This window comes from Alteromonas gracilis, assembly GCF_002993325.1.
Taxonomy (GTDB): domain Bacteria; phylum Pseudomonadota; class Gammaproteobacteria; order Enterobacterales; family Alteromonadaceae; genus Alteromonas; species Alteromonas gracilis.
Genome location: NZ_PVNO01000027.1, coordinates 1 through 115,343, shown reverse-complemented (window position 1 = coordinate 115,343; position 115,343 = coordinate 1). Strand labels below are relative to the sequence as shown.

The 115,343-nt window shown below is 44.0% G+C and carries 99 protein-coding genes, 3 tRNA genes, 1 other RNA gene, 1 pseudogene and 1 riboswitch (1 of these 105 running past the window's edge); of the genes and pseudogenes, 41 read left to right on the top strand and 63 right to left on the bottom strand.

Going from position 1 to position 115,343, the window contains the following annotated elements; all coding sequences use genetic code 11:
• Both C6Y39_RS13865 and asnB read left to right on the top strand, forming a co-directional pair.
• A protein-coding gene (locus C6Y39_RS13865) for a M28 family metallopeptidase (RefSeq protein WP_105931845.1) crosses the window boundary here: on the top strand, positions 1 to 977 show its 3' portion. It extends 691 nt beyond the left edge of the window; 977 of the gene's 1,668 nt are visible here — the last part of the coding sequence; its start codon lies off the left edge, out of view; it ends in the stop codon at positions 975 to 977.
• Between the two features lie 386 nt (positions 978 to 1,363).
• Positions 1,364 to 3,034, top strand: a complete 1,671-nt coding sequence (gene asnB / locus C6Y39_RS13860) for an asparagine synthase B (RefSeq protein ID WP_105931844.1) — start codon at positions 1,364 to 1,366, stop codon at positions 3,032 to 3,034.
• 81 nt (positions 3,035 to 3,115) lie between these two features.
• Here the strand turns inward: asnB and C6Y39_RS13855 are convergent, their stop codons facing one another.
• Together C6Y39_RS13855 and queE are read right to left on the bottom strand one after the other, a co-directional pair.
• On the bottom strand, positions 3,116 to 4,003 hold the full coding sequence (locus C6Y39_RS13855; RefSeq protein WP_105931843.1) for a type 2 periplasmic-binding domain-containing protein: 888 nt from the start codon (positions 4,001 to 4,003) through the stop codon (positions 3,116 to 3,118).
• 37 nt (positions 4,004 to 4,040) lie between these two features.
• Positions 4,041 to 4,715: a 7-carboxy-7-deazaguanine synthase QueE gene (queE, locus tag C6Y39_RS13850; protein ID WP_105931842.1), complete on the bottom strand. Its 675-nt coding sequence runs from the start codon at positions 4,713 to 4,715 to the stop codon at positions 4,041 to 4,043.
• A 94-nt stretch (positions 4,716 to 4,809) separates the two neighbouring features.
• Here queE and queC point away from each other — a divergent pair, with 94 nt between their 5' ends.
• Positions 4,810 to 5,466 carry a 7-cyano-7-deazaguanine synthase QueC gene (gene queC, locus C6Y39_RS13845; RefSeq protein WP_105931841.1) on the top strand — a complete coding sequence of 219 codons (657 nt, stop codon included), beginning with the start codon at positions 4,810 to 4,812 and terminating at the stop codon, positions 5,464 to 5,466.
• Positions 5,467 to 5,586: 120 nt separating this feature from the next.
• On the opposite strand, the gene C6Y39_RS13840 is transcribed toward queC, so the two are convergent.
• From C6Y39_RS13840 to C6Y39_RS13830, 3 genes are all read right to left on the bottom strand, one after another.
• Complete coding sequence (locus tag C6Y39_RS13840) at positions 5,587 to 6,513, bottom strand: LysR family transcriptional regulator (protein WP_105931840.1); 927 nt, start codon at positions 6,511 to 6,513, stop codon at positions 5,587 to 5,589.
• A 257-nt stretch (positions 6,514 to 6,770) separates the two neighbouring features.
• A complete protein-coding gene (gene uvrB, locus C6Y39_RS13835) occupies positions 6,771 to 8,786 on the bottom strand; it encodes an excinuclease ABC subunit UvrB (RefSeq protein ID WP_105931839.1) in 2,016 nt (671 codons plus the stop codon).
• 133 nt (positions 8,787 to 8,919) lie between these two features.
• Positions 8,920 to 10,305, bottom strand: coding sequence for an MATE family efflux transporter (locus C6Y39_RS13830; protein WP_167390662.1), 1,386 nt, complete (start codon positions 10,303 to 10,305; stop codon positions 8,920 to 8,922).
• A gap of 997 nt (positions 10,306 to 11,302) precedes the next feature.
• On the opposite strand from C6Y39_RS13830, the gene C6Y39_RS13825 reads away from it, so the two are divergent.
• From C6Y39_RS13825 to C6Y39_RS13785, 9 genes are all read left to right on the top strand, one after another.
• Positions 11,303 to 11,379: transfer RNA gene (locus C6Y39_RS13825), tRNA-Asn, on the top strand.
• 27 nt (positions 11,380 to 11,406) lie between these two features.
• A tRNA-Asn gene (locus tag C6Y39_RS13820) sits at positions 11,407 to 11,483 on the top strand.
• A 195-nt stretch (positions 11,484 to 11,678) separates the two neighbouring features.
• On the top strand, positions 11,679 to 12,260 hold the full coding sequence (rsxA, locus tag C6Y39_RS13815) for an electron transport complex subunit RsxA (RefSeq protein ID WP_105931838.1): 582 nt from the start codon (positions 11,679 to 11,681) through the stop codon (positions 12,258 to 12,260).
• Entirely contained in the window at positions 12,260 to 12,841 is a 582-nt protein-coding gene (gene rsxB, locus C6Y39_RS13810) for an electron transport complex subunit RsxB (RefSeq protein WP_105931837.1), read from the top strand. The genes rsxA and rsxB overlap by 1 nt, the downstream gene beginning before the upstream one ends.
• A gap of 5 nt (positions 12,842 to 12,846) precedes the next feature.
• Positions 12,847 to 15,450: an electron transport complex subunit RsxC gene (gene rsxC, locus C6Y39_RS13805; protein ID WP_105931836.1), complete on the top strand. Its 2,604-nt coding sequence runs from the start codon at positions 12,847 to 12,849 to the stop codon at positions 15,448 to 15,450.
• Positions 15,447 to 16,532, top strand: a complete 1,086-nt coding sequence (gene rsxD / locus C6Y39_RS13800) for an electron transport complex subunit RsxD (protein ID WP_105931835.1) — start codon at positions 15,447 to 15,449, stop codon at positions 16,530 to 16,532. Before rsxC ends, rsxD begins: the two co-directional genes overlap by 4 nt.
• Entirely contained in the window at positions 16,532 to 17,311 is a 780-nt protein-coding gene (locus C6Y39_RS13795; RefSeq protein ID WP_105931834.1) for an RnfABCDGE type electron transport complex subunit G, read from the top strand. Before rsxD ends, C6Y39_RS13795 begins: the two co-directional genes overlap by 1 nt.
• A gap of 2 nt (positions 17,312 to 17,313) precedes the next feature.
• Positions 17,314 to 18,006 (top strand): electron transport complex subunit E, encoded by a 693-nt coding sequence (locus C6Y39_RS13790; protein ID WP_105931833.1) that lies wholly within the window; start codon positions 17,314 to 17,316, stop codon positions 18,004 to 18,006.
• Between the two features lie 45 nt (positions 18,007 to 18,051).
• Positions 18,052 to 18,762 (top strand): endonuclease III domain-containing protein, encoded by a 711-nt coding sequence (locus tag C6Y39_RS13785; RefSeq protein WP_183043283.1) that lies wholly within the window; start codon positions 18,052 to 18,054, stop codon positions 18,760 to 18,762.
• A gap of 72 nt (positions 18,763 to 18,834) precedes the next feature.
• Here the strand turns inward: C6Y39_RS13785 and C6Y39_RS13780 are convergent, their stop codons facing one another.
• Complete coding sequence (locus C6Y39_RS13780) at positions 18,835 to 19,644, bottom strand: hypothetical protein (RefSeq protein WP_105931832.1); 810 nt, start codon at positions 19,642 to 19,644, stop codon at positions 18,835 to 18,837.
• A gap of 200 nt (positions 19,645 to 19,844) precedes the next feature.
• Between C6Y39_RS13780 and C6Y39_RS13775 the strand changes: the two genes are divergently transcribed.
• Entirely contained in the window at positions 19,845 to 21,260 is a 1,416-nt protein-coding gene (locus tag C6Y39_RS13775) for a M20/M25/M40 family metallo-hydrolase (protein ID WP_105931831.1), read from the top strand.
• A 234-nt stretch (positions 21,261 to 21,494) separates the two neighbouring features.
• On the opposite strand, the gene C6Y39_RS13770 is transcribed toward C6Y39_RS13775, so the two are convergent.
• Both C6Y39_RS13770 and cspE read right to left on the bottom strand, forming a co-directional pair.
• Positions 21,495 to 21,674, bottom strand: coding sequence for a hypothetical protein (locus C6Y39_RS13770; protein WP_105931830.1), 180 nt, complete (start codon positions 21,672 to 21,674; stop codon positions 21,495 to 21,497).
• Between the two features lie 139 nt (positions 21,675 to 21,813).
• Positions 21,814 to 22,026 (bottom strand): transcription antiterminator/RNA stability regulator CspE, encoded by a 213-nt coding sequence (gene cspE, locus C6Y39_RS13765; protein ID WP_105932040.1) that lies wholly within the window; start codon positions 22,024 to 22,026, stop codon positions 21,814 to 21,816.
• Positions 22,027 to 22,515: 489 nt separating this feature from the next.
• Here cspE and gloA point away from each other — a divergent pair, with 489 nt between their 5' ends.
• Both gloA and glpQ read left to right on the top strand, forming a co-directional pair.
• Entirely contained in the window at positions 22,516 to 22,917 is a 402-nt protein-coding gene (gene gloA / locus C6Y39_RS13760; RefSeq protein ID WP_105931829.1) for a lactoylglutathione lyase, read from the top strand.
• A 62-nt stretch (positions 22,918 to 22,979) separates the two neighbouring features.
• A complete protein-coding gene (gene glpQ / locus C6Y39_RS13755) occupies positions 22,980 to 24,092 on the top strand; it encodes a glycerophosphodiester phosphodiesterase (RefSeq protein ID WP_105931828.1) in 1,113 nt (370 codons plus the stop codon).
• A 63-nt stretch (positions 24,093 to 24,155) separates the two neighbouring features.
• Here glpQ and C6Y39_RS13750 read toward each other — a convergent pair whose 3' ends face one another.
• A complete protein-coding gene (locus C6Y39_RS13750) occupies positions 24,156 to 25,028 on the bottom strand; it encodes a flagellar protein MotY (protein ID WP_105931827.1) in 873 nt (290 codons plus the stop codon).
• A gap of 385 nt (positions 25,029 to 25,413) precedes the next feature.
• Here C6Y39_RS13750 and rnt point away from each other — a divergent pair, with 385 nt between their 5' ends.
• Positions 25,414 to 26,049: a ribonuclease T gene (gene rnt, locus C6Y39_RS13745; protein WP_105931826.1), complete on the top strand. Its 636-nt coding sequence runs from the start codon at positions 25,414 to 25,416 to the stop codon at positions 26,047 to 26,049.
• Between the two features lie 119 nt (positions 26,050 to 26,168).
• Here rnt and C6Y39_RS13740 read toward each other — a convergent pair whose 3' ends face one another.
• Positions 26,169 to 26,774 carry a peroxiredoxin gene (locus C6Y39_RS13740; protein WP_105931825.1) on the bottom strand — a complete coding sequence of 202 codons (606 nt, stop codon included), beginning with the start codon at positions 26,772 to 26,774 and terminating at the stop codon, positions 26,169 to 26,171.
• A gap of 275 nt (positions 26,775 to 27,049) precedes the next feature.
• On the opposite strand from C6Y39_RS13740, the gene C6Y39_RS13735 reads away from it, so the two are divergent.
• A complete protein-coding gene (locus tag C6Y39_RS13735; RefSeq protein ID WP_105931824.1) occupies positions 27,050 to 27,244 on the top strand; it encodes a bacterioferritin-associated ferredoxin in 195 nt (64 codons plus the stop codon).
• Between the two features lie 178 nt (positions 27,245 to 27,422).
• On the opposite strand, the gene C6Y39_RS13730 is transcribed toward C6Y39_RS13735, so the two are convergent.
• The 5 genes from C6Y39_RS13730 to C6Y39_RS13710 all read right to left on the bottom strand — a co-directional run bounded on the left by C6Y39_RS13730 (position 27,423) and on the right by C6Y39_RS13710 (position 35,607).
• A complete protein-coding gene (locus C6Y39_RS13730) occupies positions 27,423 to 30,377 on the bottom strand; it encodes a TonB-dependent receptor (protein ID WP_105931823.1) in 2,955 nt (984 codons plus the stop codon).
• A 198-nt stretch (positions 30,378 to 30,575) separates the two neighbouring features.
• Positions 30,576 to 31,631, bottom strand: coding sequence for a FecR family protein (locus tag C6Y39_RS13725; RefSeq protein ID WP_105931822.1), 1,056 nt, complete (start codon positions 31,629 to 31,631; stop codon positions 30,576 to 30,578).
• Position 31,632: 1 nt separating this feature from the next.
• Positions 31,633 to 32,193 carry an RNA polymerase sigma factor gene (locus C6Y39_RS13720; RefSeq protein WP_420808493.1) on the bottom strand — a complete coding sequence of 187 codons (561 nt, stop codon included), beginning with the start codon at positions 32,191 to 32,193 and terminating at the stop codon, positions 31,633 to 31,635.
• Between the two features lie 159 nt (positions 32,194 to 32,352).
• Positions 32,353 to 34,923 (bottom strand): TonB-dependent receptor plug domain-containing protein, encoded by a 2,571-nt coding sequence (locus C6Y39_RS13715; protein ID WP_105931820.1) that lies wholly within the window; start codon positions 34,921 to 34,923, stop codon positions 32,353 to 32,355.
• Between the two features lie 333 nt (positions 34,924 to 35,256).
• The gene (locus C6Y39_RS13710; RefSeq protein WP_014948765.1) at positions 35,257 to 35,607 is read right to left on the bottom strand and encodes a Grx4 family monothiol glutaredoxin; all 351 of its coding nucleotides are present in this window, start codon (positions 35,605 to 35,607) and stop codon (positions 35,257 to 35,259) included.
• Between the two features lie 349 nt (positions 35,608 to 35,956).
• Here C6Y39_RS13710 and sodB point away from each other — a divergent pair, with 349 nt between their 5' ends.
• From sodB to C6Y39_RS13690, 4 genes are all read left to right on the top strand, one after another.
• A complete protein-coding gene (gene sodB / locus C6Y39_RS13705) occupies positions 35,957 to 36,538 on the top strand; it encodes a superoxide dismutase [Fe] (RefSeq protein WP_025254504.1) in 582 nt (193 codons plus the stop codon).
• A 242-nt stretch (positions 36,539 to 36,780) separates the two neighbouring features.
• Complete coding sequence (locus C6Y39_RS13700) at positions 36,781 to 38,703, top strand: PrkA family serine protein kinase (RefSeq protein WP_105931819.1); 1,923 nt, start codon at positions 36,781 to 36,783, stop codon at positions 38,701 to 38,703.
• A gap of 84 nt (positions 38,704 to 38,787) precedes the next feature.
• Complete coding sequence (locus tag C6Y39_RS13695) at positions 38,788 to 40,074, top strand: YeaH/YhbH family protein (protein ID WP_105931818.1); 1,287 nt, start codon at positions 38,788 to 38,790, stop codon at positions 40,072 to 40,074.
• Between the two features lies 1 nt (position 40,075).
• Entirely contained in the window at positions 40,076 to 41,623 is a 1,548-nt protein-coding gene (locus tag C6Y39_RS13690) for a SpoVR family protein (RefSeq protein ID WP_105931817.1), read from the top strand.
• Between the two features lie 28 nt (positions 41,624 to 41,651).
• Here the strand turns inward: C6Y39_RS13690 and C6Y39_RS13685 are convergent, their stop codons facing one another.
• From C6Y39_RS13685 to prmB, 3 genes are all read right to left on the bottom strand, one after another.
• On the bottom strand, positions 41,652 to 42,881 hold the full coding sequence (locus C6Y39_RS13685) for an MFS transporter (protein WP_105931816.1): 1,230 nt from the start codon (positions 42,879 to 42,881) through the stop codon (positions 41,652 to 41,654).
• 150 nt (positions 42,882 to 43,031) lie between these two features.
• The gene (gene aroC / locus C6Y39_RS13680) at positions 43,032 to 44,129 is read right to left on the bottom strand and encodes a chorismate synthase (RefSeq protein ID WP_105931815.1); all 1,098 of its coding nucleotides are present in this window, start codon (positions 44,127 to 44,129) and stop codon (positions 43,032 to 43,034) included.
• A gap of 9 nt (positions 44,130 to 44,138) precedes the next feature.
• Positions 44,139 to 45,074: a 50S ribosomal protein L3 N(5)-glutamine methyltransferase gene (gene prmB, locus C6Y39_RS13675; protein WP_146128610.1), complete on the bottom strand. Its 936-nt coding sequence runs from the start codon at positions 45,072 to 45,074 to the stop codon at positions 44,139 to 44,141.
• A 152-nt stretch (positions 45,075 to 45,226) separates the two neighbouring features.
• Between prmB and smrB the strand changes: the two genes are divergently transcribed.
• A complete protein-coding gene (gene smrB, locus C6Y39_RS13670) occupies positions 45,227 to 45,865 on the top strand; it encodes an endonuclease SmrB (RefSeq protein WP_105931813.1) in 639 nt (212 codons plus the stop codon).
• 3 nt (positions 45,866 to 45,868) lie between these two features.
• Here smrB and C6Y39_RS18980 read toward each other — a convergent pair whose 3' ends face one another.
• The 6 genes from C6Y39_RS18980 to C6Y39_RS13645 form a co-directional block, all read right to left on the bottom strand.
• A complete protein-coding gene (locus tag C6Y39_RS18980; protein WP_268891112.1) occupies positions 45,869 to 45,994 on the bottom strand; it encodes a hypothetical protein in 126 nt (41 codons plus the stop codon).
• Between the two features lie 193 nt (positions 45,995 to 46,187).
• Positions 46,188 to 46,601 (bottom strand): hypothetical protein, encoded by a 414-nt coding sequence (locus C6Y39_RS13665; protein ID WP_105931812.1) that lies wholly within the window; start codon positions 46,599 to 46,601, stop codon positions 46,188 to 46,190.
• A gap of 102 nt (positions 46,602 to 46,703) precedes the next feature.
• Positions 46,704 to 47,162, bottom strand: a complete 459-nt coding sequence (locus C6Y39_RS13660) for a hypothetical protein (protein ID WP_105932039.1) — start codon at positions 47,160 to 47,162, stop codon at positions 46,704 to 46,706.
• A gap of 304 nt (positions 47,163 to 47,466) precedes the next feature.
• The gene (locus tag C6Y39_RS13655) at positions 47,467 to 48,105 is read right to left on the bottom strand and encodes a transglycosylase SLT domain-containing protein (RefSeq protein WP_105931811.1); all 639 of its coding nucleotides are present in this window, start codon (positions 48,103 to 48,105) and stop codon (positions 47,467 to 47,469) included.
• A gap of 67 nt (positions 48,106 to 48,172) precedes the next feature.
• On the bottom strand, positions 48,173 to 49,771 hold the full coding sequence (gene gshA, locus C6Y39_RS13650) for a glutamate--cysteine ligase (RefSeq protein ID WP_105931810.1): 1,599 nt from the start codon (positions 49,769 to 49,771) through the stop codon (positions 48,173 to 48,175).
• A 74-nt stretch (positions 49,772 to 49,845) separates the two neighbouring features.
• Entirely contained in the window at positions 49,846 to 52,716 is a 2,871-nt protein-coding gene (locus C6Y39_RS13645; protein ID WP_105931809.1) for a M16 family metallopeptidase, read from the bottom strand.
• 309 nt (positions 52,717 to 53,025) lie between these two features.
• Here C6Y39_RS13645 and C6Y39_RS13640 point away from each other — a divergent pair, with 309 nt between their 5' ends.
• From C6Y39_RS13640 to C6Y39_RS13630, 3 genes are all read left to right on the top strand, one after another.
• Positions 53,026 to 53,592 carry an Hpt domain-containing protein gene (locus tag C6Y39_RS13640; RefSeq protein WP_105931808.1) on the top strand — a complete coding sequence of 189 codons (567 nt, stop codon included), beginning with the start codon at positions 53,026 to 53,028 and terminating at the stop codon, positions 53,590 to 53,592.
• Positions 53,592 to 54,377, top strand: a complete 786-nt coding sequence (locus tag C6Y39_RS13635; protein ID WP_105931807.1) for a pseudouridine synthase — start codon at positions 53,592 to 53,594, stop codon at positions 54,375 to 54,377. The genes C6Y39_RS13640 and C6Y39_RS13635 overlap by 1 nt, the downstream gene beginning before the upstream one ends.
• Before the next feature lie 78 nt (positions 54,378 to 54,455).
• Positions 54,456 to 55,412, top strand: a complete 957-nt coding sequence (locus C6Y39_RS13630) for a ketopantoate reductase family protein (protein WP_105931806.1) — start codon at positions 54,456 to 54,458, stop codon at positions 55,410 to 55,412.
• Between the two features lie 40 nt (positions 55,413 to 55,452).
• Here C6Y39_RS13630 and lysS read toward each other — a convergent pair whose 3' ends face one another.
• Both lysS and prfB read right to left on the bottom strand, forming a co-directional pair.
• Positions 55,453 to 57,021 (bottom strand): lysine--tRNA ligase, encoded by a 1,569-nt coding sequence (gene lysS / locus C6Y39_RS13625; RefSeq protein WP_105931805.1) that lies wholly within the window; start codon positions 57,019 to 57,021, stop codon positions 55,453 to 55,455.
• 23 nt (positions 57,022 to 57,044) lie between these two features.
• A protein-coding gene (gene prfB / locus C6Y39_RS13620) for a peptide chain release factor 2 (RefSeq protein WP_105931804.1) occupies positions 57,045 to 58,143 on the bottom strand; the annotation gives its coding sequence in 2 pieces (ribosomal slippage) (positions 57,045 to 58,067 and positions 58,069 to 58,143; 1,098 coding nt in all).
• A gap of 333 nt (positions 58,144 to 58,476) precedes the next feature.
• On the opposite strand from prfB, the gene C6Y39_RS13615 reads away from it, so the two are divergent.
• The 3 genes from C6Y39_RS13615 (at position 58,477) to C6Y39_RS13605 (ending at position 61,438) form a co-directional block, all read left to right on the top strand.
• The gene (locus C6Y39_RS13615; protein WP_105932038.1) at positions 58,477 to 58,695 is read left to right on the top strand and encodes a hypothetical protein; all 219 of its coding nucleotides are present in this window, start codon (positions 58,477 to 58,479) and stop codon (positions 58,693 to 58,695) included.
• Between the two features lie 524 nt (positions 58,696 to 59,219).
• Complete coding sequence (locus C6Y39_RS13610; protein WP_240618898.1) at positions 59,220 to 60,278, top strand: flavin reductase family protein; 1,059 nt, start codon at positions 59,220 to 59,222, stop codon at positions 60,276 to 60,278.
• Positions 60,275 to 61,438: a fatty acid desaturase family protein gene (locus tag C6Y39_RS13605; RefSeq protein ID WP_105931802.1), complete on the top strand. Its 1,164-nt coding sequence runs from the start codon at positions 60,275 to 60,277 to the stop codon at positions 61,436 to 61,438. Before C6Y39_RS13610 ends, C6Y39_RS13605 begins: the two co-directional genes overlap by 4 nt.
• On the opposite strand, the gene C6Y39_RS13600 is transcribed toward C6Y39_RS13605, so the two are convergent.
• Together C6Y39_RS13600 and C6Y39_RS13595 are read right to left on the bottom strand one after the other, a co-directional pair.
• A complete protein-coding gene (locus C6Y39_RS13600; RefSeq protein ID WP_105931801.1) occupies positions 61,416 to 61,853 on the bottom strand; it encodes a DUF2177 family protein in 438 nt (145 codons plus the stop codon). The genes C6Y39_RS13605 and C6Y39_RS13600 overlap by 23 nt on opposite strands.
• Before the next feature lie 104 nt (positions 61,854 to 61,957).
• Complete coding sequence (locus tag C6Y39_RS13595; RefSeq protein WP_105931800.1) at positions 61,958 to 63,883, bottom strand: GGDEF domain-containing protein; 1,926 nt, start codon at positions 63,881 to 63,883, stop codon at positions 61,958 to 61,960.
• Between the two features lie 191 nt (positions 63,884 to 64,074).
• Between C6Y39_RS13595 and C6Y39_RS13590 the strand changes: the two genes are divergently transcribed.
• Positions 64,075 to 64,527, top strand: a complete 453-nt coding sequence (locus C6Y39_RS13590) for a hypothetical protein (protein WP_240618897.1) — start codon at positions 64,075 to 64,077, stop codon at positions 64,525 to 64,527.
• Between the two features lie 72 nt (positions 64,528 to 64,599).
• Here C6Y39_RS13590 and C6Y39_RS13585 read toward each other — a convergent pair whose 3' ends face one another.
• Positions 64,600 to 65,058 (bottom strand): hypothetical protein, encoded by a 459-nt coding sequence (locus C6Y39_RS13585; RefSeq protein WP_105931799.1) that lies wholly within the window; start codon positions 65,056 to 65,058, stop codon positions 64,600 to 64,602.
• Positions 65,059 to 65,321: 263 nt separating this feature from the next.
• On the opposite strand from C6Y39_RS13585, the gene C6Y39_RS13580 reads away from it, so the two are divergent.
• On the top strand, positions 65,322 to 66,212 hold the full coding sequence (locus tag C6Y39_RS13580) for a DUF417 family protein (RefSeq protein WP_105931798.1): 891 nt from the start codon (positions 65,322 to 65,324) through the stop codon (positions 66,210 to 66,212).
• Positions 66,213 to 66,282: 70 nt separating this feature from the next.
• Here the strand turns inward: C6Y39_RS13580 and C6Y39_RS13575 are convergent, their stop codons facing one another.
• The gene (locus C6Y39_RS13575; protein WP_205664204.1) at positions 66,283 to 67,497 is read right to left on the bottom strand and encodes an endonuclease/exonuclease/phosphatase family protein; all 1,215 of its coding nucleotides are present in this window, start codon (positions 67,495 to 67,497) and stop codon (positions 66,283 to 66,285) included.
• A 243-nt stretch (positions 67,498 to 67,740) separates the two neighbouring features.
• Here C6Y39_RS13575 and C6Y39_RS13570 point away from each other — a divergent pair, with 243 nt between their 5' ends.
• Entirely contained in the window at positions 67,741 to 68,787 is a 1,047-nt protein-coding gene (locus tag C6Y39_RS13570) for a PLP-dependent cysteine synthase family protein (protein ID WP_105931797.1), read from the top strand.
• A gap of 128 nt (positions 68,788 to 68,915) precedes the next feature.
• Positions 68,916 to 70,070 (top strand): DUF2891 domain-containing protein, encoded by a 1,155-nt coding sequence (locus tag C6Y39_RS13565; protein WP_105931796.1) that lies wholly within the window; start codon positions 68,916 to 68,918, stop codon positions 70,068 to 70,070.
• 106 nt (positions 70,071 to 70,176) lie between these two features.
• Here the strand turns inward: C6Y39_RS13565 and C6Y39_RS13560 are convergent, their stop codons facing one another.
• The 6 genes from C6Y39_RS13560 to prfC all read right to left on the bottom strand — a co-directional run bounded on the left by C6Y39_RS13560 (position 70,177) and on the right by prfC (position 75,186).
• On the bottom strand, positions 70,177 to 70,380 hold the full coding sequence (locus C6Y39_RS13560) for a hypothetical protein (RefSeq protein WP_105931795.1): 204 nt from the start codon (positions 70,378 to 70,380) through the stop codon (positions 70,177 to 70,179).
• Between the two features lie 66 nt (positions 70,381 to 70,446).
• Positions 70,447 to 70,602: a lactococcin G-beta/enterocin 1071B family bacteriocin gene (locus C6Y39_RS18775; RefSeq protein ID WP_167390661.1), complete on the bottom strand. Its 156-nt coding sequence runs from the start codon at positions 70,600 to 70,602 to the stop codon at positions 70,447 to 70,449.
• An 11-nt stretch (positions 70,603 to 70,613) separates the two neighbouring features.
• Entirely contained in the window at positions 70,614 to 70,784 is a 171-nt protein-coding gene (locus C6Y39_RS18770) for a hypothetical protein (RefSeq protein ID WP_167390660.1), read from the bottom strand.
• Positions 70,785 to 71,082: 298 nt separating this feature from the next.
• Entirely contained in the window at positions 71,083 to 71,649 is a 567-nt protein-coding gene (locus tag C6Y39_RS13555; protein WP_105931794.1) for an NADPH-dependent FMN reductase, read from the bottom strand.
• Positions 71,650 to 71,852: 203 nt separating this feature from the next.
• Positions 71,853 to 73,583: an arginine--tRNA ligase gene (gene argS, locus C6Y39_RS13550; RefSeq protein ID WP_105931793.1), complete on the bottom strand. Its 1,731-nt coding sequence runs from the start codon at positions 73,581 to 73,583 to the stop codon at positions 71,853 to 71,855.
• A gap of 13 nt (positions 73,584 to 73,596) precedes the next feature.
• Positions 73,597 to 75,186 carry a peptide chain release factor 3 gene (gene prfC / locus C6Y39_RS13545; RefSeq protein WP_105931792.1) on the bottom strand — a complete coding sequence of 530 codons (1,590 nt, stop codon included), beginning with the start codon at positions 75,184 to 75,186 and terminating at the stop codon, positions 73,597 to 73,599.
• Positions 75,187 to 75,538: 352 nt separating this feature from the next.
• On the opposite strand from prfC, the gene C6Y39_RS13540 reads away from it, so the two are divergent.
• From C6Y39_RS13540 to C6Y39_RS13525, 4 genes are all read left to right on the top strand, one after another.
• On the top strand, positions 75,539 to 76,018 hold the full coding sequence (locus C6Y39_RS13540; protein ID WP_338065014.1) for a MarR family winged helix-turn-helix transcriptional regulator: 480 nt from the start codon (positions 75,539 to 75,541) through the stop codon (positions 76,016 to 76,018).
• The gene (locus C6Y39_RS13535) at positions 76,018 to 77,091 is read left to right on the top strand and encodes an HlyD family secretion protein (protein ID WP_105931791.1); all 1,074 of its coding nucleotides are present in this window, start codon (positions 76,018 to 76,020) and stop codon (positions 77,089 to 77,091) included. The genes C6Y39_RS13540 and C6Y39_RS13535 overlap by 1 nt, the downstream gene beginning before the upstream one ends.
• 8 nt (positions 77,092 to 77,099) lie before the next feature.
• Positions 77,100 to 78,131, top strand: coding sequence for a DUF2955 domain-containing protein (locus tag C6Y39_RS13530; protein ID WP_105931790.1), 1,032 nt, complete (start codon positions 77,100 to 77,102; stop codon positions 78,129 to 78,131).
• Positions 78,132 to 78,283: 152 nt separating this feature from the next.
• Positions 78,284 to 80,041 carry a diguanylate cyclase gene (locus C6Y39_RS13525; RefSeq protein ID WP_105931789.1) on the top strand — a complete coding sequence of 586 codons (1,758 nt, stop codon included), beginning with the start codon at positions 78,284 to 78,286 and terminating at the stop codon, positions 80,039 to 80,041.
• Here C6Y39_RS13525 and C6Y39_RS13520 read toward each other — a convergent pair.
• From C6Y39_RS13520 to C6Y39_RS13505, 4 genes are read right to left on the bottom strand one after another with little or no spacing between them, the layout of a single operon-like run.
• Positions 80,036 to 80,971, bottom strand: coding sequence for an alcohol dehydrogenase catalytic domain-containing protein (locus tag C6Y39_RS13520; protein WP_105931788.1), 936 nt, complete (start codon positions 80,969 to 80,971; stop codon positions 80,036 to 80,038). The genes C6Y39_RS13525 and C6Y39_RS13520 overlap by 6 nt on opposite strands.
• Before the next feature lie 30 nt (positions 80,972 to 81,001).
• Positions 81,002 to 81,838 (bottom strand): 2,5-didehydrogluconate reductase DkgB, encoded by an 837-nt coding sequence (gene dkgB, locus C6Y39_RS13515; protein WP_105931787.1) that lies wholly within the window; start codon positions 81,836 to 81,838, stop codon positions 81,002 to 81,004.
• Positions 81,839 to 81,859: 21 nt separating this feature from the next.
• Entirely contained in the window at positions 81,860 to 82,768 is a 909-nt protein-coding gene (locus C6Y39_RS13510) for a TIGR03571 family LLM class oxidoreductase (RefSeq protein WP_105931786.1), read from the bottom strand.
• 10 nt (positions 82,769 to 82,778) lie between these two features.
• Positions 82,779 to 83,969 carry an MFS transporter gene (locus C6Y39_RS13505; protein ID WP_105932034.1) on the bottom strand — a complete coding sequence of 397 codons (1,191 nt, stop codon included), beginning with the start codon at positions 83,967 to 83,969 and terminating at the stop codon, positions 82,779 to 82,781.
• Positions 83,970 to 84,160: 191 nt separating this feature from the next.
• Between C6Y39_RS13505 and C6Y39_RS13500 the strand changes: the two genes are divergently transcribed.
• Complete coding sequence (locus C6Y39_RS13500; RefSeq protein WP_105931785.1) at positions 84,161 to 85,057, top strand: LysR family transcriptional regulator; 897 nt, start codon at positions 84,161 to 84,163, stop codon at positions 85,055 to 85,057.
• A 7-nt stretch (positions 85,058 to 85,064) separates the two neighbouring features.
• Here the strand turns inward: C6Y39_RS13500 and C6Y39_RS13495 are convergent, their stop codons facing one another.
• The 9 genes from C6Y39_RS13495 to C6Y39_RS13455 all read right to left on the bottom strand — a co-directional run bounded on the left by C6Y39_RS13495 (position 85,065) and on the right by C6Y39_RS13455 (position 92,679).
• Positions 85,065 to 85,994: a DMT family transporter gene (locus C6Y39_RS13495; protein ID WP_105931784.1), complete on the bottom strand. Its 930-nt coding sequence runs from the start codon at positions 85,992 to 85,994 to the stop codon at positions 85,065 to 85,067.
• A gap of 257 nt (positions 85,995 to 86,251) precedes the next feature.
• Entirely contained in the window at positions 86,252 to 86,755 is a 504-nt protein-coding gene (gene rimI, locus C6Y39_RS13490; protein WP_240618895.1) for a ribosomal protein S18-alanine N-acetyltransferase, read from the bottom strand.
• Positions 86,756 to 86,760: 5 nt separating this feature from the next.
• The gene (locus C6Y39_RS13485; protein ID WP_105931782.1) at positions 86,761 to 87,510 is read right to left on the bottom strand and encodes an alanine acetyltransferase; all 750 of its coding nucleotides are present in this window, start codon (positions 87,508 to 87,510) and stop codon (positions 86,761 to 86,763) included.
• 325 nt (positions 87,511 to 87,835) lie between these two features.
• Positions 87,836 to 87,912: transfer RNA gene (locus C6Y39_RS13480), tRNA-Trp, on the bottom strand.
• A gap of 210 nt (positions 87,913 to 88,122) precedes the next feature.
• Positions 88,123 to 88,983 (bottom strand): phosphotransferase, encoded by an 861-nt coding sequence (locus C6Y39_RS13475; RefSeq protein WP_105931781.1) that lies wholly within the window; start codon positions 88,981 to 88,983, stop codon positions 88,123 to 88,125.
• Positions 88,949 to 89,593, bottom strand: coding sequence for a nicotinamide riboside transporter PnuC (gene pnuC / locus C6Y39_RS13470; RefSeq protein WP_105931780.1), 645 nt, complete (start codon positions 89,591 to 89,593; stop codon positions 88,949 to 88,951). Before pnuC ends, C6Y39_RS13475 begins: the two co-directional genes overlap by 35 nt.
• Complete coding sequence (locus C6Y39_RS13465; protein WP_105931779.1) at positions 89,593 to 89,856, bottom strand: hypothetical protein; 264 nt, start codon at positions 89,854 to 89,856, stop codon at positions 89,593 to 89,595. Before C6Y39_RS13465 ends, pnuC begins: the two co-directional genes overlap by 1 nt.
• A 17-nt stretch (positions 89,857 to 89,873) precedes the next feature.
• Positions 89,874 to 91,964 (bottom strand): TonB-dependent receptor, encoded by a 2,091-nt coding sequence (locus C6Y39_RS13460; protein WP_105931778.1) that lies wholly within the window; start codon positions 91,962 to 91,964, stop codon positions 89,874 to 89,876.
• Between the two features lie 55 nt (positions 91,965 to 92,019).
• Positions 92,020 to 92,123, bottom strand: a riboswitch (TPP riboswitch).
• A gap of 130 nt (positions 92,124 to 92,253) precedes the next feature.
• The gene (locus tag C6Y39_RS13455; RefSeq protein ID WP_105931777.1) at positions 92,254 to 92,679 is read right to left on the bottom strand and encodes an acyl-CoA thioesterase; all 426 of its coding nucleotides are present in this window, start codon (positions 92,677 to 92,679) and stop codon (positions 92,254 to 92,256) included.
• A 59-nt stretch (positions 92,680 to 92,738) separates the two neighbouring features.
• Between C6Y39_RS13455 and C6Y39_RS13450 the strand changes: the two genes are divergently transcribed.
• Entirely contained in the window at positions 92,739 to 95,027 is a 2,289-nt protein-coding gene (locus C6Y39_RS13450; protein WP_105931776.1) for a GNAT family N-acetyltransferase, read from the top strand.
• 165 nt (positions 95,028 to 95,192) lie between these two features.
• Here the strand turns inward: C6Y39_RS13450 and C6Y39_RS13445 are convergent, their stop codons facing one another.
• The 12 genes and pseudogenes from C6Y39_RS13445 to C6Y39_RS13390 all read right to left on the bottom strand — a co-directional run.
• The gene (locus C6Y39_RS13445; protein WP_105932033.1) at positions 95,193 to 96,458 is read right to left on the bottom strand and encodes a tetratricopeptide repeat protein; all 1,266 of its coding nucleotides are present in this window, start codon (positions 96,456 to 96,458) and stop codon (positions 95,193 to 95,195) included.
• A 2-nt stretch (positions 96,459 to 96,460) separates the two neighbouring features.
• Positions 96,461 to 97,072 (bottom strand): energy transducer TonB, encoded by a 612-nt coding sequence (locus C6Y39_RS13440; protein WP_105931775.1) that lies wholly within the window; start codon positions 97,070 to 97,072, stop codon positions 96,461 to 96,463.
• Between the two features lies 1 nt (position 97,073).
• Complete coding sequence (locus tag C6Y39_RS13435) at positions 97,074 to 97,472, bottom strand: ExbD/TolR family protein (RefSeq protein ID WP_012517737.1); 399 nt, start codon at positions 97,470 to 97,472, stop codon at positions 97,074 to 97,076.
• A gap of 11 nt (positions 97,473 to 97,483) precedes the next feature.
• Positions 97,484 to 98,008: a MotA/TolQ/ExbB proton channel family protein gene (locus C6Y39_RS13430; RefSeq protein WP_012517736.1), complete on the bottom strand. Its 525-nt coding sequence runs from the start codon at positions 98,006 to 98,008 to the stop codon at positions 97,484 to 97,486.
• A gap of 1 nt (position 98,009) precedes the next feature.
• On the bottom strand, positions 98,010 to 99,368 hold the full coding sequence (locus C6Y39_RS13425) for a MotA/TolQ/ExbB proton channel family protein (protein ID WP_105931774.1): 1,359 nt from the start codon (positions 99,366 to 99,368) through the stop codon (positions 98,010 to 98,012).
• A gap of 6 nt (positions 99,369 to 99,374) precedes the next feature.
• Positions 99,375 to 100,136: a DUF3450 domain-containing protein gene (locus tag C6Y39_RS13420; protein ID WP_105931773.1), complete on the bottom strand. Its 762-nt coding sequence runs from the start codon at positions 100,134 to 100,136 to the stop codon at positions 99,375 to 99,377.
• 298 nt (positions 100,137 to 100,434) lie between these two features.
• On the bottom strand, positions 100,435 to 101,133 hold the full coding sequence (locus tag C6Y39_RS13415; RefSeq protein WP_105931772.1) for a 2OG-Fe(II) oxygenase family protein: 699 nt from the start codon (positions 101,131 to 101,133) through the stop codon (positions 100,435 to 100,437).
• Between the two features lie 19 nt (positions 101,134 to 101,152).
• Entirely contained in the window at positions 101,153 to 102,925 is a 1,773-nt protein-coding gene (locus C6Y39_RS13410; RefSeq protein ID WP_105931771.1) for a 2OG-Fe(II) oxygenase family protein, read from the bottom strand.
• Between the two features lie 3 nt (positions 102,926 to 102,928).
• Positions 102,929 to 103,822 carry a class I SAM-dependent methyltransferase gene (locus C6Y39_RS13405; RefSeq protein WP_105931770.1) on the bottom strand — a complete coding sequence of 298 codons (894 nt, stop codon included), beginning with the start codon at positions 103,820 to 103,822 and terminating at the stop codon, positions 102,929 to 102,931.
• Positions 103,823 to 103,887: 65 nt separating this feature from the next.
• Complete coding sequence (locus C6Y39_RS13400) at positions 103,888 to 106,788, bottom strand: TonB-dependent receptor domain-containing protein (protein WP_105931769.1); 2,901 nt, start codon at positions 106,786 to 106,788, stop codon at positions 103,888 to 103,890.
• Between the two features lie 322 nt (positions 106,789 to 107,110).
• Positions 107,111 to 110,056, bottom strand: a complete 2,946-nt coding sequence (locus C6Y39_RS13395) for a TonB-dependent receptor (protein WP_105931768.1) — start codon at positions 110,054 to 110,056, stop codon at positions 107,111 to 107,113.
• A gap of 249 nt (positions 110,057 to 110,305) precedes the next feature.
• A pseudogene (locus tag C6Y39_RS13390) lies at positions 110,306 to 111,400 on the bottom strand (tryptophan 2,3-dioxygenase family protein); the annotation flags it as partial.
• Between the two features lie 263 nt (positions 111,401 to 111,663).
• Here C6Y39_RS13390 and C6Y39_RS13385 point away from each other — a divergent pair.
• A complete protein-coding gene (locus C6Y39_RS13385; protein ID WP_105931766.1) occupies positions 111,664 to 111,954 on the top strand; it encodes a late competence development ComFB family protein in 291 nt (96 codons plus the stop codon).
• Between the two features lie 16 nt (positions 111,955 to 111,970).
• Here C6Y39_RS13385 and ffs read toward each other — a convergent pair.
• Positions 111,971 to 112,067: signal recognition particle sRNA small type (gene ffs / locus C6Y39_RS13380), an RNA gene on the bottom strand.
• Positions 112,068 to 112,153: 86 nt separating this feature from the next.
• Positions 112,154 to 113,212, bottom strand: a complete 1,059-nt coding sequence (locus C6Y39_RS13375; protein ID WP_105931765.1) for a Glu/Leu/Phe/Val dehydrogenase dimerization domain-containing protein — start codon at positions 113,210 to 113,212, stop codon at positions 112,154 to 112,156.
• Positions 113,213 to 113,520: 308 nt separating this feature from the next.
• Between C6Y39_RS13375 and C6Y39_RS13370 the strand changes: the two genes are divergently transcribed.
• Both C6Y39_RS13370 and C6Y39_RS13365 read left to right on the top strand, forming a co-directional pair.
• The gene (locus C6Y39_RS13370) at positions 113,521 to 113,988 is read left to right on the top strand and encodes an Lrp/AsnC family transcriptional regulator (RefSeq protein WP_071817410.1); all 468 of its coding nucleotides are present in this window, start codon (positions 113,521 to 113,523) and stop codon (positions 113,986 to 113,988) included.
• A gap of 91 nt (positions 113,989 to 114,079) precedes the next feature.
• Positions 114,080 to 115,318 (top strand): IS4 family transposase, encoded by a 1,239-nt coding sequence (locus C6Y39_RS13365; protein WP_240618812.1) that lies wholly within the window; start codon positions 114,080 to 114,082, stop codon positions 115,316 to 115,318.
• Positions 115,319 to 115,343: the final 25 nt, after the last annotated feature.

Sequence of the window (115,343 nt, the reverse complement as noted above, 5' to 3'; positions counted from 1 at the left end):
GGTCAGTTGTCGCGAATAGCTGGAGTGGCCCGCAGTACGGCCTAGTAAGCGCTGACAAAGGAGCAAGCCGTGTAGCCGTTGAAGGTTGGCTTACGCTTGATGCCGCGAAAAAAGTGTTTGCTGATGCAGGCCTTGATTTCGAAACTGAAAAAGCTAATGCCATGAAAGGTCCATATAGTAAGGCTATGGATATTAAAGCTTCAGTAACGGTAAAAAATACGTTTAAAAAATCAGAAAGCAACAACGTGATTGCCACTCTTCCTGGCGCTGAGTTTCCTAATGAACATATTATCTATACCGCACATTGGGACCATTTAGGTAAAGACGAAAGTAAAGAAGGCGATCAAATTTACAATGGTGCTCACGACAACGCCACGGGAACCGCCGCTATCTTAGCCATGGCAAAAGCCTACTCAAACTTAACGCCAGCACCTAAACGCTCGGTATCTTTTTTGGTGGTAACTGCTGAGGAACAAGGCCTTTTGGGTAGTAAGTTCTATGCGAGTAACCCTGTGATCCCGATTGAAAACACGGTTGCTAACATTAATATGGACGCAATGAACGTTTTGGGTAAAACCAAAAACGTCGCTGTAGTAGGTATGGGTAAGTCAGAAATGGAAGACTACCTTGAAAAAGCCGCTGCAAAACAAGGTCGCTCACTAACACAAGAAGACCGTCCTGAAGCGGGCTACTACTATCGTTCGGATCATTTTAGCTTTGCCAAACAGGGTGTTCCGGCACTTTATGCTGAAGGCGGTAATGAACCGGCAGATGAAGAAACTGCGAAATACAGAAAGCGTATGAATGTTATTGTTACTGGTTGCTATCACCAAGTATGCGACCAATATCGCGACGACTGGGATTTAAGCGGCATAGTGCAAGATACTCAAATGTTATTTGATGTTGGTGTGGGCGTAGCGAATGCTGATGCGTGGCCAAAGTGGAATGAAGCAAGCGAGTTTCAGCGCAAATATTAGTTATATGCACCCTTTACGCATTTTATAAAGCATGATGAAAGGGGCCTTCCATAAGGCTCCTTTTCGTTTATCCCCTCGAATTAACTTCGCTCATCAATCATTCCAATAGCCTATAAAAACCCCAGCATTCTTCATTTCACGATATAAATGTGTCGCATCTAACGGCGTAAATAGGATAAAAATGTTAATAAAACGCTATTTTGAGATAAAAGGAATAAGTATTTCCATTTTCTCATCATAATGTACTTGCAATTTCCTGTCAGACTGGCACATTCAAGGCACGCGATAAAAGAATAAAAACAATCCTTCGCTCACTCGTACGCGAGTACCGACAGAAAAAACTTCAAATTATTTTTTTCAACAAGTGAACAGAGAGAATCCGTTATATGTGTGGTATTTTCGGTATCCTTGATATCAAAACCGATGTGTCTGAACTCAGAACCCAAGCCCTCGATTTATCTAAACTATTGCGCCACCGTGGCCCTGACTGGTCGGGTATCTGGAATAATGACAATACCATTCTTTGTCACGAAAGACTGGCAATTGTCGATGTAGACACGGGTGCGCAGCCTCTTATCAGCCAGAACGATAAGCAAATTCTTGCCGTTAATGGCGAAATTTATAACCATAAACAGTTGGCAGCTGATTTAGATGAGCAATATCCGTTTAAAACACGCTCTGACTGTGAAGTTATTCTTCCCCTTTTCCAACAAAAAGGCGTGGACTTTATTGATGACCTAGAAGGTATGTTTGCTTTTATCCTATATGATGAAGAGCAAGATGCTTACCTCATTGCCCGAGACCATATTGGAATCATTCCCCTTTACACCGGCTACGATGAACACGGTAATTTCTACGTTTCATCTGAAATGAAAGCGCTAGCCGGCGTGTGTAAGACAATTAGTGAATTTCCTCCAGGCCACTACCTCTGGAGTAAAGAAGGTAAAATCACAAAATATTACAAACGCGACTGGATGGAATACGACAACGTAAAAGACAACACGAGCGATTTAGAAGAACTACGCGTTGCTTTTGAAAAAGCCGTAAAGTCTCACATGATGTCGGATGTACCTTACGCGGTGTTGTTATCTGGTGGTTTAGACTCGTCGTTAGTGTCTGCCGTAGCTGCACAATATGTGGCGAAGCGCGTTGAAGACGAAGACAAAACCGATGCATGGTGGCCCCGTCTGCACAGCTTCGCTGTAGGTCTTGAAGGTGCTCCTGATCTTAAAGCGGCTAAGAAAGTGGCGGACATGATTGGTACGGTTCACCATGAAATTCATTTTACGATTCAAGAAGGTTTAGATGCCATCCGTGATGTTATCTTCCATCTAGAAACCTACGATACAACCACCATTCGTGCCGCTACACCTATGTACCTTATGACCCGCAAAATCAAAGCGATGGGCATTAAAATGGTGCTTTCAGGTGAGGGCTCTGACGAAATTTTTGGTGGTTACCTGTATTTCCACAAGGCGCCAAATGCCAAAGAATTCCACGAAGAGACGGTACGTAAGCTAGATCGTCTTCACATGTTTGACTGTGCGCGTGCTAACAAGGCCACTTCTGCATGGGGTGTAGAAGCTCGTGTGCCATTCTTAGACAAGAACTTCATTGACGTAGCTATGCGCTTAAACCCGCAGGATAAAATGTGCCTAGATGGAAAAATGGAGAAGTGGATCCTTCGCAAAGCGTTTGATAACGGCGAGACATTACCTGCAGAAGTATTATGGCGTCAAAAAGAACAGTTTGGTGACGGTGTAGGTTATTCGTGGATTGACTCAATTCGCGACTTCGTAGCAAACGAAGTCACAGATCAACAGCTTGCTACCGCTGAGTTCCGCTTCCCAGTTAACACGCCTGATACTAAAGAAGGCTACTACTACCGCACAATTTTCGAGAGCTATTTCCCTCAAGAAAGTGCAGCGCGCTGCGTACCCGGCGGTAAGTCAATTGCGTGTAGTACGGCAGAGGCACTAGAGTGGGATGAAAGCTTTAAAAACAATGCTGATCCATCAGGTCGTTCAATGAAAGGTGTTCACTCAGGTGAATCGTAACGGCTATTGAACATTTAAAGAAAAAGAGAAAAACGCGGCCTGTGCCGCGTTTTTTCATTTTTTAAGGGTATTTAGGAACCGCTATTCTTCTTTGTTCTGCTTGTACCAAAGGGCTGGATTCGACAACGGTGTTTCAACTGGCAGTAGAGGGTTTTCTAGCGAAAAAACGGTTCTCTCTTCCATATTTAACGATGTTAAAATAGGTGCGTAGGTTGAATTAAATAACTCATCGAATGAACCATCGTCTATGGCTCTTTGTAGACCCGTCTCTATTAAGTTTGCTAGCGTTTTGTTGTTTAAACTCACAAAATAGTACATTGCCGTTGGGTAATACAATGCCATGGATGGTTCAAGATAGAGGTTACTACCCGGGCCTTCAGCCTCAAGTTCAGCGTTAACTTCAATCACTGAACGAGGAAAAATATCGCCCTTGCCCTGCCCTATCAGGTCATAGGCTTCCCGAAACTCTGGCACTGTGAATACGTTAAAGCCGTTCGCTTGAAGAATTTTCGTATCTGGCCATTCTTCGCCCTGAATAGGAGTCAGTTTACGCATATCATTAAGAGACAATACGTTGTCAAACTTCGCCCTTTTATTTTTGTTTATAACGAACACCCGAAGCCCAATTAGTCCTTTTGCAATGGGAATACGGATAGGCGTTAATTCCTTTTCTCGCTGACTATCAGTCATGCTCCACACCACGTTAACTTCTCTATTTTCGCGAAGTTGACGCATTGCTTTTCCTGTCAGAAGGATCCTGTCTGACGGACGTAGCTCGTAATTTACGCCGGTTTTATCTAGGGCAAGTTTTAATAAAGCGATTGGGTATTGTGCACGTGCATCTGAGTCGTCAATAGGACGAGGATAGTTGATAGTCCACAGCGCCCCCTGCACATGAGACGCGGTAAGCAGGCCACATAGAACATAAACCAGAAGGTTAACCCTTTTAAATAGGTTTAAATTAACCATTTTCGCAGCGCCATAAGTTGGTCTTTTGAACTGACATTTACTCGATACCAATATACTTGTGTGTTTGTAACGATAGTCGCCAGTTGCGCTCAATACAAGTCTTAACTGCAAGCTCCGTCGCTCGCTTTTGCTGGCTAATAGGTTGTAAACACACCTGTTTTCCTTCAAGGGAAGACACATTAGTAAGCAGCGCATCAAGTTCATCAATGTGCTTTTGCATGGCAATAGGGTGCTTAATCTCATTGGCCCTTTCAAGAGCACTGACTAATACATCATAACCGCCTTTCATATTTATTTTTGGCGACACTGTCACATAAGTACGTGGATCACAAAGCACTTCGAACGTACCGCTGGTTTCGATTTGTGTAGAGTACCCATTATCGTGAAGTAGCTTGGTGAGCGGTCGCAAATCGTACATACATGGCTCACCGCCGGTGATAACCACGTGTTTTGCGACATAACCTTCTATAGAAAACTGAGCTAATAAGGCCGCTTCATCAGAAATAAAGTAGGTTTCCGACTCTTGACCTTTATTAATTACCGCCTCTGGCGTAACGCTCAAATCAGCCTTTATTTCCCAAGTATGCTTCGTATCACACCACGGGCAACCGACAGGGCAACCTTGTAACCTTACAAAAATGGAAGGAATACCAGTATGGGCACCTTCACCTTGGATAGTTTCGAACATCTCATTGATGTTTAGCGTGGACATTACAGACAATTTGATACCCTTTAACGATTGTATGTTGGGATTTTACCAAGGATCACATAAAATTCGGGGATAATTTCTTAAATCTTCAAAAACTATGTCAGAAAACGTTGTTGTTATTTACTCTGGAGGCATGGACTCCTTCACAGTGTTACATAAAGCACTGAAAGAGGGCAAAAAAGTTCACGCCCTCAGTTTCGACTATGGTCAACGCCACAAAAAAGAACTTGATTACGCTGCAAGGGTATGTGAATCACTCAATGTCCCTCATAAGATTGTAGATATCAGTGCCATCAATACCCTGATTGGTGGCTCAGCGTTAACGTCGGATATAGAGGTACCAGAAGGGCACTATGAAGAGCCGAGCATGAAGCAAACCGTGGTGCCAAATCGCAATATGATACTGCTTTCTCTTGCAGTGGGCTATGCAGTGAGTCTAGAAGCTAATGAAGTCTACTACGGGGCACACTCTGGCGACCACGCTATATATCCAGATTGTCGTCCTGAATTTGTTCATAAAATGAATGACGTCTGCGGTATCGCTAATTACACCCCGGTCACTATCATGACCCCTTATATTGACGTAAGCAAAACGGCGATTTTGACCGATGGTCTTTCCATGGGGCTAGATTACGGACAAACGTGGACATGCTATAACGGCAGAGAAAAAGCCTGTGGTAAGTGTGGGGCTTGTGAAGAACGCCTCGAAGCATTTAAAGAAAATAACGCTACCGACCCGCTTGAATATGAATAAAGGGTGCTGAATAAAAAACCTCTCACTTAGACGCTCTTGTGTTTTACTAAGGAGCGTCAAGTGAGAAGCATATTTGTGGCTCTTCGGTTATGAAAGTTCGTTACCGTTGAAATTTTACGGCTATTTCTGGCTCTCGGAAATGAAGTAGCTTAATTCTTTTATACAGTGGCGCAATACCGGGTTCAGACGGGTATTCTTACCGTTCATTACGAATAATTCGTGGCTAAAATTAAATAGACTTCCTTTCGCAATAGGTACAAGCCCAAGCGCAGCGCCCTGCTCTTTAGCCATATAATCAGGCAATAATCCAATATATTCACCGGTCATAATGGCAGACATAGCGGCATCGAAAGAGTCAGAGAAAGTTTGTATCGATAATCTTGTTTCATCCTCAATATAGTTGGCCGAAGACAAACCTGAAATACCGATTGCGGGATAGTCACTTATTTTAACGCCTTCGGGTAATTCAGTATCCCGATATTTCGCCAAGGGATGCGTTGGCGAGCAATAAAGTCGTCCTTCAGTGTTAATACCTATAGGGTGAAACGTCACTGATTCCGGCTTAACCATGTCATAGGTAGATACTACCAAGTGACACTCACCCGATAGCGCCACGTGTTCCACTTCGTTGTATAAACGAGTTTGGATATTAACGTGGATATCGTCAAACTTTTTCATCGTGCTTTTTACCGCCTTACTGACGGCTAAATGCATAGATAACGGCAGACCAGCCATTAATACTAGAGTGATGTGACCAGAGTAGTCATCATGAAGCGACTTCAGATTAAACACGAAGTTATCAAAGGCATTAAAGATGCGTTTGGTTTCTTGAAAAACAACCTCACCTTCCTTTGTCATTTGGAAACCACCGCGACCGCGATGACATAGTACTAAATCAAGCCGTTCTTCCAGTTTCTTAATTGCAGCACTGATATTTGGACGTTGCATTCGCAACACGGGTTCTGCCGCAGTAAATCCATTGCAGCTTGCTACAGCGTAGAAAACACGCAGTAACTTTATATCTGATTCCTGAAGACGGTTAAGCATATTAGCACCTGTTTATAGGTATAGTTTTCGATACTCAATGTAGAACTATATGAAACTAATTGTGCTATTACAACGATATTTTACGGCTTTTCATCTCATTTAAAGCAAAAAACCTTAATTCTGTGGTAACGAACCTAACCGATTCGCAAATTAACGATGGGCAAGATAAATGAGCAAGGGAGTAAAGTAAGGCTGCTAGAGTTATTCATGTACATACAAAAAACCACAGTCAGCCTTATGTTAAGTAGAAAAAATAACTAGGAAAGTGTAACTACTTGTTTTCTTAATGATTCAATGTCGTCTCGAAGTGATGCCGCTTTTTCAAACTCTAGTTCGCGGGCATATTCAAACATTTGCTTCTCAAGTTCGGTGATTTGATCCATAAGGTCAGTTGCACTGGCTGCTTTTTGTTGTTTCTTCTTCTCTTCAACTTTTCTCAGCCTAACCTTGCCAGAAGCAGGATGCGCACTTTCACCTAGGTCCATGATATCGGTAATAGGCTTATTTAATCGCATCGGCGTAATGTTATTCGCCTTGTTATAAGCAATTTGTTTTTCCCGACGGCGGTCTGTTTCATCCATGGCTTTGCGCATCGATTTAGTTATGCTATCGGCATAAAGTATCGCCCTACCATTCACATGTCGCGCCGCTCGACCTATTGTTTGTATCAGAGAACGTTCTGCGCGTAGAAAACCCTCTTTATCCGCGTCTAGAATAGCCACCAAAGAAACTTCAGGCATATCTAAACCTTCTCGCAGTAAGTTTATCCCTACAAGTACATCGAACTTACCCAAGCGCAAGTCACGTATAATCTCGATACGCTCCACAGTATCTATATCAGAGTGCAGGTAGCGAACCTTTACGCCGTGCTCATTTAAATATTCACTTAAATCTTCGGCCATGCGCTTCGTTAGCGTGGTTATCAAGACCCTTTCATCAACCTCCACCCGCTTCTTAATCTCAGAAAGTACATCATCCACCTGTGTGGCTACAGGACGAACTTCTATAATAGGATCTAATAGTCCGGTAGGACGAACGACCTGCTCGACAATTTCGCCATCCGTCTTCTTTAATTCATAATCGCCCGGCGTGGCCGAAACATAGATGGTTTGGGGGCAAATTTGTTCAAACTCGTCAAATTTCAGTGGGCGATTGTCTAACGCAGACGGCAACCTAAAACCAAACTCTACAAGTGTTTCTTTTCTGGAGCGATCACCTTTATACATAGCGCCCACTTGTGAGACCGTTACGTGTGATTCATCGATGAACATTAGACCATCAGCGGGAAAATAATCTAATAGCGTTGGTGGCGGCTCTCCGGGCGCTCGTCCTGACAAGTAGCGAGAATAGTTTTCTATTCCCGAGCAATACCCTAGCTCCATCATCATCTCAATATCGAATTGGGTACGCTGCGAGATCCGCTGCTCTTCTATCAATTTGTTAGCTTCTTGAAGCTGTTTCTTTCTATCACCCAATTCATCTTTAATATGCTCGATAGCATTTAAAATTTTCTCACGAGGCGTCACGTAATGGGTTTTAGGAAAAACCGTTGCGCGTATTACGGACTTGTCTACAGCCCCCGTGAGCGGATCAAATAAGCTTATTTTGTCAATTTCGTCATCAAATAATTCAACTCTCACAGCTTGTTTTTCAGAGTCTGCTGGAAAAATATCGATAACATCGCCACGAACTCGAAATGTCCCTCGCTCAAACGCAAGGTCATTTCGTTTGTACTGCAGTTCAGCCAACCGACGTAAAATATCACGCTGGTCCATGGTGTCGCCCTGGCGTAGATGCAGCAACATTTTCATGTAAGATTCAGGATCGCCCAAGCCATAAATGGCAGATACACTGGCTACTATGACAACGTCTCTTCGCTCCATCAGCGCTTTGGTTGCTGACAGCCGCATTTGTTCGATATGGTCGTTGATAGACGCATCTTTTTCGATAAAAGTATCAGTGCTGGGTACGTAGGCTTCAGGTTGATAGTAATCGTAGTAAGAAACGAAATATTCCACCGCATTATTAGGAAAAAACTCTTTCATTTCTCCGTAAAGCTGAGCCGCTAAGGTTTTGTTATGCGCCAAAATAAGCGTGGGGCGCTGCACCTTATTGATGACATTAGCCATGGTGAACGTCTTACCCGACCCCGTTACGCCCAAAAGTGTTTGGCCGGCCAACCCGCTGTCTAATCCATCCACTAAAGCTTCTATCGCCTTTGGCTGATCACCTGCCGGCTTATATTTCGAATGAAGCTCGAACCCTCTACTCATTAAATTAACCTTTTATTGAATACGTTAAAGCAGCGTGCTACTCACTACATCATCTTTCGAAAACGTGTTGCGAATTGACTGTTCTACCGTTTTACTGCCCCAGTTAAGGGTTATGCAACCGGTAACCACCTCATTATGAGCGCTCAGATAAACTTGGTGCTTTTGCTTCAAAATCGGCAACAGCACGCTTGAAAACAATGAAAGAAACACATGCCATTGCGATATTCGCGATGACGGTTCCAGCAAACAACCCTTTCAGCTCGAAAAGAAAACTACCTGCAATGCTGATAGGTACGAAAAAAACGAACAACCGGATGACACTCAAAAGTAACGCCGTCATTGGCCGATGCATAGCGTTCAACGAGGAATTTGTCAGTATGATTATCCCCTGCATGCCATAACCTAATGGCACAATCATAAGGAAGAGCTGTATTAGCACACTTACTTCCACCTCGTTAGCAAATACGACAGCTATCCAGCAGGAAAGCCCCCACATGGCCAAAAAGATAATGAACTGCCACACAAGAACAAATTTTAAGGTTAGCGAATACGCTCTCTTGACTCGCTCAATCTGCCCTGCTCCCACATTTTGACTAATAAATGGCGGCAACGTCATAGATAACGCCAGCACCACAATGCTGGCAATCGACTCCATGCGATTGCCTACACCCCACGCTGCTACGGCTTCAGCGCCATAACTAGCCACAACTGCTGTCATGACTCCACCGGCTATAGGAGTAAGCATGTTTGCGCCGGCAGCAGGTAATCCTATCTTCAAAATCTCTCGGCTACTGTCACGCAACTCAGTGAGCGTTAGCAATCGGGGCAGCATCAACTTGCGACGGACAGCTAAAATATAGAGTATCCAAAGGGCGCCCACTATCCATGCGATAAAAGTAGCAAGTGCAGCGCCTTTTATGCCCATTGCTGGAATAGGGCCAAACCCAAAAATAAAAATAGGGTCAAGCAATGCATTAAGCCCACCACCAGCTGCCATAACAATACTTGGCGTTCGCGTATCGCCACAGGCACGCAACACGCTATTCCCCACCATAGGCATGGCCAAGAAGATGCTTGATAAATACCATAACCCCATATAGTCGGAGATATAGGGCATAAGGTTATCTGTGGCATTCAGCAATTCGAAAACAGGTTCTATTGTAAAAAGACCTATCACCGCTAACGCCCCGACGAGCAACACAGACAACATTAAAGAACCGGTTGCATAGTGCTGAGACTTCGTTATTTGTTTGCTGCCCTGTAGCTTCCCGATAATTGCAGACGTACCAATGCCTAATCCAATGTTTAAGCTTATTACTGTGAACGTGACGGGAAAAGTGAAACTAATTGCAGCGAGTGGATCGGTGCCTAATAAACTCACAAAGAAAGTGTCGATAAGCCCAAAACTCATCATCATTACCATGCCCAATATCATGGGAATGGTCATACGCTTTAACGTAACACCAATATCTTCCTCTAATAGGTCAGAAGTACGTGGTTTAGCGTTATTTTTTATCACTTGAGCTCCAGCAAACTAAAATCCTGTAATCAATTGCGCGTTAGTGTAAAAGAGCAGGATATATATAGCTATGTGTATTCGACAAACAAATCAAAGGATGAGAGCGCTGTTTGTAATAACACTTTTACTTATCAAAATACGTAAATTTGATAATTTTACTAACAATGCAGACCCAACAATCGATTTTAGGCAAAATGAAGCTAGAAACACCTCGCTACCTTAATTACAGTTTAATTTCTGTTCCGTTTCATTTTTACTACTTATTATTTACGCTCACCACGACATTCTAAGGATCATACAGCGCGTACAATTGACAACCTCACATGTTAATGAAATGTAAGATATTGAGAAATAAGATGGATTTTACTGAGTAGCATTTAGACATTCGTTGAATTAACACACAAGCTACTTTTTGTTCAATCGATCATGTTCGATCAAGATTCACGATCGTAAAATTAGCCATAACCCTCTGATAAAAAGTAATTATTAGCACCACACTTTAAAAAGTGCCATAGATCAAATGCTCCCCGATCTAACAAGGGCACTCACAAAATTTAAGCTATCAACATAGTTATCCACAGATTTAGTGGATAACTAACGCCAGACCATATTTGGCGCGATTTTGTGCTCGGTTAATTCGATAACACGTAAGTGACGACTAACCTTTTAATCCTCGGGTACAGGTTACAGATTTATTAAATGCTGTACATAATAACAGTATGGAAGGTTTTTTTTATTCTATTTAGTTATAGAAGCAAGATATAAATAGATATTAGAAAACGATTGTAAATCACATTATTTAAATTCCAAAAAACGCTCATCGCTCATCATTGTTGAATAATGTGCACTTATTAATCACCGTTTTCACTAGATTGACGACAAAATAAGCACAAAAGCTTCAAAAAGCTATTTTTTGCGCAGTCAGAACAAATATTTCATTTATGTTGTTGACAGTTCCTAAGTACGTCTTTAATATTCGCCTCCGTTGAAGCACAGGTCCCCCTTAGCTCAGTTGGTTAGAGCGACGGACTGTTAATCCGCAGGTCCCCCGTTCGAGTCGGGGAGGGGGAGCCAACTTCAGCAAACAACTTAGGTGTCGATTCCCCCTTAGCTCAGTTGGTTAGAGCGACGGACTGTTAATCCGCAGGTCCCCCGTTCGAGTCGGGGAGGGGGAGCCACTTAGTTGGCTCTCAAATCGTCTTACCCACATCCATCTATTTTAATTCCTAAAACAACGCGTTTAGACATTAAATAACCCTAATTCAATCAAGTTGTTAAACCCGTTCTAAAAAGGGATAATAGAAACAATCTATCTTTCTTTTTAAAAGCACGGGCAATGTCCGTCAAGATTCCTCAAAGGAATTGCGTTTTTCATGACTGAATTTTTACTGCTATTGATTGGTACAGTACTGGTTAACAACTTTGTGTTGGTCAAGTTTCTCGGGTTATGCCCATTCATGGGTGTTTCTGGAAAACTAGAGACCGCCATGGGCATGTCTATGGCAACCACATTCGTACTCACTCTCGCCTCTGCAACAAGCTATCTAGTAGAAACCTATTTACTCGCTCCTTTGGGTATTGGTTATTTAAGAACGCTAGCTTTTATCCTCGTTATAGCAGTAGTGGTTCAGTTCACTGAAATGGTGGTACACAAAACCAGTCCTACCTTATATAGGCTACTGGGTATTTTTCTTCCTCTCATTACGACTAATTGTGCAGTATTAGGCGTCGCACTTTTGAACCTCACAGAACAGCACAATTTTATGCAAAGCCTCATATATGGTTTTGGCGCTGCCGTTGGCTTTTCGTTGGTACTAGTGCTTTTTGCTGCGATGCGCGAGCGACTCGCAGCAGCGGATGTACCTGTTTCATTTAAAGGCGCGTCAATAGCCATGATTACAGCAGGTCTTATGTCTCTTGCTTTCATGGGCTTTAGTGGTTTGGTGAAGCTATAATGACGATGTCTACTGCCATAATTTTTGCCGTTGCTGCAATCGGTGTATTAGCCCTAATATTTGGCCTTGTTTTAGGCTACGCCAGCATCCGCTTTAAAGTGGAAGGTGACCCGCTCGTAGAGCAAATAGATGCCGTGCTCCCACAAACCCAATGTGGCCAATGTGGCTATCCAGGATGTAAGCCTTACGCTGAAGCTATAGCCGAGGGCGATGATATTAATAAATGTCCTCCCGGTGGTGAATCTACCATCAAAAAGCTTGCTGATCTGATGGGGGTAGAACCTAAACCCCTCGATGCGGCCCACGGCGAGGAAGACGTCAAAAAAGTCGCCTTTATTCGTGAGGATGAATGCATTGGTTGTACGAAGTGCATTCAAGCATGTCCTGTTGATGCTATTTTGGGCGCGGCTAAGCATATGCACACCGTCATTACCGATGAGTGCACAGGGTGTGACCTGTGTGTAGACCCCTGCCCCGTTGACTGTATAGATATGGTTCCTATCACTGAAACTACTTCTACGTGGAAGTGGGATTTTTCATCATCACCTAAAGGTGATATTCCCATAAAAATGGTGTCGTAATTGTGATGTATCCAAGTTTTGATTCAATTATAGAAACCTTAAATGCGGGAAAAACATACTCGTTTCCGGGTGGTGTACACCCAGACGATAAAAAGGCTCTTTCTAACACTTCTGTTATCCAGAAGCCTTCTATGCCCGAATTATTGGTGGTGCCGCTTCGACAGCATATTGGTTCGGATGGAATATGCTGCGTAGACGTTGGTGATACCGTATTAAAAGGTCAAGTTCTCTCGCAAAGCTCTTCGCCTTTTTCAGTGCCTGTTCACGCGCCAACTTCGGGTGAAGTCGTGGCTATCGCGCCGCATGTTGTGGCGCACCCAAGCGGCCTAACAGAAATGTGTGTTTCGATACGCCCTGACGGCAAAGATACATGGTGCGAACTGTCTCCTACTACGAATTACAGTAATGTCGACAAAAGCCAGCTGATTGATGCAATCTGTCAGGCAGGTATTTCAGGCATGGGCGGTGCAGGCTTCCCTACTCACATTAAAACATCAACCTCAAAACCAGTTGAATTTCTCATATTAAATGGTATTGAGTGCGAGCCATATATTACTTCTGACGATCGCCTCATGCGCGAGCATGCGTGGCAAATACGCCAGGGTCTGGATATTCTTGCACATTTGATCGGCCCCAAAGCGATTATTGTGGCAATAGAGGATAACAAACCAGAAGCGTTTGAAGCGTTAAATATTGCCTGCCAAGATAAGAAAGATTATCGGATAGTTAGCGTAGAAACCAAATACCCTGCTGGGGGTGAGAAACAACTCATTCAGGTCATCACTGGCCGAGAAGTGCCAAGAAACGGTCTTCCAGCGGATATTGGCGTAATGATGTTTAACGTAGGCACCTGCTACGCTATTGCTGATGCCATTTTGCATGGCAAACCACTTATTGAACGAATTGTCACTGTGACCGGTGAGGCCGTTGAGTCACCCAGCAACTTCCGAGCACTGATAGGTACTCCTGTTTCTCATTTATTGAGCGAAGCCAAATACAATCCGAAAAAGCAAAAAGCGCCTAAAGTAGTAATGGGCGGACCCATGATGGGATTTACCTTATCGGATGCAACCATACCCGTGGTTAAAACCACCAATTGTTTACTTGTTCCTGCAAAAAAAGAGCTTGTCGACGACAATGCTGAGCGACCATGTATTCGATGCAGCGCGTGCGCTGATGCTTGCCCAGCCTCTCTGCTACCTCAGCAAATGTTTTGGCATGCCAAAGCAAAAGAATATGACAAGGCGGAAGAATACGACCTGTTCGACTGCATTGAATGCGGTGCTTGCGCGTACGTTTGCCCGAGCGAAATACCGCTAGTCCATTATTATCGCCAAGCCAAAGCAGAAATTCGTCTACAGCGTGATGAGAAGAATAAAGCAGAAAAAGCAAAGCAACGTTTTGAAGCTCGCAAAGAACGCTTAGAGCGGGAAAAGCGTGAACGAGAAGAAAAGCACAGAAAAGCCAAGGAAGCACGTTTAGCTGCTAATAAAGCGAAAGAAAAAAATGCTGAAGCAGTCGATAATGCCAGCAATACTGACGTAACAGAAGCGAAAGACAAAGTGGCCGCGGCGCTTGCTCGCGCGAAAGCTAAAAAAGCCGCTTTGCAGGCTAAGTCAAGTAATGAGAGTGCAACGTCGAACACTGGCGAACCAAGCACTGCAACAGACGATAAGAAGGCTCAGGTGGCGGCCGCTATTGCCAGAGCTAAGGCGAAAAAAGCGGCGCAAGCTCAAACTGAAAAGGTCGACGAATCATCGTCTATACAACCTGCTGCGCCATCGGCTGAAGATGAGAAAAAAGCCAAAGTTGCTGCAGCTATTGCAAGAGCAAAAGCGAAAAAAGCAGAACAAGCTGCTCCCTCTGAAGATCCTACACCCGGAAACCACTCAGACGAACACGCAGACAAACATGCAGACGAAGACGTCGCAAAAAACGTAGAAGAATCTACCGCTGATAACAATGTAAAACTTTCAGCAGAAGAGCAGAAAAAAGCGCGAATTGCAGCGGCGGTGGCGAAAGCAAAAGCCCAAAAAGCGGCCAAAAGTATGTCAGAAAATGGGCTGTCAGAGTCGTCATCCCTAGCACAACCTTCTTCTCAAACCATCGCTCAATCAGGTGAGCAGAAGAATGAGCAACAGGACGAGAAACGGGCAAGAATTGCCGCAGCAGTAGCTAAAGCGAAGGCCAAAAAGGCAGAGGCTGAAGTAGCGCAAACGGTTAGTTCTGCCGGTAATGAAAAAGAAAACGAAGAGACCGTTCATTTATCAGAAAACAACAGTACTCAACACGAAAGCAACGCAGACTCTTCCGGAAAAAGCGAGGCGGACGAGAAAAAAGCCCGAATTGCAGCAGCCGTAGCCAAAGCTAAAGCGAAAAAGCGTGCCCAAGCAAGCCAAGAAGAATCATCGCCTACCGATATCAATGAGACAGAGAGCCAGGCGAAGGGCGAACCGAGTGAATCACCCTCGCAGGACAATGCAGAAACGAGCACGCAAGACGGCGCTCAGATGTCAGGGCAGGATGAAAAGAAAGCACGTATTGCCGCAGCTATCGCTAAAGCTAAGGCGAAAAAAGCCGCTGCAGACAAAGAGAAAGAATCACAATGAAATTAAGTTTATCGAGTTCGCCACACCAGCGGGTTAAACGCGATACGGGTCAAGTCATGCGCATGGTGATCTATGCCATGATCCCAGGAATGATTGCGCAGTCCTTATTTTTTGGTTGGGGCATGTTAATACAGTCAGTGATTGCTGTAATAAGTGCACTGGTTTTTGAAGGCCTTATTCTATACCTTCGGAATCGCCCTATAGAGCGCACACTTACCGACTATAGCGCCGTTTTAACAGGGCTTTTAATAGCAATAAGCATTCCGCCCACCCTCCCCTGGTGGATGACGGTAACCGGTGTTTTTTTTGCCATTGCAGTAGCTAAACAAGTTTATGGTGGCTTAGGATTCAACATTTTTAACCCTGCAATGATTGCTTATGTTGTTCTGCTCATTTCGTTTCCTGCCGCCATGAGCTTATGGTTGCCTCCCACTACTCACGCTGGGATTACTCCGAGCTTCTTTGACTCTTTTTCATTGATATTTACGGGGTTTACCACAAGTGGATATGACGTTACTCAGCTTAAAACCATTGCCGATGGTGTAACGATGGCGACACCATTGGACACGTTGAAAACCGGTCTAACTCAAGGTGTCACCTACTCAGAATCACTCACTAAGCCAATTTTCGATGGCGGTTTTTTTGAAGCCGCTGGCGCAGGCTGGGGAATAGTGAGTATTGCTTATTTGCTGGGTGGACTTTATTTATGGAAAACCCGCATAATCAGCTGGCATATTCCAGGCGGCATGTTAATTAGTGTGTTTGTCTGCGCTTCACTGCTTCATTTAGTCAATGCTGATTACTATGCCTCACCGCTTTTCCATTTGTTTAATGGCGCAGTTATGGTTGGCGCATTCTTTATCGCCACTGATCCTGTATCAGCATCGACCACACCTAAAGGGCGTATCATTTTTGGGGCGGCCATAGGCTTTTGGATTGTTATCATTCGGACGTTTGGTGGATATCCAGATGCTGTAGCGTTTGCAGTGATCATTATGAATATGGCTGTACCGCTTATCGATTATTACACTCGCCCACGTGTTTATGGGAAAAATGCCGATAAAGGGCGAGGTAAATATTAATGATGAAAGACAGCTTAACTAAAAACGGGTTGATGTTAGGTGCGTTTGCCGTCGTGACTACCGCTCTTATCTCGCTTACCTTTTATGGCACTAAAGATAAAATTGAGCAACAAAAGCAGCAGAAACTACTGAGCGTGCTAAATGAAGTAGTGCCCAGTGAATTTCACGATAATCCACTATACGCAAACTGCACTCAAGTGACGGCAACCGAATTGGGCGCAAAAAAAGCGCACAAAGTATACCGAGCCACATTAAACGGTAAACCGAGTGCATTGGTGCTTGAGGCCACCGCACCTGACGGCTATAGCGGTGATATTGATTTAGTTGTGGGCGTCAGTGTGAACGCACCTGAGTTTTTAGATTCAAAAGACAATGAGGGTGTAAATAAAGTTACTCAAGACGAGAGAAAACCTTTCGAAAATAAAATGACGGTACTCGGTGTTAGAGTGATTGAACACAAAGAAACGCCAGGGTTAGGCGATAAGATTGAGCTTGCGGTTAGTAACTGGATCACCACGTTTAGCGACAGATCTTTCTCAAACGATAATTTAGCACCATGGCAAGTCAAAAAAGATGGCGGCGAGTTCGACCAATTTACTGGCGCAACGATCACGCCACGAGCAGTAGTTGGTGCTGTACGTGAAGCCTTGTTGTATGCACAGGCTAACCAGTCGGCGTTATTCTCTGCCCCTAACACTTGCCAACGCAATGATAACGCTAACACCGCTGAGCCTAACGACATTTATGAGGCACACCCTCAACAAGTAGAGGAGCTTTAAACGTGACCGATTTTCGCGACCTATCGCTACAAGGGCTCTGGAAAAACAATCCAGCTTTAGTTCAGCTGCTTGGGCTGTGCCCCTTATTAGCGGTTACCGCTACCTTCATCAATGGCTTAGGTTTAGGCCTTGCCACCATGCTTGTTCTGATTGGTAGCAACGTAACCGTCTCATTAGTACGAAACCTGGTAAGAAATGAAATCCGTATCCCTGTTTTCGTCATGATTATTGCTGCCTTTGTTACTATTATTCAGCTGATAATGAATGCATTTACTTACGAGCTTTACTTAGCCTTAGGCATTTTTATTCCGCTTATTGTCACCAACTGCGCAATCATTGGTCGCGCTGAAGCATTTGCCTCTAAAAACGGCCCTCTTGCCTCAGCTTATGACGGGCTTATGATGGGGTTAGGTTTTACTGCCGTATTGGTCATTTTAGGTGGTATGCGTGAAATTTTGGGCGCAGGAACATTATTAGCCGGAGCTGATAGGCTATTTGGTCCAATTGCTGAAAACTGGACAGTCGTGCTGTTTAGTACCGAGAACCCTTTCCTGCTAGCCGTTCTTCCTCCCGGTGCGTTCTTAGGAATGGGCTTGCTCATCGCTATAAAGAATATTATTGATGCAAAAATTGCTGCACAGCAAACCGTAACAACGGAAAAAGCTGCACGGGTGCGTGTTACTGCTGAAAGCTAGTCATCCTTTACCGAGACCATAAAATAAGAGTAAGAGTCTGTCTTAATGTTAGATGTTGCTAAGCCCATCTCAAAGCAAGAAAAAGTCAAAGAAATCATGCGAATTTTGGATGAACTTTATCCAGAAGTACCTATTTTCTTAGATCACAAAGATCCCTACACTCTGCTAATTGCTGTGCTGCTATCAGCGCAGTGCACTGACGAAAGGGTCAATCAGATTACTCCGAAGCTATTTGCTCGCGCCGATAACCCCTATGACATGGTGATGATGAGTATTGAAGAAATTCAAGACATTATCCGTCCTTGTGGTTTATCGCCCATGAAATCTAAAGGGATCTGGCATTTATCCGACATGATTATCAAGCTACATAACGGTGAAGTTCCAGCAAGCTTTGAGGCATTAGAAGCGATGCCGGCTGTAGGACATAAAACCGCAGCAGTTGTCATGTCTCAGGGGTTTGGCATCCCTGCATTTCCCGTAGATACCCATATCCATCGACTCATGTATCGCTGGGGCCTTTCAAACGGAAAAAGTGTAGAGCAAACCGAGCGTGACGCAAAACGCCTGTTCCCCCGAGAGAGATGGAACGACCTGCATCTACAAATCATTCTTTATGGAAGAGAATACTGCCCTGCCCGCGGATTTGACTTAAATAAGTGCGTTATTACACGAGAATTCGGCAGGAAAAGCTTCATTAACGAAGTTCTCAAAGAGCAAGAGAAAAAGCAAAAGCAGATGCTGAAGAAGCGGAAATAAAAAAGCAGGAACAAGCAACTGCTACGGAGAAAAAAGAGCCAATAGGCTCTTCTTTTCACAATTAAAATAGCGCTAATTTTGAGGGCTAAATTGGCGAAAGGCATAAGCACCTGAAGACTCCTCAGATACTATGACGACGCCCTTCCTATGGTTAATTGAATTTTGATATTCAAAGGGAAATACACCATAAGCGAGAAGTCCCTTATATTCGAAATCGTCGAAGCAAGCATCTGCTTTAATCGTAATATCGAAAAGTGCATCAACCGCATTAAAAGGTTCGACAACACCGGAGTATAAGCATCCGTTAGTATCTGAACCACTTATAATTCCGTCAATATCGATAGCAAATGACCGAGTGTAGAGACCTTCGTTCCAAGAACTCGAGTAATTGCCCGCGATGTCAGTAAGTGAAACGTCCTCCGTTGAACTCACTCTGACAGCGGAAAAGTTTATGACGGTACCTGATAGTGTCGCAGAGCCATCAATTGAGTTTTGTAAAGCTGATGCCTGCATTGTTCCATGACGCGTCATGCCTGTTCCTGGATACAACATCGTATCGTCAGACAGAAAGGTATTTTCACTTAATGAACCTCGTGCAATTAACGCATTGTGAGATGCTTCAGAAAACATTACTGCTTTCCCTTTGGGTGAGACCGCCATTAAAACCTTTTCGCTTTCTCCTTCTATCGTAGTCACTTGTCCAAACCAAAGGCCAGCTACTGAGTCAGGTTGTACAATGGTGTCATCACTGCTTGAACTACTGCCACCACATCCCGCTAGTAAAAGGATGCAGGCTAAGACGCTAACGCCAATATTATATTTAACAAATACTGAGAAAATTGATTTTTTACTTTCGAAATGAAAATTAAGAGATGCTTTCATAGTTACTTTCCTTGTTACCTCTTTTCCTTTTGAAAAAGTAACATCATTTGTTGCAACCTAATAGACATACTTTACGATTAACGAACAACTAGGGCTTATGGTTTGCCTCGAAAGCACCAATCAAATTCGCTATGATTGATATGTCATATTTGTGCCAACGCAAATAAAATAGAAATATAAAAATAACTCACGGAGAACACATGTCTCGATTGAATACTATCGCTAAAAGTTTAGCGCTTGGTGCATTGGTAAGTGCTTGCAGTTTTGGCGTTTTCGCTGAAAGCTCACCAATTACGCCTCAACAGAAAAAAAATGCTGAAGCACTTATCCAAAAAGCACTAAAAAGTGACTTAGGCTATAGCATTGTAGAATCACTTACTACAGAAGTAGGCCCTCGATTAGGCGGCTCTGAGGCAGAGAAACGCGCAAGAGATTGGGGCGTTGAAGTAGGAACTCGATTGGGCTTCGATAAAGTTAGTGTAGAAGAGTTCACTATGCCTTTTTGGGATAGAGGTCATTTACATATTTCACTTACTTCACCCTATGCACAACCGCTTTATGGCACTGCGTTAGGTGGTGCGGCCCCTTCAGAGAAAGAAATTAATGCAGACATTGTGTATTTCCGAGACATTCACGCTTTAACGGCTGTTGAAAACGGTGCTCTTGAAGGCAAGATTGCCTTCGTCGATGGCGACGCCATGGTGAAAAGTCAAACAGGTGCAGGCTACGGTCAAGCGAACCAACGTCGCCGTATAGGGTGGCAGCATGCTCAACGCGGTGGCGCTAAGGCACTTGTAGTGCGTTCAGTTGGTTCCGATTCTCATCGTTTTCCCCACTCAGGCATGATGAGTTCTGATGGCGAAAACTGGGCAGATATCCCCGTCGTTGCTATCTCAAACCCAGATGCTGATCATTTACGACGTCTACACAATCTTGGTAAACCACTCTCACTTTCGCTTCATTCGGAATCTAAGTGGAAGGGCGAAGTAAGCAGCGGCAACGTCATTTTAGATTTAGTCGGTAGCGAAAAGCCTGAAGAAATTGTGCTTATAGGCGGCCACTTAGACAGTTGGGATTTAGGTACGGGCGCGGTCGATGATGGTGCTGGTATTGCAATCACAACGGCAGCTGCCGCGTTGATTGCTTCACTTCCTGAACGCCCTAAACGCACTATTCGTGTGGTTATGTTTGGTGCTGAAGAAGTTGGCCTGTTAGGCGCATTTGCTTACGCAAAACAGCATGAGAAGAACCTTAATAATCATGTGCTGGCGACAGAGTCTGACTTTGGGGCGCAAACTATTTGGCAACTGGTGTCTAATGTAAACTCCGAGGCAACTGTGCTAGTAGATGAAATCGCAAAGATTCTTTCTCCACTTGGCATTGTTCGAGGCGGCGCTGATATCGCCGGCGGCGGTCCGGATATTATTCCACTTGCAGCGAAAGGCGTACCTACAATTAGACTGAATCAGAACGGAAGGGATTATTTCGATCTTCACCACACACCGGATGACACCTTAGATAAAATCAATCCCGATGAACTTGCGCAAAACATCGCAGCATACGCAGCTAGCATATATTTACTTGCTGATTCAGAGATAGATTTGAAAGCAAAATAGTTTCGAAGAAACGTCTATTTTTTCACTGATGCTTCATGCAATTAGGTCAGCATGCAAAACAAGTATGCTGGCCTTAACATAATCTAACGCTTTTTTTATATATGCTTTGTATTATTGTCGGCCAATAATGGCGTAATACGGTAATGATAAACGTAGCTTTTCATAACGACGTAAAGCTAATACCAAGCGCATTGGTGATTAATATTCGACCTAAGATTTGCCCAACCTGTGCCGTTATGACGCTTTTATCAATTCAGCAACAAATCGTCTGACTTCTTCACGTGAAGTGAGAACAACATGGCGATAGGTATTTGCTTCTTTAAAAGCAACAGTGGTTTTGTTTGTAGAGATATTTGAAATTAACGCTGAAGGTGTCGCGCTATTAAATGTAGATACAGAATGTTGGATTTGCATATTAAGAACTTCTTTATAAATGTAGTTTGTTTTGAATTCCTCGCAGGTTGTGTTAAGAAATTTTAAAACGGAAAGTAGGCTCTCTGCGCCTCGCTCAGCGAGTCAAAGAGCCCATATTTAGTAGATAAGCGTTAAGGTCTTATCGAACTACTACGTTAGCAGCCTGTGGACCTTTTTGACCTTGTTCAACTTCGAAGCTAACTTCTTGGCCTTCAGCAAGAGTTTTGAAACCGTCAGAAGTGATTGAACGGAAGTGTACGAATACGTCCTTGCCGCCAGCTTCAGGTGTTAGGAAACCGAAACCTTTTTCTTCGTTGAACCATTTAACTGTGCCGTTTACTGAATTAGACATAATAATAACCTTTTTTAAAAAATTGATGTTGTGGTGAAAATCACCGATAGCAATAGACATAACCAAGCTAGTAAAGCAGTTGTATATCTAAATAGAACTTCAATTTGAAGGAATAAAGAAAGGTACAGCGCAGTATTAGGTAAAGCATATAACATATCTAGAGCGAGACAGAAGGTACAGGTAAAACATCGTCATGTCCAATCATTTCGCGTTTATTTTTTAGTCGCGTGTTTTTATTAATGTATCTATGCAGCTTTTAAATGACTTTAATTCACCAACAAAAATTGTATAACTGTCTTAAAGGGTTAACATTTATTTATTAAAGTCACACTGCGTTGTGTTTTTTGCTCTGTTCTCAAACTAAATATCACTGTAAGCCCTTAATTGATATGCGGTGTTTTCGCTTGAATGGAGAGATATTAACTACGCAACAATCATGCAGTGCGCCGCGAGCCACTACTTTCGGTGTCGGCAATATAGGAATCTGTTATGCGAATGCTTCACACTATGCTTCGAGTTGAGAATTTAAAATCATCACTTCATTTTTATACCTCGCTAATGGGTATGCGCCTTCTTCGTCAATCAGAGAACAAGGAATACGAATATACCTTGGCATTTGTCGGCTATGGCGATGAATCTGACAGCACAGTGCTTGAGTTGACCTATAACTGGGGCGATAACACTTATGATAAGGGCGATGCCTATGGCCATATCGCTATTGAGGTGGACGATATCTATAGCTTTTGTGAAAACTTAGCGGCAAACGGCGCTGACGTTTACAGAAAGCCCGGCCCCGTAAAGGGCGGTACCACCGTGATAGCCTTTGTTCGCGACCCTGACGGCTATGCGATAGAACTTATACAAAACAAATCTATCTCGCTCGAGCACTGATATTAATGATTTAACTGAAGCCCAATAACTTAAAAGGCTTAGAAGAGAAAAGGCAAATAACAATGAACACATGGAGTAGTGCTACTGTGCAGTATAAAAAGTTAGTTTTTTCAAATAGTGTGAAAGGTAAGACTATACAGAAAAGTCTTTTACCTGCTTTGCTATTAGTGTGTTCAAGTATTTTCACATCAAGTGCGCCACTTGCGAACACTGATGAGGCAAACGCAACTAAGCCCTTCACGGTTATTGCACATCGCGGCGCATCAGGGTATTTACCAGAACATACACTTGAAGCTGCTACGCTCGCTTTCTCTTTGCGGCCCGACTTTATAGAACAAGATGTAGTCATTACCAAAGACGACATACCGGTTGTTTTACATGATATTCATCTAGAAACGGTTACCGATGTTGAAGACGTATTTCCCGCTCGACACCGTGCTGACGGAAGGTATTATGCACGGGATTTTACGCTGGCAGAATTGAGAGCACTAAGAGTACATGAACGTACAGGTGGCAACGGTACACCCGTATTTAAGGATAGATACCAAGGTAAATACGCGAATTTTAAGATTGCTACATTAACTGAGCATTTTGAGCTTATCAGCGAGCTTAATCGCCAGTTGGAAACAGCTGTTGGCGTGTATCCTGAAGTTAAATCTCCTGCTTTTCACCGCGACGAAGGCGTTGATGCGAGTAAGATTGTCATCGACACCCTCAATGCGTTCGGTTTCGGTGGGGAAAATAGCAACAGCTATATTCAATGTTTTGATTTTAAAGAAGTAAAACGTATTCGCGAAACATTGGGTTATAAAGGAAAAGTGGTAATGCTTATAGGCGAGAATAGCTGGGGCGAAAGTGACACCGACTATGATTGGGTTCGTTCTGAAGAAGGTATGAACGAAGTAGCATCTTATGCTGATGGTATAGGGCCATGGTTAGGCCACCTACTGAATAACAAAGCAATGGCACAGGGAAAGGTTGAAGCGGCAAAGTGGCTTGAGTTCGCTCACAAAAACGGGCTTACGATCCACCCTTACACTTATCGAAAAGACGCTTTGCCTGACGGCATGACAAGCGAGCAAGTACTAGACATGCTTGATAAGGTTGTAAATGCAGACGGTGTATTTACTGATCACTTAGTCCCTGTTTTGTCGTGGCGATCTACCAGGAAATAGAGGACGAAGTTTTTCCCCTCCATTTCTTATACTTTTGGTAAGTTGGTAATAGCCAACCAGCGCTTAAGATTTAGACAGACGCACTACCACGCGTCGGTTTTGCGCACGGCTTTCTCTCGTATCGTTTGGGGCGATGTGGCGCTTTTCGCCATGACCGGTAAGCTTAATTCTATCTTCAGGCACACCGAGCGTTGTGAGGTAACTTTTGACCTCATTAGCACGGCGTATAGAAAGCTGCTCATTGTTCCAACGGCCACCGTAACTGTCGGTATAACCATCAAGAAGCACCAGTTCTAGCTCGCTGTCCTCTTTTAAATACTCACCTATCATAGTAAGGCGCTTTTGTGAGTACTTAGTAAGCTCAGTGCTGTTGTTTTGATAAGACAGTACCGTATAGGCGATATCGTCGAAATTGAATGGCAGTAAATTAGATACACACTTAACGAATTCGCGATATACGCTGGAAAAATTACTTGCGTTCAGCGCTACACTGACTTGGTCGTGCTTATTGTACCAATCTTGATAATAGATGGTGGGCCAAAAACCTTTTTCTAGTTCAGATAGCATCGTCCATGCAGCGTCTCTAGGCAGATCACCATTATATTGTTTCCGAAGCGACATATCCGCAATAGGCTTAGGTGCAACGCCCGGCATCCACTTTGGTGGTACAGAATAAACAGCAGCCATATCAAATTTACTGGGCAGCAAATGCATATCCAGCTCAAATTCCATATTGAGCTGTTTTGATGCGGTGCTTGTGAACATGGCTTCACCATATCCTGGCAAATCATGATTAAGCGTACACTGTAAGCGTGTGTCGGTATCGATACGCCAGCTAGAGCTCTCTATTGTCGCAGAATACTGCCGCATGGCGGCTTGGGAAGAAAGTGAACTCACCATCCCAATCAACGCGATATATTTTAATTTCGAGACCATTTCGACACCATTACGAAAATCAAACTAAACCAGGTGCAGGCTGCATTTTTCATTACCTCACCTTTGAAAGCCATATTATCCACGCTGCTAAGTAAACCCAAACAAGCTCAATTTGCCTTAGTAAAAACTATCGCCATAGCAAATACGGCAGCGCGTAGTTCCACCTATAATGTGGTTATCGTCCAAAGTGTAGAAAAGTTTAGCGCCTAATACCATTCACTTTTCTCGTTTTAGCTACTAATCTCATCTTCATTTGATAGTCTTCAAATTGAAACTGGCAACTCAGTAACATCCTTGCGATAATTCACTATTCTCGTACGTTCTCATGTTGGTGCATATTTAAAGTCATCAACTTGTTTTTCTAATCTAGTCTACAAGAGTGTTTATGTCTGCTAACCCGCCCCTTCTTTCCCAGCGCTTTAGAGGTTATTTTCCCGTTGTCATCGACGTTGAAACAGCCGGATTTAATGCAGGTACCGACGCTCTGTTGGAACTAGCGGCGGTAACCGTCAAAATGGACGAAGACGGCATTCTGCACCCGGATCAAACCTTCCATTACCATATCGATCCTTTCGAGGGTGCGAATTTAGAGCCCGCAGCGTTAGAATTTAACGGCATCGATCCTAATTGTGCGTTAAGAGGCGCTATCGAAGAAAGTGAAGCGATGAAAGATCTCTGTAAAGGTATTCGCAAAGCGCAAAAAAATGCCGATTGTCAGCGGTCGGTTATTGTGGCTCATAACGCTACTTTCGATCAGAGCTTTGTCAATGCTGCGATAGAACGCTGTAATATTAAACGAACGCCATTTCACCCTTTCGTATCCTTTGATACAACAAGTCTTGCTGGCCTGGCACTAGGGCAAACTGTTCTGGTAAAAGCTTGCCGTGCTGCAGGCATTGAATTTGATCAAAACGAAGCGCACAGTGCACTGTATGACGCGCAAAAAACTACCGAATTATTTTGCTATATGGTGAATCGATATAAAGCATTGGGTGGCTGGCCTGTAGGAAGCGAAGATTAAACTACAAGGCCTAACCTTTCGATGATGAGCATGCTGCTTAAATGCAGATGTGTAAGTATGGTATGAAACAAGAACGGCGCCAATTGGCGCCGTTCTTTCAATGATTTTACGGGGTTAACTTATAACTTGTCAGCTTCTTCAGATAAATACTTAGCCACGCCTTCAGGTGACGCATCCATACCCGCTTTACCTTCGGTCCAACCCGCTGGGCAAACTTCACCATGCTCCTCATGGAACGCTAGTGCATCAACCATACGCAGCATTTCGTCTACGTTTCGGCCAAGCGGCAGGTCGTTTACTACTTGGTGACGTACCATACCTTGTTCATCGATAAGAAATGAACCGCGGAACGCTACACCGTCTTCTGGGTGCTCTACATCATAAGCTTGGCAAATATCATGTTTGACATCCGCCACCAAAGTATACTTAACAGGGCCGATACCACCTTGATTTACTGGAGTGTTTCTCCACGCGTTGTGTGAAAATTGAGAATCGATCGACACACCTATCACCTCAACACCGCGCTTTTTGAATTCGTCGAAACGTTTGTCAAACGCAATAAGCTCAGACGGGCAAACAAATGTGAAATCTAGTGGGTAGAAAAAGACGACTGCTTTTTTACCTTTTATAGCTTCGCTTAGCGTGAAAGTATCAACAATTTCACCGCTACCAAGCACTGCTGCCGCAGTAAAATCTGGCGCCGGGCGGCCAACTAATACACTCATAAGTCTCTCCATTTAAATGTGGATTGTAATAATAAAAATAATTACTTAACGTAATTATTTAAGATAACTATCTATGAGAGCAAAGGTAGGTACTATTATTCGAATAACAATACCCGATGCTGCTTTTTCTGACAGATCATACCAATCAGAGAGCAAAAACCTTTTTGCATAGTTCAAACAGCAATCAATTTCACTGCATTAAATTTTAAATATCTGCTTGCCAAATTCATGAATAGCAATTATTATCATTTACAGATTCATTTGGAGTACGTTTAATGTTTGTTTGTATGTGCTATGGGGTAACTGATAAGAGCATTCGCGCGGCGGTTGAAGAAAACGGCGTGGGAAATATGCGTGAGTTACGTCAACATTTAGAGCTTGGCTCTCAATGCGGTAAGTGCATTAATATGGCACAACAAATTATTGATCAGACGATTGTCGATGAAACCTTATTTAAAAACGTGGGCTAGGAACGTTTATTAAGCCCACTTCACGTTATTCCTTCTGCCCCTTTGTTCTTTCATCTCTATCACAACGCCTCCTACTTTCCGCAGCATTAATGCCGCGAAGAACACGAAAGGCCTCACTTGATTATCCCTTCTATAACACCATCCAAAGCAGTGATTTGAAAATACAACTGTCGGATTATCACTTGAAAGTATATTCAAGCCCTGCGTAATAGAAAGCACCATTAATGCCACTTGGAGATGTAGGTGGGTAAAGCGCCCCAACCTCTCCTTGAAATGGGTTTTCTTCAGGAAGCGTGTCGAAGAGGTTTTGCGCTCCAACGGTAAGCACAGTGTGCGGTAGTACTTGCCAAGAGAGCTGAGCATCAAACGTGGTTAGCGCACTGCCAAAGATATCCATACCCGCTGAGGCATCAAGATGGTCCTCATAAAATTTGCCGTAATAATTTAAACGCCACGTAAAAGCCCAATTACCTTTTGATTGCTCGAGAGTGAGACTGCCTCGGTGCCCCGGCAGGTTATCTTCTAACATTTTAACTCGGGCCTGGGTTAGATTTGGTAAAAGTTGTATTTCGCCATTGACTAGAGCTGGGTAGCGAGTAACCCGTTCCACCTGCGTGTCTGTCCAGTTATAAGCGAGCAGCAAAGAGTTTGACCAATCCTCATGAGAAAAGCTGTAATTTACAACGATATCGACACCTTGTGTCTTCGTATCAAAATCATTAGTAAAATATTTAGCTGCATTATATTTAGCAGCATCAGGGCGCCCCTTAGCGATGAGTGCAGTAATGTCCTCTTCGGTCAACGGTATAGCTGATGTGGTACTTATTCTATCCGCAAGACGAATATTAAAATAATCCAAAGTGGCAAAAAAGGTCTCACTTGCCTGCATAACCACCCCCAAACTGAAGTTAACCGACTCTTCGGGTGTCAGTGGCGTTGCACCGAGCTGGAGCGATATTAGGTCGGTAGGCGGTAGCGTCGCCTGGTCCTCCAACCCGTTTATTCCATAGGCAGTGGTAACATTGATTACATTGCTTTGACCCACCGTGGGTGCTTTAAACCCGGTATTAACCGACCCGCGTAATGCAAACAGATCGTTTAATTTATATCGAGTACTTACCTTGCCGTCGAACGTTGAACCAAAATCACTAAAGTGTTCAACGCGTGTTGCCATACCAAACTGCCATTCTTCTGTAACGAAAAACTCAACGTCTGCATACAGCGCCCAATTATTGCGACTCCAATGGCCTGCTGACTGCGGCTGATAACCTGGGAAGCCGTTTGACCCTATAGAAAATCCTTGATTCAAGCCCAGTGGAGGCTCTAATGCGTAGGGACCTGCAACATAAGACGCTTCGTCACCGGCTTTCTGAAAGTAGGTTTCTTTGCGCCATTCAACACCCAGGGCAATGCTGATTGGATCTTCAAAAATGGTTTGTATTAACTTGGTAAAGTCCAGATTAAACGTACGTTCCACCTGCGAAACGCCGCCAGGTGAGAAAGTTGTAGGTGTTTGAGGGCCCAATGACGGATTAACCGTATTTGAAATAGTGTACTCAATATCACTGTATCCAAGTGTGGCGCTTGCATCCATCGCCCAGCCATCGGGAAGTTCGTGCCTTATTCCCATAGCAACAGAGGCATCTGTAATCGTTCCGCCAAATTGGGGCGTAAACCCACCGGGAAACCACTCGTTAAAGGCAAAACAGTTTGCACCAAGGGCGGTTGAGTTATCTGCTATTCGTTGATAATCGGGATTTGATAAAACATTACTACCTGAAAGGGTAATAGAAGGGCACGTAATACCGTTCTCCAGCCCATCTAAATCCGCAACAATAAGACGACTTTCTCCAGTAGCAGAGTCCGTGCGGCTAAACACACCTTCACGAGTTTGTGGATTTCGAAAATAGAATCCACCATTAATCTCACGGCGTGCCGCGGTAGCAAAACTATACAATTTCGATGAAGAAGACAGGTCAAGACCAGCATTGAGTGCGAGCTTGATATCTTCGTTCACATCTAACGCCCCCCAAATTTGAGCAGGTGTTTGAATAAATGTATTACCTTGCTCTTGAAGATTTTGAGCATCAGTGCGTTGAACAGAACGAGATGTACCATTTTGCTGCCTATACTCCGCTGTGGCGTTGATAAAGCCTGTTTCTCCAATGCCAAAACCTTTATTCGCCTGAAATTGAAAAAGCTCGCCGTCACCTTCGCTGTATCCGCCAAGCTTCAAAGCGACACTGCCTCCTTCTCTTGCATCTTTCAAGACGAAGTTAATAACGCCAGCTATAGCATCTGAGCCATATTGAGCCGATGCCCCATCTCGCAGTACCTCTACTTGCTTCAGGGCATAAGCGGGTATAACTGAAATATCTGGCCCTTGTGCCCCATCAGATAAACCGCCACCTAGAAACGTGATAACCGCGGAGCGATGTCGTCGTTTTCCATTTAGAAGCAACAGCGTATGATCTGAAGACATACCTCTTAAGTTCGCAGGCCTCACTAAGCTGCTAGCATCATTTATTGGCTGGTCATTTACATTAAGAGATGGAACCATCACGCTCAACATAGAGAGCACGTCGGTATTACCTTGAGAATTTAGCGCGTCGGAGCCAATAACATCGAGAGGGACCGGCGAATCCACAGCACTTCTAGGCGAGTTTCTGGTACCAACGACAGCGATTTTTTCAAGTCCATTACTCTTTTCCTCAACCTCATTTTCGTTGTCTTCGCTTTGTTTTGGTTTCGCTAAAAGAGATGAACGCGAACGAATACTCAATACGCCGTTTTCATCACTGATAACGGCCAGCGCCGTTCCTTCAAGAAGTTGGGTCAAGGCTTCATCTAATGTAAACGTACCTTCCAAGGCATTCGTCTTTACTTTTCTTGCTAGATCGAAGGGAAACAACAACGTTGTATTGGCTTGTTTAGCAAGCTCAGTCAGCGCCTCATTGGCGTTTTGGGCAGGTATTGAAAATGTGATTGCATCAGAGGAAGACTGGGTTTCAGACGAAGTGGGCGAATCGCTAATATTTTGCGCAAACACCGTTTCCGTTGGCCAAAAAAGAATAAAAATACTTGGGACTAAACGCGCAGGTAAAAGTATGCTAGATATTAAGCGTTTGAGCATTTTATTTTGCGAACGACAGCAAGCCGAACACGCGAAAGCATGCAGCTTTTTTCTTTTATTTTTAGATTGCCTGCTTATTGCAAAATTGCCGTACTGCAAGATATTAAATCGATGTGCTTATTATTTTAATTATATTGTCACATTAAATAAAATGATGCCAATGAGTAATCATAGAAAGCACCCAGCTTTCAGAAATATTTAACTTTTCGCAGTGCTCAGTTCAATTGTTGTTTCAGTGACTCTTTGATAATTAATATTGAAACTGCTCTTTAGCGCAGAAAGTAAGCCATCTATATCGCCTACTTTGAAGTATCCAGCTACACGGCGTTTACGCAAACTATCGTCAGAAATGTGGAAGCGAACAGGTGTATAACGTCCAATTTCTGCCAACACGGCATCTAATGGCTCGCCTTTAAACACTATCATACCCTGCTGCCACGCTAAATCATCGTCAATATCATCTTGCGACATACTTTCGCGGGCTTCTACTTTACCTAACACAGTAGCTTTCTCTCCCGCAAACATCAGCAGACCTTCTTCCGAGACAGGGCGTTTTCCAAATAAAGATTCGTTTGATGATGATGACTTAAACCGGTCTTTAACCAATACTTTTCCATCAGTAACCACTAATTCAAATGCATTGTCGTCGACGTACTGCATATTAAAAGCCGTACCAACTGCTGTTACCGTATTATTACCCGCGGTAACCGAGAAGGGGCGCGTTTTATCGTGAGCGACTTCAAAGTGAGCTTCGCCTTTCAACAACACGATATTGCGCGCCGTTGATGTGAAGTCTATGGTTACTGTAGAGTTTGTATTCAGATGAAGCTGTGAACCGTCTGCCAGGGTAACGTTCTTCTGCTCCCCCACCCCTGTTTGCACTTTCTGGCTTACAGCGGCGAATTCAGGCGCGTTGTCTAACCATGTGCGCTGAACAATGACGCCAACAGCAATTGCCATGACTAAGAACGTGGCTGCAATGCCCCAAACTGCTGTTTTCGGAAGGCTGTGTTTTTTCAACGGTTGGCGGGCTGTCGGCTGAGGGAATAGCCCACTTAGTTCATTGAGCACCGACATATCGTCCCACAAACTTGCAGCATCTAATAATGCTTGGCGGTGGGCATTACTTTCAGATAGCCAATCGTCTAATACTTCTTTTTCGTCACTTTTTAACCCGCGGTCGAGACGGCTTATCCAAAGGCAAGCTTGCTCTTGGATATCTTCTTTGCTTGAAAACTGGCGAATATTGTTCATGTTAACTACTGCTTATGTCCTGAGTCGCGGTAGCAGTGGCACGGGGGGATCCACTGTCCTTTGAAAGCTCAGCTAAATATCTAGAGCACATCATTAAACCTTTGGCGACATGCTTCTCTACGGTGCTTTCACTTAGCCCCACAAGCTCTGCAATCTCTTTTTGTCGCATGCCATATACTTTTTTGAGTAAAAATACGCGTTTTACATCAGCTGACAGCGTGTCTGTCGCTCGGCAAAAATGAATAAAGCGCTCTTTACTTTCTACATTCTTTTCTAAACTGTGCCCAACAAGTTCGTAAGGCAACATATCCATATCGTCTAACTGCTGTTTGTTTTTATTTTCAGCTCTTGCAACATGGTTTAGCGCTAGGTTACGCGCTGTTTTGAGCATGTATGTACGCTCGTATTGTATTTCTTGTTTTAATTCTGCTTCGTAGCTCTTTATAAAAGCTTCTTGCACGATATCTTCAATGTCGTCGGCGCCAACAATAGAACCTACCGCGCGCATTAACTTAGAGCGGTATTTTAAAAAGGTTTCAGCTACTGTCGACTTTCTCGTCATAATAATAAATGTTGCGTGTTTCGATTTGCTTACATGGGCATCAATAATGCCTGTTTTTTGGTAAATTTTCACGTAAATGATGATAGAAGATAAAAGGGGAGCTAATGCTCCCCTTCACTTCGAAACATTTGTGAAAGTTGTTTTCGCTATAGCTAGCGATTAGAAAGAATAAACACCTCTTAGATAATAGAAGCCACCGTTAATACCGATTGGTGAAGTCGTTGGATACAACGAACCTGCAATACCGGCATACTGTGTATTCTCATCTGGGTATTCATCAAAGGCGTTTTTCGCGCCTACCGTTACAGTAAACTCTTCAGTGAAGTTATATGCCACCTCTAAGTCCACGGTAAATTCTGAACCTACTTTATCAATGGGAAGTGCAGAATCTAAGTGATCTTCGAAGATGCTACCGTAATAGTTTAAGCGCGCAAGGAAACGCCAGTCACCGTTAGTATGGTTCGCTGTCGCGCTATAACGCACTGCTGGAAGGTTATCTTCTAACATGCGAATACGCTCAGCTGAAATGTTGTCCGATGCACGGTCAACCTCTGTCGAAGTCCAGTTGTAGGCAAGTGAGAACTTAGTCTCGCCGCCCATCATCTCCATCGAGTAGTTCGCTACAACGTCTACACCTTCGGTAGTTGTATCGAAGTCGTTGGTGAAGAAACTGATCTCTTGGAAACTGGATGCATCGTTGATGCCTTGCGCAATAAGTGCTGCAATATCGTCTTCAGTTAACGCAATACCAGACGCTGTACTAATACGGTCAGTCAGTTCAATGTTGTAGTAATCAGCAGTAATGAAAAGACCATTTTCAAAGTCGGCTACTATACCAAACGTGATACTTTCTGATTCTTCAGGCGTTAACTGCTCGCCACCTTTAAGCTGCGATACTGGGTCTGTTGGCGGTAGCGTTGCACGGTCGATTAGCTGACCACCTGTACCGAATGCTGTTGTAACGTTACGCACGTTACTTTGACCAAGCGTAGGCGCCTTAAAGCCAGTTGAGAATGCACCACGGAACGCGATGTTCTCAAGCGCTTGCCAACGGAACGCAATTTTACCTTTTGTCGTATCGCCGAAGTCAGAGAAGTCTTCGTAACGAAGCGCACCGGCTAACATGAAGCTTTCAGTAATATAGGCTTCTGCGTCAATGTAAAGTGCAATGTTGTTGCGGGACACACGACCTTGGCTATTGGCCGCCAAGCCAGGGAAACCATTTGAGCCAATGCCAAAGCCTTGTGTCGCCAGCGGACCTATTTCATAAGAGGCTGTATCACCTGCAACGCTCTCATAACTCTCATTGCGATATTGGAAACCTGTCGCTACGAATAGCGGTTCGTACAAACCAACATCGAAAGGTTTAGTAAAGTCAATATCAAGGGTTTGTTCAGATTGTGTATAACGACCTGGGCTGAACGAGGTTGGCGTATCTGGACCTAAAGACGGGTTGATTGTATTGCTGATAGCAAAATCTACTTCGTTTTGGCCAAGGTTCAAACTCACGTCATAAGTAATGTCGTTATCCAACTCACCTTTGGTACCAAACACAAGAGACATGTCCGTTACCGTGCCGCCAAAGCGAGGTGTAAAGCCACCAGGAAGAATCTCGTTAAATGCGAAGCAGTCTGGATTATTTGCTACTTCACTAATGTAACGTGGATTAGTAAGTACGTTGTCGCCAACCACGATATCAGTTGGACAGTTACCTGACATGTCGCCAGTCAAATCACCTACAAGCAACAATTGTTCGCCGTCAGCATTTGTACCACCGTCGTTTACACCACCACGGTTGTGTGGGTTACGGAAATAGAAACCGCCTTCAACTTCACGTTCAGCGAAGTTACCAAACATATAAGCTTCTGAAGTAGCAGACAACTCAATACCAGCGTTAGCAAACAGTTTGATGTCGTGCTTAATTTCAGGTGAACCCCAAATTTGTGCAGGATCTGCAACGAAAGTGTTACCTGCTGCAACAAGTGCCGCTGCATCATCACGCTGAACGCTGCGAGAGGTATCATCAGCTGTACGGTATTCAGCTGATAGGTTAAGGAAACCATTTTCTGAAAGTGGCAAACCGACATTACCAGACAACTGGATCATGTCGCCGTCGCCTTCATAGTAAGAACCGTAACGGGCTTCAAACGTTCCACCTTCAGATGCATCGCTAAGTACGAAGTTAATTACACCTGCAATGGCGTCTGAACCGTATTGTGCTGCCGCACCATCACGAAGTACTTCTACCTGCTTCAGGGCTGCCGCTGGAATAACAGAAATATCTGGGCCTTGTGCACCGTCAGAAAGACCGCCGCCAAGGAAGGTAATGACTGCAGAGCGGTGACGACGCTTACCGTTAACTAAAACAAGCGTATGGTCTGACGCCATACCGCGAAGGTTAGCTGGACGAACAAGCGTTGATGCATCGTTAATTGGCTGGTCGTTCACGTTGAAAGACGGAACAACAGTTTGCATCATAGATACCATATCTGTGGCACCCTGCTGCTTGAATTCTTCGTCGGAGATAATATCAATTGGAACGGCGGAGTCAGCTACTGAGCGAGGAGCTGCGCGTGAACCAACAACGGCAATTTGCTCGAAATCTTCAGCTTTCGCACTTTCTTCTGCTTCTTGCGCATAAACTGGTGCAGTAGCCATTACTGAAAACGCAGCAGATGCAGCTAGAACGCCCCGTACGTTTCTGGTCAATAAAGACAAGGTTGTATTCATGGTGGTTTCCCGGATTTTCTCAAAAGCACTTTGTGTGTTTTGCACACATCAAAAAAGTGTTCAGAGTGGTTGTTGTTTTATACCTTCAACACTGACTCATTAGCGGTCAGATGACTGTGTTATAGAACGCAAGATTTTAAAAAACAAACCTTTTTCGATGAAATAAAAATATTTTTTTAGACCGTAGAGGATTTGGCTTTCTGGCCTGTCTATATAGATTTCGTGGGGATAAAAGTACGTAGTTATTGGCGGATATTAATGAAAAAAGCCAGCTATAAGCCGGCTTTTTAATCTATTTTTATGATTGTAAAAATAGGGGATTTAAGACAACGATTATTCTGCTTCTTTGTACTTAGCAGCAGTTTCTTTGATAAGCGGCTGTAGTTCGTTTTGCTGGAACATTTCAATAATAATGTCGCAACCACCCACTAACTCACCCTCTACCCACAACTGTGGGAAAGTTGGCCAGTTCGCATACTTTGGCAGTTCAGCGCGGATATCTGGGTTTTGTAGAATATCGACATACGCAAATGGTTCGCCACATGACATCAACGCTTGCGATGCTTGTGAAGAAAAGCCACAGCTAGGCAGTTTTGGTGAACCTTTCATGTACAACAAAATTGGGTTTTCTTCGATTTGCTGCTTGATTCTATCCAGCGTTGATTGATTTTCAGTATTATCCATTTGATTCCTCTGAGCACAAAAGTGTATTCCCAGTTAAGTGGGAATGCATGAATGATTTATCAAGGTGGAGGGTATCATATTTTTAGCGTTAATTACTCATCACCATATTGATCTTTTCACTGCCTGTAATGCTATCTACCAGTACACCGAATCATTATCTTCGATGATAAACATTGGTTTTTAAAAAATTTCACAATTTTGTCATTGAGTTATAGGACTTTATCCCCACATTTGGGATATGCTTTATCATCTAAAGTGATATAGACAACCAAGGGTTGATTGGCACTTATTGAACAGGCGAAGATAAGTGTGCTTTAGACTAAAATACTAAACCAACATGGAGACCGTCATGGCTTTTGAATTACCAGCATTACCATACGAACAAAATGCACTAGAACCGCATATTTCTGCTGAAACGCTTGAATATCACTATGGCAAGCACCACGCTACTTATGTAACTAAGCTTAACGGCCTAGTTGAAGGTACTGATATGGAAAACAAAAGCCTAGAAGAAATCATCAAATCTTCTGAAGGCGGTGTTTTCAATAACGCAGCACAAGTTTGGAACCACACGTTCTACTGGCACTGCCTTAGCCCAAATGGCGGCGGCGAGCCTACTGGCGCACTAGCTGATGCGATTAACGCAAAATGGGGCTCATTTGCAGATTTCCAAGCAGCGTTTAACGACAAAGCAGTGAACAACTTCGGCTCAAGCTGGACATGGCTTGTTAAAACTGCAGACGGCAGCCTAGATATCGTTAACACTAGCAATGCAGAAACGCCAATTTCTGGTGACGACCTTACACCAGTACTAACAGTCGACCTTTGGGAACACGCTTACTATATCGATTACCGTAACGCGCGTCCTAAGTACCTAGAAAACTTCTGGGCACTGGTTAACTGGGAATTCGCAAGCAAAAACTTCGCGTAAGCCAAATGCCTTAATGTGGAACACATTTAGTTCTGCATAGCGTTAATAAATTTGAATGAAAAGCCCCGCTCACGAGCGGGGCTTTTATTTATGTGAAATTGTTCGTTAAGAGACACTAAATTCTTATTAAAGTTGCATTTTCCTTTAGACCAATAGATTAAAAACTATACACAATAATTACTATCCTTTTCCCAAATACGTACTAAGCTGAAATTACGGGGTTCCGTATTTAAGGGGTATTCATGGGTATTTTTGAACACTATCAAAGTCGCTATGAAGAGCGAAAACAGGAAGAGTTCACCATTGGGGAGTTCCTTGAAATCTGTAAGGAAGATCAAAGCGCTTATGCAAACGCTGCAGAACGTTTGCTACAAGCTATTGGTGAGCCAGAACTAATCGACACTGCCAACGACCCGGCGCTCAGCCGCATATTCTCAAACCGCGTTATTTCTCGATATCCAGCTTTTTCAGAATTCTACGGTATGGAAGAAGCAATAGAGCAAATCGTTTCTTATCTTAAGCATGCCGCACAAGGGCTCGAAGAGAAGAAACAAATTCTTTATTTACTTGGCCCTGTGGGCGGCGGTAAGTCCTCGCTAGCAGAGCGTCTTAAAGAGCTGATGCAGCACGTACCTATCTATATGCTTAAAGGGTCTCCAGTCAACGACCACCCTTTCTGTCTATTTGATGTTAAAGAAGACGGTGACATCTTAGAGAAAGAATATGGCATTCCTAAGCGCTATTTAAAAACCATAATGTCGCCATGGGCTCGCAAGCGCCTACATGAATTTAACGGCGATATTACTCAGTTCAGAGTTGTTCGGGTTTACCCTTCGGTGCTAGACCAAGTGGGTATAGCGAAAACAGAACCCGGTGATGAGAACAACCAGGATATTTCAGCGTTAGTGGGTAAAGTAGACATTCGTCGGTTAGAGCAATATGCACAAAACGACCCTGACGCTTACAGTTATTCTGGCTCGTTGTGTAAAGCCAATCAGGGGTTAATGGAATTTGTGGAAATGTTTAAAGCGCCCATTAAGGTGCTGCACCCACTGTTAACCGCCACACAAGAAGGCAACTATAACCCGACAGAGGGCTTCTCTGCCCTTCCTTTCGACGGTCTAATTTTGGCCCACTCCAATGAATCTGAGTGGCAGACCTTTAGAAACAATAAAAACAATGAAGCCTTCCTAGACCGAGTCTACATTGTAAAAGTGCCTTATTGTTTACGAGTTAGTGAAGAGATTCGCATATACAAGAAGCTGTTGGATAGTAGTGAGCTTAACGGTGCACCTTGTGCCCCAGACACTTTAGAATGCTTAGCTCAATTTACCGTGTTATCTCGTTTAAAAGAGCCTGAAAATTCCAGCTTGTTTTCCAAAATGCGAGTCTATGACGGTGAAAGCTTAAAAGACACTGACCCGAAAGCTAAGTCATATCAGGAATACCGCGATTACGCGGGTGTCGACGAGGGTATGGAAGGGTTATCTACTCGATTTGCATTTAAGATCCTCTCTCGTGTTTTTAACTTCGACCATCAAGAAGTGGCGGCAAACCCGGTTCATTTGTTCTATGTATTGGAGCGTCAAATTGAACGTGAGCAATTCCCACAAGAAACCGCAGATAAGTATCTGGAGTTCTTAAAAGGTTTCTTAATTCCACGCTACGTAGAGTTCATCGGAAAAGAAATTCAAACTGCATATTTAGAATCTTACTCTGAGTATGGACAAAATTTATTCGATCGCTACGTAACCTATGCTGACTTCTGGATCCAAGACCAAGAGTATCGCGACCCAGAAACCGGGCAGCTGTTTGACAGAGCATCTCTCAATGCAGAGTTAGAAAAAACGGAGAAGCCTGCCGGAATCAGTAACCCGAAAGACTTCCGTAACGAAATCGTTAACTTTGTTTTGAGGGCTCGTGCAAATAACAGCGGTAAAAACCCAGCGTGGACTAGCTATGAAAAACTGCGCACCGTGATTGAGAAGAAAATGTTCTCTAACACGGAAGACTTGCTGCCGGTTATCTCTTTCAACACCAAAGGCTCTGCAGACGAGCAGAAAAAGCACGACGACTTTGTAAACCGCATGACCGAAAAAGGCTATACGCAGAAACAAGTTCGACTGCTATGTGAATGGTACTTGCGCGTACGTAAAGCATCATAGGGCTTGAACTACGTGGTTTTAAAGCGTGCACTGGCACGCTTTAAAACGGGTATTTGACGTTCACAACAAAGTAAGCAGGTGTGTATGGCGCATTTTATTGACCGAAGGTTAAACAGCAAAGGTAAGAGCACGGTAAACCGCCAACGCTTTATCAAGCGCTATAAACAGCAGATAAAGCGCGCGGTTTCTGATGCGGTAGGCAAACGCTCGGTAACCGACTTAGATTCTGGCGAACAAATTAGCATTCCCGCCAGAGATATTTCTGAACCTATTTTTCATACAGGTCGAGGTGGCAGTAGAGACATTGTGCACCCCGGCAATGATCAATTCTTAGCGGGTGACAAAATTGACCGGCCACCCGGTGGCGGTGGTCAGGGTGCAGGTGAAGGCGATGCAAGCAATGAAGGCGAAGGTCAGGATGAGTTTGTTTTTTCAATATCCAAAGACGAATATTTAGACTTACTGTTTGAAGATTTAGCGTTACCTAACTTAAAGAAAAATCAGTTTGATAAAGTTACACAATTTGAAACTTATCGCGCTGGTTATCAAACCGACGGCGTGCCGAGTAATTTAGATATTATTCGTTCGCTAAAAGGCTCCGTTGCAAGGCGCATTGCCCTTAGCGGCAGTGATAGAAAGAAACTCAGAGAGCTTGAAGAAAAGCTTGCACTGTTTGTGGAGGACAAACACGAGAATACGTTTGCAATAAATGCATTAAAAGAAGAAATCGAAACACTTAAAGCGAAAATTGCAAGGGTGCCTTTTATCGACACCTTCGATTTGCGTTTTAAAAATTATGACAGACGCCCTCTTCCCTCGAGTAAAGCCGTAATGTTCTGTCTAATGGATGTGTCAGGCTCAATGGATCAGGCCACCAAAGACATGGCTAAACGATTTTATATCTTGCTATATCTGTTTTTAACGCGCACCTACGAAAATGTAGAGGTGGTCTATATTCGCCACCATACTCAAGCCAAAGAAGTCGATGAGCAAGAGTTCTTCTATTCACAAGAAACGGGGGGCACCATCGTTTCGAGTGCTTTGAAATTGATGGACGAAGTGGTTCGCGAGCGCTACAGCGATGGAAATTGGAATATCTATGCTGCACAGGCATCAGATGGCGACAACTGGGCTGATGATTCACCGCAATGTCGCGACCTGCTAACAGCCAAGTTACTACCGGCGACCCGCTATTACGCTTATATCGAAATAACAGAAAGACAACACCAAAGTTTGTGGCGTGAATATGAGAAAGTTGCCGCCACTCACGATAATTTTGTATGTAAGCACATACAAACCCAGGCCGACATCTACCCTGTGTTCAGAGAGTTATTCAAACGCTCTGCACAAGATGCGCAGCAAGGAGCCTAATATGACAACCGATGCTATGGCAAAAGAAAACAGCAAGCCTGAATCATCAAAACGCCATTTATTAAGCGATGGGCCTGACTGGACATTTCCGCTTATTGAAAAATACGAACAGCACATCGATCGCATTGCGAAGAAATTTAAACTCGACACTTACCCTAACCAAATTGAGGTAATAACCGCAGAGCAAATGATGGATGCGTACGCTAGCATAGGCATGCCACTTAATTATACCCACTGGAGTTTTGGCAAAAAATTTATTCAAACTGAGCAGCAATATCGTCGTGGACAAATGGGTCTGGCTTACGAAATCGTTATTAATTCTGATCCCTGCATTGCATATCTAATGGAAGAAAACACCATTACGATGCAAGCACTGGTTATGGCACATGCCTGTTATGGCCACAATTCATTCTTTAAAGGGAACTACTTATTTAAAACCTGGACTGACGCCAGCTCGATTATCGATTATTTAGTTTTTGCCAAAAACTATATTGCAAAGTGCGAACAGAAATACGGCTATGAAGACGTAGAAAACATACTTGATTCCTGTCACGCGCTAATGAACTATGGCGTCGACCGCTACAAACGTCCACAGAAAATCTCGTTACAAGAAGAGAAAAACAGACAAGAAGAACGGGAAGCATACCTTCAGTCTCAGGTAAATGAACTATGGCGAACCCTCCCCGATAGTCCGCACAGCAAACACAAAGAAAAAATTCGGTTTCCACAAGAGCCCCAGGAAAACCTGCTTTATTTTATCGAGAAAAACGCACCGCTACTTGAACCTTGGCAGCGTGAAATTGTGCGTATTGTACGAAAAGTTTCCCAGTATTTTTATCCGCAGAAACAAACTCAAGTAATGAACGAGGGGTGGGCCTGCTTTTGGCACTATCATATTTTAAATCAGATGTATGATGAAGGTTTAGTAAGCGACCGCTTTATGATGGAGTTTTTGCACAGTCATTCAAGCGTAGTCATGCAACCAGAGTACAATAGTCCCTATTACTCCGGTATAAACCCGTATGCGTTAGGCTTTTCCATGTTTATGGACATTAAGCGGGTTTGCCAGTCGCCTACCGAGGAAGATTATAAGTATTTGCCAAGCATAGCCGGTAAGGACTGGTTGGAAACCGTGCATTTCGCTATGGAAAACTTTAAAGACGAAAGTTTTATCAGTCAGTTTTTGTCGCCCAAAGTCATTCGCGACTTCAAGTTATTCGCTCTCGAAGACGACACCAAAAAGCCTTTTATAGCAGTGAGTGCTATTCACGATGAAATGGGTTATCAAATTATCAAGGAGAAGCTATCTGCCCAATACAATTTGAGCAATTTGGAACCTAATATTCAGGTACACAATGTGGACGTAAGAGGCGATCGCTCGCTCACCCTTCGCTATATTCCTCAGCGGGGCATTCCCCTAGGGGATTCAAAAGATGAAGTCATGCGCCATCTGCACAGACTTTGGAAATTCGACGTACGCTTAGAGCAAGACAATGGCGATGACGGCGTTGAAGTGATAGCAGAGTGTAAGCGCCCACCGCAGGCGTAAGCCTGCGGTCAGCCCTCAAAACAAGATTTTAAGCCGCCTTTGCACTTTCCATCTCTTTTCGTGAACAAATTAACAATGACAGCGCGCCTATTGCAGCAAATACCGCAGCAGTGACGAACGTCTCATAGGCATTCGTTCCTTGCTGCCATTGCTGACCTGCCATATAGTTGCCAAAGGCGCCACCAAGGCCAAAGGCTACACTGATATAAACGGCTTGCCCCCGGCTGTGATACGCCTTAGGTAAAAACTGATGGATAAAGTGTACCGATACTGCATGGGTTAACCCAAAGCTTAGGGCATGAATAAGTTGGCTCAGCACGATAACCATAAAGAAATCAGCAAACGCCGCCATCACGTACCAACGTAGCCCTGTTAGCGCAATGCTCAAAAATAGTAGGTTCCATACGCCAAACTGACTGATAAGCCGGCGGGCGATAAGAAATATTCCTACCTCAGCCAATACACCCAGCGCGATAAAGATCCCAGTTTCCTGGCCGCTGTATTCAAGGTCGCGCATATAAAGTGCAAAAAAACCGTAATAGGCTCCAAAACTGATTTGCAAACATGCAGAAGCAAAGATAAACACCGCAAAAGGTTTTTGCTTTGCGAATTTCCAAATACTGCCCACCGCAGAACTCTCAGGCGCAGACTCTTTCGGTGCGCGTATAAATAAAGTACTGATGAATAAAAGCGCCAGCACAAAAATACTGGCATGTACGGGCGTGTCGGTAGAAAAAATATCCAGGGCCTTTCCAACACCTACCGTTAAGCAAATAAAACCAACGCTTCCCCACAACCTTATTTGCCCGTAGGTGGTATTAGTGTTCGCCACCGAGTTCATAGTGATAACTTCAAGTTGCGGCAGCACTGCCGTCCAAAACATCATCATTAAACCGAAGGCCAGGGTAAGTCCCCAGAAGCTGGTGAAATAGAGCACCGAACTGAACGTCAATGCGGTAAGGAAACAGCCCAAGCGCATAACACCAATAGCATTACCTGTTTTATCTGCTACGCCAGCCCACAGTCCCGGCCCTAGTATTCTCGCGAGGGTGATGACGGCAAAAAGCTCCCCAATCTCTGCTGAAGAAAAGCCCCGCCCATCAAGAAAGATTCCTAAATAGGGTACAAGTACACCAAGCTGCCCGAAATAAAGCCAGTAGGTGATAGCAAGAATAAAGAGTGCCGTTTTGCTACTTGCTGCGCAATTTACTGTGTTTGCCCCAGCGCTTTCAGTATTCTTTAGGCCGTTGTGTGACAATTCACATCTCCATATGCAAAAACGCCACTAGCACAAAACTGGCAGTGGCGAATGGTGAAAATAATTAGCGCAACACAAGGTTAATACTGCGCGTTCTTAATCCGTGTAACTGTTGCGGTATTAGCGTTGCTGCGATGATAGTAAAAGGCGCTATGCCTGACCCGCAATGGGTTTAGTGGTCGAGAGCACGCCTGCATTTTGCGCTCGGTGACGCAGCAAATGATCCATCAATACTATCGCCAGCATAGCTTCGGCAATTGGCACTGCGCGAATGCCAACGCATGGGTCGTGACGGCCTTTTGTGACAATATCAATTTCTTCATTGTCTTTATTAATGGTTTTGCCCGGAACAGAAATGCTCGAGGTAGGCTTGAGTGCCATATGCACTTCAATATCTTGGCCAGTAGAGATGCCGCCTAGTACGCCACCTGCGTGATTAGACGTAAAGCCTTCAGGGGTAAGCGTATCGCGGTGCTCGCTACCTTTTTGGTTAATAACATCAAAGCCGTCACCAATTTCCACGCCTTTTACCGCGTTAATGCCCATCATGGCGTGGGCAATTTCAGCGTCTAGCCTGTCAAATACAGGCTCGCCTAGGCCAACGGGTACGTTTTTCGCTACCACCGACACTTTAGCACCAATGCTGTCACCAGATTTTTTAAGGTCACGCATGTATTCATCAAGTGCTTCAAGCTTAGATTCATCTGGGCAAAAAAACGGATTGGTGTTGGTTACGCTGTGGTCAACCTTATCAACGGTGACAGGGCCCAGCTGAGACAGATAGCCCAACACCTCTATACCGTGCACTTCTTTTAAATACTTCTTAGCAATACCGCCAGCGGCTACGCGAATCGCTGTCTCGCGGGCTGACGAACGACCGCCCCCGCGATAATCTCGGCTACCGTATTTTTGATCGTAGGTATAGTCGGCATGCCCAGGACGAAAACGATCTTTGATATTACCGTAGTCTTGGCTTCGCTGATCTTTGTTTTTAATCAATAAGCCAATGCTTGTACCTGTAGTTTTACCTTCAAATACGCCAGATAGAATTTGTACTTCGTCATCTTCTCTTCGCGCCGTGGTGTAACGTGAAGTGCCCGGCTTACGTCTATCCAAATCAACTTGAAGGTCTTCTTCTGTAATCTCAAGTCCTGGAGGGCAACCGTCTACTACACCGCCTATCGCAATGCCGTGGCTTTCACCAAACGTGGTTACAGTGAAAAGTTTTCCGAAGCTGTTACCTGACATAATTAACTATTAATCCTTACTACTAAAATACTGTACTAATGTGTCTTTGCGTACCGCGAAAATACCTGATCCGCCATTTTCAAACTCTAGCCAAATGACTTCCAAACCCGGGAAACGCTCGCTCATGTGCACTTCGCTGTTCCCAACTTCAACAAATATCCAGCCGCCATCATTGAGGTATGTTGGTGCTTCTTTGAGCATGATATCAACTAGTTCTAGGCCATCTTCACCGGCGGCAAGGGCCAGCTCAGGTTCGTGGTGATACTCTTCTGGCAGGTCAGCCATGTCTTCTGCATCAACATAAGGCGGGTTCGATACGATAAGGTCGTACTTCTGCCCTTCTAAACTTGAAAACAAATCAGACTGAATGGGATAAACACGGTGGCTAAGACCATGCTCCTGAATATTGATATCGGCCACTTCCAGCGCATCTGTGCTGATATCTACCGCATCCACCTGCGCTTCTGGATACGCGTGAGCAAGCGCGATAGCAATACATGCTCCACCTGTGCACATGTCAAGAATACTAGTAGGCGCGGTCTCAACAAACGGGGCAAATTCATTTTGGATAAGTTCAGCGAACGGCGAACGAGGAATAAGCACTCGCTCGTCTACGTAGAATGGCATACCGCAGAACCAGGCTTCATTAGTAATATATGGCAATGGCATGCGCGTTTGTACACGCTTTAAAACAAGCTCAGCAATTTTCTCGCGCTCGCTTTTCGTCAAACGGGAATTTAAAACATTCTCACCCGCCTGCTCTAAAATCGGATGAGGTAAATGCAGTGCCTGCATTACAAGGCTAGTAGCTTCGTCCCACGCGTTGTCAGTACCATGCCCAAAGTACAAGGCCGCATCATTAAAACGGCTGGTTGCCCATCGTGTCATATCTAACAAGGTATGCAGATCTTCAATGGCTTCTTCAAGGTAGAACTTATCGGTCATGGCGTTTGGGTACATCAAAAATTTCAAAGCTGGTATCATACCCAAACTTCATACCGATTCACATAATTAACTACGTCCCGAATCTTTCTATTCGTTATAATTTAGGCGTTTTGTATTGTTTAACTCGAGTTTCTTGACCAAAGCTATTGCTGATGAAAACCTTTAAAAAAGAACTTAAAGCATTTAAGAAGCAGCTTTCTGAACCTAAACGCCAAACTAATCAGGCGAGGCAAAGAACAGCTAGCGATATAAATGCGGAAGAAGAAACCTTCTCATTTACCGATGCTATGCAGGGTGTAACGCCTTTATCACAAGATAAAATTGAGCCCGATAATCAAGTCGAGTTGTTTAAAAAGTCGCAGCAGGTAAAAGGTAAGCATTTAAAGCACAGTAAGCAATTAGCGGCGAGTTTCGACTTTTCCGATATGTATCAGGCGGCGCTGCCTCAAGAAGGTCCTATGCGTTTTTGCCAAGAGGGCGAATCTACACATATTTTAAAGCAGCTGCGTCGCGGAGATTACTCGCCAGAAATGACGTTGGATTTACACGGCCTTACCCGTGAAATGGCAAAAGCGGAACTAGCCGCACTTATTCATACGGCAAGAAAAGAACTAATAGACTGTGTTTGCGTAATGCACGGCTTTGGTCAGGGCGTACTAAAAGCCGCCCTACCCCATTACCTTGTTCAGCATCCGCACGTGCGTGCTTTTCATCAAGCTCCGCTAGAATATGGCGGGCAAGCAGCGCTTTTAGTGCTGGTCGATATCCCGCTTCAGAACAATAAGCGTTAACGCTTATTTATTCTCATCAGCGCTATTGTGCATAAAGAGATAGGTGTAATACATCATCATCGCTACAATAATACCTATACCTAATAGCGAGCCCCATACCACAGGATCTTTCATCATCGTCCACAACATAATTTGTCTCCTCTTCAACTACGTTAATAATAGAAGAGGCGCGGTCTAGATAATGTGATCTAGATCAAACCCTATTTCCAGCACTTCAACGGCGCGATAATTTGTTGATCTGAGTCAAAATGCTGTCGATGCTAGGTCTCTATTTTCCATTCAAAGTATTTAAAGCCTTGTCATAATGAGCGTGATTAAACGCTTAGTTATAACGATTGAATAAGTTCAGATCTCCCTCTCTACCAAGCAGTGCTTCTGCATTTCGGCAGAGTTTCTCCATCGACTCGCTAACTTGGATTTCAAAGTTGGGAGGAACTGCTCGCAGGCTATGTTGAAAAATTTTCGCGTTGACATGATTGGCAAGTAAAAGAAAACCGCGACATCCATAAGTTCGAAGAAAGGGAAGCCTGGAACAAAGTTGAGACGCCGCCGTATGGGTGATAGTTAAGCTTTCATCAGGAATAGAAAAAATGACCCATTCATCGAGCTTTTGTCCCGCTCGCGATATATTTTTAAACCATCCATCAACCGTTCTATCATCATAAACATTGCTTGGTATATCGAAAAGCACGTTATTCACATTGAAAAAACGATATTGATGCTGACTTCCTACCATGGCTACCTCCTGTTATGCCTATAGAATAGTTAAGGCAACCACCTTAACTAAGATCAATACTTTATGGCTTTATTAAATCCAGAAATAACTTATGTAAAGTCATTACTCTTTAACGCGGGCGCGTTGGTCTATTTTGCAGGCCTGCGTAGATATAAATAACTTATCGCTTAGCCATGCTTCCGCCTCTTCAGTAGCGTCGAAATATTTGTAAGGAAGCTGAGAAGACGCATAAACTCTCGACCAAAATATTTTCTGTAGCGCCTTCCCTTCAGATTCGTGTAACACAATCGCGGTAGCAATTAATCCGGTGGAGGTTGCCTTCGCCACAATGGCTTGACCTGAAATTGTCGCTTCCATCGGGGCTAACGCTAAACCATGTACGTTAACCAGACTCCCCCAACACGGTTGGTCAATTCTCTCTCTTTCGAGCCCGACTACCCCCTCATATTTTTGCATAAATTCAAGGTTGAACGGGCCTACAAGGTCAATAAATAATATGCCCTTGGCCTCTAGAAACTGCGCGCGAACTTCTCCATGCGCCTTAAATTTTTCTCTGTCCATACTTTCCTCCACTCGAAAAGTATAAGACACAGATAATTTTTTGCTTAATACTTTGACATTGAATACGGCCTTTTCGCAAAAATGTATTGCAAATCATTCTCATTTGCAATATCTTGTAAATGCCTGTTCGACGTGAGTTAAAAAAACGGTCTTGGCTTAGCGTCGCTGAGGGATAGACGCCCGTCTATCCCTCATTTTTTTCTAATCAAACTTGTTCTCTTACCTTTTTGAAAAGTATTTCAAGGCACAAAAAACGCGACTAAATGCCGCGTTTTGATTTTGTAGTTTAATTGGGGCCTATGTTTTAGCTAAACAGCTTCATAAACCAACCTTTCTGCAAGTCTTCCTCGCAGGTTTTAAGTTGAGTAGCATAACGTAATGAACGTGCTTTAACTTTTGACGCGACTTTTTTAAGCCATGGCTTTCGGTCATAGCTTCTGCGCTTATATCCGCCCCAGCCCTCGTGATAATTTAAGTATTGGGCGTAAGCGTCCCATTTAGAAATGCCGTTCACTTTTTGCGACTTGTAAATAAACCAGCCCATGAAGTCGATAGCGTCTTCGAAATCATCACGATCTGCACCACTGTTATTGGTTTCCCTCATGTAGTCAGACCACGTAGGCGTTTTCGCTTGTGAATACCCATAAGCTGAACTCACCCGTCCCCACGGAATAAGCCCGAAGAACACATAATCACGAGGAGGAAGCGCGTCATGTCGAAAGGAACTTTCCTGATACATCATGGCCATGGGCACATGGATAGGCACGCCCCATTTATCTCTTGCATCGGCAGCTGCATCATACCAATCGTCTTTTTCATAGAATATTTCGCACAAATTGCTGATGTCTTTAGGAGGCGTAGTTGCACATCCAGCGATAAGCAGAGGAAAAAGAACGATGAGTGTTGATAAAAAAACAACCAATTTTTTGAACTTTCGGTTCATAGCTTGTCTTAATTAATGTTCTAGTAAAATGTGTGTTTCCCTGGAACCCTTCGATGCCTGACTCATGTCAGGCATTTTTTTTTGCTGGAGGCTCAGCGAAATAGTCACGAATAAAAGTATCGAAGTCTTTAGTGTCAGCAGCTTCTATTTCTTTTTGCGCTGCAAACGACGTCTCCGCTTGCGCAGCAAACCCTGCAGCATCTGTATCGGTATACTCGAAAGACTTCATCTCGGCTTGATAGGCCTGGGCTAACTCTAAGCCTAGCACGCCATTATCTTTGTCGTTCTCTATCAAAGTGGAAAGTAATTTTCCAGACGGTGTTAACTCTGGGTTCTGCACTTTCTCAAATTCAGTTTTAACCGCTTGCGAATAACGAGATGTATCGTTAGCTAAATCGAGAAGTTCCGCGGCTTGCTCAAATGAATTGAATAATGAAGTACACCAGTTCGGAAGAGAAATGTCTTCACCACCGTTTTGAAGCAGCAGCTCCGGGCTACGTCCTTCAAGTACGACCTTGTTCATGTTTTCTTTCGCTTCTTTAAGCTGTGTTTCGTCTAGTTCTGGGCTTGGCATAAGCAAGCACGACACTAAAAACACATCTAAGAAATCAAACTGAGTCTGGGAGATACCTATTGCTGAAAATGGATTTACATCCAAGGCACGGACCTCAATATAGCTGATACCGCGGCGCACTAGTGCGTCTGTGGGTTTCTCCATAGACTGGGTTGGCTGCTTAGGACGTATCGGCGAGTACAACTCATTTTCAATTTGAATAATGTTGCGACTTAATTGCTGATAATTCCCTTCTTCTCCAGCAGCAAACTGGCTGAACCGAGAAGACGGTGTGTTCATGGCGTCACGTAGTAGCTTGACGTAATTATCTAGCTGATTGTAGCAAATCTTAAGTGAAGACTGCTCTGCGCTTGTATACCCTAAATCGCTCATCCGCAAACAGGTTGCATAAGGCATATATACAGTACCCTTACCAACTTTCTTAAACGGAAGTGCATGTTGCTTTCCTTTCAAGAATGAGCCACACAGCGCAGGGGACGCTCCATATAAATAGGGAATTAGCCAACATAGACGGCGATAATTGCGAATTAAACCAAAGTAATCCGCAGAAATTTGATCTTGTGAATACGCGTCACCATTAAGCTCTGCCCACAGTTTCCAAAAACTGTCTGGCAGTGAAAAGTTAAAGTGAACGCCAGCTATGGCTTGCATCATGCTTCCGTAGCGGTTTTTAAGGCCAATACGGTACACTCGCTTCATTTTGCCTACATTTGATTCACCGAAATAAGCAATCGGAATATCGGCTTCTTCGTCAATAAAGCAAGGCATGCTCAGCGGCCAAATTTGCTCGTCACCAATATTATCAATAACAAACCTATGGATATCTTTTAACTGAGAAATTGTTTTAGCTGCGCTGTTCTCTGGTGGCGTAATAAATTCAAGCAGAGATTCAGAAAAATCAGTGGTTATTGAATCATGGGTAAGCGCCGAACCTAATGGTTTGGGGTGAGGAGTTTGCGCCAGCGTACCATTTGGATTGATACGCAGGGCTTCGCGCTCAACACCGCGCTTAATATCTTTAAGCGCGGCGAGAAATTCGGGTGACTTTAGCGCAGCTATGCGCGCTTCAAAACGGGATGAGTCTACAGTCAAAATGGTGGTCCGTTATGTCAATATTGCCCCCAGTTATGGGGGACAATAGTATAAATTCAATAAAAATTAATCTATCAGTTTAACGTTTCTCGGGTGTTACTCTCTACTGACAACTCGATAATCGGCATCGATAGCGCGTTTAACTGGGGTAAAATTTTTGCTTTGTCGCCCACTACAATAATTTGCATCTTGTCGAGATTCAAATATTGCTTTGCCAACGCATCTATCGTTTTCTTGTCTATGTGGTTAATTATGTCTAGCTGCTCTTCTCGATAACCTTTTTCTAGACCATAGCTTAAAAGCTGTCTTAAGAAACGCGCTTTACTGGTTGGTGTTTCAAACTCAAGTGCATCACTTAACGTAAATGCATTGCGCATGAACGCGATTTCTTCTTCTGTTACGCCCTCGGTGCGGTAGCGATTGATCTCTTTCAAGATTTCTGTGATGCCCTCACCGGTGTTGACCGCTGTAAGATCAGTACTCACCTCGAACCACCCGAGTGTTTTACCACCGACAAAACCGCTATTAGCACCGTAAGTAAAACCTTTATCTTCTCGCAGATTTAAATTAATGCGACTATTAAAAGCCCCTCCTAATGGGAAGTTCATGAGCCGAGATTTGAAGTGATCGCCTGTTGCGTCAAAAGGTAAGCTTCTATCAACAATATAAACCACCGACTGTACGGCTTCAGGACTATCTATCAGGAAAATTTGGTTTTCATCATACTTTGGAAATTCACTGTAATCAGCAAACTCATAAGTTTTACCTTGCCACTGCCCAATAAAATCTAGCGTGTTGACCATGGATTGTTTAGACAGGTTGCCAACGGCAACAATACTCGCCTTATCAGGTGAATAGTAGTTAGCGTAAAAACTTTTAACATCATTAAGCGTAATGTTTTGAACGGTTTCCAGTGTGCCTTCATCCGGCAGACTCACGCGATTTTCATCGCCAAACAAGATAAGATCTCTTGCTCGTCGCGCTAGGCTAGAAGGGGTTTTCGCTTGTTGCTGCAGTCCTTGTATCACCCGCTCTTTCATACGCGCGAAGTCTTCTTCACTGAACGCTGGGTTGAACAGCTTTTCTTTTAACAGTGCCAGCGTTTCATCTAGATGCTTAGTGAGTGTAGATACATAAATTTGTGAGTACCTTCCTGCGGTACTGAAACGTATAGCACTGCCTAATTTAGCAAGTTCACTGGCCAGTTCTTCGTTACTGTAGTTTTTTGTTGTCTCGTTCATGAGCAGTGCCGTTAGGTAAGCTGTACCCGCTTTACCCTCTGGGTCTAGTAACATGCCACCGTCCATACCTATAGTTAGCGTTACCGTGGGCGTTTCTGTGCTGGTTACACCAAGTACTTCAATTCCGTTAGCAAGTTCAGCCTCCCAGTAGTCAGGCACATCAACGACTGGCGCTTCACCAGCTACAGGCATAACACTTCTATCAAAACTAGATGGTGCGCTACTGAACACTTCTTCATCAGTGACCTTTACAGTTTCAACGTCTATGTTTCTTATAGGGCGCTCAAAATTTTGTTCAGCCGCAGCAAGCGAGACCTGCCCCTTTGGCACGACGCTCAATACAACGCTATTTGCGTCTTTAATATACTTTTTATAAACACGCATTACGTCTTCAGCTGTCACTGCATTGTATCGCTCAATGTCTTCAGCAATCAGGTCTGGTGTTTGATAGAAAGTTTCATTCGCCGCAAGCGCAGAGACTTTGCCGGAAACACTTTGCAAACCAAACACGGTGCGAGCCTCTATTTGCCCTTTTGTACGGGCTAAATCGTCTGCCGTTACACCACGCTGCTCAAACTCTTTGAGAGTTTCATTTAGCACATTCTGTAGCGTTGACAAAGAAGTGATTTTTGCAGGATTTGCTAGCGCTAAAAGTTGGAATTCACAGGCAAGTTCACGGCAAGGATGAGATACCACTGCTTGTACTGCAATGCCTTCTTTCACTAAATTTTTGTAGAACAATGATGTTTTTCCGCCGCCCAAAATATCAGCGAGCACATCAAGCGGCGCTTCATCTTCATGGCGACCATATACGGTGGGATAAGTAATTTGCAGAAGCGGAAGATGCACTTTATCTTCTAAAGTAATATAGCGCGTTTCTTTAAGCGTAGCGGGCTGAGGCTTAGGTTCTTCTACCTTAGGACCCGCTGGAATTTCACCGAAATACTTCTTCACCCACGCCTTGGTTTTGGCAACGTCGATATCACCGCCAATGGTGAGAACGGCATTGTTAGGACCGTACCAGCGTTTAAAAAACGCTTTTAAATCATTAACACTAACTCGGTCTAAGTCTTCAACATAACCAATGGTCATCCAGGAGTAAGGGTGGCCTTCTGGGTATAGTGCCTCGCCATTGAGTTCAAAACGCAGGCCATAAGGTTGGTTATCTACTCGCTGTGCTCGTTCGTTCTTAACGGTCTCTCTTTGGTTTTCAAACTTGGTTTGATCTACGGCTTCTAGCAGGTAGCCCATACGGTCTGATTCTAGCCATAACACTTTTTCTAACTGATTAGCCGGTACGGTCTCAAAATAGTTAGTGCGATCGGTGTTTGTGGTGCCGTTCAGATTACCGCCAGATTCGGTAATAACTTTAAAATGCTGCTCATCAGCAACGTGCTTTGAGCCTTGAAACATCATATGTTCGAAGAAGTGGGCAAAGCCAGATTTCCCTATATCTTCCCTCGCAGAACCTACATGATAAGTAACATCTACATGGACCAGCGGGTCTGAGTGGTCTTCATGAAGAATAACGGTAAGGCCGTTCTCTAGCTTATACTTTTCATAGGGTATGGATACGGCGGTTGTTGCAAGTTCTTGAGACGTAGTTTCGTTCTTAGATTGTTCTATTGACACGTGCTGACATGCCGCAACAAACATTACACCTATTGTAAGACTTAAAGTACGTAGGGTCAGTTTTCCTGACATGATGATTCCTTTTAAAATAACAACGCTTTTCGCTAAACGCTTATTCACTACAAAATTGAATTGGGAAGGCACTAATAAGGTAAGCCGTATTTTGCAGTAGCGAATTTCCGAAGATTACCAGACTTTTTAGCGCTTTACCTGTTTGGACTTTGCTATGATTGTATTAATTTATGTATTTCTGAAATACACTGACGCGATGAAGTCTTCATATACTACGGTTTGGCCAATGTAATCGGCAGACGTAATGTATGAAATAACCAATGATCTCCATTTGATACAAAAAACAAGTGGCTAAATAAGGATAAGCGCATGGATCAGTCAACAACAGTACTCGATATTGATTTCGGAATGTCTCAGTTGAGCGGGAACAAAAAACTTTTGTTTACCTTGCTAGGCAAATTCACCGATGAATACCGTACTCTTGATGCCAGTTTGCAAGCCCATATTGCCAAAGGCGACTTTAACGAAGCCTACTCTCTTGTTCATACCCTGAAAGGCGTAACAGGTAATCTGGGGCTGTTTGCTCTGCACAATGCCAGCAAGCCAGTAGAAAGCGCTTTTAGAAATGAAAAACGCGTAGCTGATGAATATCCCGTATTTTTAGGTCTGCTCAATGAAACGATCGCTGCGGTAGATGCACTTATTCAGGAACCCGAAACAGAAGCACCGTCGTCAACCCAAGCGACGGGAGCCGCAGCTGAGCAAGCCAGAAAGCAATTACTGGCGGCGCTAAAAGCCAGTGAGTTTATAGCACAAGACAAACTAGATTATTGGCTTGATGCCATTGCTTTGCCTCAAGAAAAGCGTGCAGCCATTGTTGATGCGGTTGATGAGCTTGATTACGAAGAGGCCATTTCTGAGTTAGAAAATAGCTAGTGCAAGCTATTCCAATTATTTTTGAGGACGATAACGTCCTCATTGTTAACAAGCCTGTAGGCATTGCCATGCACGATGCTGTTGATGAAAATGGCATAATTAAAGAAGGTAATGAAACGATAACACCCTGTGAACACCTGAGTTCAACTGCACAGACAGATTCTAGAACAGATGGGTTAGTCTCGCTTCTTAAAAAACAGCTTACATTAACAGAATTGCATCTGTGCCATCGCTTAGATACTGGTACATCAGGCTGTTTATGCCTTGCCAAAAACAGCCAAACAGCCGCCGAAATCGGCGCGCTCTTCTCATCTAGGCGTGTAAACAAATACTATTTAGCCTTAAGTGCCCAAAAACCTAAAAAGAAACAAGGTATGATAATCGGCGATATGAAAAATCGTCGAGGTGGGCAACGTATTCTCCTAAAGACTCAGGAAAGCCCCGCTATCACTCAGTTTTTCAGTAACGCGGCAAAGCCCGGCACTCGCGGCTTTATTGTTAAGCCTCACTCGGGGAAAACCCATCAAATTCGCGTAGCGCTCAAAAGTATCGGCGCGCCAATTCTCGGTGATACACTTTATGGGGGTGAGGCATCAGACAGGCTGTACCTTCATGCATGGCATTTGCACCTTCCTTTGTCTTCTGGTGAATTAGCGGTTACTGCGCCTTTCGATACAGGTGAAGTAATCAACGAAGCCGATGTGCAGACTTGGTACAACGGGCTTAATGCGCCAGAAACTTATCCATGGCCTTCTCTGCCCGCACGCTTTATGCCGGTGCGCTAGGGAAAATGCGCTACATGCCTAATAAGTGCCAATAGTCATAATAAAATAGAAACTACTTTGAATGTTTAATAGATGCTAATGGGTAAACTACATATAGTTGGCGGCGGTGCCATAGGAAGCCTAATTGCTGCGAGCGCCCAGAAAAACGGCGTGCCGTATGACTGCTACCCTAGAGATAGAAAAAGCATGCCGTCATGGGCACAATGGCAAGATGGTCAAACCACCATGCTCAAGCCTGCCAAGTTTGCACCTGTCGCGCTGGCAGAAACCGACGTGCTGATACTTCCCCTAAAAGTGTATCAACTTAACTCAGCCTTATTGCAGTGGCTTCCCTATCTCACACAACAACCTACGGTTGTACTGCTTCACAACGGTATGGGCGGGCTTGAGACCGCAACAGAGCTACTAGGCTATGACTATCCGCTGCTGCTTGCCACAACCAGTCACGGCGCGTTAAAAGTAAAAGCTTCAACGGGTGATGTTTATGTGCAGTATACTGGGGTTGGCGCAACCCAAATTGGCGCGCCCCAAATTTACGCGCCTTCATGTGACAGTCCACCACCTGACACGCTTTCAGACCTCTCACAAAAGAAGCCCCAGCTTGCCAACGCGATTGCCGCGTTACATGACGCACTCCCTCCTGTGCAATACCAAGGTAATATCTTAAAAGCGTTGTGGACGAAGCTGTCTGTTAATGCAGTAATTAACCCATTAACGGCGCTTCACAATATTCAAAATAAGTACATTGCTGATGCTCAATTTGAACAAAGCCGCAACGCAATCTGTGATGAGTTTACTCAAGTGGCAAATGCTTACGGGCTAGATTTTGATGCAAAATCAGTTCATGAAAACGTGCTGTCGGTGGCCAAAGCGACAGGAGAAAACTTTTCAAGTATGCATCAAGATGTTGCCCACGGTAGGCAGACAGAAATAGACGCCATCAACGGTTACATTGTAGATATGGCAACAAAAAAGGGTATTCCCGTTCCCGAGAATACCCTTCTAGTAGAGCGTGTTAAGGCGCTGAAGCTTTAACAGCGCCGAGCACCTAAATCACGCTATTTAAGGATTAAGATTATTCTTGTTCACCCGCTTCTTGCGCGTCTTTCGGCGCCTGAGGCTTCATGTGTGGGAACAAGATAACATCTTTAATTGTTGAGCTATCAGTAAATAGCATAGCTAAGCGGTCAATTCCGATACCTTCACCTGCTGTTGGCGGTAGCCCATATTCAAGCGCGCGAATGTAATCATCGTCAAAGTGCATGGCTTCATCGTCACCAGCATCTTTCTCTTCTACCTGCTTTGCAAAACGTTCCGCCTGATCTTCTGGGTCGTTAAGCTCGCTAAAGCCATTCGCTAGTTCACGGCCACCTACGAAGAACTCGAAGCGGTCGGTAATGAATGGGTTGTTGTCGTTACGACGTGCAAGCGGCGATACTTCCCACGGATATTCCGTAATAAACGTAGGTTGGATAAGTTTCTCTTCCGCTGTCGCTTCGAAGATTTCGCAAAGGTACTTACCCGCACCCCAAATACCGTCAACTTCAGGCTCTTTAATGTGAAGCTGTTTTGCCATCGCTTTAAGGGCGTCAAGGTTCGCCTCTGGGTCGCGGATAGCTTCCTCGTTAGCTTCTGGCCAGTACTTAAGAATAGCTTCACCCATGCTTAAGCGGTCAAACGGCTTACCAAAGTCGTATTCAACTTCTGACGTCACATTGCCATCAGCATCTTTGGTTGTGTTCTTGATGATGCTTGTACCTAGAATATCTTCTGCTAACGTGCGCAGCATATCTTCTGTCAGGTTCATCAGGTCGTTGTAGTCTGCATACGCTTGGTAGAATTCAAGCATCGTAAACTCTGGGTTGTGACGGGTTGATAAACCTTCATTACGGAAGTTACGGTTAATTTCGAACACACGCTCAAAACCACCAACCACTAGGCGCTTAAGGTAAAGCTCTGGCGCAATACGCAGGTACATATCAATATCTAGCGCATTATGGTGAGTTACAAACGGCTTCGCCGTCGCGCCACCAGGAATAACCTGTAGCATTGGCGTTTCTACTTCAAGGTAGTCACGCTCGGTAAGATAATTGCGAATACCGTTTACGATCTTGCTGCGGATCATGAAGGTTTTGCGGGTTTGTTCGCTTGTGATCAAGTCAACGTAGCGCTGGCGATACTTCGTTTCCTGATCGCTCAAACCGTGGAATTTTTCTGGCAATGGACGAAGTGCTTTGGTGAGCAATTCATATTGCTCCATGTTCACGTAAAGGTCGCCTTTACCTGACTTATGTAGGTCACCCGCTACGCCAATAATGTCACCAATATCTAGTGCACCATATTTTGCTTTAAGCGCTTTTTGCGTGTCTTTATCTGCGTATGCCTGAATACGGCCAGTCATATCTTGAAGCAGCATGAAAGGACCACGCTTTGCCATGATACGGCCAGCGATGCTTACTTTGTTACCCTGCTCTTGTAGCGTTTCTTTGTCGAATTCACCGAACTTAGCTTGAAGCTCATCCGCATAGTTTTCGCGACGGAAGCTGTTTGGGAAACCGTTTGCACGGCACTGCTCGCGAATAGCGCTTAGCTTTGCACGACGCTCTGCAATCAATTTGTTATCGTCTGTTTGTTGGTCAGTCATAACCTTTCACTTCGTTGTTCGGTTTACAGCCCAGATTTCAGGCTGGCTTCAATAAATTTGTCCAAGTCGCCATCTAGCACGGCTTGAGTGTTGCGTGTTTCCACACCAGTACGCAAATCTTTAATGCGAGAGTCGTCTAATACATAAGAGCGTATTTGACTTCCCCAGCCGATATCAGACTTGCTATCTTCCATCGCTTGTTTTTCGGCGTTTTGTTTTTGCAGTTCAAACTCATAAAGTTTGGCTTTTAACTGCTTCATCGCCTGATCTTTGTTTTTGTGCTGCGAGCGGTCGTTCTGACACTGCACCACAATACCCGTCGGCTCGTGGGTAATACGTACCGCAGAGTCCGTTCTGTTAACGTGCTGGCCACCCGCGCCGGATGCGCGATATGTGTCTATACGTAAATCAGACGGGTTAATTTCAATATCGATGTCATCATCAATTTCTGGGTATACAAACGCTGACGAAAACGACGTATGACGGCGGTTACCCGAGTCAAACGGTGACTTACGAACCAAGCGATGTACGCCTGTTTCTGTACGTAGCCACCCAAACGCATATTCGCCCTGAACGCGTAGCGTTGCACTTTTAATGCCCGCGACTTCGCCTTCCGACACTTCAATAAGTTCCGTTTTGAAACCGTGGGCTTCGCCCCAACGCAAATACATGCGCAGTAGCATATTGGCCCAATCTTGTGCTTCTGTACCACCAGAGCCCGACTGAATATCAATATAGCAGTCGTTTTCGTCGTTAGGACCGGAGAACATACGGCGAAACTCAAGCACTTCTAGCTGCTCAATTAAGCCTTCAAGCTCAGTTTTTGCCTCAATAAAGGTATCTTCATCTTCGGCTTCAACGGCCAATTCGACAAGACCTTCAACATCTTCAGTTCCCTGATCGAGCTTGTGGATCGTTTCTACGATTTGCTCTAGGGCCACTTTTTCTTTGCCAAGTGCCTGCGCTCTGTCTGGCTCGTTCCAAACGTCAGGGCTTTCTAACTCTCGGCTGACTTCTTCTAAACGCTCTGACTTTGCATCAAAGTCAAAGATACCCCCTAAGCGCTTCGGTGCGCTCGCGGATATCTTTTATCGCATTAGTAACGGGGTTTATTTCAAACATAGTCCGCTTATTTCGTTAAAAATTTAAGACCGCGGATAGTACCGAATTTAGAGGAATTTTGATAGGGGTTGGCGTAAATATTGCGACGCTGATTTCACTTGGTTAAGCGAACGCTTTTTGAGCACTAAAGATAAAATGAACAATTTTGCCGTTTAACAACTTGCAGCCAGTATTGGTTTTACCGCCAATGCCCATAAGATAAAAGTTATAAAGCGCTATATGCTTTACAAACCTTGTGACTACTGCACCGGTTTAATGCAATCACTTTTTACAACTGTGCATTGCAGCCTTGGAATCGTGATACTCGACAAATGGAAACGCAATAGGAAAGGTATGTCGCTAAATAATTTTTCATATGCTGTTATCGGCGTGCTACTTGGCCTTTTGGTATTGGCATTAGGCCAACTGTTCGACTGTCAGAATTTAGCTGGCGCGACCATGGCACTGCAGTGCCCGAATGGAACGCCAATTTCAAAATTGTGGGTAATAGCTTCGATGCTGATAGCGGGGAGCGGAATAGCTGCTTGGCTATATCGAAACCGTAATTTCTAAATAAGTTTAGATACGCCTTAAACATCTGCATTTAATCGCAAATGGTATCGATAAACAACGACCGCGCCATAAGGAGCCCAGCCCCTTTTGGCGCAATGTCTTCGCAACACTTCTGCTAAAAGTCTAAGACTGTCTGGCAAACGAAAAATCCGTAAAGCCTGTCTCGTCATCACCAAAAAAATGTCTGAATTATGTTCGTTTAACCGTACATTGTTAACTAACCTGTAGGTTAAATCGGGATTTGCCGCAAACGGGCGACCAAAACCGATTATATCTCCCATCATTTTGAAAGTAAGGTTTCACCGCGGACTGCGCCGTACTTTTGACAAAATACATTACAGCTTTTTCTCAGAAATATTAGCTCATTTCGACGACGTTGCCCCAAATTTTTGCACTTCTACTCTTGACGCAGAAAAATTTAAGCTTACACTTGTGCGCTGATTGAGAGTACAGTTGTACGCTTAAATATTGTCATCACTTTTGTATTAAAGATATTCAGACAGAATATAGGTGTGAGTTCTACATTGAGACTATTACTAAATAAATTTACTGATCGCATACTTCACCATGGCTCTTGGAAGGGCTACTGGGAAGTACTGATGCAGCAATTTAAACCTGCTTGGCGCGACGGTTATTTCAGAGCCAGAATTATGGCGGTAAAAAACTTAAGCACTGATATGCTTGAGGTGGTGCTTAAGCCTGAACGGGCCTGGCCTACGCATACCGCTGGGCAGCATATAGCATTGACAATAGAAATTAATGGCAGGCTCACCACTCGCGTGTTTACTGTAGCAAGTGGCGCAGATACTCATCGGCGAACCAAATGCATACGTCTGGTGACAAAAGTGAAAGCCCAAGGTGCCCTAACGCCTCATCTCCATTCTTGTCTACCTAACCAATGGGTAAATATTTCGGCGCCAATGGGAGAATTTATAGTGCCGAAAGTTGAAAAGCCTCTTCTCATGATAGCCGGCGGTTCGGGTATAACCCCATTTATTGCAATGCTCGATGATGCAATAGAAAAAGCACAACTCAATAACACACCGGTGCATTTACTTTATTTCGCCAAGCCCAATGAACACGTTCTGATTGACGAATTGTCAGCTTTCCAAAAGCGCTGCGAAAACTTCTCTTATTCAATTTTAACCAAGCAGAAAGACGGTGATTTAGAAGCGCATTTATCTTATTTTGCTGACGCACACTGGTTAGTATGTGGCCCAAATGCTATGTACGAGCAGGCAAGGCACTGTGCAGAGCTAATCAGTGCGCCCCTTTCGAGTGAGCACTTTGCTGCGCTTCCAGCTATAAACAGCTCCAGCCCCGGCCAAAGTGAAACCTTCTCGTTGCTACACAACGGCGAAACTTTAACTATCGACAATCAGCAATCCCTACTTTCACAACTTCAACAAGCAGAACAACCCGTAACATACGGCTGTGGCATGGGCATTTGTCACCAGTGCCAATGCGTTAAAAAACGCGGCGTGGTGAGAGATACCCGCACTGGCGAACTTTCAGATAGCGCAGAGCAACTTATCCAATTATGTGTGTCACAAGCTGTTACCGATTTGGAGATTCAATTATGACCACTAGCGTTACGATAGACACACAGCATCGTGAAGAAGTCACTGAGCAAGCACAGTCACCGGTGCACGAAACTCAGAAGATTCAAGTAGCTCAGCCAAAGAGCAATGGAAAAAAGCCTAACTACGAGTTACTCGCTGCTCAGTTTGATGAAATTAAGGCCGACATAAAACGAAAAGTGGGGGCAGAAGATGCCTCGTATATTAGACGCATTATTCTTATTCAGCGCATTTGCGAGTGGAACGGACGCATACTACTCATGTTGGGGTTCATTCAACCGCTGCTTTGGGTTGCCGGCGTATTAAGCTTAGCTACGGCTAAAATTCTCGATAATATGGAGATAGGCCACAACGTGATGCACGGTCAATATGACTGGATGAATGATAAACATATAAACTCTAGACGCTACGAATGGGATATTGCTTGCGACGGTTCCAGCTGGAATCGAGTCCATAACTACGAGCATCACACCTATACCAATATTATTGGTAAAGACAGAGACTTTGGCTATGGCTTGCTTCGCTTATCTAACGACTTTAGATGGCGGGTAAAAAACCTTTGGCAGTTCGCGACATATATCGTGCTTAGCGTAATGTTTCAGTGGGGCGTGTCTTACCACGAAATGGCTGCGGAGCGTGTCTTTTTTGGAAAGAAGAAAGACAATCGCAAAAATCAGGTTACCCATAGCGAACTTAAGAAACGTTTTTTTAGCAAAGGTGCGCGTCAGTTAGTCAAAGATTACGTGCTATTTCCTTTGTTAGCTGGGCCGTTATTCCTATGGGTATTTACCGGCAACCTTATTGCCAATTTGTTACGCAATTTATGGACTTCTACCATTATCTTTTGCGGTCATTTCACTGGCGACGTAGAAACGTTTAAAGAGGAAGATTGTACGAATGAAACCCGAGGACAGTGGTACTATCGTCAAGCACTAGGCTCTTCGAACATCAAGGGCGGAAATTTGTTTCACGTTCTCACTGGGCATTTGAGTTTTCAAATAGAACACCATTTGTTTCCTGATATTCCTGCAAGGCGTTACCGGGAAATGGCCCCCAAAGTAGAGGCCGTATTCAAAGAACACGGCATGCACTACAACACTGGCGGCTTTTTAAAACAGTACACCAGTGTGTTAAAGCGAATTATTCGCTACTCTTTTCCTTAACCAGTTGAAACCCTAACCAGCCGGCCATAGCGCTCGCGCTTGTTAGGCACGTCCCCCACGCCCAATCAATCAGCATGATGAACAAAGTAAAACCTTCAATAATGCTGTATGCCGTTAAGTTGTATGCGCCATAACTGGCCAACCCTAACAGCGCGCCATCTATACCTGCGTATAGCAGCGACTTGTCTCTATTCGCGACCACAGCAAGAACAAACACCACGCCCCCGTACATAAGATAGAAAACCATCCAAGGCCAAGTGATGAATTGGTTTCTAAGCAGCGGCGCCATTTCACTCTGGTACCATCCATCCGCGATAACGCCAAGCCAAAGAAAATCGAGTACGCCAAAGCATACAAAGATTGCAATTAAGGACACTACAATGTTTTTCGCAAAGCGAATGATATTAGAAAGCATGAAACTTATCCCTGTTGGTGGCATAGAGTAACCTTAATGGGGTTACTCTATTATTGGTTATTAAACTAAACATAGCACCGTAAACATATGCCCCATTATCAGGGCTATTCTGTTAACGTTTTTGCCCTTCCCGTTCTTTTAGCTTCATATAAAAGATGATCGGCACGCTCTAATACTGACTCAATCTTATCAGTGCTTTTAAATGTTACAATACCGGCAGAGAAGCTTACGTTGAATGGTACTTCCTGCTCTCCCCAGTACTCAATGCCCTCTACCTCTTTTCGAATAGCATTAATTATTGCTTTCGCTTCAGAGATATCTGTTGCTTGTATAACCAACAAAAACTCCTCTCCCCCATACCGGCATAAGCGATCTATTTTCCGTATGCGTGTTATGATGATTTGACTCAGTGTTTTGAGCACTTCGTCTCCCAAGTTATGTCCATAGTTGTCGTTAATTTTTTTAAAATGATCGACATCTAAAAGGACTGCACAATTAACCTGTTCAGGTGAGATAAAGTTCAACCAACTGTTGATAGCTCTTCTAGTATAAGCACCGGTCAGAGAGTCTACGTCGGCCAAGGCTTTGGAGATATTGTGTCGACGTCGGTACCACAGCGTGGTGAAACCTAGAATAATAGCCAAACCGCCAAACAATATACTTTTTAGAAAATTAGCTTGGTTGGTCAACTGGTCTTTTTCTCTATTTATTTTTATATTTTTAAGTTCAGTGATTTCAATTTCTTTTGAGAGAAAGTCATTACCGAGATTAGCGTTTGAAGATGAGATAAGCTGGTTTCTATCTAATTTTAGCGACCGGTATTTAGTAGCGAATTGATACGCTTTTTTGTAGTTTCCCTTTACCTCATAAATTCTCTGGAGATTTTGATAAAGCCTTAGGTTGATATCCGTTGGTGAGGGATGCAGTGCTGCCCAAGTCTCATATTTTTCAGTAAGAGTATCAACCTCCTCAGAGAACCTGACAGGGTCATTACCATCTAATGCTTCAATTAGAGTTAGAGCTGTCTGAATATACGCTTCTATCATTGGCGAAGAGCTATTGCTAGTACTTGTTTCAACGACAGCCGCTATTCGCCCAGCTAAACCTCTTATTTTATCGACTTCGGCTTCAGTCATATAATGCGTATATACAGATAAATTAAGTATTAACGCGACGATTAGGTTATCTGTATCGTCCTGCTCTGTTGCTAATTCAACGGCCGATTCTGATTTTGCTAAAGCTTCCGAAAAGCGCCCTAATTGAGTCAATGCTTGGACTGAAGCAATGTAGTCTACAGAATATCGCTCACTTACAGGCACTATCGATAGAATATAATCTGCGTACTGCAAGGCCTCAGAGTAAAGCTGAAGCTCTATGAGTATATTGGCTATATATGCTGCAATTTCTCTTTGAGTTAGCATAGCTTTGAACGAATCTTTTTTCTCAACGTTCAAATAATTAAACGAGTATTTAAATTCGACTAATGCGTCAATATGCGATTTTGATTGAAATTCATTGCCTAGCCATGCACTTACAAGAGCAACAGCCTTACTATTTGAGGCTTCGAGCATTTCAGATTTTAAGCGTCTAAGTTTTTCTATCGCTGGACTTACTTGTTGTTCGTGTCCATCGTGTCTAGCCGAACTCGAATAAATAAAGTATGAGCGAACTCCAGCATAAAGTTCAGCATCTAGGCTTTTAAGGGCATCCCAATCATCCGTATCAATTAGCCTGCTTGGACGGCTAAACCAGTTTTCAACTGCTTTATCTCCGTTAAAACCTTCCCAGATAAGGTGTTTAAAGATAAGCCCCAGCGAGGAATCATCCCGGGGGAGACCTGACGACTTAATTTGATCGCTTAACTCATTATTCAATTGTTCGTTATTATTCGACCAAAGGGTTATCGCTCTATACGTTACCTGATCGTAGCGGCTTAGTTTCGTTAAATCTTGAGCAATCGCTTCACTCACATGAAGTGCGAAACACGGAAGTATTGAAATTATGAATACCTTCAATTTATTCAACGGCATCAGCTAACTCTTATATCATCTATAATAAAAGTAGGTTTTTATTTAAAAATAGCCATTGAACTTTGGTATTCAATAAACAAAGAACATCCCAAATAAGTCGGAAATACTTTACTCAAAACTTACACTGCATATTGCAACCATAGACGCTTTTGAACCTCAAAGTAACGTGGTTTAAACATGCGTAAAATAAGATGAAAAGAACAGTATTAGTAATAACGACCTCTTTAATTGTCAGTGCGTGCGCCCATAGGCCACCACCTTTAGACAAGGATGAAATATACTTTGAGACCAAGATCAAGCAAGACGGCACCAAGCTTTTCGCGTTTAGCATTCCTTCAATGAAACAACCAGATGGCGGTAAAGGTGGCCGCGGCAGAGGCAGCCGTAGTCAAGAAGGCGGTGGACGCGGCGGTCGTAGTGGGCAGAAAGATCGTGAAGGCGCTGCAGAACAATCGTCAGATAACAGCGATAGAATGGCAAAACAACTCTATGTATCTCTTGATGAAAAACTGGATGAAACAGGCTACTGCCAAACGGGCTTTATAGAAATCGATACACATCAAACCGAGGATAGGCTTCACCTATTAGGTGAGTGTAATGAAACGGCGAGCGATCTGGACAGACTCGACTTTTCTGCACGTTAGTTGACTATTGGTTGATGAAGCGCACTGCCGTTTGCATGTGCTTCATTCAACGCACGTTGGCTTTAACGCCTCTTAATCAACACATAGGGTATGCTCCACAATCCCCTTAGACACATAGGCTCTGCAGCCGAATAAGTCCGTGCTTTCTAAACACACGCCGCGCGCCTTTTCTCCCGCTTCCATATTATTGTTTTCCGTAACACAAGCCACTTCGCACTCGCTGCTGTCATTACACGCATTACCAGCATCGTTTGCTGGTAGCACACAAGCATGCGCCTGCTGTCGGCCTACTTTCTTCCAGTTCCCCCCCTGTTTATCACACACTTTTTCAGACTCTATGGAATAGGCCTGCTGCACCAAAGGCAATGAGGTATCAACAACTTGCTCCAATTTTTCAACGTCTTCAGCACTCGCGATTGGCTCATCAATAGGTTCTGGGGTCTGAGCGCCACAAGCAGACAAAGCTGCACACGCGCCTGCTACTAACCAGATTCCAAAACGCTTATGTGCTCTACTGCTTGTTTGTTTCATTTTTTCTCTCAATTTATTTTACTTTTTAAACCACTACTATTTAAAAACCAAACCATTTAAGCCCTACACTACTTAAGACCTAATTTATTTAAGACCTCTGCTACCTATGACAACCGCTATTAAATAAGTTCTTATTTTGCCGATAAATCCTTATTTGCTTATTGCGCTATGCCTTATAAATTATCAAACCTATGAAATTTTAGTGCTACCTCGACGGGTCTCTACATACACTTAGCAAAACTAGTAGTATTTACGGATGCTTTATGACACTAAACCAAACCGAAAACGTGGTCTGCGCATTGCTCACTTTTGGCTTCGCAGTTCTTGGCCTAACATTTTTACTTGGTGCAAACCCCAATGCACTTACCGCTACATTTAGTTTTTACTCGTTAGGCACTGTATTGAGCGAGAGTGCCCTTGGTACTTTTGCTGGTATCGCGTTGCTGTTGCTACCGTTAATGACCATTGCAGCACGTTTTTACCTTGTTTCAGCAAAAGCAGTAACACTATATGCGGCTTTTGTAATCGCCATTCCATTGCTGACGTTATTATCACCAACGAGATGGATGGCCGATTTAGGCGGCTTCCCGATCATTGGCAGCGGTCAAGGCATTATTAAGTACTTCGCAGTATTACCACTTTTCCTATTCTTGTTTTATCGCGAAAAATTTTCGCACAAGCAACTGACATACCTCAACTTTGCTCCTGTAGCCATGGTCTTATTATGGATAGGAGGCATGAAGTTTTTCGAGTTTGAAGCAAATGCGATTGTGGGGCTAGTTGAAACATCGCCGTTTATGTCTTGGCTATATGATGTGTTCAGTGTGCAGGGAGCATCGAATATGATTGGTGGGTTCGATGTTTTCTTTGCGCTTGTTTTGGGCGCGGGCATTTATACTAAAAACAAGCCTATTATTATTGCGAGCGGACTGGCATGTTTATCGGTTTTTCTGATGACACAAACATTTTTGTTTACCGTGCCTGATACCCTTAACAGTGCCACCATCGTTAACCGCTTAGGGCAGTTTGTTATTAAAGACCTTTGGTTCATCGCCAATTTAACGGTAGTTTCCTACTTCACAATATTTAACTCTGTGTCAGATCAAAACCGAAAAGCACAGCTAGACCAAATTGGGCTAAATTCGGCTACATAAGGCCGCTTGCCGCGGCCATTACTAGTGATATGAAACAATAAGTAAATAATGGGCCGTCGATTAATGTCCTTTATTTATCTTGTTCTAGCGACAAGCTTACCCAGACTAGCCTATGATCTGAACTGGCTTCACGGTCTTTAACCAATCGATATAGGTCACTTGTTTTTGCAGGCCAGAAAACGCCAGCATCGTTCACATGGAAGCCATAACGAGATGGTAAAACATAGTCAGCTCTGGCTCCCCAATAGGCGGTAAAGCGGTTACTAAACTCGGCTCCTGATACGGCTGCACCACCTGCACTTGTTGGAATAGTGTCGTTATTAACTAATGGATGTTCGGTCAACTGCTCAATTACGCCTTCGCGATGTTTATCCCCAATATCTGCCGCGTTGAAATCACCAACAAGTACAAAGCGCGCGTTCTCTGTTAGGCTTACTTTCTCGCCATTATCGTTGTAGATGTATGTTCCTTTATCAGGCGACAGGTAATCTGCCATGAGTCTAATTTCATCATAGTTGCGCTTACCGTTACGGTCCTCGCTCCCATCAAAGTTGGGTGGCGTTGGATGCATAGCCAGTATGTGTACGGTTTTATCTCCCACTTTCACTGGCACATCCCAGTGCGATTTCGAACTCAATCTCAGCGCGGCCCACTCTTCTACATCATACCAAGGCGTGTCTTGGCCTGTATTACCGTTCTTGTCCGGAATTACGGGCACCTGCGGGTGAGGCATATGGTGCCACTTAAACTTCTGAAAGGTATGTATGCTATCTACATCAATAGGGTACTTTGATAATAGCGCCATTCCATACTGCCCTGGATAAAGCCCGTACCCGTAAGCGTCTCCACCAAAACCTTCCGCTTTACCATTGTTGTCTAAATCAAACTTTGTCGGCTCGCCGGTGTTAACTGTTGCCACATAAGTATAAGGGTAATCAACCGGTTCAAGACCGCGTTGCGAGACGTTCAGGTAGTTTTTAACGAAAGCCTCTACCCCTTTACTTTTATCAGCAATGTAATCAAATTCGTTCAGCATCAAGATATCAGGGTTTACGCGTTGAATAATTTCGGCAATATTTTTGACTTGGCTGTGCTCGCCCGTTGAGAGAACATGTTGAAGTACTTCATCGCTTGGCTCCATGCCCAGGGCTTTATAATTGGTGGCCTCCATACTTACGTTAAATGTGGCCACTTTAAGCGTGTTAATCTCTTCTGCACTAATTTGCGCACCTAATAGCGTCGTGAACAGAAAAGCTATTTCTGTAAAAAGCAATGTAGTCTTCATGTTGTTACTTGGTACCTAGTGAGGGGCAAGGGATAAGGTACAAAGATATCAAGAATAGCTAGGTTGCTGAAATTCTTTGTTTCCAAAATTTCTCTGTCAAGCAGACACACCAACCTTTTAATTTTTTACAATACGAACAAAATAGAGAATTTTTTTCTAAATAATCACTATTAAAACAAAAAAATTAAACGCTATTTCTCTAATCGCATTGATACCCTTGTCATTAACAATGAGGAGGTCTACATGACGTGCTGGGTTACACAAGCCATCAATACTATTAACGCTGATTATCAACGCTCGGCTGATACGCATCTAATTAAACTAGCGCCAATAGCGTTCAAAAATATCGATATCTATTTAAAAGATGAAAGCACGCACCCTACGGGGAGTTTAAAGCACCGCCTCGCCCGCTCACTTTTTCTATACGCCCTTTGCAATGGAAAAATTGTGCAGGGAACAACGGTTGTTGAGGCTTCATCGGGCAGTACTGCAGTATCTGAAGCTTACTTCGCCAAAATGATTGGTGTCCCCTTTGTTGCCGTTATGCCTAAGTCTACCGCCCAAAGTAAAATAGCACTTATTGAGCGATACGGAGGGCAGTGTCACTTTGTAGATTGCCCTACTCAAATGCACAGCGAAGCCACTAAGGTAGCGAAAGAACTTAACGGCTATTTTATGGATCAGTTCCTCTACGCTGAACGTGCTACAGACTGGCGCGGCAGTAATAATATTGCTGAAAGTATCTTTGAGCAGATGAAAGCTGAACCTCATCCTGTGCCTCACACCATAGTAATGAGTGCAGGCACAGGCGGCACGTCGGCAACAATAGGCCGCTACATACGCTACAAAGGTCTAGCTTCCAAACTTGTAGTCGTCGATCCTGAATTCAGTGTGTTTTTTGAAAGTTTCAAAACAAAAGATCACACGCTAACAGCAACGAAAGGAAGCCGCATAGAAGGAATTGGCCGCCCTAAAGTAGAAGCCTCTTTTCAACACGACGTGATTGACGAGATGATTGCGGTTCCCGACGCGGCCAGCGTTGCCACCATGCATTGGTTAAACAATACCATGGGAATTAAAGCCGGCCCCTCTACAGGCACGAACTTATGGGGGGCGCTACGTATTGCCAAGCAAATGAGCGAAAACGGCGAAGCTGGGTCAATCGTTACCCTCATGTGCGATAGCGGTGAGCGTTACTCCGATACTTACTACAGCGCAGAATGGGTGCAAGAGACCATAGGTTCACCCGACCCATATAATGTTGAACTGAGAAATATTCCACTGCGATGAAACTGTGCTAATACCATAACGTTCGCAGTTTAAAGTGTCTGTGCGCTATATATCGCGCAGCACTTTATCTGTAATGTTTACCAATATACATTGGTTACAATGTAATCTTACAAGCTAACCAAATCATTATGAAAATAAAAACCGTCGTTTACAGCGCGTTCGCGTTTACTACAGTGTTGACTATCAACAGTGCTTTCGCATCTACTAACGCTAATGCCGTAAGCCCCGCCGCAGCTAAAGAAATTAACTCAGGCTCTTCGAAAATTATTGAAAATGACTACGAGAGCGTTTTTGCAAATCTCGCGCTTCACTGTATTCATCAAGAGTTTCCCAATGTAGTGAAACACATGATGAATGATGGCGACGATGTTAAGGCACCACGTCAACTTTACCCTGCTTTTTATGGGTGTTTAGACTGGCATTCGTCGGTTCATGGCCACTGGTTGTTAGTGAGAATGCTTAACACAGCACAAGACACGGTGAACAATGACGAGATTATTAAAAAACTAAACGCCAGCTTTACTCCCAGAAATATTCAAGGTGAGTTAAAGAGCCTTAAGCGTGAAAATAATGCGTCGTTTGAGCGTCCTTACGGTCTTGCATGGTTTCTGCAGTTAACCGCGGAATTGCGTCAGTCTTCTATTCCAGAGGCAAAAGTATGGCTGGACACGCTACTGCCTCTTGAGAAAGAAATTGTAGTTAGAATAAGTACATGGTTACCCAAATTAGCTTACCCTATTCGCACAGGTGAACACAGCCAAACCGCCTTTGCTTTCGGCCTCATGTTAGATTGGGCAAAAACGTCAAGTAATGAGGAATTTGAAGCGCTGTTAATGTCTAAAGTGAAAGATTATTATCAGTCTGACAAGCAGTGTCCCCTAGCCTACGAGCCCTCGGGACAAGATTTCCTGTCGCCTTGTTTGGCCGAAGCTGACTTAATGCGCCGAGTAATGTCTAAAAAAGACTATAGCCAATGGCTCTCAGCGTTCTTTCCTGGCCTCACATCTAAAACATCAAATTGGCTCTCTCCCGCCACGGTGACGGATAAAACGGATGGCAAACTCGCTCACCTAGACGGGCTGAATATTAGCCGAGCATGGATGATTGAAGGCATAATGGAAGCCTTGCCAGAGGGTGATGAGCGCATACCCGTATTGGAAAAAACACTAAAAGCCCACCGTAAAGCAGGATTAGATGCTGTATTTGGTGATATGCACTACATGGGAAGCCACTGGCTTGGCAGCTTTGCTAGCTACTTGGAAACAAAGCGCGGCATCCACTAATTTATATGTAAAAGTGTGAAACATAGTAAGAGAGCCGCACTCGATTCAGCGGCTTTCCTTCGACACCTAGCGTCAAAATTATACAGAGAGTTCGAGAAACAACACGTTATATAATGTTGTCTGTTTCCAATGCACTTTCACTTGAGCGATACGCAAGTTTTTTGAGAATTGCGAGTAAAAGTAGGTTTTGAAACTCAGGCTCTTTTAAAAGCGAGAACCCCTCGGTTGAAATAATACTCTCAAAGAGAGAGATAATATTTATCACCGCAAGAAACCAAAATGCTATGTTGCTGTAATTTTTCTTGTCCATGATTATTAGCCTTTGTCCATGCTTAAATAAAACTAAAAAAGCAGACCAAAGCCTGCTCAATCAATACTAAGGAATTTCTGGCTCGTTTGCACCATCGTAGAATCCGTTGCCAAATCCTCGACCGAAATCATAGGCCAAATCAACCAAAGACATATAGGTCAACACATGCCCTAAATAACCGCCGCTACATTGATTTAGTTCTTCTTGATTTAACTCTTCCATAAAATAATTCCTTAAGGTAGTACGAATTCAGCGACATCATCTAACCAACGGTTAGACGTCATTACATGGCTATAAAAATAGCCACCTGCATAGCCAGCGCCGTAACCGATACCATACATAATATCGCCAACTACGCCTGCACCCGCGACTGCATCGATTTCTTTAATGTTGAGTTCTTCCATAATAAAGCTCCTTTTTTTCAATTAAGTTGATGTGCAAATGCACAGAGCTAGACTATGACATCAAAGCGGTAATGACGACTGTCCATGGGTTGGGTTTTACGTCGTTTTGTGAATTGAAATTTATTTTTCTGGAATAGGCAATGAAGGGGCTTGATGGTGTTAACTGTTTCTCATATTGGGTAGCGCACTCTCTAGTCGAGGCAATAGCAAACGCACACTTATTTAGCATGGATAGGAAATCTGCGGTGAAGATAGCTAGAGCGCGTGCGGCTTACTCCAGCTACCCTAAACTCATGCCTCAGCCAAGCTTACTAGCCAACACGGCGGTTTCTTTCCCCAAATTTTTAAGCTGCTTTATCGTTTTTTCGTCTGTAATTGCGCCATCTTCCATAAGCGAATCAACCTTTGCGATAGCTTTTTGATTTGGCAGTACCATAGTGCCTAGATTTTCAAGTAGCATTCTCAGTACTACAAGCACACGCATACCGCCTAAACCACCGGCAGATGCCGCCATAATACCAGCCACTTTACCGCGATAGGCTTGCAATGGCTTTTCTCCTTCCCCCATGCGCGATGCCCAGTCGATGGCATTTTTTAGCAGTGCGGGGTAGCTTGAGTTATATTCTGGTGATGCAATGAGAAACCCATCATGGCTCATGAGTAGCTCTTTAAATGCCTGTGCTCTTTCAGGCATACCAAACTCAGCTTCTTCGTCTTCATTAAATATTGGCATTTGATAATCAGCCAAGTCAATTACGGTAACCTCTGCGCCAGCTTCTCGTGCACCTTCAGCGGCTACGTTCACAATGGCTTTGTTAAATGAACCTTTACGGGTACTGCCTGCAAATGCAAGGATCTTTGTCATTAGAATTTCCTGTCTCTTTTTTGCGTTGTATTTTTTATCATCTGCTTTATAAGAATATATCGGCCTATCGGTTTTAATTGGGATACAAAAATGTTTATTAAAGCCGACAAGCTAAGTGTCTTGGTCGTTTGTGTTACGCATAAAAAAGGCTGACAATCAATGCCAGCCTCTTCAATATCGATATCTATGTTGTACCGCGAACACTACATTTTTTCTAGTGTTTCAATACCTAGTAGAGCTAATCCCTTCTCTAATGTTTTGGCAACCAACGCTGACAATGCTAAACGGCTGTCGCGTACCGCTGGCTCAATACCTTCTTTTAACATTGGGCAGGCTTCGTAGAATGTCATGAATGCTGACGCCACATCGTAGAGATAAGTACACAACACGTGAGGGGTCGCCTCGCGCGATACCATGCCAATTACTTCTTCAAACTGCATGAGCAGCACAGCGAGCGCATGCTCTTGTTTCTCAACAATATTAATATCAACTGGCATTGTTGCCATATCAACGCCCGCTTTTCTGAACAAGCTTTTCACACGGGTATAGGCGTATTGCAGATAAGGCGCTGTATTGCCTTCAAAGCTTAGCATTGAGTCCCAGTTAAACATGTAATCAGTTGTGCGGTTCTTAGATAGGTCAGCGTATTTTACTGCGCCAATACCTACCTTTCGTGCAACTTCTTTAAGCTCGCTTTCACTTAAATCGTTGTCACGCTCGGCAATCAGTTTGCCTGCTCGCTCAACCGCTTCATCAAGCAGTTCAACCAATTTAACCGTGCCACCGGTACGGGTTTTAAATGGCTTACCGTCACTGCCTAGCATCATACCAAACGGGCAGTGCTCGTAAGTTTGTTCTTCTTTCATGAAGCCTGCTTTACGGCCTACAATTTCAGTTTGCTTGAAGTGCAGGGCCTGACGAGCGTCAGTAAGAATAAGCGTACGGTCAGCGTTTAATTTGCCGCTACGATAGCGCATTGCCGCAAGGTCCGTCGTTGCGTACAGGTATCCACCACCGGATTTTTGAACGATGTAAACGGCAGGGTTACCTTCTTTATCGGCAAGCTCAGGAATAAACACAACCTGCGCTCCCTGATCTTCTACAGCGATGCCTTTTGCTTTGAGGTCGCTGATTACGTTGGCCAAGTCGTCGTTATAAGCCGACTCCCCCATAATATCTTTGCGGGTAAGGCTTACGTTTAGCTTGTCGTACACTTCTTCAGAGTGAGCGATAGACACGTCAATGAACTTTTCCCACAGTGCGAGGCACTGCGCATCTCCGCCCTGCAGCTTAACTACGTATTCACGGGCGCGGTCGGCAAAGCCTTCTTCTTCGTCAAAGCGAACTTTTGCTTCACGGTAAAAGTCTTCAAGATCAGACAGCGCGGTTTCTGCCACTTCTTCTTGAAGTTTGTCTGAAAGGTGCGCCAGCAACATGCCGAACTGGGTGCCCCAGTCGCCCATGTGGTTTTGGCGAATTACATTGTGACCTAAAAACTCAAGTACCTTAACAACGGCATCGCCGATGATGGTAGTACGCAGGTGACCTACGTGCATTTCTTTCGCTAAGTTAGGCGATGAGTAATCTACGACAATGTTTTGCTCCGGCGACTTTGCAATGCCTAAGCGAGGGTCGGTCAACGATAGCTCGCACTGGTTAGACAGCCATGCGTCATTTAGATGAACGTTGATAAAACCGGGGCCCGCTACTTCTAATTTGCTGGCAATATCGTCAAGCTTCACTGTCTCAACAATTTTATCTGCGATATCACGTGGCTTTTGTTTTAGCTGTTTCGCCAGTGCCATAGCGCCATTAAACTGGTATTCACCAAACTCTGGTCGAGCACTGCGCGAAACGGGTACTGGCGCATTCTCTACGCCCATCTCTTGCAGAGCTTCAGTGAAACGATTAACTAATAGTGCATGTATATTCATAATGTATATTTCTTTAATTTTCGCGCGTGTTCGTAAATTGGATATCTGGGTAGCGTTCTTGTGCTAGCTGCAAATTCACCATAGTCGGTGCGATATACGTTAAGTTATCGCCTCCATCCAACGCCAGGTTCTGCTCACCTTTGCGGCGGAATTCATCTAGTTTTTTCTCATTACTTGAGTAAACCCAGCGAGCCGTTGAAACGTTAATGTGCTCGTATAGCGCATCTACGTTGTATTCGGCTTTTAAACGAGCCACAACTACGTCGAACTGCAGAACACCTACCGCGCCAACAATTAAGTCGTTGTTAGCCAGCGGTCTGAATACTTGAACCGCCCCTTCTTCTGAAAGCTGAATAAGGCCCTTAAGTAGTTGCTTTTGCTTAAGCGGATCTTTCAAGCGAATACGTTTAAATAGCTCGGGCGCAAAGTTTGGAATACCGGTGAAACGATAGTTATCACCTGACGTGAAAGTGTCGCCAATTCGAATAGTACCGTGGTTGTGCAGGCCAATAATGTCGCCAGCATACGCTTCTTCTAGCAGTGAACGATCACCGGCTAAGAAGGTCAATGCATCGGAGATACGCACATCTTTGCCTAACCGGCTGTTGCGCATTTTCATGCCTTTCTCGTACTTACCAGACACAATACGACAAAACGCAATACGGTCGCGGTGTTTCGGGTCCATGTTGGCCTGAATCTTAAATACGAATCCGCTGAACTTTCCGTCAGTGCTTTCGATAGTGCCTTCTTCTGTCTCACGGCCTAGTGGCGCTGGCGCCCATTCAACCAAACCATCAAGCATGTGGTCTACGCCAAAGTTACCCAATGCTGTGCCGAAGAATACGGGCGTTAACTGACCTTCACGGAATAGCTCTTGATCAAATTCATTTGATGCACCGCGCACAAGTTCAAGCTCGTCACGCAAGGTTTCAGCAAGATCGCTACCCACGGCAGTATCGAGTTCAGGATTATCTAACCCCTTAATGATACGAACCTCTTGGATAGTGTGGCCATGGCCGCTTTGATACAAAATAGTCTCATCGCGATGCAGGTGATATATACCCTTAAAACTCTTACCACAGCCAATTGGCCAAGTAATTGGCGCACACAATATATCAAGCTCGGTCTCCACTTCATCAAGCAGCTCCATGGGATCCCGAATATCACGGTCAAGCTTGTTCATGAAAGTAATGATAGGTGTATCGCGTAAGCGAGTGACTTCCATTAACTTACGAGTTCTGTCTTCTACACCTTTCGCGGCGTCGATTACCATAAGGCACGAGTCAACGGCAGTTAGCGTACGATACGTATCTTCAGAGAAGTCTTCGTGCCCCGGGGTATCCAGCAGGTTTACCAAGTGGTCGCTGTAAGGAAACTGCATGACCGAGGTAGTTACCGAGATACCACGCTCTTTTTCCATCTCCATCCAGTCAGACTTAGCATGCTGACCTGATTTTTTACCTTTTACAGTACCTGCGGTCTGAAGCGCACGTCCGAACAACAGTACTTTTTCAGTAATGGTGGTTTTACCCGCATCCGGGTGCGATATGATTGCGAACGTACGTCGCTTTTTAATCTCTTCTAGAAGTTTCTTATCTGACATCAATACTTATCTTCGTTATCTATTATCCCTGTAAACCAATAACTTACAGGCGCGTTTTATATCGGATAAGCAATGCTTGTCCGCGCAAATTGTATATTGCGGTGAAACGCTTGATACGGCTTGGTAATTAATTGCGCGGATTTTAGCATTTTACTGGGCGTAACAGTAGAGCGAAATTACGTAGCACCTGTCTCATGAAGGGTTAAATGAATCGACGGTTTAATTTTAAAGATGTCTTCAAATTTTTATCATTCTATTTAACGAAAACCTTCACGTAGACGCTCAACGAACTTATTAGCCTATTCGTCCCACAACCATTTACTTAGCATGCTAACCAAATAAAATACTTAGCATGCTAAATAAATTAATAAGTATTACGAAGATGTTTTCAGAACCGATGCCGCTTCACTTAATCGCACTGTTTGCACGAACTTCAAGGAGATGCAGAAAAACGGTCACCAAATCTGTAGCCCACCTTGACCTCACTGAATCGAGGTGGCGTGTGATGATTCATATGGCTTTGCTTGGCGAAGGATGTACCCAACAAATGCTAGCGGAAAGTCTTGAAATAGAGATGCCGAGTCTCACTAGAACGATCAAGCAATTAGAAACCGCGGGGTTGATCAAACGCATTGTTGATGAAAACGATAAGCGAAGCCGTTTGCTTTATTTCACACCAATGGGAAAAGGTCGTATGAACGATATAGAAAGCACGCTCGCCGCGCTGCGGGATGAGGTCTATGCAGGTATATCCGACGAGGAGCTAAATATTATGGCTCTATGTATTAACAAAATTGAGCAAAATGCCGTTCGGCTTCTGGAGGCGAATTAGTGAGTGAAAGAACACCCGACCAAGCTTTTGCAAGATACGTAAAACTAGCGTTAGTAGCTTTTGCTGCCTGTTTTATCTATTTCGTAGTTGCTGATATCCGCATGCCAATGACACCCCAGGCAAGGGTGTACCATCAGGTTACACAAATATCACCTCAGCTTAATGGCCCAATCATTAAGGTCTTAGTAAGCAACAATCAACACGTTAAAAAAGGGCAAGTATTGTTCGAAATTGACGATACTCCCTACAATATTGCGCTTGAAAAAGCGCAGATTGAATTGGCGAATGTGGCACAAGAAAATGCTCAAATTGACGCCCAGGTGGACGCAATGAAGGCAAGAATAGCAGCCGCGACTGCCATACTCGTAGAACGCAAAAGTGAATATCAACGATTAAACACCTTAATAGAAAGCAACGTCGTTTCTCAACAAGACGTGGATAAAGCTAACGCCCAACTTCAAAGCGCAGAGGCAGATTTAAGCGCACTTAAAGCTGAGTTAAACCAGCAGATTGTAGCTAGGGGAGAAAAAGGAGAACGTAACCTCAAATATCGGGAAGCTCGCAACGCGCTAAATCGTGCAGAATTAAATCTGGCATACACCAGAATAAAGGCTCCGCACGAAGGCATTATGGCAAACATGCAGGTGACAAAAGGAACCTATGCCAAACAAAGCGTTCCCCTTGCATCTGTTGTAGATAACAAGCTTGACTTGGTTGCTGACTTTAGAGAAAAGTCGCTAACCAGTGTAGAAAAAGGCGTGCGTGCCAAAGTTGTTTTTGATGCGATACCTGGGAAGGTGTTTGCGGCGCAGGTGGAAGATTTCGAGGCTGGCGTTAGTGATGGCCAACTGTCAGCAAATGGCACGCTAGCCACAGTTGAAAAATCGAACCGATGGGTGCGTGACGCGCAGCGCCAGCGCGTTCATATCAGCTTAGATGAAAGTGAAGCGCCATTAAATCGTTTGACCAGTGGTGCCCGGGCGACGGTTCAAATTGTTCCTAATAACCCCATTGAAAGTTTTGTCGCGAATGTTCAAATTCGCTTTATCAGTTTATTGCATTACATCTACTAAAACAGGTTATGAAAACACAACTTAGCGAAAATGATGTTCAACAGATGCTCAGAATTGCCAGCGGCGCGACTCTCGGGTTTACGATATCTAAGGCAATGGACTGGCCGAACCCGATATTTTTTACCCTTTATCCCATCTTGTTGTTAGGGCTGGTAGCCGTTTTAAATGGGCACATAATAAGACAGTTTCTTGCAGCGACCGTGTTCCCGGCAATGGTTGTGCTAGTAGTGTATGGTTTGTTTGGCACCCACCCGCTGCTTATTACACCATTAATCGCAGCAACCTTTGCTTTTTTATTTTGGCAAATGAGTAAGGGCACATTATTTTTGTTTGGCGCATTTTCTCTGGTTGGGCTGTCGTTACAGCTGCACTTCGCAAGTTACAGTAACGATGGAATAGACATTTATCCGTTGGTGATTTCAAATATTGGCGCAATTTTACTTGCTCTAGGCATCGCTTTTGCCTTGCACCTAATATTCCCCGATAGAGCACCGCGAACACCACCGCCTAAGGTCTCTAAAGATCAAGCGAGCATCCGACACGAAGTTATCTTATGCACGACAGTGGCTACGTTATCTTTTGCTGTGTTTCAAACCTTCGATTTAGTTGATTCTATTTCGGCGCAAGCAGCGAGCATACTGATTCTGTTCCCTCTTTGCTGGAAAGGGGCCACCATGAGTGGTTGGCAGCGAGCAATAGGCACCTTGATTGGGTGTAACCTTGCCCTGCTCGCGCAGCTGGTTTTGCTGAATTACAGCGATACGTTATTTTTCGCTAGTTTTAGCCTGTGGATATTGGTCTTTTTTGTAAGTCGGCAGCACGTTTTGAACGGTGGTGGCGCGGGGACCGGCTTTGGTGTACTTACCACCTTTGGCATCTTGTACGGACAGTCACTTTCCCCCCAACAAGATATTATATACAGTGCGCTTTATCGGTTCTCGTCTGTTGCGGTAGCCATTGCAGTGAGCCTGTGTGCTATTTTTGTTGTACATAGCCTACTGAATCAACATCAATCTACACGGCATCACACGTTTTCTTGACCTTACTTGCAACAGGCTAGACCTGAGCAGTGCTCTATAGATATAGCTGACGATTATGTATTTTTGTTTTTATTTATTGGGCGCTTACATTTTTAAACAATGTGCTATATTGATTTTTAAACAAAAAGTAACCAACAGTACAAGGACGGTCAATGCTGCGAATATTGTTCGCATGGCTTGTAATAGTATGCTTTTGCCAAACCGCTAACGCAGCTAATTTCAATGACCCTCAGTCTATGCTGTCTTTAGACAGCGATGTCGTTTTTGCAGTAAGCAACTCAGCTGAACTTACAGGCGATGAACAGTGGTTTTATAGCGCTGATGTGATAGAAAGGTCGCCTTCACAATATTTACATTTTAAAGTTCGCGTTTACAACCAATTAGATACGCAAGTTCCTGTCTGGTTTTCAATTAGCTTTCCAGCAATAAAACGTTTAACAGTGACTGACGGCACTAAAAGATGGGTAACGGGCGACAGTTTGCCTTTTAGCTCTCGTCCTGTGAATGCGCCGAACTACCACTTTCCTTCCATATTACCACCGTCAGCCTATACAGAATTTAGCGGCACTATGACAGGCGAAATATTAAGGTATAGCTTTTCAGTCGCTACACCTGAATATTACAGCAACCTTTATATGAAAACCTTGCAGCGGGATATGGCGTTTTTCGGTGCAATGGGGCTGCTTACTGTACTTTGTACATTGGGCTTCATTGCTAGCCGCAATTTAGTCTTTTTAAGCTTTGCCTCGTTCATTTTTACTATAACCTTTTGGTTTTTTCGCGTCTTTGGTTACGCGTTTGAATTACTTTGGCCTAATACGCCAAGTTTGAACGATATTAGCTATGCTGTAAGCATTTACTCTGTTTTGATTACCGCCTTTTGGGTTTTGTTTCAGACACTAGCCAGAGACAACCATGAAGTGTACGGAGCGAAGCCCGTCAAACGGTTCTGCGCGATTTTGCCTTTTATGGGGATATTATTATGGCAAAGCGTAGGGCTTGATTCTGCACTAAAACTTCCTGTAATTCTCTTTTTCCCTTATATACTGATTGCAGCTCTCGTTATCTTTGTAGAGCATAAACGGGGCTCTGACAGAGCCAAATGGCTAGCTGCCGCTATGCTTCCATTAACATTTAGTACCCTAGTCCTTACTGTTATTGCACTTTTTGAGGTTGAGGTTTATTTAGAGCCTATCGCCACCTTCATGACTGGGCTCGTGATGACCTGTCTGTTTATGGTCGCGCTTACCGCGAACTACATGGTTAAGGTTGTGCAAAGAGAAAGAGACGCACAGAAAGAAGCAGCACAATTAAAAAGTGAACAGACATTTAGACTAGAAGCGCTGGTGAAAGAGCGTACACTAGCGCTCGAACAGACCAACAGTGCATTGGCAGTGTTAGCTTCTAAAGATAGCTTAACGGAATTGCCCAATCGTCGTACGCTGGACTTATTTGTAGATGATACGTTTGATAAGACCATACACGATCACGAGGCACTCGCCATTGCGCTAATAGATTTAGACCATTTTAAAAGTATTAACGATACCTTCGGACACAATGTGGGTGACGAAGTGCTCAAAGGAATTGCCAATATTCTCGCGCCGCTAAATAATGAAGATCAAGTAGCGGCTCGATATGGTGGAGAAGAATTTGCCATTGCAAAGCGCGTCACACAGCCTAATGGTAACCAGTCTAGCGAAGCCGAGGAATTTGCAAAACAATTGGAAATCGTCCACTGTGCCATTAATCAGTTAGCCATTGCATCGATAGATGACAGGAAACTGGGAGCATGTATAGGTTGGACATTATGTAAAGGCTCCGACGATATTGTCGAAGCCTTTAGGCGAGCTGATAAAGCCCTCTACCTTGCCAAAGATAAAGGAAGAAACCTAATCATTCCGGCTTTATGACACGGTTACCACCGCCTTTCGTTTGTCTTCTTTTGAAAATTGCAGCGCCTTGTTTAAATTATCAAATTCAAACAGGTTGGGGATCTCAACTACCAAAGATTGCGCAGCAACTTGTTCAAGTAGCGCCTCACCGTCTTTCACCAAACGCTGCCACTGTGGTAAATCGCCATAATCATGCAGCGCGCCTAGTGCTATCTCATGATAAGAAATAGTACGCGTGAAAGGCGCATCAACAGGCACTTCAATACGACCTAGTATACTCACTACGTGACCATTAGCTTCAAGAAGCGGTACAAGTGACGCCGCATAGTCTGGCCCGTTCGCGTCGAAAAGCGCGTAAAATGTTTGTCCTTCAGGTTTACCGCGATGGATGGCTTTTACGCCCATCTCATCGGCTTGCTCTTGCGAAAAGCTCCCTGAGATAACATGTACATTAAAACCGGCCTGAGAAAGTATTTGTGCCAGCAATTTGTTAACGGCGCCCATACCGCTGACTAACACGTCAGCCCCTTTTCTTACCGGCACTTTACTAAACGCCTGCCAGGCAGTAAGCATTGGACACGGCAAGGCAGCAGCTAGTGCAAAATCAATACTTTCTGGCACAATCATCACGCGGCTTGCGTACACTTCACTATGATCGGCAAAGCTTCCGTGTTCTCCTAGGCTATGATGGTAAGCCACTCGCCTACCCAATAGACCGTTATCAACGCCCTCACCTACAGCGACAACAACACCTGCACCATCTACACCAGGAATATGCCCTTTTTCCCAGTCGCGCGGGTTATCATCGATAAATTTCCAGTCTACGGGGTTAATGCCAATAGCATAGTTGCGCACAACAATACGCCCTGCTTCTGGCTCAGAAAATTCCCGTACATCTTGTACTAGTGCTGCGCCGGCCTGTTCAAATTGCCAAACGTTAGCTTGCATAAAAGCTCCTTAACACGGTGATTTTTCCAATTAGTCCCACGCAGGTGAGAAATCTGGGTTGGCTTGACGGTCGCCACAATCTAGCGCGTCAATCTTTGCGATATCATCTGCGTTTAAGGTAAGTTCAAGCGCTTTGAAATTGGTTTCCAGGTTTTTACGCTTAGTCGACGATGGAATAGTGACTAAACCATGGGCCAGCTCCCAGGCTACGACTACCTCAGCAGTACTTACACCATATTTATCTGCAATCGCAGTGATAGTCTCGTCTTTTAGCACTTTGCCAACAGCAAACGGCATATACCCTGTAACTGTGATGCCATGCTTCTCACACGCTGCACGCACTTTTTCATTAGTAAGATAAGGGTGTACCTCTACCTGATTCGTGGCAATAACGCCCTCGCCCAAGATACTCACCGCTTCTTCAATTTGTGCCACGGTAAAGTTGGAAATACCAATTTCTTTTGTGAGTCCCAGTTCCTTAACGCGCAGCAGTTCACCTAGGTACTCTTCCATGCTTTCGCCGTTTTCCGGTGACGGCCAATGAATAAGTAGCAGGTCAACGTACGACAGTTGAAGCTTTTCCAAACTCTCTTTTACACTATCCACAAAGCTTGCTTTATTCAGCTTGTCGTTCCACACTTTGGTGGTGACGTAAAGGTCTTCACGTGCAACAAGATTGTTTGCAATAGCGTCTTTAATAGCGCGACCTACCGCTTCTTCATTGCCGTAAATTTGCGCCGTATCAATGTGACGGAAACCCACTTCAAGTGCCATTGTCACGCTGTTATAGGCTTCATCGTCTTTTAAGCGAAACGTGCCTACACCTAGCGAAGGAATTTTAGATTGTGACTGATTTACATTCGGCATGATGCCTCCTTGTTGGTTCCGTTATTTATGAAAGTGAGGTAATACGTTGTCAGCAATGCGCAGCATCGCGTCTTCTACTGGTTGCGTATTACGTCTGAAGTGCAGGCCAATATGATCAACCCCCGCTTCTTTCATTGCATTGAGTTCTTTGATAAGCCCATTTACACCAGTTTCAACCCCGAATCGGTGGCGTTTTATGGGCGCTTCATCGTCTTCAACCAAATTAAGATGAATAAAGCTAACGTACGGCTTGTTGCCCGCAACATTTCGCCATAGCTCTACGCGCTTTGCATGGTCGTTCGGTGTACCTGGATACGCCAACCAACCGTCCATATTTTCTCCAACCCACTGAGGGCTTTGCTGAGCGAGCCCTGCAACGTACAAAGGCGGCGTGGTTGAGCGCGGTAACAGCGACATGCCAGGCTTAAGGGAATTCTCACCGTGCTTTACAATTTCAAGTGACTGCCTGAATTGCTCGCCGCGACTGTCAAACTCGACATCGAACAACGGATACTCAACAGGTCTATCTCCACTAGCGACACCGAGAATAAGACGATCTTCACTTAGCTGCTGCACCGTTGCTGCCGCCTTTTTAACAAGCCATGGCTGCCTAAGAGGTAAAACAACAGCGGCAGTGCCTAACAAAATATTGTCGGTGATGCCCGCCAAATAACCCAAGTAAGTGAAGGTTTCGAAAACTTGGGCTGCGTCACCAAAGCTAGGGTCGTAAACTGGTACATCTCGTACCCACGCTGCTTTAAACCCTAGTTTGTCGGCTAATTGAATACGGCTGTGATGCTCGGTCATATCAGGTACGCCGAACGGCGTACCTTTTGTGGCGTCGAAATGCGCCCAGTCGTTATCTAGCGGAAGCTCTACACCTACAGAAAACGTATGCTGGGCAAGCTTATCAAAGGTATTTGTCGTCATTGTGACCCCCTTATACTCTCGTCGCATTATCTGTAGTATTGAGTTCGCGCTTGTCTAAATAGCCGCTGTAGCGAGTAACAACCAAAGCTGAGACAGAAATAAGCGCACCAATCCATGCGGTATCTGATAGCTCCATGCCATCGACAATTGCGCCACCTAAGATGGAACCCACTGCTATGCCTATATTAAATGCTGCGATGTTTAAGCCTGAGGCAACATCAACGGCATTAGGGGTAAACTTCTCTGCTAATTGAACAACGTAAACCTGAAGCCCTGGCACGTTACCAAAAGCAAATGCGCCCCATACCAATACGGTAATCACTGCGGCAACTTTACTGCCCATGGTAAATGTCAGCGCAAACAAGATGACTGCAAGGGCTGAAAAGATGATTGTTAGCGCGCGGATTGGGCCTTTTTTGTCAGCAAGCTTGCCGCCATAAATATTGCCGACCGCAACAGATACACCGTAAACCAACATAATTAAGCTAATGGCTGAGGGCGCAAAACCCGCCTCCTCCTGCAATATAGGGGCAAGGTAGGTGAATGCCGTAAACGTGCCGCCATAGCCCAATATCGTCATTAGATACACTAATACCAGACGAGGCTGAACCAACACCTTCATTTGTTCACTCAAGGTGGCCGGCTTACTTTGTTTAAGATTATTCGGTACCAGCAACGCACTGCCAATTAGCGCAAGCGTGCCAAGCGCGGAAACCACAAGGAAAGTCGCTCTCCAACCGAAATTTTGACCAATCCAGGTGCCTAAAGGTACGCCAGTAACCAAGGCGACGGTTAAGCCCGTGAACATAATGGCAATAGCACTGGCTTCTTTTTCTTTCGCCACGAGCCCAGTAGCAATAGTTGATCCTATGGAAAAGAACACACCGTGGGCAAGGCCTGTCAGTATGCGGGCTAAAATTAAGCTTTCGTAGCTAGGCGCTTGCCAGGCAAGAATGTTACCTGCCACAAATAGCGCCATTAAGCTAAGGAGAACATGTTTTCTATTCCATTTTCCTGTAAGAGCAGTAAGAACGGGCGCGCCAACGGCAACGCCAACGGCGTACAAGCTAACGAGTAAGCCTGCACTTGGTAGTGTAACGCCAAGATCTGTCGCAATAGTAGGTACCAGCCCTACTATCACGAACTCTGTTGTGCCAATAGCAAACGCACTTAACGTTAACGCAAATAATGCAATAGGCATTTCAATATCCTCAAAAAGTAAGTAACGAGATGGCTTGATTAACAAGGCCACCATTGGCTTCTAGAACGAACAACTACACCGTTTTTTGAAAGCCATTAATAAAGTGCGTACAGTTTGACGACATTTTCATTTGCAAAAAACAGCACTAATGACAAAATACTTTTGCGATTTTTGAAAATATAAGGTGCGTAATGCCAGTTTCATCAAAAACTGAAGATTTAGAAGCCTTCCTAACCGTTGTGGATACAGGTAGCTTTTCCAGCGCTGCCAATTTGCTGAATCAGCAGGTGGCAAAGGTGAGTAGAGCAGTAACTCGGCTTGAAGATACGTTAGATGTAACCTTATTAAATCGTACTACCAGACGGCTTGAACTAACCGAAGAAGGGGAACTTTTTCTGCAATATGCCAGAGACGGGCTAAACGTGTTGGAAAAAGGCGAAGAAGCACTGCGACTACTAAAGCGCGCGCCTTCAGGAAAACTTAGGGTAGATGCAGCGAGCCCTTTCGTGCTCCACCAGCTTGCGCCGTTAGTGGGTGAATTTCGAGAAGCATTTCCTGACATTACGCTCGATATCACCAGTCACGACAGTATTATCGACCTGTTGGAACACAAAACCGATATTGCAATACGTATTGGTGATTTAAGCGACTCTAATTTACATGCAAGACGTTTAGGGAAAAGTAGGCTGCACATAGTGGCAAGCCCAGCGTATCTTGAAAAATACCCCATATATGAAAACGAGGATGGAATTAGCGCGTTAAACAAACACAAACTGATTGGTTTTAGCGACGCACAAAGTTTAAATAAATGGCCGCTCAAGCAAGATATCAACTTGCAGTACAGTCTTCGTGCGTCAAGCGGCGAAACTATTCGCCAACTATGTCTAGCGGGGCAAGGTATAGCCCTACTGTCTAACTTTATGGTGCACAGAGATCTCAGCGCGGGCACGCTTGTCGATGTGTTTAGCGACGAGATCGTCAGCCCAAACCGCAGAGAGTCGGTGCAAGCGGTGTACTACAAAAATAGCGCCGTATCGTCTCGTATCTCTGCGTTTTTAGATTTTATACAGCCTCGGCTTACACTTTAAACAGCTGTTATTTTACGCGCCCTTTGCCCAGTATTTTCTTAAGCGTGCTTTGTGGAAGGCCATTCACAATAAGCGCCGCTATCATCAATATTGCGCCGGCCATTACCATAGGCAACAGCGTTTCTTTAAGGAGTACAACTGAGCTTACATAGCCCACAATTGGCGTAAGTGTACTAATGAGCACGATTTTATCAGGTGGCAATTTAGGCCCCGCCGCTACCATAAGGCCAAAGCCGAGACCTGTTGCCACTGGGCCTATGTACGCCAGCAGCAACCAATCGCTGATATCGTAAGCCCCAAAATTTGGCTTTGGCTCTACTATGAGAGCAATAGCAAGCATGGCGAAACCCGCAATGGCAAACTGCCAGAAGACCGCTTCAATGACGCTTCCTTTCCACTTGTGAAAAGACACTCTTCGAATAGCGACCGCCCACAATGCAGATGCCAGCAACATACCAAAGAGCGGTAGCCAAGCGCCTGGTTCTCCCGAAGCAAATAAAATCATTGCGCAGCCAATAGTAGAAATACCGGTAAGAATTAATCGCTTAGAAGGCGGGCGCTGTCGATACCATAATGTATCGATTAGCAGCATCCAAAGCGGTGTGGTGTAAATAAGAATACTGGCCGTGCCTGCTGGGATAAACTGCAGGGATACGGTAATAAGCCCCATTGATAAGATAAACTGGAAAAACGCTACCACAAAAACCACCGAACGATCTTTGCGGTTTAATACTGGTAAACGTTTTTTCGTGAGCAATACAAAAAGCGCAAGCACAGGAAGGCTTAGCAAGAAGCGCAAGCACACCATCCATACAGGCCCTACAATCTCAAGCCCTAACTTCATGCCTGGCCAGTTAAGCCCTAAACACAACACTGCAACCAAAAGCATTTTAATACCTTTTGATTGCTCTTTTTCCGCCACCGATAATGAAGACATGCGTTTTTAAAAATCCAATTACAAGAACTGATTTAAGAGAAGTCATCACCGCTACAGGGGTTGAATTTGAGCGGGATATAATATGGGCGCAAATATAAGTGAATTGGCGGTGAATTGAAACCTAGCCTGCCGTGTAATGACGTTATTTTATCGACCAAATGGTCAACTTTTTAAAAACCTGTGGAAACTTTGCGATACGGCGAATTACTCACTTGAGTTTGCCATTTCGATTAGAGGCTAGAAGTTTCTCTTAAAAGCTAGTCTAGAGCTGGATTTGTCCACTTCATGATTTTCGCATTCTCTTTTTGTGCGCTGTTTCCACTACTCTTGTTATTCCCGCCATCATTGCTTCTTACGGTGTAATAGTTTTTGCGAGTTTCGATATGTTCAAAACCTGAACTTTCGTACAGCGAAATAGCCGTGTGGTTACTCTCACGCACTTCTAGCCAGATTTCACGCATTGCATTTTTCACTGATGTCTCAATGACAAAATCAACTAAAGCGCGACCTATACCCTTGCCTCTAGCGCCACTGTCTACCGCGATATCCATTAGCGTAGCTTCATCAACGACTTCAAGCATAATGGCATAGCCAACAACTTTCTCATTATCAAAGGCTAACACCCCGTAATAGGGTTTGGTGAAACAATCCTCAAAGGTGCTAAGTTTCCAAGGCGCTACTTGCGAATGCTGGTGAATAACGTGAGCGTGTTCGATGTATTGTTCGAAGCCTTGAGGCGGTACGATGGTAAACTTCATCATCACGACTACTGCTCGGTCGCTGATTTGTTCAACGTGCGTCCTACGTCAGTGAGCTGAGCCCACAGTTCCCGCTTTTGCGTGGTGGTGAGTTTTAGCGGTGTAGCTGGCAATACAATGGCCGATTCGGTTACTGATAATGTTCGGCCAATCATTATGTTGTTAGCCCATTGTGACGGAATACCCAACTGAACACAGGCTAGCTGCAAGTCTTTTAACCATTGCTGTGACTTCGCTTTCTGTTCGGCACTTAAAGGAATACCGTCTGGCGATGCTGGCTTTTTCGCTTCACTTGTTTTTATCACAGGCTCTTGTGAATTCACCACGTTACCGTTTGGTGGCATTGTAGCGTGTGGCGAAGAAGCTGCCATTTTGCTTTGCGCTATACTCGCTTCATTTGCACCGTATTTTTGAGTTCTTTCATCTAACGGCGCGTTATGCGTGGGCGGTTTTGCTGTTACAACGTCTCTGGGCTTAGCTTTCTCTTTTGAACTGCCACCTACGTTTGCTCTCAACTGAGCAAGACGTGACTGCTTTTCTTCCTGAGAAATTGGCGTTGAAGACGGCACATTTGATTGAACATTTTGGTTAAAAGTGGCGTGTGATGCTGAACTGTTCGCCGTACCGTGCACGTTTTGTGAAGTACCGTTTTCTTTTGGCTTTGTTTGGTCTTTTAGCTCAGAGTAGGCGTCTTTAGTGATCCATACGGGGATCCCCATTTCTTGTAATACCGCCTGCTGATATGAGGTGAGAGACATTGCGTAAAAGACCTAAAAGTGAGTTAACCATCATTTTCGCTCAGTTTACTAAAGTTGATGGCGTGATTGAATAACTATCGCCTTCTTTTACCTAAACCACTCTTACTACCTAAACCACTCTTACTCTTAAGTATAGAGCGCATGAAACTATATACACCAAGTCAGAATCATCCGATAGGTGTATGAGCTTGTGAAATGTAAAACAGATACAACAAAAGTGCCGAATTTAAACGGTAGACACCAGAGACTAAAATAGAGAGATTTACAGAAACTAGATAAGGGCAAGTTTTGAAATTAAAGCAGGAGCATTCATAAAGAGAGAAAGTGGCAGGGGTGGAGGGACTCGAACCCCCAACCATCGGTTTTGGAGACCGCTGTTCTACCAATTCGAACTACACCCCTAGCGCGCTGTGCATTATACGGATGACATTAAAAAGGTAAAGCCTTTTTATCATCACATACAACTGCATGCTTAATTAACACGCAATGCGCTGTTTTTTCAATCGAATAGTGCTGAGTTTAAGTGATGCGCATCTTTTCATTCAGCCCTTTACCCAAGTTTGAAAAAGGCAATACCTAGGGTTTATTAGATAGAAGTCTCCCCTGCTTTCCCTATATATCTTTCGTTGCATTGAGCGCAGCAAACCACAAATCATTCGTGATAGCGACAATCTCGGTATGCAGTTCAAATTTCTCGAGCGCCTTATGTTTATCTATATTCATGATGGCGGCGTAATGCTGCATCAACTCATCACTTTCTTTATTATCGAGTTTATTGATGAGGCAGCAGCTAGCTAAATCGAAGTAGCGATTGCCCATTGCAGCATATTCCCAATCAATAATTGTTACAGTGTTGTCTGCACCTATTAACAGGTGATTAATCAGCAAATCGTTATGGCACAACACATAGTCATCATCGTCTTCTTCGCTCTTTATTGCTTTTTTCCGAAACGCCTGCGCCTTTAAATAAAGCTCACTGCTTATATCAAGCTGTGCAGCGTCACTGTAATGGAGCCATCTTGCGGCTAAATTTAATGGCCTAGCGGTTACAGGTAGTGAATGAATACGCGCGAGAGTCTTTGCCAAAGTATATAAAGGAAGTCTATGCGAAGAGAGCGTTGCACTTTCACTGTGACTTTGCCACCTTTCAACCCAGATGGTTTCATCATCGCTTAACCATATGGGCTGCGGCGCTACACCCAATCCGTAAAGCTGTTGCTGCAAAGCAAACTGATGCTGACGTTCCACACCGCTAAAATCATCATCGCCCATCCATTTAACGGCTAAATCGACAGGGGTATCTTCAAGCTTCAGATTATTACTACTTCGATGATTGCCGTTCCTTGAAAGTAATGGGTTAGTCACCGAGTCTTGAACGCGATAAACACGATTTACCGCACCAGCTGGATGTATAGAAATTTTGGCACTGTCGCTAAGGTTAAGCGCCTTTTGCAGCGTGGCGATGATATCCAACTTGTTCACCTTGTTTCTTATATTGCACCAACCACTGATAATAGCCAAACACCGCAAAGCCCACGTAACCCAAGAATAGGCAAGCTGACAATGCATAACCTACTTGCAGGTATAAATACGCAGAAGCCAAATTGATGAAGAACCAATAAACCCAGTTTTGTAGAATCTTATGCGCCACCATAAATGTGGTTATTACGCTCAGTAAATTAATGCTCGCATCTAATAGTAGGTACTCACTATTAAACTGTGAGCCTGCTACTTCAGACAGAACCCAAGCGAGCAGTAACATGCTAGGTACAATGAGAAAATGTACCCAAATCGGCCAGTGACGTACCGGCTTAATATCGCCGTTTTCTGCTCCTTTCGACCACTGATAATAACCGTATCCCGCCATTATCATGTAAAAGAAATTAAGCGCAGACTGAAATGGCAAAGTCACCTGCCAAAATAGCCAGGTGTAAATCGCCGTACTGACAAAGGCACATAGCCAACACCAGCTATTTTGTTTTGCAGCTAACAGTACGTATGCAATGGCAAGGACAACCGCTACCCACTCTAACAGTGAAGTAGCGGCAATTTGTGAAGTAAACTCAGAAAAGAAGCTAGCCATTAAGACGATTTTCTAGATTGCATGGCATCGAAGTTAAGAAACTTGGCCACGAAAATAGCCTGCCCCACCTCTTCATGTGTTCTTTGCATTTCTTCACCAAGTAGTTTCATTACCACACTATAGTCACCGGTAACCTGCGTGCTGGTTGAACTTGTTGAAACCGTGATCTCACTATAGCTATTTAACCTATCTATGAAATCTTGAATAGGCGGAATATATTCGTTTACCAGTGGGTACAACGACAGTTCAACCATAACTTGCATGCTCGTTTCCTTTTATTTTAAAACGCGTACTTAACAGTGATACCAAACTGACGACCATTACCTATTTGGTAATATGGCTCTTCAAAGGCATATTCATCGCGAGGGTCGTTACTAAAACCACCGAAACCTCGAGTGTAGTACTCGCGGTCAAATGCATTTTGGATCCACAGCGAGGTTTGCCAATCACCGTGTAACACTACGATTTCAGAGTTAACCAGTGTTGTGCTTGGTGCGGTTACATCATGGCCGTCAGAAAAACGGTATTCGCTTTTATAGTCTACATCTACGCGCCAAAGCACGTCATCTGTAAGTGCGTACTCACTATAAAGGTTTGCCGTCCATTTAGGTGATTGAGCCTGTCGTTGCTCAGATACTTCAGTGCCGTCTGCAAGCGTATATCCTTCAAAGGTAGCGCTTAAGTAACCAACACTTGCATCTAGCTGCCATGCATTACTAGCAATCCAGCTAAGCTCAAGTTCGGCCCCTTTGTTAGTGCCTAAATCAGCATTATCGATAATATCTACAAAACCTGCCGTGCCGTCATCACGAGTGATAACATCAAAATCACTGACTTGTGTATCTTTTCTATCCATGTAGAAAATTGCTGCACGAGCAACAAGGTCAGGCCTTAATACCGGGCCTTTTACGCCTACTTCGTAGTTCCAATTATACTCTTCGCCGAAGAATCTCTGGTCGTCATTCACGCGACTGTCAGGGTTAAAGCCTGCGCCTTTATAGCCACGCGAGATACTGCCGTAATAGAAGTGCTCGCCTTGTGTATACTGAAGCGCTACTTTTCCGCCGACCATGGTGGTATCAAAAGCACGTGTAAGCTGATTATTATCAGCGTAATCAAAATCGTAGTTTTCTACTCTCAAACCCGCTACAAGTACTAGGTTATCATTCAAACGGCTTTCTGTTTGTGCATAAATAGCAGTGGTTGTTGGTGTATATTCACTAGCAAAGTCATTGTCTAAATACGTGTACTGACGCAGCAACTTTTCTTCTGTGTTTTTATAGAATACACCTAAGGTCCAGTCGGTCATGCCATCGAAAAGCGCGGCACTCTCAGACGAGACAAAACGCAACTCACCTGTTTGGGTTTCGACATCGCGATAGTATGCATCAAAAGAGGTGTAACCCCACGGATGAAAACCGGTGAATGTCCAATCTTCATCATATCCATAAGCAATGTTATGAGAAGCATGAGTAGCAATAAGAATGAGATCGCCCGCGGCCGTACTCGTTGTTGAGCGCGCACTTACTGCGTGAGTTTGATGTTCGTCAAAACCTGGCTCGTCAGACAGTGTTTTGTTGTCGTTATCAAGCGAGAACGCATCGTAGCCGTTATCAATGTCGTACCAGCGATAAGTAAGCGCGAGTGTGGTTCTTTCGTCGACGCTGCCTTCTACAGCGAGGCGCAATGCGGTTTCATCGATATTATTTGTATCGCTTCTACCTAAAAACGTGTTCTCTACAAAACCATCGCTACGGTCATGAACCAGCGCAACGCGGTATCCCCAACCAGAATTAATATCGTCGCCAGTGGCACCTTCAATACGGTAGCTATCTTTGTTACCAATGCGAGCCTCAACGTAGTCTGGCCCATCGCTGCCTACATTGTTACTGGAAAGTTTAACTGCCCCGGCCAGTGCGCCAGTACCATACAGCGTGGCCTGAGGCCCGCGATAGACTTCTAGCTGTTTGGTATCAAAAATAAGGCCCGCTGCGGCAAGACCAGAAAAATCGAATTCATCGACAATAAAGCTCACAGAAGGATTGATTGGTTCGGCAAATTGGCTACGCTCTCCAATACCGCGAATTTGCACAAAGCGGCCACGAGACGCGCCAGCAGCAAAATTAACGTTTGGAATACTGTTTAACACACTGTCGATATGGCTAGGCTGCCTACTGCGAAGACGCGTTTGGTCTAAAATAGTCGCACTGGCGCTTAGCTGATCCAGCGTGGTTTGACGAAAATCGCCAGTTACAACGACGCGTTCAATATCGGTTGGCGTGCTATTTAAACTGTTACTCACATTAGTTTCTTGCGCATAGGCTGCAACAGAACTCGAAAGTAATGAAAGCGTGAAAAGTGTTTTATACATGGGATCTCTTATTCTTACTCAAGAAAAAAGATCCGGGTCTAACGGCAGGTGATAAGGCTATATTGTGAACCATCCCTACGCCGGTATTATCCGGATCAGGTTTAAGGGTTCCCACACATGTGGATCTCAGACCGAAAACGGACACCCCTTGGTATTGCGTTAAAGCACTCTGTGAGGAGGCTTTACCATCTGCGACGGAGTCTACCAGTTCGATACACGCCGTCAAGCAGATAAGACATTAAGCTAACGTCATAATTTTTATATGATATAAAGCATTAGAAGCGTGCAGCTAGTCCGCGTCGATATTCATATTTAGACGACGAACTTCATCGTCAGTCTGAGCCTTTAAACCTTCCAACGTTTTGCCATGTGCCGTTGGTTGACGCGTATCTGGGTCAACTTTTACAAAGACGATATCGTCTGCAAAACAAATAGTTTTCTTGGTGGCTTTGTTACGAACCAAGCAGCTTACAGTAATAGACGTGCGGCCCACAGCCTTAGTTTCTAGGCCAAATTCTACGATATCCCCCTGCATAGCGGGTGACTCAAAGCTTATTTCACCAATATGCTTTGTTACCAAGCAGTTGGTTTCTAACTGACAAATTGCCCAAATGGCAGCTTCTTCGTCTATCCATTCTAACGCGCGCCCACCGAACAAAGAATTGGCATAATTGAGATCGTTTGGCATTACTAGACGCCGAGAAAGAAAGCGCATTCGAATTCCTCATAATAAATCGCTACTATAGCGTCAGATTATACCGAAAAAACTAATTCATGGCGCTAATTCAATTACGCGAATGGCTTCTAGCCCCCTATCGCGAAGACAGCTTCAAAAACGGCTCACAGGCTACTCCCCTGCTTCACCGAAGAATGCTGGTTATTTCAGGAGGTAATGACTTTTGTGAAGCTGCGATATCTAGCCTTCGAAGCTCAACGGATGAGCTGGCATCATTAAGTATTTCGAACCTCACTAGCAACGCATTAAAAGGAAAGATGCGAAAACAAGTGCTTGGCGTCGAGTGTGACATTGCTTTATTGGATTGCCGCGATTCTTTTAAGCCAGGTGATATTATGGCTGTGTCGGGCGTTATTAAGCGTAGTGGCTGCTTAATACTTATTTGCCCAGAATTTAACGCATGGGTCGACAATATAGCGGTGCCTTTCTTATCAGAAGGGTTTACGCTCAACTACAGTCGATATCTTTCTCGCTTCATTGAAAACTTGCGTAAAAACCCATACGTGGGTTTTCATACTGAAACGGAGACTGTTCTTCCCGATATTTCTTTCTACAGTGTAGAACAAGAATCAATTCACAACGAACACACAAATACCCGTTTTCGCTCTGTTGAGCAAGAGCACGCCTACCATCAGTTGCATCAAGCATACATGCGTAATCAGCTTAATGCGCTTATTACAGCACCAAGAGGTAGAGGTAAATCATCCCTTTTAGGCCTATTTATCGATAGCCTTGTCAAAGAAGGTAAGCACATTTTGCTTACCAGCGAACGCAGGGAAAACGTAACAAACGTTTTATCTCGCTTCACAGAATCTGAAGAAGCAGACAATCAGAATGTAAAATTGTATACGTCGCAAGTGGCAAGTTTAGAAACACAAAGAGCGGTACAGCAAACTACGCCAAAAGGCTTGGTTAAGTGGGTGCCGCCCGATAGCGAGTTGCTTTTTGGTAAAGAAAACACGAAATATGACCTCGTTATAGTAGATGAGGCTGCGTCCATGCCACTTCCCGTTATTAATCGAATAATGGCGTATAACCCACAATGGGTGTTAAGCACCACACTTTTAGGCTACGAAGGCTCAGGAAGAGGGTTTATTCATAAACTCATTCCCAACTTACCAAACGAGACTTTACATCTAACGCTGACAACACCTTTACGTTGGTTTAAAAACGATCCTGTTGAAGCCTATTTTAATAACACCTGTCTGTTTGAAAATGATTGCGTGAAAGATGCTGGTTGGAACGTAAACTCAGAAAGTAGCAGACAAAATAGCATAGCCTTTCTTACATCGCTCAATAACTCTGAGCTAATAACGGCTTGCGAGTTTGATATTTGCTCTTTTGAGAATGTAGACGAAAACATACTGCAGCAAATCATGTCTTTGCTTTCACTTGCTCACTACCAGACCACGCCTGACGATTTTATGCGCCTGATGGACAGTCCAGATGTTCTGGTCGTGACTTTTAAAATTAAAGACCTAGTACTTGCTACAGCAATAATTAACATAGAGGGTGGAGACTGCCTAAGCGATGTTGCTCTTGGTATAGCAGAGGGTAAGCGACGCCCAAAAGGTCATTTAGGAGCGCAACGATTAACATTACTGTCTGCCGACTTTAATGCTGCAACACAGAGCTATTGGCGAATAAACCGCATTGCTGTTCACCCAAAGCTTCAGGATAAAGGTATTGGCAGCCAACTAATCAAAAAAATAGTGAAAAAAGCCCATGAGCGCGCTATTGATGCAATATTAACGTCTTACGGAACGACAAACAAACTTGATGGATTTTGGTCTAACAATGGCTTCGAAATCGTTGATTATGGCCGAAAGCCTAATAAAGCCAGTGGTGAAACCAGCGCTTTGGCTGTGCTACCTTTAAACGTTTATACCGATGAACTGGTTGAAAAAGTCGTAGCCCTCAAAGCGAGTTTCATTAGTGCACTTAGTCTGCACGAGCTACCCATTTCTGTTCTTGAAATCTATATAAGTAAGCTAAACCACTTTACCCAAGGAACGCGAACGCTTGATGATATTTGGCCTATATTGAATAAATTAGCGAGCGAGGCAGAGCTCCGCCCTAAAGCGATAAGCGACAGGCACGAAAACAAACGCAGTAATGACGCTGAATTACTTAATACTAACCTTTACGTACTCAATAAGCTTATAAAAATAATGAATACGAATAGTTACCTAGTATCACTATTTGAAGTCTCAGATATAAATATGAGGCTTATTAAAGAGGTGCTAGAAGACAACGGTGTTAAGGTAGATGGGTTGAAAGGGTTAACGGCAGCAATTAGGGCTATATTGCGCCCCGCATTCAAATAACTTTCTTGGGTACTGTTAAGTGAAGTACCGTTAGATCCGAAGTAAGCTGTCGCCATTCTAACAAATCACTTTCACGACAATTTAGTTTCTACTCTTAAGTAATACACTAAAACTAAAAGCAAAAAAAAGCCTCCCAAGGGAGGCTTTGATAGCTAAAACCAGTTATTAAATATTAATACCACGGTTTTTCGCTTTCTCTTTTATGTAAGGTTCCCACGCTGCCGCGTTACGACGTAGCGAGCGATCTTTTTTGGCTTCTTGAACATGCTTGTACGCAGCTCGATAATCTCCAGCATAAAAGTTCGCTTCCATAAGCGTAAAGTGAACTTTTTCAGGATTTTCGATGCCACGCTCAAGAGCATTTTCAAGAGCTTTAACCGCACCTTTGTAATCCTCAGCGATAAGCAACAAGGTACCTTGCTTGCGATAGTATTCTGGATCAGAAGTCTCTGCAGCGGCTTTCGCATATAACTTAGCTGCAGTTTTGAACTCTTTTGCGGCGTGATAAGCATTCGCTATACTAGCCGTTAATTGAGCGTCTTCTTTAAGTACACCAGCCTTGATGAACTTTTCCAACGTCTTCGCACCGCGGTATGGCATACCATTGCTTTGATAAAGCTGGGCCAGCGCTTTAGCTTCACTTTCTTTCTTCAAGAAACCTTGCATATCAGCAAGTTCAAATGAAGACAATGCCTTTTTATACTCCTCAACTTGTAAGTAGAACATACCTAACTGAGTCCACCAACGTGGCTCTTCAGGAAACTTACGAACAAGTTCTTCCGCAACAAGCACCGTCTGGTCATACATCTTACGCTCGTAATAAGAGGTAAGCTTCAAAACATACGGGTTCTTGTTTGGCTCTTCATATAAAGCTATTGCTCTATCTGCTGGCTCAATCATTTTATCTAATTGCTTAGATTCGTAATAAGCCTGAGTCAAGCGAGTATAAACGTCGGCATCTTCTTTACACGTGAAGTCCATCCAACTGTTATACCATTTTACAGCGTCGTTATACTTTTCTTCCTGCATACTCAAATCACCTAAAAGCTTAAGTGTTTGAGCGTGCTCTAGGTCGTTAAGTACTTTATTTTTTACAGAATCAACAAGGTAGTTGTAAGCCTTTCCACCTTGACCTTCCTGCGCTGCAAGTAGGTTACCAATGAAACGATTAACGTAAGCTTTATCAAAATCGTCGGAAGGATCGATTTCATAAAGAACGTTTAATGCCTCATCTACTAAGTCTTCATTGTAAAATTCGAAGGCTTTTTGAACTTTCTTACCGGTACGCTCACCTACAAGCGTCGTTTTTCCTTTCTCATAGCCAGGACAAACAACAGGTGATGTCTGCGCTAGGGCAGCGGGTGCTGAAAGCACCGCACTTGCACCTAACACTAAAGCAACGGCTGACATTTTGAATGTACGTTTCATCATGATCATTGCTCCAGTTTAAAGTCTAGCTGTACGAACATGCCAGGTTGTTTAACAGCTTTGCCGTCAACAATCTTAGGCTTGTATTTCCACTTACGTAGAGCACGACGTGCTTCACGGTCGAAAATACGCTTAGGTTCAGCATCAATAACTTCAATATCATCTACACCACCAACTTCGTTGATAGTGAAAGACAGTCTTACCCAACCTTCACGACCGTCGCGGGCAGCATCAGGTGGATATTTCGGATCGATACGAACGATAGGTGTTGCTTCACCGTCACGCTGCATTGCACCAACGCCACCAATATTTACACCAACACCACCTGTGTCAATAGATGGAATAGCTAAACTAAAACCATCTGCGTCAGGTTCTGCTGCTTCCGGCTCTACTTGCTCCATTTTTGGAGGCTGTGGAGGTGGAGGCGGCGGTGGCGGTGGAACACGAGTACGCGTTTGCGTTTGGTCGTCTGGTTCCTGCATAACAATATCGATAACCGGTGCAGGCGGTACTTCGTCTGCTGGTCTAGATGAATTTTCAATCAACTTAGCCATCAGAACGAAAAGGGCAAATGCAACCGCAGCACCTAATACAATAGATACAAGTATACGTAACATCTTATCCCCTTGCCGCTACCGAGACTCGGTTAACGCCAGCGGCTTTAACCTGATCCATAATCTCAACTACTAAACCATGCTTCGCTTTAACATCAGCTTGAATGATTACGTAGTCAGTTGGCTGCTCGGTTAGCAGTCTTTCAATATTCGCTCTTACGCTGTCCGGCGCTACTTCACGCTTGTCTAGCCATACATTTCCGTCTTCAGTTACGGCGATGAAAATGTTTGCATTTTTGTGAAGAATCGCCTGGCTCGCATCTGGCTTGTTGACTTCGATCCCTGCTTCTTTAACGAAAACAGTGGTAACGATAAAGAAAATCAGCATGATAAACACGATGTCCAACATGGGCGTCATGTCAATCTGTGCATCTTCTTCCTCGGTTCTGACTTTTCGAGCCATAATCTCTCTCTCTAATGATGTGGCAGGCTATCAACTAGCCCTTCTCTTGCCAGCTTCACTTTCGCTTCAAGACGTGAACTGATGAACAGCCCAGATAGCGCGGCTACCATTCCCGCCATTGTCGGGATAGTTGCCATAGAGATACCAGCTGCCATTAGACGTGCGTTGCTGGTGCCCTGCGTTGCCATTGTCTCGAAAACACTGATCATACCGGTTACTGTTCCAAGTAGACCGATTAGTGGACACATTGCAATAATGGTTCTGATAATCAGCATTCTAGCGTTTAGATCGTCTGACGCTTGAGAAATCCACGCGTCACGGATTCTATGCGCATACCATGATGTGGTATCTGCTCGGGCATCCCAATTCGCGATGATGTTTTTCTTCACCTTTGGGAAGACCGAGGTTAAATACCAGTAACGCTCAATCATTAAAACCCACATAAGAAAGAGCGCGGCAGCAACGAAGTAAAGTACGTCACCGCCGGTAGCGATAAAGTCCCTGACCGATTCGAATAATCCAATCAGGTAATTCATATTACGCTTTCTCCGACTCTGTGTGAGCAGCTATGATACCAGCAGTTTGCTCATCAAGAATGTGGATGATTGACTTGCTACGAGAAGCTACGATGCTGTGCATAAGGATTAGTGGCAGAGCCGCGATAATACCCTGAGCAGTAGTTACAAGAGCCATTGAGATACTTCCTGCCATCATACGAGGGTCACCAGTACCGAATAATGTGATGGTTTGGAACGTCTCGATCATACCTAGTACCGTACCTAGTAGACCAAGTAGTGGAGCAATCGCTGCAAAAATCTTGATTACGTTAATACCGCTTTCAATTTTCGGAAGTTCACGAAGAATCGCTTCATCAAGTTTAAGCTCAAGGTTTTCTGCGTCAGCAGTTTTGTTCTCTTGATAAACTTTAAGGATACGACCTAGTGGATTACCTTCTGAAGGATTGTTTACGTTCTTAAGCTGTGAACGCATTTTTCCACCAGTGATCGTCAACGTGATCATTTTGTAAAGACCAATTAGTAGACCAACAGCAAGCATTAGTGTGATTGTGTAACCTACTGGGCCACCAGCGTGGTAACGCTCAGACATTGTTGCTTTCTGCTTCAATAGACCAAGGATACCGCCTTGAGATGGGTCAGCATAGAAAGGCGTGAAACCTGAAGTCGCGTCAATTAGCTCTTCTGCAGACGCAACAAAGTGACCGTCTGGTTGACGACCTAGAGGCTGAACAACTTCAGACTCTGCATCGTATGCTAAGTAACCATTCTCACCAACAAGGTTGAAGGTACCAACACGAAGAACTTCTTGTTGTGAAGAACCACCGTCAAGGTTTACAACTTCAGTTGTAAACTTAACTACTTCACCGCCTTCAGTCATTTCTTTTTGAAGTGCAAACCATAGGTCTTCTAGTTCTTTGATGTTAGGAAGACCTTTAGAATCTTCAGACATTTCTGCTAAGAACTGTCCACGACCAGGGAACTGAGCACTTACGATTGAAGTAGAAATACGACCGTAAGCTTCAGATGATGCTTGACGTACCACACCAAACATTTCACCAAGCGTACCGGTTGCTTGGTCTAGTTCAGCCGCTTTTTCGTTAAGTGTCACTTCGTTGTCTGAGAATTGCTTCTGTAGACGATCACCACGATCTTGCTCGGCTTTAAGATTTGCTTGAGCCTTGCGAAGAAGCGCTTGCTTGTCAGCACGAGCTGATTGGAATTCAGCTTCGCGTTGCTTGTCTAGTTTCGCTTCAGAAACACGGTTCTGTTGAACCTGATCTAGAAGGTCTTTCAGGCTCTTTGCTTCCTGAGCCTGCGCTCCGGTTGCCGCAACTGCAACTGTCACAGCGGCTAAAAGAGATTTGAATACTGGTTTCATTAACAATTACTCCGCTGCGCTAATTGGTAGTTTAACAAGAGCCGCAGGAATGGTTCCGTTCGCCATTTTCACTGCGTCAATAGTCGAAGAAAGGTACTCATCACCTAGCTTCTCCCAAGAGCGGCTTTCATTGTTCCAAACCCACGCGTGCGTTTGATCAAGTGAAAGAGCTAGTAACGCCGTACGACCTAGGTTAAAGAAATCAACAGTAACTTCCGTACCTGCATCATCAATAGTGCCTTGGTAAGAGTTGATCTTAGTACCGTACTCAACTTCTACTAAGTAGGCCTCTAGCACCTGACGGAACTGTTCAGAAACAGTAACGTTAGAGTTAGCCATAAGGTCACGAAGACGTTCAACGCGCTGTAAACGCTCTTCCAAACGGATAGGACGGTCTAGTTTGATGAACTGCTCTAGGCTGTCAATCATACGGAACATAAGAGGAACGATGCCCTGCTTAGTTTGTTCGATGCTGTCGATTTGACGCTGAAGTGAATCGATACCGCGCTGCTGGTCTGCAACTAGGCTAGCGATGTAATCATTGTAGATTTTAAGGTTTTCTGTCTCATCTACTGTTTGACGATACTCAACGAGTAGTTCTTGAGACTGTTCAAACAACGTGTTGATTTTTTCTTGAGATTTCGCTGCAGCCGCGTGGATTTTCGCTTCTTCTTTATGAAGATCTTCTAGCGTATCTGCAGAGACTGCACTACCTGTTAGTGCGAATGCACCCATAACAGTAGAAGCAATAAGAGTTCTCTTGCTCATTTTGGACATAGTTCCCAACCAAATTTCTTATTTGAATCCTCGCCGATAAGGAAAATATTCGGGCAAGGGGCGTATAAAACTTTCACAATTTTGTTTCAGGAATGTAGCACTGACGTCAATGTTCAGTACTACGAACGTAGTATACTCACATGGAACGGTGTAACGAGTCAAGTAACGACCTCTTTACATCTACAACTTTCGAAGTTGATCGCTTAAATTATATTCACATGATTAAGCGTCTCTTTCTAAATCAATTAAGTTAAGTTGTAGCTTGACACTGCATGAATTGGTCAAAAACCTAGCGTGTTCCAAACCATCCGGTTAAAGCGTATCGCGGTTTTTTAGCGAACGGTGTTAAATACGTGACGCTATGTATATGTTTTACGTCAAACAAACTTAATGTATTGAATGTAGGAGTCCAGCTTTCTAAAGTCTCACCATCGTTATTGAAAAACTGTAACAGTCCTCCCCAATCAGGGTGCCATTCAGGCGACAAATTAAAAACATATGCCAATTTTCTGCCTTCAGATTGAACATCATCTTTATGTCGAGTTAAAAACTGGCCTGGGACGTACTTTGTTGCTTGCATACTAGCGTAGTTAATATCATTTTTTCCCGTTATGTTACGAATGACGTCTAACACTTCTTCACTGTTTATGCTTTTATAAAAATTGAGCAGAAACGAGTCTTTTTCTTCGGCTGTTATGTACTTGCGTCCGTAAGAGAAACCATTACCCATTGCTGCATTTTCCATTAAATGAAAATATATCTGCTGGCGTTGCGTGTCTTCTAACCCGTTCCATTCTTTTTTACTCATCACAGCATTTTTACCGTCCACATACATAGCGGTATCAAATTCAACTCTTTCGTTTAATGCTTTAAATGAAAGTGCAGCAAACTCGAAGTCCAATACTTTGTTAACACGCACTTTGCCGTCTTCAGCGAAGCTCGATTTAAGTTCATCGAAGTTTAACTCTTTGTTCCAAAAATTTGTCATTGTTGTCTCTTTTTATTATTCAAGAAGATGAGATATCAAATGCTATAGTTAATCGCTTTTCATCAGATTTAAATGGGATGGTGCCGTGCCAAAAGTAAGAGGGGAAAATAACCAACTTGCCAACTTCAGGCCGAACAGTGTATTCATGAGTTAGATTAGTTTTAAGTTTAAAATTTGGAGTACCAAAAGACAAATATCCCTCATGTTTCTCATGTGCTAACTCAGATGGTATTTCAATGTAAAAAACAGCACTTAAGCGTCCTTCTGGATGAACATGATTTGTGTGGTACCCTTTATCAGATAGAAAAACGGACCATGCTCCTACGATTCTAAAATCGTTGTTCGGCAAAACAACGAACTCATGCAGATCGTCTATTGCTTTGACTTCTGATATGTATTCCCTGACCGAATTTTCAAAGAAAAGACGTAATTCTGTTAGGTGCTCATTGCTCGAGGACAAGATATTCCCACGGGTTTGAGTACCACCATTGACCGTCTGTTGAAGAGGTGCCGATTTGGCGCTATGCAACCGAGATACATGCTCTTTTAACAAGGCGATAAAGTCACTAGATGCTTTTCCTCCAACCACGTTTGGTAACTGGTAGGATCTCACTAACATTGAATAGTGACAGTAACTTTTTCGATGTTGATTGCGTTTTGAAAGTCTCTCTGCCACAGCCAAATATGCTTTTGCCATAACAGATGAATCGCTAGATGTTGTTAATGATGGCATAGTGTTAAGTACATAACCTGGCTCATCTATTTGTAGTGCATACTGGGCGGCGTCTAGAATCAAAGCTGAGTCTGTTTTATCCTTTAACAGCATATAAGCTTCTTGGTAATTTTCATCTGCATGATATAGACGTGCCTTGCATTGCAAGTATGCTACTGACGAACGATCTAAATTAGGGTGGCTACTCAATAAAGTTTCAGCTGACTCAACTTTCCCCATCCGCAAATAGTTTTCAGCCAAAGCAATAAGCATATCATTGCTTGTAATCCCGCTTTGAATGGCAGACTCAAAAATCGATAACGATTTATTAATTAGACCAACTTCTATGTATATAGATGAAAGATTTTTATAGCTGTCAACGTAATAGGGATTTAACTGAATGGCTCTCTCATATGACTCTATTGCGCTTTCAAGAATATTCAGGTCTGAATACGCATTGCCTAGGTTATGATACAGTTGAAAATTATTGAGCCCGTTTAGTTGAGCCCGCTTTAAAAGGTTTAGCGCCTCTTCAGGATTTTCTAAACGCCTAAAAACTGTCGCTAAATTATGCAGCGCTGTAGTGTTATTCTCATCCGCTTTGAGAACTGTTCTATAAAGTTCGGAGGCCTTTGTAAGCACTCCTCTATTATCGAATAGGCCTGCAACATAATTGGTTAACGCAATAGTATTTTGAGACGTTTTTAGTTTTTTATACCAGCTCTCAAGTTCAATATCACTGCAAACACCGCTAGCAGCTCGAAGAAACAGCTTTGTTGTTTCTAGTGACTTGTTATTAAAAGGCGTTAGACAGCGGTAGGCGTCTTCATATCTGTTGAGAGATAGAAGACATTTGGCATATTCATATAGTACGTTAATATTGGATTGCGTCTTTTCGTATGCATATGCCAAAAGCGGAAAGGCGTTTGCGGCCCTGTTTGTATCAAGAAGCAATTTTCCGTACAGATAATTCAGGTTTATATCAGAAGCATTCTTATCAAACAGTAACTTGTAACCTGCCTCAGCCTCTGCCAAATGGCCCCTCTGATGAAGGCTCATTATGCTTTGAAGGTTTTTCATTGTTCACTCTTTTTTAAATCTCAAATCCCAAGCTACCGGTAAGTTTTTATTTTTGAGTAAAAACGGGCGAACAACCCAGCTATCTGAATATTTACCATTGGTTATCTCTTTTATGTCAGATGTTGATAATGCTACGTCACAGATAGCTGAGACGCGGCGATAGATCGTTTCTAACTGCTGCTCAAAGCCCTTTATCCATGCCAATATATCAGAATGTTCATAGTGTTTGTAAGCTAGAAATAACTGTTTAATTCCATTGACGAAATGAAGACTACCCGCACACCACTTGTTGTCCAATGTTGATAGATGAGATAGATATTGCTTAGCGCGATCTTCATAAACGTTTGGGTCAGTCACAATCAAATCAGCTATCTGCAATGCATTTTCGAAAGCATGAATTTCAAACAGCGTCTCCATCCCCTCCTTTTCACGATTATATCGAGAATATATGTGTCCGTTTTTATAGTGACAAAGAGCAATGAACCTCGAGCCTTCTTTCATCATCGTTGGCATATTTTTAATTGCCTCGGCACCTAAATACTCAATACCAAACTGACTTACAATCAAATCGAACTCAATCAATTTTTCTTTTGGAAGTTGGGACGCCTTATTCAGTATAACCTGTGCATCAGGAACATTTTTTTTCAAGGAATTTAGTGCATCTACACTACAATCTAAACCTACTTTGCGATGAAAACGTTTATCACCAAAAATTTGAAAGAGAGCGCCAGCACCGCATGCTATATCGATTACGCTCTGCATTGCTGTCTCATTTGGTAAGTTTTTAGACCAAAAGTGCTCAAAATCTAAAATACTTTTGCCATCGTCTCCGGTGAACAAAACTTTACTATCAGGATTTTCGTTCCAGTACTGATTCCAATCGTCTATCGTGCCCATGGTTCTCCTTACAAAAAGCAAAAAAAAAGTGGGCAATGCCCACTTTTTTAAAAAGCAATAAGCTATTAGAAGCTAGCTGAGATACCTACGAAGTAAGTTCTACCAAATACATCGTATGTTGCAGGGTATGTATTTGACTGCTCAGCGTTGTCTCCGAAACGAGGTGCTTCGCGGTCTGCAATGTTACGAATACCTGCATTTAGACGGTAGTTTTCGCCAATGTGGTAAGTACCAGACAGATCGAAGTAGCTGAATGAACCTGTATCTTCTTGGAAGAAAACAGTACCGTTGTCGTCATCTTCCGTTGCACCGATGAAGCGCCATAGAAGCTGAACGTCAAAGTCATCCATGCCCCAAGCAACAGTCATACGGTGAACGTACTCTGGAGTAGGCTCGCCACAAGTGTTACCAAATGTACCCGCACAGTCGATAACCTCTGAGCCAGCGAATGACTGGAACGAGCTCTCAGTGGTGTAAGTAGCAAGGTAGTTAACACGCATATCGCCACCCGCAACTTCCATTGCGTAGTCAGCAACGATATCCACACCTGTAAGCTTGATTGAACCTACGTTCTGGCTAAGGATTTCAACGAAATCGATAGAGCCATCAGGGCGACGGTTTACAACATCACAGAATGCAGAACCAACACCGCCTAGCTCATTTGATGGGTCGTAACAGGTAGAAAGTACGTTGTTAGTACCGCCACCAAAACCAAATACTGCATCTTCAATTTCAATGTCAAAGTAGTCAACAGACACGCTGAAGTCGTCCATTGGCGTAATAACAAAACCGACAGACATTGTGTCAGCAGTTTCTTCTTGAAGATTAGGGTTACCACCGCTTACCTGACGAGTCTGACCAGATACTGCGTCTAGCGTAGGAGTGAATACCGCGTTAGCAGGTACACCAGTCGCTGTACAAATTGCGCGAACTGCATCTGATTGGTTAGATGCTTTAGATGAACATGGATCTTCCGCTGGTGGGAAGCCTTCGTTCTGTGGAGAGAAAAGCTCACCAATGTTAGGCGCACGTACCGCACGGTTGAAGCTTGAACGGAAACGAAGTGTATCGTTAATAGTCCATGAACCGGCTACTTTATACGCATTTACGCCACCTACTGTTGACCAATCTGCATAGCGGTATGCTAACTCAAGGTCGATAAGTTCAGCGAACTCTACACCTTCAACAAGAGGTAGATATGCTTCTACAAAGTATTCATTTACATCGAAGCTACCAGCAACAGGGCCTGAACCGTTAAATCCAGCGATTGTACCTGCAGCAAGGTCTTGTGATGGGTCGAACGAGAAGCTTTCTTCACGACGTTCGAAACCAAACGCGATTCCGATTGGACCACCAGGAAGTTCTACGAAGTCCATGGTGTCGCCAGAAATGTTGAAACCGAAAAGTTTCTGCTCGTACTCAGAGGTAGAGTTTACGCGAGTACGAAGGAAGTCAGCAGCTTCTGCTGAGATATTACCTTCACCAAACAGATTCATTGGAGAACAGCTTACTAGTGAGCCATTTGCCGCTGTGTTCGCACAGCTTGGATCACCGTTTGCGTCAAGAATAACGTTTCCAGCTTCATCTGTGGCAAGAATAAGCGCTTGGTCAAAACGTGCACGGTTTACGTTACCTAACTGGATAGAGTTTTGGTTTACACGGCCAGTTTGGAAATACGTGTCGTACGTCCATGCTGAATCGCCAAACGAACCACGTAGGCCAGCAAGCATAGAGAACATTGTGTTGTCGTCTTCAACGATACGAGGACCAACTTCTAACAAACGACGACGTAAGAATGCTGTACCAGTATCGGCAATGCCGTCACCGTCGGTATCTACGTCACCGCCAACTGCGTCAGAAAGGATCTGCTGTGCTGTTGGGTCAATGAACGGGTTTCCGTCTAGCGTAAATGTTGACGTCTGGAAAATAGGTGTCGCAGCTAGCTGCTGTGGTACGTCACTGTTAGCAAAACTACCGCGCATGTAAACTTCAGTAGTGTCATTGATTTCAAAGTGACCGATTGCAGTGATGTTGTGACGTTGCTGTGGTAACTGTAGATAGTTTACTGGAGCAAAGTTATAAAAATCGTTCTCAGCACCGCCTTGAACGAATGGACGAATAGTACCGTCCTGATTGAATATAGCACCGCTATTGAAAGAATCTGGTAGGCCTGCAGTGAAGATAGATGTACCAGGTACACCTGATGAACCGAAAGGCTCTAGGAATAGACGGCCGTCATCGCCAACAGCATCTGTTAGTGCGATGCTAGAAATATCGCGAGAATCAGCAAAAAGCGCCGAACGCTCAGTATACTGCATGCTCACAACTACGTTACCGCGGTCATCAGCGAAGTTGCCACCTAGCGTTAGTGAGCCGTTCCAAATCTCAGCATCACCTTCTTCAGTAGTTTCAAAACTAGTATTGAAATCTACACCTTCAAAATTCTTTTTAAGTGCGAAGTTAACAACACCCGCAACCGCGTCAGAACCATATACCGCAGATGCACCACCTGTTAGTACCTCTACGTTTTCGATAAGCGCAGCTGGAATTGTGTTGATGTCAACTGTACCGCCAGAAGTTGTAGGTACAGCGCGAACGCCATCAATTAGAACTAGTGTTCTGTTAGTACCAAGACCACGAAGGTCAACAGTAGCGATACCGCCGCCTGGGTTATTTGAAGAACGGTCTAGGCCTGGAATTGTTTGAGGAAGCGTGTTTAGAAGCGCTTCAGTGTTAACTGAGTTAGTTAGTTCAAACTGTTCTATACCAACCGTAGCAACTGGCGCGTTGCTGACGAAGTCTACTTTACGGATACGAGAACCAACAACCTGCACTTTTTCAACTGCAGCTTCTTCTACTTGAGCATCTTCTTGTGCGTACGCAGGTACGCTGATTCCTGTCGCAGCTACCGCACCAAAAGCGCACGCTAACTTCACTGACTTAGCCAGCTTAGAGTTTGTAAACATGTATTGTCTCCCTGGACCACTAACGTTATTAGTGTGTGTCGTAAATCGTTTATATAACGAATTTTTATTAGTAAGGTCGAAGCCTCACTTTGATAATAACCACATCGTTAGTGAGTGGTCAACAGCGATCAGACGGGTGTTCCAAGAAAGTTCAATTTTTTTTTGTATTTTCACCGCAATTTGTAAATATTAACTTACATTTAACATTAAGCCTCTATAAAACAACGCTCCTTGGTTGATTTTTAAACACTAATCAAAACGGGCGGAGCCTGTAAATAAGATTTACTCGCGCCCTGCCCTAAATTTTGATTAAGTCTGCTCTCTAGAACGAGTAGTTCACGCTGAAACGAACGTATCTAGGAGTTTGCCACGCAGTTGGCAGACCGTAATTCGGGTTTACGTCAGGATTTGTTGGATCAGCTGAGCCCTCGTCATCATATATTTCATTAACTTCTGTAACGCGGTCGTTGTTAAGAAGGTTGAAAATATCCGCTCTAACAACCAGCTTCTGCTCGTCACCTATATCTATATTGTAGGAAGCAGATACGTCGATAGAATAATAACTGCTGGTGCGGCCACGAGACCCACGAGGTGCTGGCTCACCACCGGCGAAGAATGACTCTGAATCATAAGCTTGAGCAAAAATATCTGTTGGATGATAGCCAAAGGCATTGATTGGACGGCCAGTCCAGAATTGAAGGTTGGCACCAAGGGTTAGATCTTCAGTCACCGCATAAGCACCGTACAACTTCACTTGGTGACGTCTGTCGTTTGGCAAATCACCATAGGCGTTATCAAGCAGTCCCGGTTGGTCGAACAACGTTGTGAGACCTGCGTCATCTTGACCGTTGTCAGAGCGAACATAACCTTCGTTGTTACCCCAGCTATGTGACCACGTATACGCTGCGTTAAGCATCCACACACCGTCCCATGCTCTCTGCCACATAAAATCAACAGCGGCATACTTACGAATTGAATCTGGGTAGCCTAGATCTTCAGCAGACAAGTCCATGTACACTAACTCACCCTCTGCACCCGGCAATTCAGTAGTGCCAATGCGCATATCAGAATTAGGGTTTGTTAGTACATACTGGTGGAACCCATCCCAGATATCAGATACGTCACCGTAACCATTTGCTGCCGCCCACTCAATAACCGCCGCATCAATAGCCATATCTTCAATAGTGGTTGAAAGCTCACGATACGTACCTTGAATTGACATGCTCCATTCATCATTCAATTGGAATTGATAACCTGCGATAAATTCATCCGAGTACATTGAATCCAAGTTTTGATCCACAATTTCATCTGGAGACTTTGCAGTACCGTCAGCGAATACATCATCAGGCTGAGTTTTAGCGCCCGTCAAATTAGGAATGCCCAAAGCTTCATCAGCGAAACCTTCAAACGCGTAGTACTCTTGTGTGTAAGTTTCCGCGCCTGCTAGACGGATATTGGTGTTTGCTGCAATAGGTAAGTAGTATCTACCGTAGCTTGCCCATGCTTTGGTCTCACCATCACCAAATACATCCCATACTGCGCCTAAACGAAGTGCCCACTGGTTATCGAGTTTTGCGAAAGATTCGCCATCAGCATTGAAGTTTTCGAATGTATCGTTACGAAGACCTGCGTTAATGACTAAGGTGTCTGTAACTTGCCATTGGTCTTGAACATAAAAAGCGAAGTTTTCAGAATCGAATTGGCCTCCAACGTTATAGTCGCGATAACGGACCTGATAAATTTCTTCGTTAGCAGCATCACTGTCATCTACGTAATATAGATAATAAGCGCCACCCGAGTTAACTGTGTTGCTGTTTGAAGTAAGTTTTTCGTAGTCTACACCAAATCGTACCGAGTGATCGCCCGCATACCAGTCTGCGTCCAGTCGAATAACTTCGCGCTCATCATCACCTTGCTCCGCGGTGAAATTAGCCCATGTGTTTGTAGGAACGAATGATGCGGTGCTGTCATAGCGGTAATAAACCACTGGGTTGCCGTCTAACTCGCTTCGTACTGTTCTGTCTTGTTTGTTAATGCCATACTGAGCAGAAATTGAGAAGTCATCATTAATAATGCTCGTCCACTTAGCGGTATAGTTTAAGCCGCCTTCGTCTTCATAGCCTACACGTCCATTAGTGTAATCACCGGCGTCAACGGAATCATAAGTCGTGATTTCTGTCGAGCGCTCATCAGAAAAGGCTGTGATTTCAAGAATATTGTTCTCTGTAACATACCAATCAACTTTGGCTACCCAAAATGCATCGTCATCTTTTTCGAAATAGCCGTTCTGAAGAACACCATCAGAAGTATTAGTTTGCGCACCAGCGTAGTTATTTTCTGCTGAACGAGGGTTGAATAACGCATAGAAGAACAACTTATCTTCAATTAAAGCGCCACTTGCCCATACGTTAACGTCCCACTCATCGACTTCATCTTGCGTGTTGTCAATTCGGTACAAGCTATTTACGTTATTGCGTGAAGAATCACGCTGTTCACGAAGTGAATCTGGCTCCCAATAGAAGTTAGCACCCGCTTTAAACTCGTTAGTACCACTTTTGGTTTTAGCGTTTATAACACCGCCTGTTACACGCCCAAACTCTGCTGAATAACCACCCGTTTTGACTTCAAACGTTTCATACATATCAAACGGTGGCTCACTTGAACCCACGCCAGTACGGAAATTAGTAATATTCAAGCCGTTGACGTAATAACCATTCTCGCCAACTGATGCACCACCAATTGAAGGCAAATCTCCAAAAGCAGAATCACCTTGCGTTGTGCCTGGCGCTAATAGCGCAACAGAAGTTAGGTTACGTGGAACCGGTACTCTATCTAACGTTACGCTATCTACTACGATACCAGTACTTGAACTCGTCACGTCAACCATGGCAATAGTGGTGCCAGTAACCTCAATACGCTCTACATCATCGCTGGCAAGACGCATATCTAGGTTTGTTTTGCCGCTAATCCCTACTTTTACAGATTCTTGAATGGTAGTACGAAATCCATTCTTTTCTGCGGTAACTTTGTAGTTACCAGCAGGAAGTAATGGAAAGCGGAAGTTTCCTGACTCATCACTTTGTACAGAGCGTGTTAGACCCGTATCTAAGTTTTCGATGGTAACAGTAACATTTGCAAGGCTGCTGCCATTTACTTGAACAGATGTTCCCTGAATTGAGCCATTGGTATTATTTGCTAAAGCTGGTGCAGTTGCACCAATTGACAGTGCAACTGCTAATGCAACTGCACTTCTCTTGATTTGATACATGTACGTATTCCCTGGTTAGTCATGGTCCAGTATTAAGCTTTTATGAAAAATCAATTAAGCCAACCTAAACCTTTGTATTTATTAAAGATAATAAATATTATCCGAAAGGATAATTGACTAACCAGAGCAAAATAATCAACTCATTTATGCGCGGCTTGCGACGAAACAACTCTTTTGAGCGATGTTCGGTTGAACCGGCCCAAATTTTCAATAAACATTTAATTTAAATGCATTTTTTCGAATATAGATTTACTGCAGATAAAAGCCCAATTGCTTTCTTACAGTCTCTGGCAAGTCTGGCAACGCACTTTTAGGTAGTAAAAAAGTCGCCATGTTAAAGAAGTCTAAATAGATGCGGTTCGATTCAGTCGTTTTCTTGAGATAATGATGCCCAGATGAGCCTCCTGTGCCAATTTTAGTGCCCAGCATTCGCTGAACCATCATCGCATGGCGATAGCGCCAGATAGTGAGTTGTTCGTCAATTTCAGTCAGAGCAGTGATGAGCTGAAAAGGAAGATTAAAAATGGGTTCTTCTGAGTACTGCTTGATAAATAGCGCCGAAAGCAATGCTTTATGACTTAAACGAAATTTATCTTCGCCCCTCAGTTTTTCAAATTTAGCTTCGTCAAACAGAGCATCGAAGTTCTCTTTAGTCGCTTTCAAGTCTTTTAACTCTTGGCGTCTCTCTGTCTCAGATAACATGTCGTTGGTTGAAATGGTGTGATGATCATCATTTAACATTTCGTCTGTCGCATTTTTATAATATTGCCAGAAGTCGAACCCCTCGGTTTTTAAAAGTGGCATTCTCGACAGCCATTTATCTACTAGCTCAAACAAGCTTGGTTTACTTTCAAGGTTTTCGAGTAATGCCCTGTCTTTATCTGTAAGGCGGTTATAGAAGCTTTGCTTATCGAAGTCGATTCTAAAGTCTCGTTTTAAGCCGAGCGAAATCTCTAAACGTTTAAACTGGATACTTTGGAACCCAGATGCAGGGACAAGGTAATCTCGAAACGACAAAAACTGCTGCGGTGTCATGGTTTCCATGATGGCAATTTGATCGTTCATTAGTTTTTGAATTTGTATGACTCTATGTAGTCTATGCACAACCAAGGTCAACTGCTGATCTTTCACCGTTTTTTGATTGAAGGTATCAATAACCGCATTGAGCTCGTGAAGTACCTGTTTGAACCATAGTTCATAAACTTGATGAACGATAATGAACAACATCTCCTCGTGCGCGGCATCTCCGTATTTTTCACTTTGGAGGTCTTGCGCCCCCAGTATTTTATCTAGCTGGAGGTAGTCGCCGTAGTAGCAGGGCTCTATATTCTTTTTCATGTCGTTCTCGCCTTTTTGCGCTTATTTAAGTCTCGCTGAGTGGGTGATTATCTATGCGGACTGCTATTATTCTATCATCGTCACCTCGACATCCACAGAATACAAGCTATACATTATAAGGACATACATCCAAATGCTGTGTTACACCACTGTGTGCGTATAAAAATGTGTCCATAGCTAAAAATGGATACTGCATCTGATAAAAATTACTGTAGCTTAATTCAAAACGACAACATTAGAGCGCTGTCAGATTTATATGGGGAAGAATCATGAAGCTAGATGACGACATTCATAATTATTATGAGCACCTGGTATTAGAACGAATTACCAAGTTAGGATTGGACACAACCAAAAGCCCTGACTACTTAGCCGACTTGTGTTGTTTGGCGTTAAATCAAGTCCCACCTCGTTATATTCGATATGAGGTAGATATGGCTTTTTATTTGCCGCAAAGCGAGCGTAATCAAATGGAAATGAACGTGGAGCACGCCATTAGTAAAGCACTGAAATACTTGGATGAAACAGAGAAGAATAAGAAAAGCAAAAGAACTGAAGAATAAAGGAATTTGGGTGGCGGGCCTCCAGCCACATCCCGGCACATGAGTCGTCTGCTGCGGCTGCTCCCTTCCAGGCCTGACCGAGTTCACAGAGTATCATTGCGGGAGGACCAAAAGCCCACCATAGAAAATCGCATTCAGTGCAGAGCCATTCGCCCCTGCTTGAGTGCGGGGCGCATTATGACTACTTGGCCGAGAGTTTTCAACCCTTTATAGTAAATCTCTCTTCTGCGATGACATTTGCAACGCGGTTGGTTGCTGCGCCGTCCTGCTCTGCACGTTCATAAATTTCTTTCAGCGTATCGCCAATTTGCTCTATGTGTGCGCGCAACGCTTCATTGGAACTTGATTCCATTCGCTGATGGAAAATATCAATAACGCCACCTGCATTAATTACATAGTCAGGCGCGTATAGAATTCCGCGCTGCTGAAGTAGCTCTCCCATGTCTTCACGGGCAAGTTGGTTATTCGCAGCGCCGGCAATGACTTTTGCCTTTATTGCCGGTAATGTCTGGTCGTTAATGGCTGCTCCCAATGCACAAGGTGCGAGTACATCAACATCTAGGCTCAATATTTCTTCCGGCGCCACGGCTGTCGCACCAAACTCAGCAACTGCTTTTTCCACACCTTCAGGGTAAATGTCAGCAACGTAGAGTTTAGCCCCGTGCTCGTGCAGATGTTTCGCCAAACGATAGCCCACATGGCCCATACCTTGAATAGCAACACTCACACCGTCCAAGCTTCGCTTCAAACCATATTCTACCGTCGCTTTTAACCCTACAAACACCCCATAAGCAGTAGAGGGCGCAGGATTTCCATCAGGCACTTCGCCTGAGTAATGATATTTTGCATTAACGCCAGCGATATAATCAGATTCAGTCGCCATTGTTTGTAAATCAGTCACCGATATACCTGAATCTTCCGCGGTGAAGTATTTGCCCCCAAGAGACTCTACAAACTTACCCATCGCCTTCATCATTTCAGGCGTTTTTGCTTTTCTCGGATCACCGATAATTACAGATTTACCACCACCAAGCGCTAGGTTAGCCATTGCCGCTTTATAGGTCATGCCTTTAGATAATCTCAACACATCAGTTAAAGCCTCACTACTATTTACGTAGGGCCACATACGACAACCACCGAGTGCTGGTCCCAAGTTGGTGTTGTGCACAGCAATAATGGCACTCAAGCCCGCTTTTTCATCGTGATAGAATGCAACATGTTCGTGATTATCGAACTCTGGGTGATCAAAAACTGACATATATTCCCTATTAAAACCGTGATGAATTGAAACCTACCCAATATGCTGCTGTCACGAAAAGTACACGCTTCCAGATTGGGCTGATATGAGAGTGTGATGACATTTTGCGTTACACTTACCGGCCACGCGAGGTTCATCAACATTTTGCAAAGTGTATCCGATAATTCAGAGGACAGGCCTTGCAAAGTTTGTTAATGAAATTTACAAACTGAAACGCAATAGAATTGAATACAATTTTTCTAGGATGGCTATCCTAGATTTTTTTTTGATATATAATAAACATCATAAAAACGACGGAAACAGTGTTAATGAAATTGGATAAATTTGACCGTGAGATTTTACGCGTTCTTCAACAAGACGCCACGGTGTCAATGGCTGACTTGAGCCAACGTGTAGGCTTGTCTCATACTCCATGTTGGAGGCGGGTAAAACGAATGGAAGCTGATGGCATTATTCTTGGTAAAGTCACTCTTTTAAACAGTAAAAAGCTTAACTTGGGTGTGTCGGTTTTTATCTATGTGACGCTAAAAAACCACGACGGTGACTCGTTAACCGATTTTGAAAATGCCGTGCAGAACATCGACGAAATTGTGGAGTGTCACACCACAAGCGGCGAAAAAGATTACTTATTAAAAGTCATCGTGGAGAGTATTGAAGAATACGAGTTTTTACTGAAGACGAAATTGACACATCTTCCTTTGGTAGACCATATAAGCTCTACGTTTGCACTGAAGCAAGTTAAGAACACGACTGAACTACCAATAAAGCGCCAGTAATCAAAATTATAGGGTCAGAGTCTGAGGTATCCCCACAAATAATATAACGATATCAGTGAGATAAGAAAGATAGGAACATTCATGGTGTTTAGTGATCAGATCAATCGCCAAAAATCACCGAGACCAAACTGCCATGAATGCCCTATCTATTGTGAACAATGTCGTATCGCTTGTCAGCTATAAAATGCATAAAGCTCGTCAGGATGCACTAACGGCGTGCGTGAAAAGCCTTCTTGATGGGAGCGCAGCAACCGTAACCAGCATAGGTCGAGGTATTAGCAATAAAGCCTTTGAGAAGCATCGGATTAAACGTGCCGACCGCTTGCTTTCAAACCCGCATCTATTAAGTGAAACACCGTTTGTCTATGCATCTATATGCCAACTATTTTGTGGCAGTACATCACGCCCTGTTATCTCAATCGACTGGTCAGATTTAGACGACCGTAAAGCACATTTTCTTTTACGCGCGGCAATATCTTTAAAAGGTAGACCCGTCACACTTTATCAAGAAGTTCACTGCAACAAGACCAAAGAGAAACCAGCTACGCACAAGGCATTCTTAAAAACTTTGCACGCCATATTACCTTCACACTGTCGGCCCATTATCGTCACCGACGCAGGGTATAAATCACCTTGGTTCAGGGAAGTATCAGCGTTAGGCTGGGATATTGTCGGGCGTATTCGTAAGCCACACTTTTACTCGCTTGATAGAGGAAATTCGTGGCAGTGTATTCGTCACCTTTATGCTCAAGCGACAGGACGACCAAAGCGCTTTGATAACAGCGAAATAGCTAGAGGTAACCCCTTTGCCTGTACGTTAGTTCTGTTCAAGCAGAAAACGAAAGGACGCCACGCTTCAAATCCAGACGGTACACGCAAAGCCTCAAAGCGGTCGAAAGTCCATGCGCAAGGCGCGAAAGACCCGTGGCTGTTGGCGACATCACTAGCATCTCATCGACGCTTATCGAAACAGGTCGTGGCTATTTATCGCCAGCGCATGCAGATTGAAGAAGGCTTTAGGGACATGAAAAGTACCAAGTTCGGGCTTGGCTATGAGCAAAATAAAAGCGTGAAAAAGCAGCGTCTAACAATCCTGGTATTGCTCACTACGTTAGCGTCACTCGTGGCTATACTACTGGGTATGGTGGTCGTCTCTTCGAATAAACATCGGCGCTTCCAGGCCAATACCGAAACCAGAAGCGTGCTGTCATTCCACTATCTCGGCCTGAGAGCTGTTGCTTGCCGAATAAGATTCACTATGCGACAGTGGAAAGCTGCACTCACATGGTACAGCTCCATAGTCGACGGGGCCTGGGCCGCAGGCACATGAAATTAAATTCGTGGGGATCCCTCAG

Coding starts and splice junctions, on each gene's coding strand:
- asnB (WP_105931844.1), top strand. CDS start 1,364: ATGTGTGGTATTTTCGGTATCCTTGATATCAAAACCGATGTGTCTGAA.
- C6Y39_RS13855 (WP_105931843.1), bottom strand. CDS start 4,003: ATGGTTAATTTAAACCTATTTAAAAGGGTTAACCTTCTGGTTTATGTT.
- queE (WP_105931842.1), bottom strand. CDS start 4,715: ATGTCCACGCTAAACATCAATGAGATGTTCGAAACTATCCAAGGTGAA.
- queC (WP_105931841.1), top strand. CDS start 4,810: ATGTCAGAAAACGTTGTTGTTATTTACTCTGGAGGCATGGACTCCTTC.
- C6Y39_RS13840 (WP_105931840.1), bottom strand. CDS start 6,513: ATGCTTAACCGTCTTCAGGAATCAGATATAAAGTTACTGCGTGTTTTC.
- uvrB (WP_105931839.1), bottom strand. CDS start 8,786: ATGAGTAGAGGGTTCGAGCTTCATTCGAAATATAAGCCGGCAGGTGAT.
- rsxA (WP_105931838.1), top strand. CDS start 11,679: ATGACTGAATTTTTACTGCTATTGATTGGTACAGTACTGGTTAACAAC.
- rsxB (WP_105931837.1), top strand. CDS start 12,260: ATGACGATGTCTACTGCCATAATTTTTGCCGTTGCTGCAATCGGTGTA.
- rsxC (WP_105931836.1), top strand. CDS start 12,847: ATGTATCCAAGTTTTGATTCAATTATAGAAACCTTAAATGCGGGAAAA.
- rsxD (WP_105931835.1), top strand. CDS start 15,447: ATGAAATTAAGTTTATCGAGTTCGCCACACCAGCGGGTTAAACGCGAT.
- C6Y39_RS13795 (WP_105931834.1), top strand. CDS start 16,532: ATGATGAAAGACAGCTTAACTAAAAACGGGTTGATGTTAGGTGCGTTT.
- C6Y39_RS13785 (WP_183043283.1), top strand. CDS start 18,052: ATGTTAGATGTTGCTAAGCCCATCTCAAAGCAAGAAAAAGTCAAAGAA.
- C6Y39_RS13780 (WP_105931832.1), bottom strand. CDS start 19,644: ATGAAAGCATCTCTTAATTTTCATTTCGAAAGTAAAAAATCAATTTTC.
- C6Y39_RS13775 (WP_105931831.1), top strand. CDS start 19,845: ATGTCTCGATTGAATACTATCGCTAAAAGTTTAGCGCTTGGTGCATTG.
- C6Y39_RS13770 (WP_105931830.1), bottom strand. CDS start 21,674: ATGCAAATCCAACATTCTGTATCTACATTTAATAGCGCGACACCTTCA.
- cspE (WP_105932040.1), bottom strand. CDS start 22,026: ATGTCTAATTCAGTAAACGGCACAGTTAAATGGTTCAACGAAGAAAAA.
- gloA (WP_105931829.1), top strand. CDS start 22,516: ATGCGAATGCTTCACACTATGCTTCGAGTTGAGAATTTAAAATCATCA.
- glpQ (WP_105931828.1), top strand. CDS start 22,980: ATGAACACATGGAGTAGTGCTACTGTGCAGTATAAAAAGTTAGTTTTT.
- C6Y39_RS13750 (WP_105931827.1), bottom strand. CDS start 25,028: ATGGTCTCGAAATTAAAATATATCGCGTTGATTGGGATGGTGAGTTCA.
- rnt (WP_105931826.1), top strand. CDS start 25,414: ATGTCTGCTAACCCGCCCCTTCTTTCCCAGCGCTTTAGAGGTTATTTT.
- C6Y39_RS13740 (WP_105931825.1), bottom strand. CDS start 26,774: ATGAGTGTATTAGTTGGCCGCCCGGCGCCAGATTTTACTGCGGCAGCA.
- C6Y39_RS13735 (WP_105931824.1), top strand. CDS start 27,050: ATGTTTGTTTGTATGTGCTATGGGGTAACTGATAAGAGCATTCGCGCG.
- C6Y39_RS13730 (WP_105931823.1), bottom strand. CDS start 30,377: ATGCTCAAACGCTTAATATCTAGCATACTTTTACCTGCGCGTTTAGTC.
- C6Y39_RS13725 (WP_105931822.1), bottom strand. CDS start 31,631: ATGAACAATATTCGCCAGTTTTCAAGCAAAGAAGATATCCAAGAGCAA.
- C6Y39_RS13720 (WP_420808493.1), bottom strand. CDS start 32,193: ATGACGAGAAAGTCGACAGTAGCTGAAACCTTTTTAAAATACCGCTCT.
- C6Y39_RS13715 (WP_105931820.1), bottom strand. CDS start 34,923: ATGAATACAACCTTGTCTTTATTGACCAGAAACGTACGGGGCGTTCTA.
- C6Y39_RS13710 (WP_014948765.1), bottom strand. CDS start 35,607: ATGGATAATACTGAAAATCAATCAACGCTGGATAGAATCAAGCAGCAA.
- sodB (WP_025254504.1), top strand. CDS start 35,957: ATGGCTTTTGAATTACCAGCATTACCATACGAACAAAATGCACTAGAA.
- C6Y39_RS13700 (WP_105931819.1), top strand. CDS start 36,781: ATGGGTATTTTTGAACACTATCAAAGTCGCTATGAAGAGCGAAAACAG.
- C6Y39_RS13695 (WP_105931818.1), top strand. CDS start 38,788: ATGGCGCATTTTATTGACCGAAGGTTAAACAGCAAAGGTAAGAGCACG.
- C6Y39_RS13690 (WP_105931817.1), top strand. CDS start 40,076: ATGACAACCGATGCTATGGCAAAAGAAAACAGCAAGCCTGAATCATCA.
- aroC (WP_105931815.1), bottom strand. CDS start 44,129: ATGTCAGGTAACAGCTTCGGAAAACTTTTCACTGTAACCACGTTTGGT.
- prmB (WP_146128610.1), bottom strand. CDS start 45,074: ATGACCGATAAGTTCTACCTTGAAGAAGCCATTGAAGATCTGCATACC.
- smrB (WP_105931813.1), top strand. CDS start 45,227: ATGAAAACCTTTAAAAAAGAACTTAAAGCATTTAAGAAGCAGCTTTCT.
- C6Y39_RS18980 (WP_268891112.1), bottom strand. CDS start 45,994: ATGTTGTGGACGATGATGAAAGATCCTGTGGTATGGGGCTCGCTATTA.
- C6Y39_RS13665 (WP_105931812.1), bottom strand. CDS start 46,601: ATGGTAGGAAGTCAGCATCAATATCGTTTTTTCAATGTGAATAACGTG.
- C6Y39_RS13660 (WP_105932039.1), bottom strand. CDS start 47,162: ATGGACAGAGAAAAATTTAAGGCGCATGGAGAAGTTCGCGCGCAGTTT.
- C6Y39_RS13655 (WP_105931811.1), bottom strand. CDS start 48,105: ATGAACCGAAAGTTCAAAAAATTGGTTGTTTTTTTATCAACACTCATC.
- C6Y39_RS13645 (WP_105931809.1), bottom strand. CDS start 52,716: ATGTCAGGAAAACTGACCCTACGTACTTTAAGTCTTACAATAGGTGTA.
- C6Y39_RS13640 (WP_105931808.1), top strand. CDS start 53,026: ATGGATCAGTCAACAACAGTACTCGATATTGATTTCGGAATGTCTCAG.
- C6Y39_RS13630 (WP_105931806.1), top strand. CDS start 54,456: ATGGGTAAACTACATATAGTTGGCGGCGGTGCCATAGGAAGCCTAATT.
- lysS (WP_105931805.1), bottom strand. CDS start 57,021: ATGACTGACCAACAAACAGACGATAACAAATTGATTGCAGAGCGTCGT.
- C6Y39_RS13615 (WP_105932038.1), top strand. CDS start 58,477: ATGTCGCTAAATAATTTTTCATATGCTGTTATCGGCGTGCTACTTGGC.
- C6Y39_RS13605 (WP_105931802.1), top strand. CDS start 60,275: ATGACCACTAGCGTTACGATAGACACACAGCATCGTGAAGAAGTCACT.
- C6Y39_RS13600 (WP_105931801.1), bottom strand. CDS start 61,853: ATGCTTTCTAATATCATTCGCTTTGCGAAAAACATTGTAGTGTCCTTA.
- C6Y39_RS13595 (WP_105931800.1), bottom strand. CDS start 63,883: ATGCCGTTGAATAAATTGAAGGTATTCATAATTTCAATACTTCCGTGT.
- C6Y39_RS13590 (WP_240618897.1), top strand. CDS start 64,075: ATGAAAAGAACAGTATTAGTAATAACGACCTCTTTAATTGTCAGTGCG.
- C6Y39_RS13585 (WP_105931799.1), bottom strand. CDS start 65,058: ATGAAACAAACAAGCAGTAGAGCACATAAGCGTTTTGGAATCTGGTTA.
- C6Y39_RS13580 (WP_105931798.1), top strand. CDS start 65,322: ATGACACTAAACCAAACCGAAAACGTGGTCTGCGCATTGCTCACTTTT.
- C6Y39_RS13575 (WP_205664204.1), bottom strand. CDS start 67,497: ATGAAGACTACATTGCTTTTTACAGAAATAGCTTTTCTGTTCACGACG.
- C6Y39_RS13570 (WP_105931797.1), top strand. CDS start 67,741: ATGACGTGCTGGGTTACACAAGCCATCAATACTATTAACGCTGATTAT.
- C6Y39_RS13565 (WP_105931796.1), top strand. CDS start 68,916: ATGAAAATAAAAACCGTCGTTTACAGCGCGTTCGCGTTTACTACAGTG.
- C6Y39_RS13560 (WP_105931795.1), bottom strand. CDS start 70,380: ATGGACAAGAAAAATTACAGCAACATAGCATTTTGGTTTCTTGCGGTG.
- C6Y39_RS18775 (WP_167390661.1), bottom strand. CDS start 70,602: ATGGAAGAGTTAAATCAAGAAGAACTAAATCAATGTAGCGGCGGTTAT.
- C6Y39_RS18770 (WP_167390660.1), bottom strand. CDS start 70,784: ATGGAAGAACTCAACATTAAAGAAATCGATGCAGTCGCGGGTGCAGGC.
- C6Y39_RS13555 (WP_105931794.1), bottom strand. CDS start 71,649: ATGACAAAGATCCTTGCATTTGCAGGCAGTACCCGTAAAGGTTCATTT.
- argS (WP_105931793.1), bottom strand. CDS start 73,583: ATGAATATACATGCACTATTAGTTAATCGTTTCACTGAAGCTCTGCAA.
- prfC (WP_105931792.1), bottom strand. CDS start 75,186: ATGTCAGATAAGAAACTTCTAGAAGAGATTAAAAAGCGACGTACGTTC.
- C6Y39_RS13540 (WP_338065014.1), top strand. CDS start 75,539: ATGCTAAATAAATTAATAAGTATTACGAAGATGTTTTCAGAACCGATG.
- C6Y39_RS13530 (WP_105931790.1), top strand. CDS start 77,100: ATGAAAACACAACTTAGCGAAAATGATGTTCAACAGATGCTCAGAATT.
- C6Y39_RS13525 (WP_105931789.1), top strand. CDS start 78,284: ATGCTGCGAATATTGTTCGCATGGCTTGTAATAGTATGCTTTTGCCAA.
- C6Y39_RS13520 (WP_105931788.1), bottom strand. CDS start 80,971: ATGCAAGCTAACGTTTGGCAATTTGAACAGGCCGGCGCAGCACTAGTA.
- dkgB (WP_105931787.1), bottom strand. CDS start 81,838: ATGCCGAATGTAAATCAGTCACAATCTAAAATTCCTTCGCTAGGTGTA.
- C6Y39_RS13510 (WP_105931786.1), bottom strand. CDS start 82,768: ATGACGACAAATACCTTTGATAAGCTTGCCCAGCATACGTTTTCTGTA.
- C6Y39_RS13505 (WP_105932034.1), bottom strand. CDS start 83,969: ATGCCTATTGCATTATTTGCGTTAACGTTAAGTGCGTTTGCTATTGGC.
- C6Y39_RS13500 (WP_105931785.1), top strand. CDS start 84,161: ATGCCAGTTTCATCAAAAACTGAAGATTTAGAAGCCTTCCTAACCGTT.
- C6Y39_RS13495 (WP_105931784.1), bottom strand. CDS start 85,994: ATGTCTTCATTATCGGTGGCGGAAAAAGAGCAATCAAAAGGTATTAAA.
- rimI (WP_240618895.1), bottom strand. CDS start 86,755: ATGATGAAGTTTACCATCGTACCGCCTCAAGGCTTCGAACAATACATC.
- C6Y39_RS13485 (WP_105931782.1), bottom strand. CDS start 87,510: ATGTCTCTCACCTCATATCAGCAGGCGGTATTACAAGAAATGGGGATC.
- pnuC (WP_105931780.1), bottom strand. CDS start 89,593: ATGGCTAGCTTCTTTTCTGAGTTTACTTCACAAATTGCCGCTACTTCA.
- C6Y39_RS13465 (WP_105931779.1), bottom strand. CDS start 89,856: ATGCAAGTTATGGTTGAACTGTCGTTGTACCCACTGGTAAACGAATAT.
- C6Y39_RS13460 (WP_105931778.1), bottom strand. CDS start 91,964: ATGTATAAAACACTTTTCACGCTTTCATTACTTTCGAGTTCTGTTGCA.
- C6Y39_RS13455 (WP_105931777.1), bottom strand. CDS start 92,679: ATGCGCTTTCTTTCTCGGCGTCTAGTAATGCCAAACGATCTCAATTAT.
- C6Y39_RS13450 (WP_105931776.1), top strand. CDS start 92,739: ATGGCGCTAATTCAATTACGCGAATGGCTTCTAGCCCCCTATCGCGAA.
- C6Y39_RS13445 (WP_105932033.1), bottom strand. CDS start 96,458: ATGATGAAACGTACATTCAAAATGTCAGCCGTTGCTTTAGTGTTAGGT.
- C6Y39_RS13440 (WP_105931775.1), bottom strand. CDS start 97,072: ATGTTACGTATACTTGTATCTATTGTATTAGGTGCTGCGGTTGCATTT.
- C6Y39_RS13435 (WP_012517737.1), bottom strand. CDS start 97,472: ATGGCTCGAAAAGTCAGAACCGAGGAAGAAGATGCACAGATTGACATG.
- C6Y39_RS13430 (WP_012517736.1), bottom strand. CDS start 98,008: ATGAATTACCTGATTGGATTATTCGAATCGGTCAGGGACTTTATCGCT.
- C6Y39_RS13425 (WP_105931774.1), bottom strand. CDS start 99,368: ATGAAACCAGTATTCAAATCTCTTTTAGCCGCTGTGACAGTTGCAGTT.
- C6Y39_RS13420 (WP_105931773.1), bottom strand. CDS start 100,136: ATGAGCAAGAGAACTCTTATTGCTTCTACTGTTATGGGTGCATTCGCA.
- C6Y39_RS13415 (WP_105931772.1), bottom strand. CDS start 101,133: ATGACAAATTTTTGGAACAAAGAGTTAAACTTCGATGAACTTAAATCG.
- C6Y39_RS13410 (WP_105931771.1), bottom strand. CDS start 102,925: ATGAAAAACCTTCAAAGCATAATGAGCCTTCATCAGAGGGGCCATTTG.
- C6Y39_RS13405 (WP_105931770.1), bottom strand. CDS start 103,822: ATGGGCACGATAGACGATTGGAATCAGTACTGGAACGAAAATCCTGAT.
- C6Y39_RS13400 (WP_105931769.1), bottom strand. CDS start 106,788: ATGTTTACAAACTCTAAGCTGGCTAAGTCAGTGAAGTTAGCGTGCGCT.
- C6Y39_RS13395 (WP_105931768.1), bottom strand. CDS start 110,056: ATGTATCAAATCAAGAGAAGTGCAGTTGCATTAGCAGTTGCACTGTCA.
- C6Y39_RS13385 (WP_105931766.1), top strand. CDS start 111,664: ATGAAGCTAGATGACGACATTCATAATTATTATGAGCACCTGGTATTA.
- C6Y39_RS13375 (WP_105931765.1), bottom strand. CDS start 113,212: ATGTCAGTTTTTGATCACCCAGAGTTCGATAATCACGAACATGTTGCA.
- C6Y39_RS13370 (WP_071817410.1), top strand. CDS start 113,521: ATGAAATTGGATAAATTTGACCGTGAGATTTTACGCGTTCTTCAACAA.